This is a genomic window from Pseudomonas sp. TE3-3-F2023 (assembly GCF_036784815.1).
GTDB classification, from domain to species: Bacteria; Pseudomonadota; Gammaproteobacteria; order Pseudomonadales; family Pseudomonadaceae; genus Aquipseudomonas; species Aquipseudomonas pudica.
Map to the genome: position 1 here is coordinate 744,223 of NZ_CP145113.1, position 113,926 is coordinate 858,148.

Sequence of the window (113,926 nt, forward strand, 5' to 3'; positions counted from 1 at the left end):
CAGCGGCGGCCAGTTGGTGGCGCATTCGCCATTGCACATCGACTTGCCGCCCGCATCCTTGTCGAAGGTGTACAAGGTCATGCCGGCATGATCGACCAACATGCCGCCCTTCTCCATCGCATGGTCGGCCAAGGCCACCCCCGGGAGCGCCAGCGCAGTGAAAAGGGCCATCCAGCTCAGCGTTTGTCGTGTCATTGGATTCACCATTGTTTCGGGGGGTTTGAGTTCTGACTGCCACAACTACGGCCCTTTCAAGCCTAGTTCAGTCATGGAATGTCGCCAGAATGGCCAACACCCTGTCACACAGCTGCAATAATTCCGTTATCTAATGCGGGCCAAGACACCGTATCCAGGAGAGGTTTTGAGCATGGTTGGCAGGAACATTCTGATCGTCGACGACGAAGCACCGATTCGCGAGATGATCGCCGTTGCCCTGGAAATGGCCGGCTATGACTGCCTGGAAGCGGAAAACTCCCAACAGGCCCACGCGATCATCGTCGACCGCAAACCGGACCTGATCCTGCTCGACTGGATGCTGCCGGGCACCTCTGGCATCGAGTTGGCCCGCCGCCTCAAGCGCGACGAGTTGACCGGCGACATCCCGATCATCATGCTCACCGCCAAGGGTGAAGAGGACAACAAGATCCAAGGGCTGGAAGTGGGTGCCGACGACTACATCACCAAGCCGTTCTCGCCGCGTGAACTGGTCGCCCGCTTGAAAGCCGTTCTGCGCCGCACCGGCCCAAGCGATAGCGAGGCACCGATCGAAGTCGGCGGCCTGCTGCTCGACCCGATCAGCCACCGCGTGACCATCGACGGCAAGCCAGCCGAGATGGGCCCTACCGAGTACCGCCTGCTGCAGTTCTTCATGACCCACCAGGAGCGCGCCTACACCCGTGGCCAGCTGCTGGACCAGGTGTGGGGCGGTAACGTCTATGTCGAAGAGCGCACCGTCGACGTACACATCCGCCGCCTGCGCAAGGCGCTGGGTGAAGCCTACGAAAATCTGGTACAAACCGTCCGGGGCACCGGCTACCGCTTCTCGACCAAGAGCTGATCGAGCTGAAAAGCGCCAAGCTGCACGTCGTTGTACAAGGACCGTCAATTGAACCAGAACTGGCACGCGACCCTGATTCGCCACCTGCTGCTGCTGATAACCGTCTGCCTGATCGGCGGGCTGGTCAGCGGCTACTATGGCTGGAGCCTGGCCATCGGCCTGGCGCTCTACCTGGGCTGGACCCTCAAGCAACTGCTGCGCCTGCATGACTGGCTGCGCAACCACCAACCCGACGAAGCACCGCCCGATGGCTACGGCCTGTGGGGCGAGGTGTTCGACAGCATCTACCACCTGCAACGCCGCGACCAGCGCGTGCGCGGCCGCCTGCAGGCGGTGATCGACCGGGTGCAGGAGTCTACCGCCGCGCTGCGTGACGCGGTGATCATGCTGGACAGCGACGGCAACCTGGAATGGTGGAACCGCGCCGCCGAAACCCTCTTGGGCTTCAAGACCCCACAGGACGGCGGCCAGCAGGTGACCAACCTGGTGCGCCACCCGCGCTTCAAGGAATATTTCGAGGCAGGGAACTACCTTGAGCCGCTGGAAATCCCCTCGCCGATCAACGACCGCATGCGCGTACAGCTGCACATCACCCGCTACGGCAACAACGAGCACCTGATGCTGGTGCGCGATGTGACACGCATCCACCAGCTGGAGCAGATGCGCAAGGACTTCGTCGCCAACGTATCCCACGAGCTGCGCACACCACTGACGGTGATCACCGGGTATCTGGAAACCTTGCTGGACAACGTCGAAGACGTGAACCCGCGCTGGAGCCGAGCCCTGCAGCAGATGAGCCAGCAAGGTTCGCGCATGCAGACGCTGCTAAACGACCTGCTGCTGCTGGCCAAGCTGGAGGCCACCGACTACCCGTCGGACAACCAGCCAGTGGCGGTCGATGCCTTGCTCGCCGCGATCAAGAACGACGCCCAGGCGCTGTCCGGGCCCCGTAACCAGCGCATCACCCTGGAAGCCGCGCCCGGCGTACAGCTGAAAGGCAGCGAGTCGGAACTGCGCAGTGCTTTTTCCAACCTGGTGTTCAACGCGGTCAAGTACACCCAGGACGAAGGCAGCATCCGTATTCGCTGGTGGGCCGATGCTCAGGGCGCGCACCTGTCGGTGCAGGACTCGGGGGTGGGCATCGATGCCAAGCACCTGCCACGCCTGACCGAGCGCTTCTACCGGGTCGACTCCAGCCGTGCCTCGAATACCGGCGGCACCGGGCTGGGGCTGGCGATCGTCAAACATGTGCTTATGCGCCACCGCGGCAAGCTGGAGATCAGCAGCGTGCCGGGGCATGGCAGTACCTTTACCTGTCACTTCGCGCCGGCACAATTGGCTAACGGCAAGGCTTGAGATCGGGGCTGCTGCGCAGCCCTTCGCGGGCACGCCCGCTCCCACAAGGACCGCAATAAGTCCGCCACCCTTTGCTTTTACGGCCCCAGCCGCTACATTGGACCCCCTGTGCCAGCAAGAGCTGGCACTTTTTTTCTCTCTATCTCGAAGACGGACCCCGTAAAAACTCCATCATGGACCCTTCCCCTGGTATCAGCCTCACCTCGTTATTCGCCGATTTCGGCATGATCATCTTTGCCTTGCTTCTTGTGCTGCTCAACGGCTTCTTTGTTGCCGCCGAGTTCGCCATGGTCAAGCTGCGCGCCACCCGCGTCGAGTCCATCGCCGAGCTGCATGGCTGGCGTGGCAGCATCCTGCGCAAGGTACACAACCAGCTCGACGCCTACCTGTCGGCCTGCCAGCTGGGCATCACCCTAGCCTCGCTGGGCCTGGGCTGGGTCGGTGAACCGGCGTTCGCCCACCTGCTCGAGCCGCTGCTGGCCTACCTGGGCGTGGACACGCCCGAGCTGATCAAGGCCATCTCGTTCTTCGTCGCCTTCTTCGTCATCTCGTACCTGCATATCGTGGTCGGCGAGCTGGCGCCCAAGTCCTGGGCCATCCGCAAGCCCGAACTGCTGTCGCTGTGGACCGCCGTGCCGCTGTACCTGTTCTACTGGGTGATGTACCCGGCCATCTACCTGCTCAATGCCAGCGCCAACACCATCCTGCGCATTGCCGGCCAGGGCGAGCCCGGCCCACACCACGAGCACCACTACAGCCGTGAAGAGCTCAAGCTGATCCTGCACTCCAGCCGTGGCCAGGACCCGAGCGACCAAGGCATGCGCGTGCTGGCCTCGGCCGTGGAAATGGGCGAGTTGGAGGTTGTCGACTGGGCCAACTCGCGCGAGGACATGGTCAGCATCGATGCCCATGCGCCGTTGAAGCAGATCCTGGCCCTGGTGCGCCGTCACAAATTCAGCCGCTACCCGGTATACGACGCCGAGCGTGAGGAGTTCACCGGCCTGCTGCACATCAAGGACCTGCTGCTGGAGCTGGCCGAACTCGAGCACCTGCCCGAAACCATCGACCTCGACGACCTGGCCCGGCCACTGGAGCGCGTGTCGCGGCACATGCCGCTGGCGCAGTTGCTGGAGCAGTTCCGCAAGGGCGGTGCGCACTTCGTACTGGTGGAGGAAGCCGATGGCAAGGTGATTGGCTACCTGACCATGGAAGACGTGCTGGAAGTGCTGGTAGGCGACATCCAGGACGAACACCGCAAGACCGAGCGCGGCATCCTTGCCTACCAGCCGGGCAAGCTGCTGGTGCGCGGCGACACGCCGCTGTTCAAGGTCGAGCGCCTGCTGGGCGTCGACCTAGACCATATCGAGGCGGAAACCCTCGCCGGGCTGGTCTACGAGACCCTCAAGCGCGTGCCTGAAGAAGAGGAAGTGCTCGAGGTCGAAGGTCTGCGCATCATCATCAAGAAGATGAAAGGGCCGAAGATCGTGCTGGCCAAGGTACTCAAGCTGGATTGAGGATCCATGGGGCTGCTTTGCAGCCCCGGCAACCTCAAGGGTTACCCGCAGTGAAATCAGGCAACCCACTGATCGGTCTGTCGAACCGATAAGGTATCGACTCCAGCGCCAACCCCACGTTGCGCTGTACCACGAAATGCAGGTGCGGCCCGCTGCTGTTGCCGGTATTGCCCGACTTGGCCAGCATCTGCCCCTGCCGCACCCGTTGCCCCTCCGCCACCACCACCGAACCGCGCATCAGGTGCAGGTATACGCCCATGGTGCCGTCCGGGTGCAGGATCCTGACGAAATTGCCCGACGGGTTGGGGCCGCGCCCGCTCTGGCTGTTCTCCGTCTTCACCACCACCCCTTCCCGCGCCGCAACGATTGTGGTGCCTTCGGGCATGGCGATATCCATGGCATAACGCCCTTTGGGCCCAAAATGGCTGATCCGGCCATTGGGGCCCTGGGTCACGCGGAACGGCCCGCCGATCCAGGGGAATGCATAGCGGAAGCCTTGAGGCCGCTTGCCCGGGTCGCCCATGGCCTGCAGCAGGGTCGAGCGGTAGTTCAGCAGCATCCCGGGCCGCCCCCTGAGCACGCTTAGCATTTGCGTGGTGCGCGGCGGCAGTACCCGGCGCACGGTACGCGGGGCATTGCCACCTTGAGCGTTCACCAGGTTGTCCAGGCGCAGTTCCACCTCCACCGGCACATGCATCTGGTTGCGGGCCGAAAAGCTCACGCCGCCGTTGAAGGTTATCGCGTTCAGCAGCACCTGGCCTTCGGGCACCTCGACCATGGGCACGCGCCGCACAAAGGTTTTGGCACCGGGGCCGGGCCGATCGGAATAGGAGGTCACACGGCCGTCATCGGTGATCTCGTAGATGGTCATGCCCAGGCTCGACGCCGAGGCCATGAGCAATGCACAGAACAGCAGCAGGCGGGCGGGCATGATAGTGGCTTTTTGACAGTTATGATTTGTCGAAGCCTAGCAGGGGGTTTTGTGGCGGGTATGACAGTTGGTCGGATGGCGTCAACAGGACTGGCCCCATCGCCGGCAAGCCATCTCCCACAGGAAATGCACAAGGCCAAAGGTTGACGCTGTACCTGTGAGAGCTGGCTTGCCGACGCTGGGGCCAGTAGTCATTACTCAGGCGCCCGGGGTGAAATGCTTCTGCGCCGTCCCGCGGGCAATCAGCCGCGACAGGTAGTCGAGCTTCTGGGCATCCTGGTCGACGAACTTGAAGGTCAGTTGCAACCAGTCACTGTCGGGTTTGGGTTCCAGTGCCGCTACGGCATGCAGGTAGCCGTTCAGCCGCGCGACTTCGGCGTTCTCGCCCTGCTCCAGGTCCAGCACCGCGCCTTCCAGCACCTGGGGCAGCGCTTCGCCACGGCGCACCACCAGCAAGGCCTCTTTCAAGCTCAGCGCCTTGATCACGCACGGCTGCATGCCGCCGGCCAGCCGCAACTGGCCCTGGCCACGGCCGGTCGGCGCTGGAGCGGCGGGCCGGGGGGCACTGGCCACTGGCCTGGCGGGTGCAGGCGCCGGCGCTGGAGCCGTGACTTTCACCGCTTCAGGCTTGCCGGCTGTCAGCGCATTCAGCGAGTCATTGGCGAACGCCGAGTTGACCCGTGCCGGGCCGCTGGCCATCAGGCTGTCGAGCTTGCCGATCTTGGTCAGGGCCTTTTTCACCTTGGTCAGCAATTGCTCGTTGGTGAACGGCTTGCCGACAAAATCGGAAACGCCCGCCTGAATCGCCTGGATGACGTTTTCCTTGTCGCCTCGGCTGGTCACCATGATGAACTGCAGGCTCTTCAACTCCGGCTGCTGGCGGCACCAGGTGAGCAGCTCCAGACCGGACATTTCCGGCATTTCCCAGTCGCACAGGACCAGGTCGAACGCTTCCTTGCCCAGCATGGCCATGGCCTTGCGACCGTTGACGGCGTCGTCGATGGTCATGCCCGGGAAGGCATTGCGCAGGCATTTGCGGACCAGGTCACGGATAAACGGGGCGTCATCCACGACCAGCACATTCACTTTACTCATCGATACTCCTTCTGAATCCCGACTAGCCTACCGCCGAATAATGGCCACTTGCTACAACCTGGTCACGCCGGGACTTCTTCACATCGTTCGCGGGTGCCTGCCGGCTCCTCGACCGCAAACGAAAACGCCCGGCCAAGGCCGGGCGTCGATGCTCGGGAGCAACCTTACTTATCGTCAGGTTCGGCCGGAACATTAGCGTTTTCGCCGTCGGAAACAGCAGTGCCCTGCACTTCTGCCGTCATGCGCTTGAGGCCCATGTGACGCACGTCTGTGCCGCGCACCAGGTAGATCACCAGCTCGGAGATGTTGCGCGCATGGTCGCCGATACGCTCCAGTGAACGCAGCACCCAGATCACGCTCAGTACCCGCGAGATCGAGCGCGGGTCTTCCATCATGTAGGTCACCAGCTCACGCAGGGCGGTCTTGTATTCACGGTCGATGGTCTTGTCGTACTGGGCCACCGACAGCGCCAGGTCGGCGTCGAAGCGGGCAAAGGCGTCCAAAGCGTCGCGGACCATGTTGCGCACCTGATCGCCGATGTGACGCACCTCGACATAGCCGCGCGGCGACTCGCCTTCCTCGCACAGCTGGATGGCGCGACGGGCGATCTTGGTCGACTCGTCACCGATACGCTCCAGGTCGATCACCGACTTGGAGATGCTGATGATCAGGCGCAGGTCGGAGGCCGCCGGCTGACGGCGGGCGAGGATGCGCAGGCACTCCTCGTCGATGTTGCGCTCCATCTGGTTGATCTGCTCGTCGACTTCGCGCACTTGCTGGGCCAGGCCCGAGTCGGCTTCGATCAGCGCAGTGACTGCGTCGTTGACCTGCTTTTCGACCAGGCCGCCCATGGCCAGCAGGTGGCTACGCACCTCTTCGAGCTCGGCGTTGAACTGCTGGGAAATGTGATGCGTAAGGCTTTCTTTGTTGATCATCGTTCGCTCCGCGAAGAAGCTGCAAGCTTCAAGTAGTTCGTGTCGTGCCCTGGCTGGCCAGGCTTAGCCGTAGCGACCGGTGATGTAGTCTTCGGTCTGTTTCTTCGCCGGGTTGGTGAACAGGGTGTCGGTATCCCCGAATTCGACCAGTTTGCCCATGTACATGAATGCGGTGTAGTCCGAAACACGGGCCGCCTGCTGCATGTTGTGGGTCACGATGACGATGGTGTACTTGGATTTCAGTTCGTAGATCAGTTCCTCGACTTTCAGGGTCGAGATCGGGTCCAGTGCCGAGCACGGCTCGTCGAGCAGCAGCACTTCCGGCTCCACGGCGATGGTGCGGGCAATGACCAGACGCTGCTGCTGGCCACCGGACAGGCCCAGTGCCGAGTCGTGCAGGCGGTCCTTGACCTCGTCCCACAGGGCCGCGCCCTTCAGCGCCCACTCGACCGCTTCGTCCAGCACGCGCTTCTTGTTGATGCCTTGGATGCGCAGGCCGTATACCACGTTTTCGTAAATGGTCTTGGGGAACGGGTTGGGCTTCTGGAACACCATGCCCACACGGCGGCGCAGCTCGGCCACATCCTCGCCCTTGCGGTAGATATTGTTGCCGTACAGGTTGATGGCGCCCTCCACGCGGCAGCCGTCAACCAGGTCGTTCATGCGGTTGAAGGTGCGCAGCAGGGTCGACTTGCCGCAGCCGGACGGTCCGATGAAGGCGGTCACACGCTGCTTGGGGATGTTCATCTGCACATCGAACAGCGCTTGTTTGTCGCCGTAGAACAGGCTCAGGCCCGGCACTTCGATGGCTACGGTTTCTTCGGCCAGGCGCAGGCTCTGCTTGTCGCGGCCCAGGGCAGACATGTCGATGCCGTGGGCATGGGATTCTTGCTGCATGGTCAACTCCATACGCTAACAATTCGTTTCAAAGGGCCACCCGGCTCACGGGCGGCACGCTTGCAATCAGGATCAACTGTCGAGAGCCTTGTACTTCTCGCGCAAGTGGTTGCGGATCCACACGGCCGAGAGATTGAGGGCCGCGATCACCAGCACCAGCAGCAACGCGGTGGCGTATACCAACGGCCGCGCGGCTTCGACGTTGGGGCTCTGGAAGCCGACGTCATAGATGTGGAAGCCCAGGTGCATGATCTTCTGGTCCAGGTGCAGGTACGGGTAGTTCCCGTCCACCGGCAGCGACGGGGCCAGCTTCACCACACCTACCAGCATCAGCGGTGCCACTTCACCGGCAGCGCGGGCCACGGCGAGGATCATGCCGGTCATCATCGCCGGGCTGGCCATCGGCAGAACGATTTTCCACAGGGTTTCGGCCTTGGTCGCGCCCAGGGCCAGCGAGCCTTCGCGCACGGTACGCGGGATACGCGCCAGGCCTTCCTCGGTTGCCACGATCACCACCGGCACGGCCAGCAGCGCCAGGGTCAGCGATGCCCACAGCAGGCCAGGAGTCCCCAGGGTTGGAGCCGGCAGCGCTTCAGGGAAGAACAGGCGGTCGATCGAGCCACCCAGCACATAGACGAAGAAGCCCAGGCCGAACACGCCGTAGACGATCGCCGGTACACCGGCCAGGTTGTTCACCGCGATGCGGATCAGGCGGGTCACCGGGCCCTGTCTGGCGTATTCGCGCAGGTACACGGCAGCCAGTACACCGAACGGGGTGACGATAACAGCCATGATCAGAGTCATCATCACGGTACCGAAGATGGCCGGGAAGATACCGCCCTCGGTGTTGGCTTCACGCGGATCGTCGCTTAGGAACTCCCAGACCTTGGTGAAGTAGGTACCCAGCTTGGTGAACCCCGACATGGCGTTCGGCTGGATGGCGTGCACCACCTTGCTGAGGTTGATTTCCACTTCACGGCCGTTGCCATCGCGGGCCACCAGGCTGTCGCGGGCGAAGGCCTGGTGCAGGCCGGTCAGGCGGTCTTCAATGGCCTTGTAGCGGCTGTTCAGCTCGGCGCGTTCGGCGTCCATGTCAGCCTGAGCGGCGGCGTCCAGCTTGCCGTCCAGTTCCAGCTTGCGCGCCTGCAGGCGCAGGCGCTCGAGGCCATGGTTGATAGCACCGATGTCTTTCTTTTCGAGGCTTTGCAGCTCACTGTTGAGCTGGTTGGCACGCTTGAGGCGGGCCTGCAGTTCGGTCCAGGCGGCAGCACCTTCGGCGACCACGCGGCCTTCTTCCTTGACGCTGACGAGGTAGCCGTAGAAGTTGCCCCACTCGCGGCGCTCCAGGGCGATCAGGTCGGTCGGGTGCTTTTCGTCGACCAGCCAGTCGCCGACCACCCAGGTGAAGTCGCTGCCGTTGAGGTCGCGGTTGCCCACCTTGATCAGCTCACGGGTCATGAACTCCGGGCCTTGATCAGGCACTGGCAGGCCGGCGCCCTTCAGGCGGGCACGAGGTACTTCTTCCTTTTGCACCACTTCGCCAATGACGACGTGGTCGGCCTGGCCCGGCACCTTGTAGGTGGCCTGGACAAGATCGGCCGGCCAGAAGTGGCCCAGGCCGCGCACGGCAATTACCGCCAGCAGGCCAACGGTCATGATCACTGCCATGGCCACCGCGCCGCCGCTCATCCAGACGCCTGGGGCGCCGCTCTTGAACCAGCCTTTGAGGGAATCCTTTTTCACGGATCTCTACCTTTCTATCAAAGCGACGAGTATTTCTTGCGCAGACGCTGGCGAATCAGCTCGGCCAAGGTGTTCATGATGAAGGTGAACATCAGCAGCACCAGCGCGGCCAGGAACAGCACGCGATAGTGGCTGCCGCCGACTTCCGATTCCGGCATTTCCACGGCCACGTTGGCGGCCAGGGTGCGCATGCCCTCGAACAGGTTCAACTCCATCACCGGGGTGTTGCCGGTGGCCATAAGCACGATCATGGTCTCGCCCACCGCACGGCCCATGCCGATCATCAGCGCCGAGAAGATACCCGGGCTGGCGGTGAGGATGACCACGCGGGTCAGGGTCTGCCAGGGCGTCGCCCCCAAGGCCAGGGAACCCAAGGTAAGGCTGCGCGGTACGCTGAACACGGCGTCTTCGGCGATGGAGTAGATGTTCGGGATGACCGCGAAGCCCATGGCGATACCCACGACCAGGGCGTTGCGCTGGTCGTAGGTTATCCCCAGGTCATTGGTGATCCACAGGCGCATGTCGCCGCCGAAGAACCAGCTTTCGAGGTGCGGGCTCATGGTCAGGGCGAACCAGCCGGTGAACAGGATGACCGGGATCAGGATCGCCGCCTCCCAGCCATCCGGGATACGCAGGCGAATCGACTCGGGCAGGCGGGTCCAGGCGAAGCCGGCCAGCAGGATACCGAGCGGCATCAGCAGGAACAGGCTGAACACGCCCGGCAGGTGGCCTTCCAGGTACGGGGCGAGGAACAGACCGGCGAAGAAGCCGAGGATCACCGTCGGCATCGCTTCCATCAGTTCGATCACCGGCTTGACCTTGCGGCGCATGCCCGGGGCCATGAAATAGGCGGTGTAGATGGCCGCGGCAATCGCCAGCGGGGCCGCCAGGATCATGGCGTAGAACGCGGCCTTCAGGGTACCGAAGGTCAGCGGCGACAGGCTCAGCTTGGGCTCGAAGTCGGTGTTCGATGCGGTCGATTGCCAGACGTATTTCGGCTCGTCGTAGTTCTCGTACCACACCTTGCCCCACAGCGCGCTGAAGGAAATTTCCGGGTGCGGGTTGCGCAGGCTCAGCGGCAGCAGCTTGCCGCCTTCTTCGATGATGATTCGGTTGGCACGTGGCGACAGGGCCAGGATGCCAGGGCCTTCGGCGGCCGGTTCGACCAGCAAGGTACGGTGTGCGGTGCTGTGGAACACGCCCAGCTCGCCTGCGGCGTCGAGGGCGACGAAGCCCTTGCGGCGCTCTTCGGCGTCAATCTGCACGACCGCTGCCTTGCCCATCTGGAAGGTGCGGATCAGCTTGAAGCGCGATTCGCCATCCGGGTCACGGGCCATGAACCACTGGGCCAGGCCGCCCTTGGAATCGCCGATGATCAGCGAGATGCCGCCGACCAACTGGGCAGTGGCGGTAATTTCGGTGTCGGCGCTATCAGAAAGCTTGTAGCGGCCGTTCAGGCTCTTGTCGCGCAGGTTGAACACGTCCGCGGTGGCGCGACCGTTGATCACGTACAGCCAATGCTGACGAGGGTCGATGAAGATGTTCTTCACCGTTTCGGTCATCTGCGGAAGTTCGATGCGGTTCTGCTCGGTGGTGACCTCTTCGGTCATCATGTTTTCGGTGCGGGTCAGCTCGACCACCTGCAGATGCGCGCCGGTGGAACCGGCCATCAGCAGGGTGTCGCCATTGACGTTGACGCTGACATGTTCCAGGGCACGCCCCTGCTCGTCGAGCACGAACGGCTGCTCGCCGTACGGGTAGTCGATGCCGGGGGCGATGGTTTTCTTGTTGTCCGGGTAGGTGATCTTGTAAGTGTGGTGGAACACCAGCGCCTGGCCATTGGACAAGCCCAGCACCACCAGTGGACTGCCCGGCTGGTCGGCACTGATCGAAGTGACCTGGGTGCCTGCCGGCAGTGGCAGGTCGACACGCTTTAGCTCGTTACCAGTCTTGGTATCGAAGAACAGTGCCTGGCCCTTGTCCGAAACGCGCATGCCCACCAGGTTCTGCTCTTCAAGCGCGATCATCAGCGGCTTGCCGGCATCCTGTTGCAGCCAGGTCGGCTCCAGGGCTTTCTTGCTGGTCAGCTCGGCGCCCTGGAACAGCGGCAGCACCACATAAGCCAGATAGAAGAAGATCAGGGTGATCGCCGCCAATACGGCAAGCCCGCCCACCAGTACATACCAGCGGGTCAGGCGGTCCTTGAGCGCGCGCATGCGGCGCTTGCGTTGCAACTCCGGCGTATTGAAATCAATCCGCACGGGCTGGGAGTTTTGGGTCATGTTGGAGTTGGCCAGATCATTCATGCGCACACCCTAGCGGTCCCGTGTGACAAAAACATTACAAAGTGATGACGCACGAAAGCCCGCCGCACAGGAAACCTGGCTTCGGACTGGAAATTCGTGGAGGAGGCCGGGCATCAGCACCGGCCTCCCCTCAGTTACTTACTTTTTTGCAACGTTACCTGCGTGGGACAGACCCAGGTCAGCCAGCGTCTTGTCGACGACTTTGGCCGGCAGCGGGATGTAGCCATCCTTCACCACGACCTGCTGGCCGGCTTGCGACAGCACCAGCTTGACGAACTCGGCTTCCAGCGGGGCCAGAGGCTTGTTCGGGGCCTTGTTGACGTAAACGTACAGGAAGCGCGACAGCGGGTAGGTGCCGTTCAGGGCGTTGGCTTCGTTGTCTTCAACGAACTCGCCACCTTCCTTCTTGGCCAGGGCAACGGTCTTGACGCTGGCGGTCTTGTAACCTATGCCCGAGTAACCGATGCCGTTCAGCGAGGAGCTGATCGACTGCACGACCGAAGCCGAGCCAGGTTGTTCGTTGACGTTAGGCTTGAAGTCGCCTTTGCACAGGGCTTCTTCCTTGAAGTAGCCGTAGGTGCCGGATACCGAGTTCCGGCCGAACAACTGTACTGGCTTGTTGGCCAGGTCGCCGGTCACGCCCAGGTCACCCCAGGTCTTGACGTCGGCCTTGCCACCGCACAGGCGGGTGGAAGAGAAGATGGCGTCGACCTGGGCCATGGTCAGGCCTTTGATCGGGTTGTCTTTGTGCACGAACACAGCCAGGGCGTCTACGGCGACCGGGATGGCGGTCGGTTTGTAGCCGTACTTCTGCTCGAAGGCCTGCAGCTCGACGTCCTTCATCTTGCGGCTCATCGGGCCGAGGTTGGCGGTGCCTTCGGTCAGCGCGGGTGGCGCGGTGGAGGAGCCGGCAGCCTGGATCTGGATGTTTACGTTCGGATATTCCTTCTTGTAGGCCTCGGCCCACAGAGTCATCAGGTTGGCGAGGGTGTCCGAACCGACGCTGGAGAGGTTGCCCGAAACACCGGTGGTCTTGGTGTAGGTCGGGATCGCAGGATCGACAGCGGCTACCGCGTTGGCGGTTGCAACGCCAGCGGCGGCAAAGGTGAGGGCCGCCATCAAACGCTTCAGTTTCATGCCTTGCTCCTAGCAGGAATATTGGGGTGTTGGATGGAACGGGCCCAAGTATCTGCAGGCCGCATGAATACGATATGACTCGAATATGACAATTGGATGAAAGGCCATCATCAAAAGCAGGTCTGGCCTCTTCGCGGTTAAAGCCGCTCCAACGGGTGCGGCATTGCCTTGGAACCGATGCGATTCCTGTGTGAGCGGCTTTAGCCGCGAAGAGGCAGCAGCCTTAACGCTTGTTGGCCAGGAGGTACACGCCCACGACCAGACCAACGGCACACAACCCCGCCACATAGTAGGCAGGCGCCATTGGGCTCACTTTCAGCAGCGCAGTCACCACCATCGGCGTCAGCCCGCCGAAGATCGCGTAGGCCACGTTGTACGAGAACGACAGCCCACTGAAGCGCACCACCGCAGGGAATGCCTTGACCATCACATAAGGCACCGCACCGATGACTCCCACGCACAGGCCGGTCACCGCATACAGCGGGAACAGCAGCTCGGGTCGCGCAGGCAGGCTGTGGTAGAAGGTCCAGGAAGTCGCCAGCAGCAACAGGCTACCGATCACGAACACCCGGCCCGCGCCAAAACGATCGGCCAGGCTGCCAGCGCCGATGCAGCCGAAGCTGAGCAGCACGATGGCAAGGCTGTTGGCCTTGAGCGAGTCGGTGGGGCTGATGTGGTAGATGCTCTGCAGCAGCGCCGGGGTCATCAGGATGAGTACCACGATGGCGGCCGACAGCATCCAGGTCAGCAGCATCGACAGGATGATCGCGCCACGATGGTCACGCAGCACCGCGCGCAACGGCAGCTCTTCGGCCAGAGCCTTGCGCTGCTGCATCTCGGCGAACACCGGGGTTTCGTGCAGCCAGCGGCGCAGGTACACCGAAAACAGGCCGAACACACCGCCAAGCAGGAACGGGATACGCCACGCGTAATCAGCCACTTCCTGTGCGCTGTAGACGCTGTTGATCAGGGTCGCCACCAGCGATCCGAGCAGGATGCCCGCGGTCAGGCCTGCGGTGAGGGTGCCACAGGCATAGCCGGTGTTGCGCTCTGGCACGTGCTCGGACACGAACACCCAGGCGCCCGGTACCTCGCCACCGATGGCCGCGCCCTGGATCACGCGCATCAGCAGCAACAGGATCGGTGCCCACATGCCGATCTGTGCATAGGTGGGCAGCAGGCCCATGATCAGCGTTGGCAGGGCCATCATGAAGATGCTCAGGGTGAACATCTTCTTGCGCCCGAGCAGGTCACCGAAGTGGGCCATGATGATGCCGCCCAGCGGCCGCGCCAGGTAGCCGGCGGCAAAAATGCCGAAGGTTTGCATCAGGCGCAGCCATTCGGGCATGTCGGCGGGGAAGAACAGCTTGCCGACCACCGTGGCGAAGAACACGAAGATGATGAAGTCGTAGAACTCCAGCGCGCCGCCCAGGGCGGACAGTGAAAGGGTCTTGTAGTCACTGCGGGTCAGCGGCCGCGAGGGCTGCTCGATACTGCTCGGCACGGAAGTCATCGCTGATTGTTCTCTTTGTAGGCATTCAGGCCGCTTGGCACGCGGCTTCTGGATTGGGAGACAGGCGAAGATAGCAAATTGCTGAGCTGCGCCGGAAGCGATACAAAATCCCTACACATATTCATGAATGCGCGGTCGTCGCTGGCCGTTATGCTCTATATACTGGCAGTTCGTAGGAAATGGTTGCTGCTAGCGTGGGATGTTGTGCGAAAACGCCGGTCATTATGTCAGGCGGTTTCGCAGAGTTTCCCTACGGCCGCTCAGTGAAACGAAATCGGCGTAGTATGTTTCAAGCTGAATCGTTTACCCGGCCTTTGCGCCACATCAACGAAAGCGTCACGGGTCAGAGGCCCCATCGCATGATTGAGCTCGAACAAGAAGATCCTATCCCGCAAGGTGACCTTGCCTTGCAGATCACCGCATTGCCGCGCGAGACCAACGGTTTTGGCGACATCTTCGGCGGCTGGCTGGTCGCCCAGATGGACCTGGCCGGTACCGCCATGGCCAGCCGTGTCGCCGGCGGCCGCGTGGCCACCGTAGCCATCGACCGCATGGCCTTTCTGGTCCCGGTCGCCGTCGGGGCGCAGCTGTCGTTCTATACCCAGACCCTGGAAATCGGCCGCAGCTCGATTCAGATGATGGTCGAAGTGTGGAGCGACGACCCGCTGTCCAGCGAATGGCGCAAGGTCACCGAAGCAGTCTTCGTCTTCGTCGCCATCGACGGCAGTGGCCGCACCCGCTCCGTACCTCGTCGCTGAGCCAAGCCGGCGGTAAACTCATTGCATGTGCCCGGGTCCAAGGCCCACTGGCAATCAATGAGATGAATGCAATGGCTACCTTCCAGGTCGTAACCGAGCAACATGGCGAACTCAACTGCTGGCGTATCAGCAGCGACCGAGCCGAACTACTGATCGCCCAGCAGGGCGCGCAGATCCTCAGCTACCAGCGCGTTGGCCAGCCACCGCTGCTGTGGCTGAGCGACCAGGCCATCTTCCGTCAGGGCAAGTCGGTACGCGCCGGTGTGCCGGTGTGCTGGCCGTGGTTCGGCAACCTGCAGCGCAACCCACAGGCCGTGCAGGCCATGTACCATGGCGAACAGCCACCCGCCCACGGCCTGGCGCGCGCGCGCGACTGGCAATTGCTGGGTATCGAGGAAGCGGGCGAAGGCCTGCGCATCGACTTCGAACTGCCGGAAGCGCAGGGTGACCTGCCTGGCTGGCCTCATGACGTCGAGCTGAAGCTGGTAGTGAAGCTGGGCGAGGACCTCCAGCTGAACCTGACCAGCCGCAACATGGGCAATACCCCCGTCACCATCAGCCAGGCTCTGCACAGTTACTTCGCGGTCAGTGATGTGCGCCAGGCGCGGGTCGAAGGGGTGGAGGGGCTGAGCTATATCGAGACCCTGGCTGACTGGGAGCAGCGCCAGCAGCAGGGGCCGCTGGCGTTTGCCGGGGAGACTGACCGGATCTACCTGGCGACCCCGCAAACCCTTAGCATCGTCGACCCGCATTGGGAGCGGCGCATTACCTTGACCAGCAGCGGGTCGCGCTCGGCAGTGATCTGGAACCCATGGACTGAACGGGCCCGGGAACTGCCGGACATGGCCGACGATGGGTGGCAGCGGATGCTGTGCATCGAGACGGCAAATGTGTGGGATGACCTGGTGGAATTGAAACCTGGGGGCAGCAGCTCGCTGGGGGTCAGGATTGGCTGTGAAATGATCTGAGTTTTGCAGGGCCTGTTCAGGCCCCTTCGCGGGTAAACCCGCTCCCACAGGGCCTCCACAACCTTGAATATTGTGGAGACCCTGTGGGAGCGGGTTTACCCGCGAAGGGGCCGGTGCAGGCAATCAGAGGTCTGCATCCTCCACCACCCTCACCTTACCGGCATCCAGCGCATAGGCCGCATCGGCCAGGTCATTGCTGACCTTTTCCACCTTCAGCTTGCCGCTGACCCACAGTGGTGTGTAGATATCATCGATCTTCAGACCTTTCGGGTAGCGCACCAGCACCAGCTGGTTCGGTGGTGGTGGCGGCACATGAATGCACGCGCCCGGGTACGGAACCAGGAAGAACAACGTGCTGTTACCCTTGGCATCGCTCTCCAGAGGCACCGGGTAGCCGCCCAGGCGAATATCCTTGCCATTCATGGCCGCCACGGTCTTGGTCGAGTACATCACCGCCGGCAGACCCTTGCTCTGCTTCAGGCCGCCCTTGTCGGTAAAGGTGCCCATGGCTTCCGGCGAGTTGTGGTCGATATCAGGCATTTGCTCGAGCGCCTGCTGGTCCGACTTGGGCATCAGCTCCAGCCAGTCGGTTTCAGGCAGTTCGGCATGGGCAAGGGCGCTGGCCAACAACAGTGGGGCGAGGAAAAAGGCACGCATGAAAATGCTCGGCAACTCGAATGAATTGCCGTGCATTCTAACCAGTATTCAGCGTTTCTTGATGAATCCGTAGATCACCAGCAGGATCACCGCGCCGATCAGCGCGCCAAGGAAACCGGCAGCCTGCCCGGCCTGGTAGATACCCAGCGCCTGACCGCCATAGGTGGCCAGCAGCGAGCCGGCAATCCCCAGCAAGATGGTCATTATCCAGCCCATGCTGTCGTCGCCCGGCTTGATGAAGCGGGCCAGCAGGCCGACGATAAGGCCGATGAAGATGGTTCCGATGATACCCATGGCAATCCCTCTGCAGTGAAGATGGAACAAGCCAAAGCCTAGACAGCGCTTTGGCTCGTTGTCATTTCAGAGGGCAAGCCGCTGGTAGAAGTTCGATCAGTTGCCGATCAGGGCTTCTACTTCGGCAATCTTGCGCTCGAGGGTGGCCATGTCGTGGCAGCGCAGGGTGGCGTGGCCAACCTTGCGCCCGACCTTGAAGGCCTTGCCGTAGTGGTGCAGGTGGCAGTCACCGATGGCAACCACCTTGTCCACCGCCGGCACTTCACCGATGAAGTTGAGCATCGCGCTCTCGCCGACCTTGGCAGTCGAGCCCAGCGGCAGGCCGGCGACGGCACGCAGGTGGTTCTCGAACTGGCTGCACTCGGCGCCTTCGATGGTCCAGTGCCCGGAGTTGTGCACGCGCGGGGCGATCTCGTTGGCCTTCAGGCCGCCGTCGACTTCGAAGAACTCGAAGGCCATCACACCCACATAGTCCAGTTGCTTGAGCACACGGCCCACGTAGTCTTCGGCCAGGGCCTGCAGCGGGTGCGCCTGGCTGGCGACCGACAGGCGCAGGATGCCGCTTTCGTGGGTGTTGTGCACCAGCGGGTAGAAGCGAGTTTCGCCATCACGGGCACGCACGGCCACCAGCGACACTTCGCCGGTGAACGGCACGAAGCCTTCCAGCAGGCAAGGTACGCTGCCCAGCTCGGCAAAGGTACCGACCACGTCCTCAGGTGTACGCAGCACCTTCTGACCCTTGCCGTCGTAACCCAGGGTGCGGGTTTTCAGCACAGCCGGCAGGCCGATACTGGCCACCGCGGCATCCAGGTCAGCCTGCGAGAGGATGTCGGCAAAAGCAGGGGTAGGAATACCCAGGTCGCGGAACATGCTCTTCTCGAACAGGCGGTCACGGGCGATGCGCAGCGCTTCGGCGCTGGGGTACACCGGCACGAACTGCGAGAGGAAGGCCACGGTCTCGGCCGGGACGCTTTCGAACTCGAAGGTGACCAGGTCGACTTCGTCAGCCAGTTGGCGCAGGTGATCCTGGTCGCCGTAGTCAGCACGCAGGTGCTCGCCCAGCGGCGCGGCGCAGGCGTCCGGCGCCGGGTCGAGGAAGGCGAAGTCCATGCCCAGCGGGGTTCCCGCCAGGGCCAGCATGCGGCCCAGCTGGCCGCCACCGATTACACCGATCTTCATGGGTTGAGCCTCAAGCCTGGCGCGGGTCTGGGTTGTCCAGCACGGTGTCGGTCTGCTCCGTGCGGAACTGCTTGAGCGCCGCGTGGTACTGCGGGTACTTGGCGCCGAGAATGCTGGCCGACAGCAGCGCGGCGTTGACCGCACCGGCACGACCGATGGCCAGGGTGGCAACCGGCACGCCGGCCGGCATCTGCACGATCGACAGCAGCGAATCGACACCCGACAGCATCGACGATTGCACGGGCACGCCCAGCACCGGCAGGTGAGTCTTGGCGGCGCACATGCCTGGCAGGTGGGCTGCGCCACCGGCACCGGCGATGATCACCTCGATGCCACGGCCCTCAGCCTCCTCGGCATACTGGAACAGCAGATCCGGCGTACGGTGGGCGGAAACCACCTTCACCTCGTAGGGAATGCCGAGTTTTTCCAGCATATCGGCGGTGTGGCTAAGGGTGGACCAATCGGACTTGGAGCCCATGATCACGCCAACCAGTGCACTCATCGTCGAGCCTCTTCGCTTGTGCGCCCTTGGGCGCGTCAAAAAACAACAAGCCACGCGGGACGACCGGCGTGGCTTGTTTGCTGATCAGGACCGGACGCATCCGGTCGAAAGGCTGCGCAGTATACCGTAAGGTGGTGCGTTTAAGGCACCCCGGCGACCAACTGTCGCCCCTTATTTTTCGGGGCTTTGACTGACTTTTGGGTCAACCATCGCCGCCCCCTCGAGCTTGCGCCACAACAGCCTTACATTGGCCTTGCGCACCAGAGCGCAGCGGTACAGGCGGATTTCCAGTGGCACGTGCCACTGGCTGCCGCCGCAGATCGCCAGCTCGCCCCGTTCCAGTTCGCCACGCATCGACAGGCGCGGCACCCAAGCGATGCCCATGCCCTCCAGCGCCATGCTCTTCAGACTGTCGGCCATGGCGGTTTCATAGACGGTGGTATAGCGCAGGTTGCGCTGACGCAGCAGCAAATTGACCGAGCGACCGAGGAATGCACCTGCGGTATAGGCCAGCAGCGGCACGCTGCCCTCGCCTTCCAGGTCGAACAACGGCTTGCCGTCAGCATCCACGGCGCATACCGGCAACATCTCAGTGGTGCCCATGTGCAACGACGGAAAGATTTCGGCATCCATCTGCAGAGCGGCATCCGGGTCATAGAAGGCCAGCATCAGGTCGCATCCACCTTCGCGTAATGCATGCACGGCATCTCCGACGTTGGTCGCAACCAGGCGGGTGGCGATGTTCAACCCGTCGTTGCGCAACTGGGCCACCCAACGCGGGAAAAAGCCCGATGCCAGGGAATGTGCCGCAGCCACTTGCACCACTTCACCCTGCCCGCCTTCCAGATGATGCAAGTGGCGGAGAATTTCGCTCAACTGGTCGACAACAGTGCGTGCCGTGACGAGAAACAGCTGGCCGGCCTCTGTCAGCTCTATAGGCGTGCGGGAACGATTCACCAATTGCAGGCCCAAGGCTGCTTCCAGGCTGCGAATGCGCCGGCTGAAGGCCGGTTGGGTGACGAAACGCCGCTCTGCCGCCTGGGAAAAACTGCGGGTGGCAGCCAGCGCGCTGAAGTCTTCCAGCCATTTGCTTTCAAGGTTCACGAAGCACATCTCCTGGCGTGCACCAAAATGGAACACGCTCGAATGTCAATTGGCGTCACATGAAACACTATGCCGTTTGTGCATAGGTTAGCGTGCAACAGCATTGGCCGCAAAATCACCTTCAGGCCTAGGATTGGCGCCATTCCGGCATGTGCCGGGTCAAAATCGAGATGATATACATCATGTCCTCCGCTGCATCGTTCCGCGTCGAAAAAGATTTGTTGGGTACCCTTGAAGTTCCTGCAGATGCCTACTACGGCATCCAGACCCTGCGCGCTGCCAACAACTTCCACCTCTCCGGTGTTCCGCTGTCGCACTACCCGAAGCTGGTCGTGGCCCTGGCCATGGTCAAGCAGGCTGCCGCCGACGCCAACCGTGAGCTGGGTCACCTGAGCGATGCCAAGCACGCTGCCATCACCGCAGCCTGCGCCCGCCTGATCAAAGGCGATTACCACGACCAGTTCGTGGTGGACATGATCCAGGGCGGTGCTGGTACTTCTACCAACATGAACGCCAACGAAGTCATCGCCAACGTCGCGCTGGAGGCCATGGGCCACCAGAAGGGTGAGTACCAGTACCTGCACCCTAACAACGATGTGAACATGGCGCAGTCGACCAACGACGCCTACCCGACGGCCATCCGTCTGGGCCTGCTGCTGGGCCATGACGCCCTGCTGGCCAGCCTCGACAGCCTGATCCAGGCCTTTGCTGCCAAGGGTAAAGAGTTCGACCACGTACTGAAGATGGGCCGTACCCAGCTGCAGGACGCCGTACCGATGACCCTGGGCCAGGAATTCCGCGCCTTCGCCACCACCATGACCGAAGACCTGCAGCGCCTGCGCTCGCTGGCTCCGGAACTGCTGACCGAAATCAACCTGGGTGGTACCGCCATCGGCACCGGCATCAACGCCGACCCTGGCTACCAGGCCCTGGCCGTGCAGCGTCTGGCTGCCATCAGCGGCCAGCCGCTGGTACCGGCTGCCGACCTGATCGAAGCCACCTCTGACATGGGCGCCTTCGTGCTGTTCTCCGGCATGCTCAAGCGTACCGCCGTCAAGCTGTCGAAGATCTGCAACGACCTGCGCCTGCTGTCCAGCGGCCCGCGCACCGGCATCAACGAGATCAACCTGCCAGCGCGTCAGCCGGGCAGCTCGATCATGCCAGGCAAGGTCAACCCGGTTATCCCGGAAGCCGTCAACCAGGTGGCCTTCGCCATCATGGGCAACGACCTGGCCCTGACCGTCGCCGCCGAAGGTGGCCAGCTGCAGTTGAACGTTATGGAGCCGCTGATCGCCTACAAGATCTTCGACTCGATCCGCCTGCTGCAACGCGCCATGGACATGCTGCGCGAGCACTGCATCGTCGGCATCACCGCCAACGAACAGCGCTGCCGTGAACTGGTCGAGCACTCGATCGGCCTGGTCACCGCCCTGAACCCGTACATCGGCTACGAAAACGCCACCCGTATCGCCCGCGTTGCCCTGGAAACCGGCCGCGGCGTACTGGAACTGGTGCGCGAAGAGAAGCTGCTGGACGACGCGATGCTCGACGACATCCTGCGTCCGGAAAACATGATCGCTCCACGTCTGGTTCCGCTGAAGGCGTAACCAGGCCGCTGTAAACAGTCTCACCAGGTCGAGGGACTAGACACCTCTCAACCTTTCCAAGGCCCGAGCCTATGCTTCGGGCCTTTTTTTTGCCTGAAGGATTTGGGGCTGCTTTGCAGCCCATCGCGACGCAAGGCCGCTCCTACAGGGACCGCAGCTTGCCTGGAACCCCGTACTCCGGCACACAACTTGCTCCATAATATGTCCCAGCCCAACGGGATTACCCAGCATGCTGCACAGCCACCTGACCACCCTCAACGCGGTTTCGCTGATCCTCAACGTCTTCCAGGCAGATGGTTGCGAGGCATCGGCGCTGCTGGCCGGCAGCGGCATCGGCCCGGCAGACCTGGGCCATGCCGACGCGCGCATCACCACCCAGCAGGAACTGCAGGTGTGCGCCAACGCCGTTGCCCGACGCGAGGATATCGGCCTGGAACTGGGCCGGCGCATGCATGTGTCGTGCTACGGCATGCTCGGTTACGCCCTGCTCTCCAGTGCCACTTTGGGTGACGCCTTGCGCCTGGCACTGCAGTATCCGGCACTGCTGGGAACAGTCTTCAAGCTGCGTTTGCTCGACGACGGCCAGCGCGTCTGGTTCAGCGCCAGCGACTACCACGACAGCCCGATGCTGACCGCCTTCAACGCCGAGTTCTGCCTGGTGTCACTGAAGGTGATCTGCGACGACCTGCTTGGCCGCCCGCTGCCCCTGCTGGCAGCCCGTTTCGAACACCCACGGCCCGGCTACCATGCACTCTATGCCGGGGCATTCCAGTGCCCGGTCGGTTTCGACGACGAGGACAATGCCTTTGCCTTCGAACGGCGCTGGCTGGACACGCCACTGCCGCTGGCAGACCCGATTACCCACAAGGCCATGAGCGAACGCTGCCGGCGCCTGAACCTGGAGTTCACTGGCCGCCAGGCTTGGCTGGGAAGGATTCGCCAACTGCTGGCCCAGCAACTGGATGCAGCGCCCGGGCTGGAAGGGCTGGCGCGGCAGATGAACTGCTCATCGCGCACTCTGCGCCGGCATTTGCAGGCGCTGGGCAGCAGTTATCAACAGCTGCTGGATGAACTGAGGTTCGAGCGGGCCAAGCAGTTGCTGGCTGATGAGCAAATGCCGATCTATCGGATTGCCGAGTGCCTGGGGTTCAGCGAGACCGCCAGTTTTCGGCATGCCTTCCAGCGTTGGAGCGGTGTAGCGCCCAGCCATTTTCGCGGTTGACCTGTACCGGCCCTTCGGGTGAACCCGCGAAGGGGCCAGTACAGGCCACCAACAAATTCAGCCAATGAGCTTGGCCACATCGATCCCCTTTTGGCCACTTGCGTCGTTCTCCCCCACTGGCCCGCCCATGAAAATGGGCCCACGCCAGTACCCACCGGAGAACAACAAATGCTGACGATCTATTCCGATGACCACCGCCTGCACCACGGCCGCTGCGAGCTGATCGACGGCAAGCTGATGCCCTGTTTCGAAATGCCGTCACGCGCCGACCATGTGCTCGACCAGGTAAAGAAGCGCAACCTTGGCGACATCCAGCGCCCCAGCGACTTCGGCCGCGCACCGTTGCTGCGCATCCACAGCGCCGGCTACCTGGATTTCTTCGAAGGCGCCTGGGCGCGCTGGGCCGCACTGGGCCAGGAAGGCGACCTGCTGCCGTTCACCTGGCCCGCACGCACCCTGCGCCAGGTAAAACCCACCGGCCTGCATGGTGAGCTGGGCTACTACAGCTTCGATGCCGGCGCACCGATCACCGCCGGCACCTGGCAGGCCGCCTACAGCGCTGCCCAGGTCGCCCTGACCGCCCAGGCGGCGATCCAGCAAGGCGCACATTCCGCCTTCGCCCTGTGTCGCCCGCCAGGGCACCATGCCGCCGGCGAAGTCATGGGTGGCTATTGCTACCTGAACAACGCCGCTATCGCCGCCCAGGCCTTCCTCGACCAGGGCCGGCGCAAGGTCGCCATCCTCGACGTCGACTACCACCACGGCAATGGCACCCAGGACATCTTCTACAACCGCAACGATGTGTTCTTCGCCTCGATCCATGGCGACCCGCGCGATGAGTTCCCGTTTTTCCTCGGCCATGCCGATGAAACCGGCGAGGGTGCCGGTGAAGGCTGCAACATCAACTACCCACTGCCGGCCGGGAGCGACTGGGCCGCCTGGAGCGCTGCCCTGGAGGACGCCTGCCAGCGCATCGCTGCCTATGACGCCGATGTGCTGGTGATCTCGCTGGGCGTGGATACTTTCAAGGACGACCCGATCTCGCAATTCAAGCTGGATAGCCCGGACTACCTGGAAATGGGCAAGCGCATCGCCCAGCTCGGCAAGCCGACCCTGTTCGTGATGGAAGGCGGCTACGCTGTGGAAGAAATCGGTATCAACGCGGTCAATGTGCTGGAAGGCTTTCAGCACGCCCAGCCAGGAGCCCGGTAATGGTCCGACTCAAGCGTCTGCTCGCCCCGTTCATCGCCGCTACCCTGTTCTCCTGTGCCCTGCACGCCCAGGCCGAACAGCGCACCCTGCGGGTGTACAACTGGTTCGACTACATCACGCCGCAAACCCTCACCGAGTTCCAGAAAGAAAGCGGTGTGAAGCTGGTCTACGACATCTTCGACACCAACGAGGCGCTGGAAGCCAAGCTGCTGACCGGCAACTCCGGGTATGACGTGGTAGTGCCGTCCAACGTGTTCCTCGCCAAGCAGATCGAAGCGGGAGTGTTTCAGCCGCTGGACCGCAGCAAGCTGCCGAACTGGCAGCACCTGGACCCGGCACTGATGAAGCTGATCGAGGCCAACGACCCCGGCAACAAATTTGCCGTGCCCTACATGTACGGCACCGTGCTGATCGGCTTCAACCCGGCCAAGGTCAAGGCTGCGCTCGGCGACAACGCGCCGGTGGACAGCTGGGACCTGATCTTCAAGGAAGAGAACATCGCCAAGCTCAAGCAGTGCGGCGTGGCCCTGCTCGACTCACCGTCGGAGATCATGCCGCTGGCGTTGCAGTACCTGGGCTTGCCACCGAACAGCGACAACCCGGCCGATTACAAGAAAGCCGAAGCGCTGATGTTGAAGATTCGCCCGCACATCACCTACTTCCATTCCTCGAAATACATGGCCGACATCGCAAACGGCGATATCTGCGTGGCAGTGGGCTACAGCGGCAGCTTCTCGCAGGCCGCCAACCGCGCCGTCGAAGCGAAGAATGGCGTGGTGGTGGACATGCGCCTACCCAAGGAAGGTGCACCGATCTGGTTCGACATGCTGGCGATTCCGAAGAACGCGGCCAACCCGGAAGATGCCCACGCGTTCATCAACTACCTGCTGCGGCCCGAGGTTATTGCGCCGATCAGTGACTTTGTCGGGTACCCGAACCCGAACAAGGATGCGACCGACAAGGTGAGCCCGGCGATTCGCAACAACCCCAACCTGTATCCGACGGCGGAGGCGATGGCCAAGCTGTATACCCTCAAGCCCCTGGCGCGGGATGCCGAGCGGGCTCGGACCAGGGCTTGGACGCGGATCAAGTCCGGTACCTGATTTAGAGCCGGGGACTGCTTTGCAGCCCAATCGCCGGCAAGCCAGCTCCCACAGGAGCTCCACTGTTTCGAAGCAGATGCAGTACCTGTGGGAGCTGGCTGCTTGCCGGCGACCGGGGCGCACAGGGGCCCTATTCACTTCCTCCAGGCCTTGCGCAAGCGCATCAAAGCCTCGGCAATCTCCCCCTCCGGCACCGCAGCAAACCCCAGCACCAGCCCCGCGCGCTTATCCACAGGCTGCTCGCTGTCCACCAGCCAGAAATTGCTCAGCGGCGTCACCTCCACCCCCACCACTTCAGCCTTGGCCACCAGCTCCTGCTCCCGCGCAAAGTTATCCACATCGACCTTCACATGCAGCCCGGCTGCCACCTCCGGCATGCCGCCCAAACCCGGAATATCCACAGGCCAGCCAGCCTTCAGCACATTGCGCCGGCTCAACGCCGCCTTGCGCATGCGCCGGATATGCCGCTGAAAGTGCCCCCTGGCCATGAACTCGGCCATCACGCACTGGCTGCTGACCTCCGAATGCCGCACCGCCAGCGCCCTGGCCTGGCTGAACGCCTGTGCCAGTTGCGGCGGCAATACCAGGTAGCCCAGGCGCAACGCCGGAAAGGCGATCTTGCCGAAGGTTCCGACGTACAGCACCCGTCCGTGCCGATCGAGCGCCGCAAGCGGGGCCAAGGGCGCACCGCTGTAACGGTACTCGCCGTCGTAGTCGTCTTCGATGATCCAGCCATCGCTGCGCTCGGCCCAGGCCAGTAGCTCCAGGCGGCGCGCCAGGCTCATGGTCACCCCGGTCGGGTACTGGTGAGCTGGCGTGACATAGGCCAGCCGGCAATCCATCAGTTGCCCGAGCCGGTGACAGTCCATGCCATCCTCGTCCACCGGCACGCCACACAACCTGCCACCGGCCAGCGCAAAGGCATGCCCGGCTGCGCGGTAACCCGGGTTTTCCACAGCCACACCGTCGCCGGGCTGCAACAACAACTGTGCACAAAGGCTGATGGCCTGCTGCGCACCACTGGTGACCACAATTTGTTCAGCCGTACAACTCAGCCCACGGGAGCGACGCAGGTAGGCCGCGATCAGTTCGCGCAACAGCGGCTCGCCTGCCGGGTCACCATAACCCAATTGCGCCGGAGCCGGGTTGCGCCAGAAACCCGCCTGCAGCTTGGCCCAGACGTCGAACGGGAACAGATCGAACGCCGGAATACCGACACGAAAAGCACGCGGGGCACCGCTTCTCGGGGGCTGCAGATGGTTACTTTTCAGGCGCTCCAAAGGCTCGCTGGAACAGCGCTTGCTGGATAAATCCTCAGTATTTTCTGAGGAAAATGTGGATAAGTCTGTTGATAACCACCGGGATAACCCTGTGGATACTTGTGTGGATAGTTTTGCAGTGGAGAGTTTCGGTAACTGGCTGACATAGGTGCCGTCGCCTACCCGGCTTTCGATGTAGCCCTCGGCATATAGCTGGTCATAAGCCCGCACCACGCTGTTGCGTGACAGCGCCAGCATGGCGGCCAAGTCACGAGTGGCCGGTAGCCGCGTGCCACTGCTCAGGCGCCCGTCCAGCACCCGCGCACGTAGCGCCTGGTATAGCTGCTGGCTGAGCCCGCGACGGCGATCGAGGGCGATCCCGGCAGGGTCGAAAGGCAATACTAGGGGGCGCTCGCTCACGGTATTGGACCTATAAAAACAGCTGTTAATGGCTCTTACTATGAACCAATAGCCTGCCTAGGATGGAGCCATATCACAAGGAAACCGAGCATGTACAACAGCAAACCCCATCAGGAACACGACCTCGGGCGCCTGCACCAGCACATGCTCGACACCCGCCTGGCCATCCTGGTCAGCCAGGGCGAACAAGGCCTGCTGGCCACGCACCTGCCAGTGCTGGTCGATATCGCCGAAGGCAAATTCGGCACCGTCTATGCCCACCTCGCGCGGGCCAACCCCCAGTGGCACGACCTGAAGCAAGGTGGCGAAGCCCTGCTGGTGTTCCCCGGTGCTGATGCCTATGTCAGCCCCGGTTACTACCCGAGCAAGGCCGACAACCCCAAGGTGGTGCCAACCTGGAACTACCTGGCCGTGCACGCCTATGGTCCGGCCGAAGTGATCCACGACGCCGAACCATTGCTGGCCATTGTCAGCCGCCTGACCGAGCGCCACGAGCAAGGCCGCGGCGAACCGTGGAACGTCACCGATGCCCCGCGTGACTACCTCGATGGCATGCTTCGAGCCATCGTCGGCATCCGCTTGCCCATCGCCCGCCTGCAAGGCGCGCGCAAGCTCAGCCAGAACCGCTCCGAGCAAGACATTTCCGGCGTGCGCGAAGGCCTGAGCGCCAGCCCCGATTACCTGGATAACCAACTCGCGGCGCACATGCGCCAACTCTGAAGGAATAGCCCATGTCCAGCGTTACCCTGCGCCCTGTCACCACCCAAGACCATGCTGCCTGGCAGGCCCTGTGGCAGGCCTACTTGCACTTCTATGAGTCCGAATTGACCGAGGAGGTCAGCCTCAGCACATGGCAACGCCTGCTCGACCCGAACGAACCGACCCATTCGGCCTTGGCCTGGGTCGATGGCAAGGCAGTGGGCATGGTCAACTTCATCTACCATCGTACCAACTGGAGTATCGGCAACGCCTGTTACCTGCAGGACCTGTACGTAGACAGCATGCAACGTGGCCTGGGTATCGGCCGCCAGCTAATCGAGCATGTCTACGCTGCAGCCAAGGCCGAAAACTGCAGCAAGGTGCACTGGCTGACCCACGAGACCAACGCCACCGCCATCAGCCTGTACCAACAGGTTGCCGAGCGCTCGGGCTTCATCCAATTCCGCAAAGAGTTCTGAACCGAACATGACCGACGCATTGAACTGGAAACCCGCCGCAGCCCCCCAGGCCGAGCCCATCGACGGCCGCTTCATCCGCCTGGAAAAGCTCGACCCGACGCGCCATGGCGAAGACCTCTGGGAGGTGCTGCAAGGCCCGGCGGCCGACCCGGTGCTGTGGGACTACCTCCCTTATGGCCCATTCACCGAACGTGCCGCCTTCGACCGTTGGCTGGAAGGTAACGCCGCTGGCCGCGACCCGCTGTTCTACACCGTCATCGACCGCCCCAGCGGCCAGGCCCAAGGCATCCTGAGCCTGATGTCGATCGTGCCCGACCACGGCCGCATCGAAATCGGGCACGTCGCCTTCGGCGCCGCCATGCAGCGTACGCCCAAGGGCACCGAGGCGGTGTACCTGCTGGGCAAGCTGGGCTTCGAGCTGGGCAACCGCCGGCTGGAGTGGAAGTGCAACAACGCCAACGCACGCTCCAAGCGTGCGGCGGAGCGGTTTGGCTTTGTCCATGAAGGAGTGTTCCGCAAGCACCTGGTGGTGAAGGACCACAATCGAGATACGGCGTGGTATTCGATTACCGATGAGGAGTGGCCGGCGCTGGCGACCGCGTTCGAGCGCTGGTTGAGTGAAGAGAACCAGCGGCCGCAAGGCCAGGTGCGGACACTTGAGGACTGCCGTAGGGGGTGAACGGCATAACCGATCACGGGCCGGCAGGCCCGCGATCGGTGCAAGCCGGTTATCTGATCGGGCTCGCACGCCTGACGACGCCCATCTGCAAACCGAACGGTTTGAATACCGCGTTCAACGATTTGAGCGTGGGGTTACCGTCCCCCTGCTCGATCTGAATGAGCGTTCGCACGGAAATCTTGCACATCAGCGCAAACTGGGTCTGCTGCATCTTTGCAACTTCTACGCGCAGGCGGCGAACGGCAGCACCCAGCTCGATTGTGCCGTCGGCAATACCTTCGCGCACGCCATCGATCATCAGACCTCGGGCATCGATGGAAACCGTCATGCCAACCCCCACTCCGCCATTCGGCGCTCAAGCTTGCCCAGCGCAATCGCCGGGTGATTCATCACTACCTCCGGGAGCCCAAGCCCGGACAAGATATCAGGCAATGCCAATAGGTGCCGGGCCTCCTGACGCAGACGCTGGTAAGCCTCATCCGGATCGATGAATTCGGCCAGCGCAACACAGGCTTCCTGCCAGTCGATTTCGCCTGCTCTTTCGATCAAAGCGGGCCACTTCGTCGTTCTGGTTACTCCTTCCTGATCCATCACCATCGGTGCCAAATCGTAAATGGGTGCAAGACGCACCGTGTCGCGGGTACGAATGATCGCTGTATTACGTCCATGGTTATCGGCGTTACCCAGGATCTTGTTGATCAGGTCGCGCCGCAGGTAATCCGCGATCAGATCAGGCACCTCTTTACTCTGCCCGGCCATCTTCCACAAGCCAACGAGCGTCTCGATCACCTCCAAATGCCCCATCCGGCTACCGGGTTCGGTTACACCACACAAGGAATACATCGATTCCACGGCAAACCGCTGTACTCCCTGATCGGTAACCTGACGGTCGAAGCGTTCCATCCACAGGCTGGGCTTGGCTCCCTCTTCCAGCGCCATGTGTTCACTGGCCACCGTCTCGATGCCAAGCTGCTTCAACGCCCTGTAATAGAGGTACTCGGCCCGCAGGATCTCCTGATCATCGGCCAAGGCCTGGTGCCTGGCGAACTTGATGAACCAATGGCGACAGGCCCTCTCATCCGCAAGCACCGCGTCCGGGTATAGGTGGCCGTTTTTATCTTCGGTCATCAGCAGCTTTGGCGCCTCTCCACCGGCGCCTGTCGCGCCACCTATGGCCGCGCCCTGCTCGTAGGCGTACTCCAGAAAACGTTGATCGCGAACGATGACGTCCTGGCGGGTAAAACCGATGGGGTCCGCAAGGTCCAGTAACTCAGCCGACTCCCTGATACGCATATTGCCAATCGGAGCTGGGGTGGAACGCCCTAGCAGAAACAAGTCTTCCCCCATGCCTGCCGGTTTTTCACGACCGATATGCCTCAGCAGAAAACGCTTCGCAGCCCCTGCAGGCGCGATGTCATAAAGGAATGCAGGAGCATGCGGTAGACGATGAGAGCCAAAGTCCACCGGGAGCTTGGCACTGGCCGCCTGGCTGAACAGGCTGTCGTACGCATGCAGATTGGTCTTGACGTAGTTGGATGTGTATCCGAACTCGCAAGGGCTGGAGAGGCTTCTTTCCGGTTCCGCGAAGGCGATGGCAATAGCATCATGCCATTTACCTTGGTCATGTAATTGGAGCGTGAGTCGGTACATTGGCCACCTGCAATTTACTGCATATTTTCGATCAGTCTCAGCCGTCAGCCTGCAGTATAGTGCAGATGTTTTTCTGAACCACACCCAATTTATGCATTTTAGTGCAGATTATGAAGGCTTTGGCGCCAGTCATCTGCACTAAACTGCATATCCTTCCATAAAAAAGGGGAGCATCCGCTCCCCCGAGGTAAACCGCCAGTAGATGAGGGCTTATCTCAGCCCTCGATCTCGATCAGGATCTCGCCCGGTGTCACGCGGTCGCCCTTGGCCACGTGGATGGCCACGATCTTGCCAGCGATACCCGCCTGCACTTCGGTCTCCATCTTCATCGCTTCGGTGATCAGCACAGCCTGCCCGGTCTTGACCATGTCGCCTTCCTTGACCAGCACATCGACGATGTTGCCCGGCATGGTGGTGCTGACGTGGCCCGGGGCACTGGCCTGCTTGCGCTTGCTGCTGCCGCCACCGACGAATTCGTTGAGCGGCTCGAACACCACTTCTTCCGGCATGCCGTCGATCGACAGGTAGAAGTGGCGCTTGCCTTCGGCCTTCACGCCCACACCGGTGATGTCGACGCGGTAGGTTTCGCCGTGCACGTCGATGACAAACTCGGTCGGTACTCCTTCACCGCTGTTGGACGCTACTGCGCCCGCTTCAGGAATTGGCAGCAGGATTTCAGGGGTCAGAGTGCCGGCTTCGCGCTCTTCGAGGAACTTGCGACCAATGTCCGGGAACATGGCGAAGGTCAGCACGTCTTCTTCGCAACGGGCCAAGGCGCCGATATCGGCACGGAGCTTGGCCATTTCCGGCTTCAGCAGATCGGCCGGGCGTACGTCGATCACTTCTTCGCTGCCGATCGCCTGGCGGCGCAGCTGCTCGTTGACCACACCCGGGGCCTTGCCGTAACCGCCTTGCAGGTACAGCTTCACCTCGTTGGTGATGGTCTTGTAGCGCTCGCCGGCCAGCACATTGAAGAACGCCTGGGTGCCGACGATCTGCGAGGTCGGGGTCACCAGCGGCGGGAAGCCGAGGTCTTCACGCACGCGCGGGATCTCTGCCAGCACCTCGTTCATGCGGTTTAGGGCGCCCTGCTCCTTGAGCTGGTTGGCCAGGTTGGAAATCATGCCGCCCGGTACCTGGTTGACCTGTACGCGGGTGTCCACAGCGGTGAACTCGCTTTCGAACTGGTGGTACTTCTTGCGCACGGCATAGAAGTACAGGCCGATTTCCTGCAGCAGCTCCAGGTCGAGGCCGGTGTCGAATTCGCTGCCCTTGAGCGCGGCAACCATCGACTCAGTACCCGGGTGGCTGGTGCCCCAGGCGAAGCTGGAGATGGCGGTGTCGATGTGATCGGCGCCGTTCTCCACAGCCTTGAGCTGACACATGGCGGCCAGGCCGGCAGTGTCATGGGAGTGGATGAACACCGGCAGCGACTGCTCTGCCTTCAGTGCCTTGACCAGTTCGCCGGTGGCGAACGGGGTCAGCAGGCCGGCCATGTCCTTGATCGCGACCGAGTCGCAACCCATGGCTTCCATCTGTTTGGCCTGGTTCACGAAAGCTTCGATGGTGTGTACGGGGCTGGTGGTGTAGGCGATGGTGCCCTGGGCGTGCTTGCCGGCAGCCTTGACCGCTTCAATGGCAACGCGCAGGTTACGTACGTCGTTCATGGCATCGAAGATGCGGAACACGTCGATACCGTTGACCGCTGCCTTGGCGACGAACGCCTTTACCACGTCGTCGCTGTAGTGGCGGTAGCCCAGCAGGTTCTGGCCGCGCAGCAGCATTTGCAGGCGGGTGTTGGGCAGCGCCGCGCGCAGCTTGCGCAGGCGCTCCCACGGGTCTTCCTTGAGGAAGCGCACGCAGGCGTCGAAGGTGGCGCCACCCCAGACTTCCAGCGACCAGTAGCCGACCTTGTCGAGCTTGTCGCAGATCGGCAGCATGTCTTCGGTACGCATGCGGGTGGCCAACAGGGACTGGTGGGCGTCGCGCAGGATCGTGTCGGTTACGTGAATTTTCTTGGACATTATGGGGTTCCTCACAGGCCTGCGTGGGCGGCGATGGCGGCAGCGATGGCCAGGGCCAGCTCTTCGGGTTTGCGCTTGATCGAGTAGTTGGTCAGTTCAGGGTGGCTTTCGACGAAGCTGGTGTTGAACTGGCCGCTACGGAATTCCGGATTGCGCAGGATTTCCTGGTAGTACGCGGCGGTGGTCTTCACCCCTTGCACGCGCATGTCGTCCAGGGCCCGCAGGCCGCGGTCCATGGCTTCTTCCCAGGTCAACGCCCACACCACCAGTTTCAGGCACATGGAGTCGTAGAACGGCGGAATGGTGTAGCCGGTGTAGATCGCCGTGTCGGTACGCACGCCCGGGCCGCCGGGGGCGTAGTAACGGGTGATCTTGCCGAAGCTGGGCAGGAAGTTGTTCTTCGGGTCTTCGGCGTTGATGCGGAACTGCAACGCGTAACCGCGGTGCTGGATGTCTTCCTGCTTGACCGAGAGCGGCAGGCCCGAGGCAATGCGGATCTGCTCACGGACGATGTCGATACCGGTGATTTCCTCGGTGATGGTGTGCTCCACCTGCACTCGGGTGTTCATTTCCATGAAGTACACCTCGCCATCGGCGAGCAGGAACTCCACGGTACCGGCGTTCTCGTAGTTGACCGCCTTGGCCGCACGCACCGCCAGGTCGCCGATGTAGGCGCGCTGCTCGGGGGTGAGCTGGGGGCTCGGGGCAATTTCGATGAGTTTCTGGTTGCGGCGCTGGATCGAGCAGTCGCGCTCGAACAGGTGCACGACGTTGCCAAAGCTGTCACCGAGGATCTGCGCCTCGATGTGCTTGGGGTTGACGATGCACTTTTCCAGGAACACTTCCGCGGAACCAAAGGCCTTGGTAGCCTCGGAGATGACGCGGGGGAAGTTCTGTTCCAGTTCTTCACGGCTGTTGCAACGGCGAATACCACGGCCGCCACCACCAGAGGTGGCCTTGAGCATGACCGGGTAACCGATGCGGTCACCTTCGCTCAGGGCTTCGTGAATATCGGCAACGTTGCCTTCGGTACCCGGAGTTACCGGTACACCGGCGGCGATCATGGTGCGACGCGCTTCGGTCTTGTCGCCCATGCGGCGAATGACCTCGGCGGCCGGGCCGATGAACTTGATACCGCGCTCGGCGCAGATCTCTGCCAGTTCAGCGTTTTCCGACAGGAAGCCATAGCCCGGGTGCAGGGCATCACAGCCGGTTTCCACAGCCAGGTTCACCAGCTTGCGCGGGTTCAGGTAACCGGCCAGCGGCTCGGCACCAATGCTGTGGGCTTCGTCGGCGCGCTTGACGTGCAAGGCGTGACGGTCGGCATCGGAATAGATCGCGACAGAGCGAATGCCCATTTCGGCGCAGGCACGGACAATCCGAACTGCGATTTCACCCCGGTTGGCGATCAGGATTTTTTTTATCACTGGAGTCTTCCCAAAGCCGTAGGAACAGTCGAGCCGGTTCTACCGGTCGGCGCGTGACCAGACGTTGCTGGCCAGTCGCACATTCACCCTAGCGCTGTAGGTTGATAAACAAAAATCAATATTTGTTAGGGGCTGTATTAGCAAAAGCTTATAGTGCGGTAACAAGGTGTTGCCAAAGGGCGGACAAAAATGCGTAAGTCCTTGATGCGTATGACTTTGCGTCAATTACAGATCTTCAACGAGGTGTGCGATTTGCGTTCGTACAGCCGTGCGGCGGAAGAGATGGCGCTGACGCAACCCGCCGTAAGTCTACAGATCCGCCAGCTCGAAGAGCTGATCGGCCAGCCGCTGTTCGAGTACGTGGGCAAAAAACTCTACCTGACTGAAGCTGCCGAGGCCCTGCAACGCGCCAGCCGCGATATCTTCGGGCGCCTGGAGAGCCTGGACATGCAGTTGTCGGACATGCAGGGCTCATTGCAGGGGCAGTTGAAACTGGCTATCGAATCCAGTGCCAAGTACTTCGTGCCACACCTGTTCGCGGCCTTCAAGCAGCGTCACCCGGAGGTCAACCTGACCCTGACGGTGGTCAATCGCGCCCAGGCCATCCGCCGCCTTTCGGACAACCGCGATGATCTGATCATCATGTCCATGGTGCCGCAGGACATGGGCCTGGAGTTTCTGCCATTCCTCAACAACCCGATCGTCGCGGTGGCGCCGCCCGAGCACCCGTTGTGCAAGCTGGAACAACTGCGCCTGCAGGACCTGGAGCCTCATACCCTGCTGGTCCGCGAACAGGGTTCGGGCACGCGCAAGGCTTGCGAGGAATACTTCAAGGACAAGCGCGTGCATTTCACCCAGACCTTGGAGGTGGCTTCGGCCGACGCCCAGCGCGAGTGCGTGATTGCCGGCCTTGGCATTGCCATGCTTACCCGCCATGCGGTCAACCTGGAGCTGGCCACCGGGGTGCTGAGGGAGCTGCCTGTGGAGGAACTACCGCTGTACCGCAGCTGGTGCGTGGTGCAGTCCAAGGCCAAACGGCAGTCGCCGGTGGCCTTGGCCTTCCTGGCGTTCATCCGTAGCGAACGTGCGCTGATCAGCGCACTGGTTGAGCGTTTTTCGGGGAAGCTGCTGCCGACGCCTGCCAGACCGTGAGCTCTCGCAGCTCGGGGTAGTCCACGAGTTCGCGAAGCAGTTGACGTTGGTCGCAATAGCTCTCGATCGCGCGGCGGTATTCCATGCGGCGCTGATCCTTTTCCTGCTGCTTGCGAGCCTTGGCGCTGGGTTGGTACGTACCGTCGAAGTCACGAGCCATTGCCTGTCTCCCTGATAGGATGCGGGGAGTTTCAGACTGGCCTTGATGGTTTACGGTTTGGCTGTGGAATGGTGACAAAACCGTGAATTTTTACTGCCTGTGCTGGCCCATTCGCGGGCTCGCCCGCTCCCACAGGTACTGTGCACCTGTTGAAATTGGCGCAATCCCTGTGGGAGCGGGCAAGCCCGCGAAGAGGCCAGTGCAGGAAGAATTCAGTCGTCGGTAGCCTTGATCGACTTGGGCGACAAGCGCAGGCTGCGCAAGCTGCGCTTCACGCTCTTCAGGTGGTTGACCAGGCTCGGCCCGCGCGCCATGGCCACGCCCATGGCCAGCACGTCGATCACCACCAGGTGGGCAATACGCGAAGTCAGCGGGGTGTAGATTTCGGTGTCTTCATGCACGTCGATCGCCAGGTTGACCGTCGACAGCTCCGCCAGCGGGGTCTGGCTGGGGCACAGGGTAATCAGGTTGGCGCCGCTCTCACGGACCAGGTTGGCAGTGATCAGCAGGTCCTTGGAACGGCCCGACTGGGAAATGCATACCGCCACATCACCCGGCTTCAGGGTCACCGCCGACATCGCCTGCATGTGCGGGTCGGAATAGGCTGCCGCGCTGAGCAGCAGCCGGAAGAACTTGTGCTGGGCATCGGCCGCTACCGCACCGGAGGCGCCAAAGCCATAGAACTCCACGCGCTGCGCCTGGGCCATGGCGGTCACTGCCTGCTGCAGCGCCTGCGGGTCCAGGTGCTCGCGCACTTCCATAAGGGTGTGCAGCGTGGTGTCGAAGATCTTCAGGCTGTAGTCGGCGACCGAGTCGTCTTCATGGATAGCGAACTGGCCGAAACTGGCTCCCGCAGCCAGGCTTTGCGCCAGCTTCAGCTTCAGGTCCTGGAAGCCCGAGCAACCGATCGCGCGGCAGAAACGCACGATGGTCGGTTCGCTGATACCCACGCTGTGCGCCAGGTCGGCCATGGAGCTGTGCATGACGGCAGCCGGGTCGAGCAGCACGTGGTCGGCTACTTTAAGTTCCGATTTGCGCAGCAGGTGGCGCGATTGGGCGATATGTTGCAACAGATTCACAGGCTGGACTCGGTTATGATCGGCTGGCCGGGTTGTAGCTTTCTTGTAGTTATACTACATGGACGCCAACCCGCCCAGTTAAACGAACGTGGAGAGTGGTGGTTTGACTATTCCTTGCGACATTCTGGTCTTCGGCGGCACCGGCGATCTGGCCCTGCACAAATTGCTTCCGGCGCTCTACCACCTGTTTCGCGAGGCCCGTTTGAACAACGCCGTGCGGATCATCGCGCTGGCACGACGCAACCTGCCACGTAACGATTATCTCAAGCTTGCCGAGCGCCATTGCCGGGCACAGATTGCCCGCAACGACTTCGACGAAGAGGTCTGGCAGCGGTTTTCAGCACGAGTCGACTATTTCGCCATGGATGCTTCGCAAAGCGCCGATTTCGGCCGCCTGGCGCGCTACCTGGGCGAGCCCGGCGGCTTGACGCGCATCTTCTACCTGGCCACCGCTCCCAACCTGTTCGTGCCTATTGCCAAGCACCTGCATAACGCCGGCCTGGCCGACGCCGAAGCGCGCATCGTGCTGGAAAAGCCGATCGGCCACTCGCTGGAATCGGCTACCGCCATCAACGAAGCGATTGGCGCAGTGCTGGAGGAAAACCAGGTATTTCGCATCGACCACTACCTGGGCAAGGAAACCGTGCAGAACCTCATGGCCCTGCGTTTTGCCAACGCCCTGCTGGAGCCGGTGTGGCGCAACAACCAGGTCGACCACGTGCAGATCAGCGTATGCGAGACCTTGGGGGTAGAGAACCGCGGCGCCTACTACGACCGCGCCGGGGCGACCCGCGACATGCTGCAGAACCACTTGCTACAGCTGCTATGCCTGGTGGCCATGGAGCCCCCCGCGCAGTTTGAAGCCGAAGCGGTGCGTGACGAGAAGGTGAAGATTCTGCGGGCCCTCAAGCCCATCACTGGCCAGGATGTGCAGGACAAGACCGTACGCGGCCAGTATGGCGCCGGGCGCATCGGCGGCCAGGAAGTGCCGGCCTATTATTTCGAAAAGGACGTCGACAACGACAGTGACACCGAGACCTTCATCGCCATCGAGGCGCACATCGACAATTGGCGCTGGGCGGGCGTGCCCTTCTACCTGCGTACGGGCAAGCGCATGGCACGGCGCTCATCGCAGATCGTCATCCAGTTCAGGCCGGTGCCCCACGAGCTGTTCAACGGTGGCCAGGTCAACCAGCTGCTGATCCAGTTGCAACCGGACGAACGCATCAGCCTGCGCATGATGACCAAGAGCCCGGGCAAGGGCATGCGCCTGGAACCTGTGGACCTGGATCTGAACCTGGCCCAGGTGTTCAGCCAGACCCGCCGCTGGGACGCCTACGAGCGCCTGCTGCTGGATGTACTGGAGGGCGACTCGACGCTGTTCATGCGCCGCGATGAAGTGGAAGCGGCCTGGGCCTGGATCGACCCGATCATCAAGGGCTGTGAAGAGCACTTCCAGGCACCGCGCCCGTACCCGGCAGGCAGTAACGGGCCGGAGCAAGCCAACAGCCTGCTGGCCAGGCACGGCAGGCACTGGCATAGCTGAAGCACTGCCCTGCTCCCGTGTCAGGCGAAAGGGCAGAAAGTAGCCCCAGCGCGCTGGCGCTACTTTCAACCCTAGACAGGAGCAGACAATGGCTACTATCACCAACCTCGTTGCAATCAACGACATCGCCCACGGCAAGCAGGTTTTCAGGGTTCATGGCACGGTTACGGTCGCCTCCCCGGCCATCGAACCGGTACTGGTCGAGCCCAAGGTGCGCCACAGGGGTGGCTGGGAAGTGCTGGAGCTTCAACTGCTGGATAGCGGCGCAATCACACCGCAGGTGCTGACGGAAAAAACCGTGGTCTTCGAACGTGCAGGCGGCACTGGCTGGAAAACCGTGGAGATAATCCATGCCGACAGTTCGCAGCGCTGCGAAATTCGCACCATCGAGGCGATTGACTGAGCCGCTGCCGGCCAGGTCGCCCGAGCGGTGGCCTGGCACCTGCCATCAGCTCGATGAACGGGCATGCGGCAGGTGAATATTTATACAGTGGAGGTTTGCCCCATTTCCTGCCGCGCCCTAGAATGGCCCGATGCGCACAGACGACCTCTCCCTCCTGCTGAATTCCCTCAACGATGCCCAACGCCAGGCCGTAGCGGCCACGCTCGGGCGTCAACTGGTGCTTGCTGGCGCCGGTTCCGGTAAAACCCGCGTGCTGGTGCACCGCATTGCCTGGTTGATCCAGGTGGAGCAGGCATCGCCGCACTCGATCCTGTCGGTGACCTTCACCAACAAGGCTGCGGCAGAAATGCGCCAGCGGATCGAGCAACTGCTGGGCATCAACCCGGCAGGCATGTGGGTCGGCACCTTCCACGGCCTGGCCCATCGCCTGCTGCGGGCCCACTGGCAGGAAGCACGGCTGGTGCAGAACTTCCAGATCCTCGACAGCGACGACCAGCAGCGCCTGATCAAACGGGTGATGCGCGAGCTGGGCCTGGACGAGCAGAAATGGCCGGCACGCCAGGCCCAGTGGTTCATCAACGGGCAGAAGGACGAAGGCCTGCGCCCACAGCATATCCAGGCCGGGGGCGACCTGTTCCTGTCGACCATGCGCGACGTCTATACCGCCTACGAGCAAGCCTGCGAGCGCGCCGGGGTCATCGACTTCTCCGAGCTGCTGCTGCGCGGCCTGGACCTGTGGCGCGACCATCCGGGCCTGCTGGAGCACTACCAACGGCGCTTCCGCCACGTGCTGGTGGACGAGTTCCAGGATACCAACGCCGTGCAGTACGCCTGGCTGCGCCTGCTGGCGCGCGGCGGTGACAGCCTGATGGCGGTGGGCGATGACGACCAGTCGATCTACGGCTGGCGCGGTGCCAAGATCGAGAACATTCACCAGTACACTGCCGACTTCCCCGACGCCGAAATGATCCGCCTGGAGCAGAACTACCGCTCCACCGGCGGCATCCTCAAGGCTGCAAATGCGCTGATCGCCAATAACAGCGGGCGCCTGGGCAAAGAGCTGTGGACCGACATGGGTGAAGGCGAACCGCTGACCCTGTATGCGGCCTACAACGAGCATGACGAAGCGCGCTACGTGGTAGAAACCATCGAGAGCCTGGTCAAGCAGGGCAATGCACGCAACGAGATCGCCATTCTGTACCGTTCCAACGCCCAGTCACGGGTGCTGGAAGAAGCACTGCTGCGCGAACGCATCCCCTACCGCATCTACGGTGGCCAGCGCTTCTTCGAGCGCGCGGAAATCAAGAACGCCATGGCTTACCTGCGGCTGATCGAAGGCCGTGGCAACGATGCCGCCCTGGAGCGGGTAATCAATGTGCCGCCACGTGGCATTGGCGAAAAAACCGTCGAAGCCATCCGCGAGCACGCCCGCCACAGCCAGCTGTCGATGTGGGAGGCCATGTGCCAGCTGCTCGCCGCCAAAGCCCTGAAAGGCCGCGCCGCCAGTGCCCTGGGTGCGTTCATCGAGCTGATCGAGGGGTTGGCTGCCAAGGTCGTGGACATGCCACTGCATACCATGACCCAGACCACCATCGAGCAGTCCGGGCTGATCATCTATCACCAGGAAGAAAAAGGTGAGAAGGGCCAGGCACGGGTAGAAAACCTTGAGGAACTGGTCAGCGCAGCGCGCAACTTCGAGTCCACCGACGAAGACGCCGACCTCTCGCCACTCTCGGCATTCCTCGGCCACGCCTCGCTCGAGGCAGGCGATGCCCAAGCCGACGAGCATGAAGACAGCGTCCAACTGATGACCTTGCACAGCGCCAAGGGCCTGGAGTTCCCGTATGTGTTCCTGGTGGGCATGGAAGAAGGCCTGTTCCCGCACAAGATGAGCCTGGAAGAGCCTGGCCGCCTGGAAGAGGAACGCCGCCTGGCTTATGTGGGCATCACCCGCGCCATGCGCCAGCTGGTCATGACCTATGCCGAAACGCGTCGCCTGTATGGCAGCGAAACCTACAACAAGGTTTCACGTTTCGTACGCGAAATTCCGGCGGGCCTGGTTCAGGAAGTGCGCCTGTCCAACAGTGTCAGCCGCCCGTTCGGCGGTGCAAAGACCGCCACGAACAGCAACCTGTTCGCAAATGCCAGCATTCCGCAGACCGCCTTTACCCTGGGCCAGCGTGTGCAGCATGCGGTGTTTGGCGAGGGTGTGATCCTGAACTTCGAAGGCTCCGGCGCCCAGGCGCGGGTGCAAGTGAATTTTGCCGAAGGCAGCAAGTGGCTGATGCTGGGGTATGCCAAGCTCGAGGCTATCTAAAAGCCTGCGCAGGTCCTTGTAGGAGCGGCCTTGTGTCGCGATAGGGCCGCAAAGCGGCCCCACCATAGTGGCATTGACGCTGATATCTTGGGGCTGCTTCGCAGCCCTTTCGCGACACAAGGCCGCTCCTACAGGTCCGTCAAAAGCATGTTGTAACACTCAGGCAAAAGCTAGAAACATTATGTCGCTGGTCATGTGCCCGGGAACCTGTGCACCATGACGCGCGTGCAATCCACAACAGGGGATATCCCACTTATGCAACGTTTTCTTAGCATCGCTCTGGCGCTCTGCGTCGGCCTGACGCTGAGCCTGGACGCCAACGCCAAGCGTTTTGGCGGCGGCAAGAGCTCGGGCTCCGCGCCTATTCACCAGACCCGCCAGGCCACGCCAACCACGCCTGCCGCCGCGCCGACCGCACCTGGCCGTGCCGCTCCGGCCGCCAGCGGTGCTTCGCGCTGGTTGGGCCCTCTGGCCGGCCTCGCCGCAGGCGGCCTGCTGGCTTCCATGTTCATGGGCGACGGTTTCGAAGGTTTCCAGATCATGGACTTCCTGATCGTGGCGCTCATCGCCTTCCTGGTGTTCCGCTTCATCGCAGCGCGCCGTCGCCAGCAGCAGCCACAAATGGCCATGCCGGGCCATGCGCCGATGCAGCGTGAAGCTCACGCACAGCCTGCCCAGCCATCGATCTTCGGTGGTTCGGCTGCACCTGCTGCCGCAGCCGCACCGGTGATCAATGCCCCGGCCTGGTTCAACGAGCAGAACTTCCTGGCTGCTGCCCGTAACCACTTCCAGGCGCTGCAGCAGCACTGGGACGCTAACGAGATGGACAAGATCGCCGAGTTCGTCACCCCTCAGATGCTCGAGTTCCTCAAGCGCGAGCGCGCTGAACTGGGTGATGGCTTCCAGTCCACCTATATCGACAACCTCGAGGTGCAGCTGGACGGTGTCGACGACCGTGCCGACCGTACTGACGCCACCCTGACCTTCCGTGGCGTGTCGAAGAACTCGCGCTTCGACCAGGGCGAAGTGTTCAGCGAAAGCTGGCACATGGTCCGCGCCCAGGGCGAAAACCAGCCTTGGCTGGTGGCCGGTATCCGTCAAAACGGCTAACCGCTGCGTGCTGCACAAAAAACCCCGGGCCTGCCCCGGGGTTTTTGCTTTTGCCAGAGTGGCCTACTAGGGTATAACGCGCAGCGTTGTCATCTAGGTCAGAGGAAGTGAACCGTGGAAGAAGTGATCGAGCAACTCCGTGAAGCCAATGAGCCAGTGCCGGTGCCCCTTGAGCTTCCCGATGAGGACCAGCTGGTCGAGATCGAAGAAGAGCTGTTCATCAACATTCCGTTCGTGTTCAAAGAGTTCCTGCTGACCGTCAGTGACGTGGTGTATGGCTCACTGGAGCCGGTGACCGTTACCGACCCACAGTCGCATACCTACCTGCCAGAAGTCGCCGCCAACGCCTGGGATGCCGGCGTACCACGTGACCTGATTCCACTATGCCAGGACGGCGACAACTACTACTGCGTCGAAGAGGATGGCACCGTGGTGCTGTGGGATGCCGAAGAGCAAATCGTCGGTGAAGACAGCTGGGAATCGGTGTGGCACTGGGCGCGGGATGTCTGGTTGGAGAGCTGATTTCGATCTCTGATCTGGTGCTGCTTGTGCCGGCCTCTTCGCGGGTTTACCTGCGTAGAGGCCGGCACAGAAATGGGAATTTATGGCCTAATGCCACTGGTATAGTTAAGATCGCCAGGCTTTCTGCGCATGACGACATCGCTACCGCTCCATCCCCTCGGACGACGGTGAAATCTTGCGCAGGGAGCATTGCCCCTTCAGTGCGTATTCTCGCGGCTGTTCTCCAGCGTCTCCAGCAAGGCAATCTGCATGCGCGTATGCACGCGGATAAACCAGCGCCACAGCAAGGCCACCACCACCGCAGCCACCACGGCAATCACCAACAGCAGCTCGCTGGTCGGCAGAATGCTCGCCGACAGCGCCGACAGCAGCAGGAAAATTACCAGCAGCGACAAAAGCGGGATTACCTCGGCAATCACACGGCGCACCCGCTGGGTATGCCGCCCGGCCGTTTCCGGCTTGACGCCCATCTCTGCCAGTAGCATCGACAGCGCCTTGAGCTTGCGATAGGCAGCAATCAGGAATGGCAACGACAGCAATAACGCTGCGCCCCAGATCAGTGCTTTCTGTCGGCTGACATCGCTGACCCACTCGCTGAGCCAGTTACCGATACGCCCGGCGAAATAGCCACCACTGAAGAAGATGGCGATCACCAGCGCCAGGTTCACCCCAACCTGCAACAGGATGCGCCGGATCATCGCCGCGAGCATGGCGCCCTCGCCCTGCGGCTGGATGCTGCGCAACCATTCGCCATACAACGACAGCACCCGCGCCAGACGGCTGGGCACTACCTTGCCCAGCTTGAGCGACAGCGGGTCGGCGGCACGGATCAGGTAGGGTGTCAGCAGCGTGGTGATTGCGGATACAGCCACCGCCACCGGGTAGAGGAAGTCGCTGGTCACCTGCAGGGTCATGCCCAGCGCGGCGATGATGAAGGAAAACTCGCCAATCTGCGAAAGCCCCATGCCCACTCGCAGCGATGTACGCCCGTCATTGCCGGCAATGAACGCGCCCATACCGCACGAGAGCATCTTGCCCATCACCACCGCCAGGGTAATGACCACGATCGGCCAGGCATAGTCGATCAGCACCTGGGGGTCGATCATCAGGCCGATGGCGACGAAGAAGATGGCGCTGAACAGGTCGCGTACCGGTTCGATCAGGCTCTCGATCTTCAGCAACTGGCGCGACTCGGCCATGATCGCGCCAATCAGGAAGGCGCCAAGCACCATGCTGTACTCGAGCTTCACCACCAGCAGGCAGAAGCCGAAGCACAGGCCCAATACGGTTATCAGCAGCATCTCGTTGCTTTCGAACTTGGCCACGTAGGCCAGCAGCCGCGGCACCAACAGGATGCCGACGACCAGCGCGACGATCATGAACAGCGACAGCTTGCCGACAGTGGAGAACACCTCGCCCGAGCTGACCGTACCGCTGACGGCGATGCCCGACAGCAGGGCAATGATGCCGATACCGAGGATGTCCTCGACGATCAGCACGCCGAATATCAGCTGGGCGAAACGCTCGTTCTTCATTTTAAGGTCATTGAGCGCCTTGACGATGATGGTGGTCGAGGAAATCGCCAGGATGGCGCCGAGGAACAGCGAATCCATGGTGTTCCAGCCGAACCAGCGGCCAATCTCGAAGCCGATCCAGATCATCAGCACGATTTCCAGAAACGCCGCGATGAACGCCGTGGCGCCTACCTTGAACAGCTTGCGCAGGCTGAATTCGAGCCCCAGGCAGAACATCAGGAAAATCACCCCCAGCTCGGCGAGGGTCTTGATGGTGTCTTCGTCGTGGATCAGGCCGAACGGTGGAGTGTGCGGGCCGATGATGAAGCCGGCGACGATGTAGCCCAGCACCACAGGCTGCTTGAGGCGGTGAAAGAGAATGGTGACCACGCCAGCAACCAGCATGATGACTGCCAGGTCCTGGATAAAGCTGATGGCATGCATGGCGTGATACTCCTTTTCTCGTCCGTTGCCGGGTGCCTGGGCAGACCGCTCCTCCGCCAAGGCAACCCTGAGCGAGCAGCAAGTACATACTGTTTTAATGCAGGAAAAGCCCATGTTGCATGGGTGTAGTCAGGTTAACATCGCACCCCGCCGCAAAAAGGCGGTGCAATATGCAGAAACAGATCGGCTGGAAAAGCGCCGGTGATGGCATGATCGGCGTGACGATGGAGCGTCAGCCAACGTCCCGTACCAGGAAGGCAAATTCAAAAGAGGGGAACAGAAGTGTCTGCAGATAATGCCCCCCATTCGCCCGATTCAGCGCAACCTCACCGTGAGCACACTATGGAACCTGGAAACGCCCAGCTGAGCATGACCGTCCTGATGACCCCGGACATGGCCAACTTTTCTGGCAACGTACATGGCGGCACACTGCTCAAGTACCTCGACGAAGTGGCCTATGCGTGCGCCAGCCGCTATGCCGGCAGCTATGTAGTCACCCTGTCGGTCGACCAGGTGATCTTCCGCGAGCCCGTGCACGTGGGTGAACTTGTGACCTTCCTGGCATCAGTAAACTACACCGGCAACACCTCGATGGAGGTGGGCATCAAGGTGGTGACCGAGAACATCCGCGAGCGCTCGGTGCGCCATTCCAACAGTTGCTTCTTCACCATGGTCGCGGTCGACGACAACCGTCGCCCGGTGCAGGTGCCGCCGCGCCAGCCGCAAAGCAGTGAAGAAAAGCGCCGCTTCCTGCAGGGCCAGCAGCGCCGACAGATCCGCCAGGAGCTGGAAAAACGCTACCAGGATCTGAAAACCGACGCGATTTAAAGCGCCAGCAGCTGTGCCTCGAAGCGCACCCTTGGGTGCGCGATGCGGTCCTGGGCCCGCACCAGCTGCAGTTCATAGCTGGCACAGGCCTGGGTTTCCAGCAGCACTTCGTGTACCGCCGCAGCGGTGAATTCGAACGCCTGCACCCAGCTGTCGCCAAGCAGGGCTCGGGCCAGGAACAGGCCTGAAGTCAGGTCCCCCACCCCTACCGGCTGCCGCGGGAACGCCAGCAGCGGGCGGCGCAGGTGCCAGCTTTGCTCGGCGGTCACCAGCAGCATCTCAAACTGATCTTCGGCGCGTCCGGGGTAGGCCAGGTGCTTGACCAGCACCACCTGCGGCCCGCGCTGCAGCAGGCTGCGCGCCATGTTCACGCAGTCCTCCAGCGACTGCGCTCGGCGGCCACAGAAGCTGTCCAGCTCCAGCTGGTTGGGGCACAGGATGTCAGCCCTGGCGGCCGCCTCGTCGAGCAGGAACTCGCTGACTTCTGCTGGCACGATGCAGCCCTTCTCCGGGTGCCCCATGACCGGGTCACACAGGTACAAAGCCTTTGGGTTCACCGCCTTGATCCGCTCGACGCCGGCCAGAATCGACCGACCTTGTTCGGCACTGCCCAGGTAACCGGACAACACCGCGTCGCAATGTCCCAGCTCGCCGATGTTGGAAATGCCTTCCACCAACGCAGGAATTTGCGCAGGGGCAAGCACTTCACCTGCCCACTGGCCATACTGTGTGTGATTGGAGAACTGCACGGTATTGAGCGGCCACACGTTGACCCCGATGCGCTGCATGGGAAACACCGCGGCGCTGTTGCCGGCGTGGCCGAACACCACGTGGGACTGAATGGCGAGCAAGTGCGGGGTACGTTTCATGCGGGAGGTTTCCAAAGCTGTTTCAGGGATTGTGCGCAACGCAGTATGAACTTGATTGCCACCTGTACGACAGGCCAGGGACGCAGTTAAGCTGGATCGACCTGTTTGGAGCATATGCAAATGTTGACCCTGGAAAACCTCTTCGTCCTGATGCTGGTCGCCACTGCAGGCGCCTGGTTGTGGCACAACCATGGGTTGCGCGAGAAAGCCCTCGAACGGGTCAAACAGCATTGCGCCAAGCTAGACCTCGAACTACTCGACGACGCGGTCGCGCTCAAGCGAATCGCCTTTGTCCGTGACGCCAACGGCCGCAAGCGCCTGGCGCGCGTCTACGCCTTCGAGTTCACCGTCACGGGCGAACAGCGCCACCCCGGTACCGTGACCCAGTTCGGCGCCCACAGCGTGCAGATAGAACTGGCGCCCTACCCGTTCGAGATCAAGACCCCACCGCGCACCGACAATGTCATCGAGATGCAGCAGTGGCGCCAGGAGCACAACCGCTGGCGCAATTGATCAGCTGACACGACATTCGCTCAACCCGGCCTGCAGCACTGATTGCGATTGCGGCTGGTCGAAAATCAGCTCGATACGCGTATCCCTGCGCCAGTCGCTGGGCTGCCAGGCGGGCATGTCCCCATTCAGGCCATTGAACGACTGCCAGCCCTCCACGCTGTGGATAACCCCCTTGGCGCGCCGCCATGGCCAAGTGCGCAAGAATGCCTGCAGCCGTTGTGGATAAAACTGCTGGCCAGGGTGCCATCGCCAGCCAATGCTCCAACCCCCCTCTCCCTGCTGGGCAAGACAGATAGGCTGGCCGGGATCAGCCCATAGCGCCGGTGGACTTAGAAGATTGTCGGTAATCCTGTTATCCACAACCAAGCTGTCGACCATGCCATGGGTTACATCGGGAAGGTCCGACAAGGGCAGCTTCCCTTGTACGGTCCAGAATATTTTCTTCCCGGATAATTTATTATTTATCAATGACTTATATTTTTCATCCACAACCTCGGATTTGTTCAAGACAATCCAATCAGCAGCATCGAACGCCTGCCGTTGAGCCTCCGGAAGCTGCTCGTTCCGGACCATGGACTGTGCGTCCACGACCATCAGTAATGGCTGTATTTTCAGCACGCCAGCCCAAGGAGGTTGTTGCAACTGAGCAAGCAACTGCAAAGGATGACCCAGCCCGGACGGCTCGATGAACAGCCGGTCAGGGCGGGACTTGCGCAGCAGTCGACCCAGGCCCACCTGGAACGGCATGCCATTGACGCAGCACAGGCAGCCACCTGCGACCTCACCGATGGCGATGCCGTCCTCGTCACGGCTTAGCAAGGCCGCATCCAGGCCTACCAGGCCGAATTCGTTGATCAATACAGCCCAGCGCTCATTGGCCGGGCGCTGGGCCAGCAGATGGCGGATCAGGGTGGTTTTGCCGGCCCCCAGCGGGCCGGCAATCACGTGAGTTGGAATGTTCTGCAACATGGGGCAGCTTCGGGCGATGTTGATGCCTCACTATGCGCCGTCAGGCCAGCCAGTCAAGGCTGAGCAGCAGGCGCCCCAGCTGCCCCGAGGGCGAACGATGCACCAGGCCCGCACCTTCGTTGCCCTGCCACTTTTCACCTTTGAGCACCGCCACCTCGCCAGCTTGCAAGTGCTGTACGTTATCCACAGGCGGCACTGCTGTGTGTAAGTCACCCCGAGGGCTCGCGTCCTCTTTCAACCACTCGCTACCTGGGCCAGCGTAGGTGGTGAGCAGGCGCAGCGGAACGTTATCCACATGGAAGCGCGGGCACATGGGACCTGTCAGTACCCGCAGGCGCAGACCGACCCGCTGCGCACCCACCAGGCAGGTATAGGCCGCCACCAGCCAGGCAACATCCGACACGAATGCCTCATAGCCGTGCAAGTCGGCCGCTTCGCGCAAGAGTTCGGTGAATACCGGCATGCGCTGCTCGTCCACATCGATGATGCGGTGGTCAGCCAAGGGCTGGCCAAGGCTGACCACCAGCGCGGCAAAGTCCTCCAGTTGTGGCGGCAGACGTCGTCGCCATACCGCCAGGTTCACGCCATCCTGCAGCACATCGGTCAGTACCTGCGGTGTCTCGCCAAATACCTGGAAAATATCCACAGGCTTGCGTGCAGGGTTCATGCTGCGGCCTCCTCATGCCATGGACCAAACGGATCGGGCAGGCGCAACCAGCCCATGTGCCCCAGCTCCATTTCCTGATCGGTCAAAAGGCATGCATCGAGTTCTGTGGATAATTTTTCGAAGTCGATATTCTGTCCGATGAACACCAGTTCCTGCCGGCAATCACCGCTCTCGGCAACCCAGTTCTTCAAGATCGCGGCGGTGTTATCCACGTCCTGTGGCCACTGCTCGCGCGGCACGAAACGCCACCAGCGGCCCGCCAGGCCATGGCGCATCATGCCGCCTGCCTGCGACCAGCTTCCGGCTTCCTGGTATTTGCTGGCCAGCCAGAAAAAACCTTTCGAACGCAACAGTCGGCCATTGCTCCAGGGCGTGTGGATAAAGTCGAAAAAGCGCTGTGGATGAAGGGGCCGCCGGGCCTGCCAGGTGGTGGCGGCAATGCCGTACTCTTCGGTTTCCGGCACATGCTCGCCACGCAACTCCTGCAGCCAGCCCGGTGCCTGAGCAGCCTGGTCGAAGTCGAACAGGCCGGTATCGAGGATGCGCTCCAGCGGTACCCGGCCCATGACCATGGGCACGATCTGCGCCCGGGCATTGAGGCTGCGCAGAATGGCCATGAGTTCTTCGCGCTCGTGCTGGCTGATCAGATCGATCTTGCTCAGCAACAGTACATCGGCGAACTCGACCTGTTCGATCAGCAAGTCACTGATCGAGCGCTCGTCCTCCTCACCCAGGGTTTCGCCGCGGCTGGCCAAGCTGTCTGCTGCCTGGTAATCACGTAGGAAGTTCAGCCCATCGACCACGGTGACCATGGTGTCCAGGCGCGCCATGTCGGACAAGCTGCGGCCCTGTTCGTCCCGGAAGGTGAAGGTCTCGGCCACCGGCAGTGGTTCCGAGATCCCCGTGGACTCGATAAGCAGATAATCGAAGCGCCCTTCTTCGGCCAGCCTCGCGACTTCCTCAAGCAGGTCTTCACGCAGCGTGCAGCAGATGCAGCCATTGCTCATCTCCACCAACTTCTCCTCGGCACGGTTGAGGCTCACGTTGCGCTGCACCTCGCTGGCATCGATGTTGATTTCGCTCATGTCATTGACGATGACCGCAACCCGCAGGTTGTCGCGGTTACGCAGTACATGGTTGAGCAAGGTGCTCTTGCCGGCGCCAAGGAAGCCGGACAGCACGGTGACAGGGAGACGGTTGGACATGGCGAAACCTCTTCAGGCGAGCGCATTCGAAACGATGCATTGCACAATGTTATAAAGTAACAATACAATTTCGCCAAGCCGTTCTCGATGGACGCGTGCTCCTCCTCTGTTTGGAATGCCAAATGACCCAGCTCAAGCTCCCCGACATTGCCGCACAAACCCAGAAATACGCCTTGCCTTTGAACTGGGTGGGCATGTGCGGGATCGCCCAACCTGTGCAATTCGAAGGGCGCACAGCAGCTGCTACTGTCGACGCAGGCGTTAGCCTGGTAGACGGAAGCTCACGCGGTATCCATATGTCACGGCTTTATCTCGCCCTGGAGTCTTTGGAGCACCAACCCCTGTCGCCGCTCACAATACGCAAACTGCTGGCTGACTTCCTGAGCAGCCACGAAGGCCTTTCTTCCGCAGCCTATTTGCGTCTGCGCTTCGAGCATCTGCTGAAAAGACCTGCTTTGATCAGCCCATTGGAAGGTTGGAAAAGCTATGCCGTCGCGGTCGACGCAAAAATCGAAAATGAAATGTTCCACGTGGAACTATCCGTTTCCATCCCTTACTCCTCGACCTGCCCGTGCTCGGCCGCACTTGCACGTCAGCTGATTCAGCAGCAGTTCCAAGCGCATTTCAGCGCCGAGCTGGTCGATAAATCAGCGGTACTACAATGGCTTGGCAGCGCCGAAGGCATCGTAGCGACGCCCCATAGCCAACGTAGTTACGCGCAAATTCAGGTAAGGCTGCGCAGCAATCAGCAGGTTCTGCCAATCACCGAGCTGATCGACCGCATAGAAGCAAGCCTTGGGACAGCGGTGCAGACCGCAGTCAAGCGCGCAGACGAACAAGCCTTTGCCTTGGCCAACGGCCAGAACCTGATGTTCTGCGAAGACGCCGCGCGTCGCCTGTACAAGGCGCTACGGCAAATAGAATGGAGCACGGCTTTCAAGCTGCGCGTGGAACATGCAGAAAGCCTGCATGCCCACGACGCTGTCGCGGCAAGCCAGTGGCAATGGGACGTCAGCTGCGCGGCTTGACCGAGCCGCAGTCATTGCCCAACCACACGGCACGGGTGTTCATGCTGCCTTGCTGCTGTACACCCGACGCGTTGAACGTACCGTTGACCTGGGTAGTGAATTCCCGGTCACTGAGGAAAGTCGCCTGACCGCTGCCCTGCGCTTTGGGGCAGCTGAATTGAAACTTCCACACATTGCCGGTGCGATCGGTGATCTTCTGGGTACAGCCTGACTTCGGATCCTGCAGCGGGATATCGTTGGTTGCCACCTGTTCTGGCGTGAGGCACGAGCGCACCCCCTTACCCCCAACAGTCACCCCCTGTTTGGCCAGCACCCCTTCCATCATCGCGCGCTGCTCCGGCGGCAGGTTCTTCAACTGGCCGAGCATGAACTCCATGTCAGGTAACGGCTTGCCATCGACCTGCATGTTGCTGGTGGTCAGCTCCCACAAGCCAGGCTGCAACATCTGAGCATGCACCAGCGGGCTGCTCACACCTAGGGCCAACGCCAACAGTGGCAGACGAATCTTCATGGACGAACGCTCCTGAAAAAAAGCCGGCCAAGCGGGCCGGACTGAGCCTTAGACGCCAAATCAACCTGCAGGTTGCAAGGCGGACCGGGAACGTGTTCTGTTACTCAAGTGTACTCGGCAAGCAGGATGCATATGGACTACCACAGCCCCTACTTCTTCGGTTATCTACTCGGCCTGGTTCACCTGCTGGGTATTGTCGCCGCACTGCACGCATTGTTCACCGTGCGCACAGCCCAAGGCGCCATCGCCTGGGCAATGCCGTTGTTTTTCATCCCCTACCTAACCCTGATCCCTTACCTGATCTTCGGTGCGCGCTCGTTCTATGCCTACATCAAGGCCCGGCGCCAAGCTAACCAGGAAATGCATGTAGCCATGGCCAACCTCAACTGGCGGCCTTGGGTAGAAGAAGCACTTACCGCCCGTGAGTCGGAGAGCTATGCGGCGTTGCGTGCCATGCCCAAGCTCGGGCGCATGCCCTGTCTTGCCAATAACGAGGTGAAGCTGCTGATCGATGGCAGGGCCACATTCGACGCAATATTCGCAGCCATCGAAAAAGCCCGCGAAGTGGTGCTGGTACAGTTCTTCATCATCCATGACGACAGCGTAGGCAAAGCGCTGCAACAACTGCTGCTGCGCAAGGCCGCCGAGGGGGTGCAGGTGTTCGTGCTGTATGATCGCGTCGGCAGCCATGCCTTGCCGGCAAGCTACAGCCAACTGCTGCGCGACGGCGGTGTACAGATTCATGCCTTCGCAACCCGTCGTGGCTGGTTCAACCGCTTCCAGGTGAACTTCCGTAACCACCGCAAGATCGTGGTGGTGGATGGCCTGCTCGGTTTCATCGGCGGGCACAACGTGGGCGATGAGTACCTCGGTGGCCACCCGCAGCTCTCACCCTGGCGCGACACCCATGTGCAGATCAGCGGGCCGGTGCTGGCCTGCCTGCAGGAGTCGTTTGCCGAGGACTGGTACTGGGCCACACGCCAGCTACCGCCCCTGATTCTGCCGGACGCCTACCCGGACAACGGCGTGCTGTGCCAAGCCTTGGCCAGCGGCCCGGCCGACCCACAGGAAACCTGCTCGCTTTTCTTCCTTGAGGCGATCCATTCAGCCACCCGCCGCGTGTGGATCACCAGCCCGTACTTCATCCCCGACGAGGCAGTGTTCGCCGCGTTGCGTTTGGCGGTACTGCGTGGGGTCGATGTGCGAGTGCTGATTCCGTCACGCCCAGACCATCGCATCGTCTATGCCGCGTCCAGCCTTTTCGCCTTCGAAGCGGTACGTGCAGGTGTACGCATGTTCCGCTACCAACCGGGCTTCCTGCATCAGAAAGTGGTTCTGGTGGATGACGATGTCAGCGCGATCGGCAGTGCCAACCTGGACAACCGCTCTTTCCGCCTCAACTTCGAAATTACCCTGCTGACGGTTGACCGCGGCTTTGCAGACCAGGTCGAAAACATGCTGAACAATGACTTTGAACAGGCACGGGAAATTACCGCGGAGGACAGCCGTGATACTCATCGGCTGCAGCAACTGGGGATGCGGATTGCTCGGCTGATTTCGCCGATTCTGTGAAGCGTACGCGACCTCGCAAGATATCGCCGCCCTTGTGAGAGCGGGTTTACCCGCGAAGACGTCAGTAGCTGTACCGACGCATTCGCGGGTAAACCTGCTCCCATAGGGTATGGTGCCGCGCTTGCGCGCTCTTGAGCACTTCAGCGATACAAGTCTTCACGCGTCCAGGGCAGATCATGGTGGCCATCGGCGTAAGGCTTCACGGCCAGGATCTGATGCAGGTTGATCCAGCCCTTCTGGAAGGCATAGGCACACCCGGCCAGATACAAGCGCCAGATGCGCAAGGTCTTCTCGGGCACCAGCGCCGCCGCCTTGTGCAACTGGTTCTCCAGGTTCTCGCTCCAGTGGTGCAAGGTCTTGGCGTAGTGCAAACGCAGGCTTTCCACGTCTACCACCTCCAGCCCCGCCTCACAGATGCTGGCACTGATCATCGACAGGTGCGGCAGCTCGCCATGGGGAAACACGTAGCGATCGATGAACTCACCAGCGCCACGCCCGACCGGGCGGCCATCGACGTGCTTGGCGGTGATACCGTGATTCATCACCAGGCCGCCTTCCCTCACGGCACCGAACAGCTTCTGGCTATACAGCGCCAGGTTGGCATGCCCGACATGCTCGAACATGCCGACGCTGACAACCTTGTCGAAGCGGCCATCCTGAGGCAGGTCGCGGTAGTCGAGAATCTGCAGGTCGACCTTCTCAGCCAGCCCCTCGGCCTTCACCCGCTCACGGCCGAGCTTGAGCTGCTCCTTGCTCAAGGTGATACCAAACACCTTGGCGCCATACTCACGAGCAGCGAAACGCGCCAGCCCGCCCCAGCCGCAGCCTACGTCGAGCAGGTATTCACCCGCTTCCAGGCGCAGCTTGCGACACAAATGATCGAATTTGTCCTGCTGTGCCTGATCCAGCGTGTTGTCCGGCTCGCGGAAGTAGGCGCAAGAGTAGGCCATGTCCTGATCCAGCCATAGCTGGTAGAACGCATTGGAAACATCGTAATGGTAGGAAATGGCTTCGGCGTCGGTGCTCTTGTCATGGGCCAGGCGCTGCGGTGGGGTTTCGTCCTCTTCGGTCAGCAACGCTTCGCTGAGCTCATCGCATACGCGGATGGCTTCACCAATATCGCCCTCCAGCTCCAGCTTGCCCTCGACGAATGCCGTGCCCAGCTGGTCCATGCTCGGGTGGCTCAACTGGCTGATCAGCTGTGGCTCCTTGACCAGGATAGTGACCTGCGGGCTAGGCCCCAGATCGAACTGGTTACCGTCCCACAGTTTCAGCCGCAGCGGCAGATGCAGGCTCTGCAGTGCCGGTGGAAGTTGCGCAAGCATGAACGACCCTCCTGTCCGTATTTGGCCACGACGCCTGATATTTCGAACGTCGCCGGATCAGAGTAGTTCATTCGTGGGATGTTTCCTCTAAACGAGACCATGGTCTAGAGCCGACTGATCTTATCCCCACATCAGATTGTATACAATTTTTGCATCTCAGCTTAACCTTGTGCCCTCTCTTGTGCTTCTTCATCCTGGAGTTGAACCCATGAAATCCTATGACGTGGTGATCATCGGCGGTGGCCCTGGCGGTTATAACGCAGCCATCCGTGCCGGCCAGCTGGGCCTGAGCGTAGCCTGCGTGGAGGGCCGCTCCACCTTGGGCGGCACCTGCCTTAACGTGGGTTGTATGCCCTCCAAGGCGTTGTTGCATGCTTCCGAGCTGTACGAAGCCGCCATTGGTGACGAGTTCGCCCACCTCGGTATCGAAGTCAAACCTACCCTCAACCTCGCCCAGATGATGAAACAGAAGGACGAGAGCGTGACCGGCCTGACCAAGGGCATCGAGTACCTGTTCCGCAAGAACAAGGTCGACTGGGTCAAGGGCTGGGGTCGCCTGGACGGCGTCGGCAAGGTGGTGGTGAAGGCTGAGGACGGTAGCGAAACCACACTACAAGCCAAGGATGTGGTCATTGCCACCGGCTCCGAACCTACGCCCCTGCCGGGCGTGATCATCGACAACCAGCGCATCATCGACTCGACTGGCGCGTTATCGTTGCCACAGGTGCCCAAGCATCTGGTCGTCATCGGCGCCGGCGTGATCGGCCTCGAGCTGGGTTCGGTATGGCGCCGCCTGGGCAGCCAGGTCACGGTCATCGAATACCTCGACCGCATCTGCCCGGGCACTGACGAAGAAACCGCCAAGACCCTGCAGAAGGCCTTGGCCAAGCAAGGCATGGTGTTCAAGCTGGGCAGCAAGGTGACACAGGCCAGCGCCGGCGCCGATGGCGTTAGCCTGACCCTGGAGCCGGCCGCCGGCGGCACCGCAGAAACGCTGCAGGCTGACTATGTACTGGTCGCCATCGGCCGCCGCCCCTATACCAAAGGGCTGAACCTGGAAAGCGTGGGCCTGGAGACCGACAAGCGCGGCATGCTCGGCAACAATCACCACCGCACTTCCGTGCCGGGTATCTGGGTGATTGGCGACGTCACCTCCGGCCCGATGCTGGCGCACAAAGCCGAAGACGAAGCGGTTGCCTGCATCGAACGCATCGCCGGCAAGCCTCACGAGGTCAACTACAACCTTATCCCTGGTGTGATCTACACCCGCCCGGAGCTGGCTACCGTGGGCAAGACCGAAGAGCAGCTCAAGGCCGAAGGGCGTGCCTATAAAGTCGGCAAGTTCCCGTTCACGGCCAACAGCCGCGCCAAGATAAACCATGAGACCGAAGGCTTCGCCAAGGTCATCGCCGATGCCGAGACCGATGAAGTGCTGGGTGTGCACCTGGTAGGCCCAAGTGTCAGCGAGATGATCGGCGAGTTCTGCGTAGCCATGGAGTTCTCGGCCTCGGCGGAAGACATCGCCCTTACTTGCCACCCCCACCCGACCCGCTCCGAGGCCTTGCGCCAGGCAGCGATGAATGTGGACGGGATGGCGATGCAGATCTGATGCGAGATAGCCGGGGGCTTCCTTACTGCCCATCGCGACAAGGCCGCTACAGGAAAACGAGATTCCGTAGCGGCCTTTCGCGATGGGGCGCGGAAAGCGCCCCTGGCTTCTGGCTTACTCGACCGTAACCGACTTGGCCAGGTTACGCGGCTGGTCCACGTCGGTCCCCTTGAGCACCGCCACGTAGTAAGACAGCAACTGCAGCGGGATGGTGTACAGGATCGGCGCCAGGGCGTCGGCGATGTGCGGCACCTTGATCACGTGGGTACCTTCGCCATTGGTCATGCCGGCCTGCTCATCGGCAAACACTACCAGCTCGCCACCACGGGCGCGTACTTCCTGCAGGTTGGATTTCAGCTTCTCCAACAGTTCGTTGTTCGGCGCAACGGTTACCACTGGCATGTCGCTGTCCACCAGCGCCAGCGGGCCGTGCTTCAGCTCGCCTGCCGGATAGGCTTCGGCGTGGATGTAGGAGATTTCCTTGAGCTTGAGTGCACCTTCCATCGCCACCGGGTACTGCGCACCACGGCCGAGGAACAGGGTGTGGTGCTTGTCGGCGAACAGTTCGGCGATCTTTTCGACGGTGGCGTCCATGGCCAGGGCTTCGCCCAGGCGGGCCGGCAGACGGCGCAGTTCTTCGACCAGTTCGGCCTCTACACCGGCTTCCAGGGTACCGCGCACTTGGCCCAGAGCCAGGGTCAGCAGCATCAGCGAAACCAGCTGGGTGGTGAAAGCCTTGGTCGAGGCCACGCCGATTTCCGGGCCGGCCAGGGTCAGCAGGGTCAGGTCCGACTCACGCACCAGCGAGCTGATACCGACGTTGCAGATCGCCAGGCTGCCGAGGAAGCCCAGCTCCTTGGCGTTGCGCAGCGCGGCCAGGGTGTCGGCGGTTTCGCCAGACTGCGAGATGGAGACGAACAGGGTGTCCGGCTGCACTACCACCTTGCGGTAACGGAACTCGCTGGCCACCTCGACCTGGCACGGGATGCCAGCCAGGCTTTCCAGCCAGTAACGGGCGACCATGCCGGCGTGGTAGCTGGTACCGCAGGCAACGATCTGCACGTTGCGCACCTTTGCGAACAGTTCGGCAGCCTGCGGGCCGAAGGCCTGGACCATCACGTTGTCCTTGCCCAGGCGGCCTTCCAGGGTGCGCTGCACCACGCTTGGCTGCTCGTGGATTTCCTTGAGCATGAAGTGGCGGTAGGCACCCTTGTCGGCAGCTTCGGCACCTTCGTGGTACTGCACGGTTTCGCGCTGGACCTTATGGCCATCCTGGTCCCAGATGGAGACCTGGTCACGGCGAATTTCAGCGATGTCGCCTTCTTCCAGGTACATGAAGCGGTCAGTGACCTGGCGCAGGGCCAGTTGGTCGGACGCCAGGAAGTTCTCGCCCAGGCCCAGGCCGATGACCAGCGGGCTACCACTGCGTGCGGCTACCAGGCGGTCAGGCTGCTTGGCACTGATCAGAGCCAGGCCGTAAGCACCATGCAGGCGCTTTACCGCGGCCTTCAGGGCATCAGTCAAGTCCGGAATGCTTTTCAGGGTGTGGTGGATCAGGTGGACGATGACTTCGGTATCGGTCTGTGAAGTGAAGACATAGCCAAGGCCCTTCAGCTCTTCGCGCAGTTCTTCGTGGTTCTCGATGATGCCATTGTGCACCACGGCCACTTCATTGCCCGAAAAGTGCGGGTGGGCGTTGCCCTCGGTCGGCGCACCGTGGGTGGCCCAGCGGGTGTGGGCAATGCCCAGCTGGCCGGCCAGTGGCTCGGCGGCAACAGCGGCCTCCAGTTCACTGACCTTGCCGATACGACGACGGCGCTGCAGTTCACCGTTCTGGGTGAGGACAGCCAGGCCGGCGCTGTCGTAGCCGCGGTACTCAAGGCGCTTGAGACCTTCGATCAGGATGGCTGTGATGTTGCGCTCGGCGACGGCACCAACGATTCCACACATGGTTTATTGCTCCTGGCTGATCGCGGCGCAGATCAGGTTGATGCCGCGGGCTTGAATTTGTTCGCGTGCCGCTGCGGGCAGGCGTTCGTCAGTAATGAGAGTGTGTACGCTGCCCCAGGGCAGCTCGAGGTTGGGGATTTTGCGCCCTACCTTGTCCGATTCGACCATCACGATCACTTCACGAGCGACTTCGGCCATGACCCGGCTCAACCCAAGGAGTTCGTTGAAGGTGGTGGTACCGCGGCCGAGGTCGATGCCGTCGGCACCGATGAACAGTTGGTCGAAATCGTAGGAGCGCAACACCTGCTCGGCCACCTGGCCCTGGAACGACTCGGAATGCGGGTCCCAGGTGCCACCGGTCATCAGCAGCACCGGCTCGTGTTCGAGGTCGCAGATGGCGCGGGCCACGTTCATCGAATTGGTCATCACCACCAGACCAGGGTGGCGCCCCAGTTCGGGGATCATGGCTGCCGTGGTGCTGCCACTGTCGATGATGATGCGCGCATGTTCGCGGATACGTGCCACCGCAGCGCGGGCGATAGCCTTTTTATAGGAAGACACCGGTTGGGCAGGTTCACCGAGCAGCTCTTGTGGCACCGGGACCGCGCCACCGTAGCGCCGTAGCAACAGGCCGTTGGTTTCGAGGGCAGCAAGGTCCTTGCGGATGGTGACTTCCGAGGTAGCGAAACGCTTGGCCAACGCGTCCACACTGACCTCGCCCTGCTCGCTGAGCAAAGCCAGGATGTTGTGCCGCCGCTGTGGGGTGTTTCGTTTCGACATGAGCGCTTAAGTTTCGATTCGAAAGATAATGATGGCAATCAAAACCTAAGATGAGCGATTCGTCAAGTTGTGGATAAACCCCAACGGAAAATGGGCACCCTGTGGGAGCGGGTTCACCCGCGAAGAAACCAACGCAATGATATGACACCGGCTTCGCCGGTGTTCGCGGCTGAAGCCGCTCCCACAGAGATCGTGCCAGCCCTTAGAGACGATTCGCCAAAAAAAAGCCGACTTATTCACATAAGTCGGCTTTCGATCGAAACAGCTGTGTATAACTCAGCTCTTCTTTATCTTTTCCGGCCGCTTCCAGCCCGAGATGTTGCGCTGGCGCGCACGAGCCACCGCGAGGTCGCTTGCTTCCACGGTCTGGGTAATGGTCGAACCGGCAGCAGTGGTAGCACCAGCCTTGATTTCCACAGGCGCTACCAATGAGTTGTTCGAGCCGATGAAGACGTCCTCGCCCATCACTGTCTTGAACTTGTTGGCGCCATCGTAGTTGCAGGTGATGGTGCCGGCGCCGATGTTGGTCCGTGCACCGATTTCGGCATCGCCCAGGTAGGTCAGGTGACCGGCCTTGGCGCCTTCCCCGAGGTGGGCGTTTTTCAGTTCGACGAAATTACCCACATGGGCCTTGGCGTCCAGCACACTGCCCGGGCGCAGGCGGGCGAACGGGCCGGCATCGCTGCCCTCGCCCATCACGGCGCCTTCGAGGTGGCTGTTGGCCTTGACCACTGCGCCTTTGCGCAGGGTGGTGTTCTTGATCACGCAGTTAGGGCCGATCTGCACATCGTCCTCGATGACCACCTTGCCTTCGAGAATCACGTTGATGTCGATCAGCACGTCGCGGCCAACGCTCACTTCACCGCGGACATCGAAGCGCGCCGGGTCGCGCAGGGTCACACCCAGGGCCATCAGGCGACGGCCTTCGCGCATCTGGTAGTGGCGCTCCAGTTCGGACAGCTGGCGACGGTCGTTGGCGCCTTGCACTTCCATCGGGTCGTGCGGCTGTTCGGTAGCCACCACCAGGCCATCGGCCACAGCCATGGCGATGACGTCGGTCAGGTAATACTCGCCCTGGGCGTTGTTGTTCGACAGGCGGCCCATCCAGTCGGCCAGGCGCGCGGCTGGCAGTGCCAGGATACCGGTGTTGCCTTCCTTGATCGCTCTCTGCGCATCGTCGGCGTCCTTGTGCTCAACGATGGCCGTCACCTTGCCCTGCTCGTCACGCACGATGCGGCCATAGCCGGTCGGATCGTCGAGGGTCACCGTGAGCAGGCCCAGCTGCTGCTCGTTGGCCTTGGCCAGCAGACGCTGCAGGGTTTCCACTTCGATCAACGGAACATCACCGTACAGCACCAGTACGGTTTCGGCGGTCAAGGCCGGTAGTGCCTGGGCAACAGCATGGCCGGTACCCAGCTGCTTGTCCTGCATGACAAAGTTCAGGTCGTCGGCGGCCAGGCGCTCGCGAACCAGCTCGGCACCATGGCCAATGACCACATGAATACCTTGCGGCTGCAGCTGGCGCGCGCTGTGGATAACATGGCCGAGCATGGAGTTGCCGGCCACCGGGTGCAGCACCTTGGGCAGCGCCGAGCGCATTCGGGTGCCTTGGCCGGCGGCGAGAATAACGATATCGAGTGACATTACTGGCTACCAATCCTGGGTGGTCAGTGAAATGACCGGGAGGGAGAAATCAGAAAAAGAAAAAGGGTAGCCGAGGCTACCCTTTTACTCAATCGCAACAGAAGTTATCAGCCGAGGGCCGATTACTTGCCTCTGCGCATTTGCTGGACGGTACGCAGCTGAGCTGCGGCTTCGGCCAGACGTGCGGCGGCGGCGCCGTAGTCGAAGTCCGCGCCTTTCAGATTCAGGGCGTTCTCGGCAGCCTTGAGGGCTTCCTGAGCCTGAGCTTCATCCAGGTCTGCAGCACGTTGCACGGTATCGGCAAGCACCTTGACCATGTTCGGCTGAACCTCGAGGAAACCACCAGAGATGTAGAACACCTCTTGGGCGCCACCCTGCTTGGTCAGCGTGATCGGACCAGGCTTGAGATTGGTGATCAGCGGCGCGTGGCCCGGAGCGATACCAAGATCACCCAGGTTACCGTGCGCAACTACCATCTCTACCAGGCCGGAGAAGATCTCTCCTTCCGCGCTGACGATATCGCAATGGACTGTCATAGCCATCTGCTTGCCTCAACCTGATAGCGCCCCTCGCGGGGCGCAGGAATTACAGTTTCTTGGCTTTCTCGATCGCTTCGTCGATGCTGCCGACCATGTAGAACGCTTGTTCTGGCAGGTGGTCGTAGTCACCTTTGAGGATGCCGCTGAAGCCAGCGATGGTGTCTTTCAGGGAAACGTACTTGCCTGGCGAACCGGTGAAGACTTCGGCCACGAAGAACGGCTGCGACAGGAAGCGCTGGATCTTACGAGCACGGGCTACCAGTTGCTTGTCGGCTTCGGACAGTTCGTCCATACCCAGGATCGCGATGATGTCCTTCAGCTCTTTGTAGCGCTGCAGAACATACTGAACCTGACGGGCAGTTTCGTAGTGTTCGTTGCCGATCACGTTCGGGTCCAGCTGGCGCGAAGTCGAGTCCAGTGGATCGACCGCTGGGTAGATACCCAGGGAGGCGATGTCACGGGACAGAACGACGGTGGCGTCCAAGTGGGCGAAGGTAGTGGCTGGCGACGGGTCGGTCAGGTCGTCCGCAGGTACGTATACGGCCTGGATCGAGGTGATCGAACCTTCTTTGGTCGAAGTAATACGCTCTTGCAGAACGCCCATCTCTTCGGCCAGGGTTGGCTGGTAGCCTACTGCGGAAGGCATACGGCCCAGCAGTGCGGATACTTCGGTACCGGCCAGGGTGTAACGATAGATGTTGTCGACGAACAGCAGAACGTCGTTACCTTCGTCACGGAACTTCTCAGCCATGGTCAGGCCGGTCAGCGCTACGCGCAGACGGTTTCCTGGTGGCTCGTTCATCTGACCGTAGACCAGCGCTACCTTGTCGAGAACGTTGGAGTCCTTCATCTCGTGGTAGAAGTCGTTACCCTCACGAGTACGCTCACCCACACCGGCGAACACGGAGTAACCGCTGTGCTCGATGGCGATGTTACGGATCAGTTCCATCATGTTAACGGTCTTGCCGACGCCGGCACCACCGAACAGACCAACCTTACCACCCTTGGCGAACGGGCAAACCAGGTCGATAACCTTGATGCCGGTTTCCAGCAGGTCGTTGCCGCCTGCCTGGTCAGCGAAGGAAGGAGCCTTCTGGTGGATACCACGACGCTCTTCTTCACCGATCGGGCCAGCTTCGTCGATCGGGTTGCCCAGAACGTCCATGATACGGCCCAGAGTGGCCTTACCAACAGGAACGGAAATGGCAGCGCCGGTGTCGACGACATCCAGACCGCGCTTCAGGCCTTCGGTAGAGCCCATCGCAATGGTACGAACCACGCCGTCGCCCAGCTGCTGCTGAACTTCCAGGGTGGTTTCCGCGCCTTGTACTTTCAGCGCGTTGTAAACACTCGGCACGACGTCGCGTGGGAATTCCACGTCGATGACGGCGCCGATGATTTGAACGATACGTCCGCTACTCATAGCTGGATCCTCTGAATTTTTGAACCGTTAAACCGCGGCAGCGCCGCCGACGATTTCCGAGATCTCCTGGGTGATCGCAGCCTGACGCGCCTTGTTGTAGATCAGCTGGAGTTCGCTGATCAAATCACCGGCGTTGTCTGTGGCGTTCTTCATGGCGATCATCCGGGCCGCTTGTTCAGCAGCGTTGTTCTCGACCACCGCCTGGTACACCTGCGACTCCACGTAACGCACCATCAAGCCGTCCAGCAGCTCTTTTGCGTCGGGTTCGTACAGGTAGTCCCAGTGATGCTTGAGATCCTGATCCGGGGTTGCCACCAACGGTACCAATTGCTCGACCGTCGGTTTTTGGGTCATGGTGTTGATGAACTTGTTCGAAACCACCGAGAGGCGATCGATGCGGCCGTCCAGGTAGGCGTCCAGCATCACTTTGACGGAGCCGATCAGATCGTTGATCGATGGCTCTTCGCCCAGGTGGCTGATCGCGGCTACGACGTTGCCGCCAAAGATGCGGAAGAAAGTCGCACCCTTGCTGCCGATCACGCACAGGTCGATTTCCACGCCCTGTTCGCGGTTTTCGTTCATGTCCTTGACCAGGGCCTTGAACAGGTTGGTGTTCAAGCCACCGCACAGACCACGGTCACTGCTCACCACGATATAACCGGCGCGCTTTACAGGGCGCTCGATCATGAACGGGTGGCGGTATTCCGGGTTGGCGTTGGCCAGATGACCGATCACCTGGCGGATACGCTCCGCGTAAGGGCGGCTAGCAGCCATGCGCAGTTGTGCCTTGCGCATCTTGCTGACCGCCACTTTCTCCATGGCGCTGGTAATTTTTTGCGTGCTTTTGATGCTCGCAATCTTACTGCGAATCTCTTTTGCGCCTGCCATGTATCACCTATCAGGTTAGCAAGCGGGGGCCGTAGCCCCCGCTGCGGCTTACCAGGTCTGGGTGGCCTTGAACTTCTCGATACCGGCTTTCATGCCAGCGTCGATTTCGTCGTTGAAGTCACCCTTCACGTTGATCTTCGCCATCAGTTCGGCGTGATCACGGTTGAAGTAGGCGATCAGAGCTTGCTCGAAGCTACCGACCTTGTTGACTTCTACGTCGGTCAGGAAACCACGCTCAGCGGCGTACAGCGACAGAGCCATGTCCGCGATGGACATTGGCGCGTACTGCTTCTGCTTCATCAGCTCGGTAACGCGCTGACCATGCTCCAACTGCTTGCGGGTCGCTTCGTCCAGATCGGAAGCGAACTGGGCGAATGCAGCCAGTTCACGGTACTGAGCCAGAGCGGTACGGATACCACCGGACAGCTTCTTGATGATCTTGGTCTGAGCGGCACCACCTACGCGGGATACCGAAACACCGGCGTTCACTGCAGGGCGGATGCCCGAGTTGAACATGGCCGATTCCAGGAAGATCTGACCGTCGGTGATGGAAATCACGTTGGTCGGAACGAACGCGGAAACGTCGCCAGCCTGGGTTTCGATGATCGGCAGGGCGGTCAGGGAACCGGTCTTGCCAGTGACTGCGCCGTTGGTGAACTTCTCGACGTACTCTTCCGAAACGCGCGATGCACGCTCCAGCAGACGGGAGTGGAGATAGAACACGTCACCTGGGTACGCTTCGCGTCCTGGTGGACGACGCAGCAGCAGGGAGATCTGACGGTAGGCAACGGCCTGCTTGGACAGGTCATCGTAAACGATCAGGGCGTCTTCGCCGCGGTCACGGAAGTACTCGCCCATGGTGCAGCCGGCATAAGGAGCCAGGAACTGCAGCGCGGCCGATTCCGAGGCGCTGGCAGCAACAACGATGGTGTTGGCCAGGGCGCCGGCTTCTTCCAGCTTGCGCACAACGTTGGCGATGGTCGACTGCTTCTGGCCTACGGCCACGTATACGCAGAAGATACCGCTGTTTTTCTGGTTGATGATCGCGTCGACCGCCATGGCGGTCTTACCGATCTGACGGTCACCGATGATCAGCTCGCGCTGGCCACGGCCAACCGGGATCATGGCGTCAACCGACTTGTAGCCAGTCTGTACAGGCTGGTCTACCGATTTACGCCAGATAACACCCGGAGCGACCTTTTCGACCGCGTCGGTTTCGGTGGTGGCCAGAGGACCTTTGCCATCGATCGGGTTACCCAGAGCGTCAACGACGCGGCCCAGCAGGCCTTTGCCGACCGGAACTTCCAGGATGCGACCGGTGCACTTGGCGCTCATGCCCTCGGCGAGGGAGGTGTACGCACCCAGTACCACCGCACCTACGGAGTCTTGCTCCAGGTTCAGTGCCATACCGTATACGCCGCCCGGGAACTCGATCATTTCGCCGTACATAGCGTCGGCCAGACCGTGGATCCGTACGATACCGTCGGAAACGCTTACGACGGTACCTTCGTTACGGGCTTGGGAGCCGACATCGAGCTTCTCGATGCGACCCTTGATGATTTCACTAATTTCGGAAGGATTGAGTTGCTGCATTGCTCTGCTGCCCCTTCAAACTCAAGATTTCAATGCTTCGGCCAGTTTCGCGATCTTGCCGCGAACCGAGCCATCGATTACCAGGTCGCCGGCGCGGATGACGACGCCGCCGATCAGGCTGGCATCCTCCGACGCGTGCAGGCGCACTTCCCGGCTGAGCCGTGCACTGAGAACCTTGGCGAGTTTGTCTTGCTGTTCTTGGTTCAACGCAAAAGCACTGGTGACTTCCACGTCCACGGATTTCTCTTGCTCGGCCTTGTACAGGTCGAACAGGGCGGCAATCTCCGGCAGAAGCAGGAGACGGTCGTTTTCCGCGGCAACATGAATGAAATTCTGTGCCTGTGCATCGAACTTGTCACCGCACACTTCAATGAATGCGGCGGCCTTTTCTGCGCTTGTCAGTCGCGGGGCCTTGAGCAGGCGCTGCATGGTGTCGTCTTCCGACACCGCAGCAGCCAGGCCGAGCATGGCTGACCAATTGGCCAGTTGCTGATGGGCCTGGGCATGCTCAAAGGCAGCCTTAGCGTAAGGTCGGGCCAACGTGGTCAGTTCTGCCATGATCGCCCTCGCTTAAATTTCAGCGGCCAGTTTGTTAACCAGCTCCGCATGCGCGTTTTGATCGATTGTGGCGCCAAGGATCTTTTCAGCACCGCCAACAGCCAGGGCACCCACTTGGGCACGCAGGGCGTCTTTGACGCTGTTCAGTTCCTGTTCGATCTCGGCTTGAGCCTGAGCCTTCACACGGTCAGCTTCGACGCGAGCCTGTTCACGGGCTTCCTCGACAAGCTGAGCAGCGCGTTTCTTGCTTTGCTCAATGATTTCGGCTGCCTGTGCCTTCGCTTCACGCAGTTGCTGACCCGCTTTCTCTTGGGCCAGCTCCAGGTCGCGAGCTGCGCGGTTGGCAGCGTCCAAGCCGTCGGCAATCTTCTTTTGGCGCTCTTGCAGGGCAGTGATGACCGGAGGCCATACATACTTCATGCAGAAGAGTACAAAAATCAGAAAAGCAACGGATTGGCCAATCAGGGTTGCATTAATGTTCACGCCAACACCTCGCTCGGTCTTTGTCCATCACACCAATCAACTCGTAGAAACGAGTGATTAGCCGGCGATCTGACCAACGAAGGGGTTCGCGAAGGTGAAGAACAGAGCGATACCAACACCGATCATGGTTACGGCGTCGAGCAGACCGGCAACGATGAACATTTTGACCTGCAGCATCGGAACCATCTCAGGCTGACGAGCAGCGCCTTCCAGGAACTTGCCGCCCAGCAGGCCGAAACCAATGGCGGTACCCAGAGCACCCAGGCCGATCAGCAGAGCAACAGCGATAGCGGTCAGACCAACTACAGTTTCCATCTTTCCTCCCGACTTTTACGTCGTATTGGTTAGGTTTTTAGTTTGAAGCGGTAAAACAAATCGTTTGGTACAGCATGCCCTTGCGGACTTTTTAAGCCCTCCCCCCAAACGAGCGGGGAAGGCTATCAGACACGCCAGGCGGTCTTAATGGTTATCTTCGTGAGCCATCGACAGGTAGACGATGGTAAGCATCATGAAGATGAAGGCTTGCAGGGTGATAATCAGGATGTGGAACACAGCCCACGCCCACTGCAGCACCACACCCAGGCCGCTGAGCCAGAGGATACCGGCGCCGAACATCACGGCGATCAGGATGAACACCAGCTCGCCGGCGTACATGTTGCCGAACAGACGCAGTGCCAGCGAGATCGGCTTGGCGATCAGGGTGACGAATTCCAGCAGGAAGTTGACCGGGATCAGCAGGATCTGAACGAAGATGTTCTTGCTGCCGAACGGGTGCAGGGTCAGCTCGCCGATGAAGCCGCCCAGGCCCTTGACCTTGATGCTGTAGAAGATGATCAGGGCGAACACACAGAAGGCCATGGCCAGGGTCGCGTTCGGGTCGGTGGTAGACACGGCGCGGAACGGAATGTGCGGATCACCGGAGATCAGGATGGCCAGCTGAGGAATCCAGTCGACCGGTACCAGGTCGATGGCGTTCATCAGGAACACCCAGACGAAAATGGTCAGCGCCAGCGGAGCGATTACCGGGCTACGGCCGTGGAAGGAGTCCTTCACGCTGCCGTTGACGAAGTCTACCAGCACTTCAACGAAGTTCTGCAGGCCGCCAGGTTGGCCCGAAGTCGCCTTCTTGGCCGCCATGCGGAAGATGAACAGGAAGATCAGACCCAGCGCGACGGACCAACCCAGGGTGTCCAGGTGGAACGCCCAGAAGCCCATTGCCTTGGCTTCTGCAGCCGAATGGGCGAAGCCCCAGCTGCCGTCTGGTAGTTGACCGTAGGTCAGGTTCTGCAAGTGGTGCTGGATATAGCCCGAAGCGGTTTCTGCTGCCATGGTTGCCTCAAACGCCCTAAGGTCTCGAAAGTCTTTTATTCATCAGCAGGGGCGCGAACCAGCTGACCAAAAGGGTCAACACGAAGACGCCGAATACTGCTAACGGCGCCAGTGGCTTCACTCCTGCGAAGGTCAGTGCAAAAAGCACTGCCGTCAAAATCATCTTGCCTGCCTCGCCAGCGTAGAACGACTTGACGATGGCTTGTGCCGCCCGGGCCCCGCTGAAGCGAAAAGCCTTCCAGGCGAAATACACATTGGGTAGCCAGGCAATCAAACCTCCGCAAAGGCCTGAATATCCACTGACCGCCCCTTTCCACTGCCACAACACCAACGTTGCCAGCAGCAGTACGACGAATTGAGCCAGCAGTACCGGGAAAACCGCCCAGCGATGGAAAGGCAGGCGGTTTGGCGTGCGGATTTCCATCACAACTGCTCCTCGGAAGTCGACCAGCAAGTCAGTTATGACTTGGCATAATTTGTGCCGACAAAATGCGCGCAGAGTATAGGGGTGGATTAACCCCTATTCAACTATTCGGTAGTGATTTCCGACTGCGCGCTACAACGGGAATTGTTTCAGCGGATGTGAGCAAGCACGCCTTGCAACTCGTCAAGCGAGTTGTAGCGAATAACCAATTGGCCTTTGCCCTTGTTGCCATGGCGGATCTGCACGGCCGAGCCCAGGCGCTCTGCGAGCCGCTGTTCAAGGCGTGCGATATCCGGATCAGGTTTGCTCGGTTCGACCGGATCAGGTTTGTCGCTGAGCCATTGACGAACCAGTGCCTCGGTTTGGCGCACGGTGAGGCCACGTGCGACAACATGACGCGCCCCCTCTTCCTGACGGTGTTCTTCCAGCCCGAGCAGTGCACGGGCATGGCCCATCTCCAGGTCACCATGGGCGAGCATGGTCTTGATCGCATCGGGCAGGGTGATCAGGCGCAGCAGGTTCGCCACGGTCACCCGCGACTTGCCGACGGCATCGGCCACCTGTTGCTGGGTGAGCTCGAACTCTTGCTGCAGGCGCTGCAAGGCCAGCGCCTCTTCCAGCGGGTTGAGGTCTTCGCGCTGGATGTTCTCGATCAGCGCCATGGCTATGGCGGCTTCGTCGGGCACTTCGCGGACCATCGCCGGGATCTTGTCCAGGCCAGCCTGCTGGGTGGCGCGCCAGCGGCGCTCACCGGCGATGATCTCGTAGCGGTTGCCGTCGATCGGGCGCACCACGATCGGCTGCATCACGCCATGGTTGCGAATCGAGTGCGCGAGCTCTTCCAGCGCCTCCGGGTCCATGTCCCGGCGCGGCTGGTACTTGCCACGCTGGATCACCTCGACCGGCAGGTGTTGCAGTTCTTTCTGGTCGATCTTCACAGCCTGCTCTTCGAGCGCGCTGACGGAAGGACCACTGAGCAGTGCATCCAACCCACGTCCGAGACCCCGTTTCTTGACGGCCATACGGATTCCTTAAGTTGTTTGTGCAGTGCGGGATTGACGGCGTTGACGGCGTACCAGTTCCCCGGCCAGGGCCAGATAAGCCAGCGCGCCTCGCGATTGCTTGTCGTAGGCCAGGGCCGGCATGCCGAAGCTCGGGGCCTCGGCCAGGCGAATGTTGCGCGGAATGACCGTGTCGTACAGCTGCGGACCAAAGTGCTCCTTCAACTGCGCCGATACGTCGTTGTTCAGGCTCAGGCGCGGATCGTACATGGTCCGCAGCAGGCCCTCGATCTTCAGCTCCGGGTTAAGCCGGGCGGCGATGCGTTTGATGTTATCCACAAGGTCGCTGAGACCTTCCAGTGCGTAGTACTCACACTGCATCGGGATGATCACCCCATCGGAGGCGACCAGGGCATTGAGCGTGAGCATCGACAAAGACGGAGGGCAGTCGATGAGGATGTAGTCGTAGTTCTCGCGGATCGGCGCCAGGGCGTTGCGCAGGCGGCTCTCCTTGACCTGCATTTCCAGCAGCACCACTTCGGCGGCGGTCAGGTCACGGTTGGCTGGCAGCAACTGGAACCCCCCGTGCTCGGAGTAATGCATGGCCTGAGCCAGGTCGCATTCCCCGATCAACAGGTCGTAGACCGAGTGCTCGAGCTCGTGCTTGTCCACACCGCTGCCCATGGTGGCGTTGCCCTGCGGATCGAGGTCGATCAGCAGCACACGACGCTTGGTCGCGGCCAGCGAAGCAGCGAGATTGATACAGGTGGTTGTCTTGCCCACACCACCTTTCTGGTTCGCGATTGCGAATACCTTAGCCATTGTTGCGTGTGTTCCCAGTCATGCCTTGCGGCGCAGTATCAGCAGATGGCGCTGGCCCTGGCAACCTGGAACGGTCAGGGCCTGCTCGCTTTCCACTGTGAAGTCTGCGGGCAATGCTACCAGTTCATCGGCAGGATGCAGCCCCTTCATTGCAAGCCATTGCGTCCCGGTGTCGCCAAGGTGGCGGGTCCAGTTGGTGAAGTTCTCCATGCTGCTGAAGGCGCGGGAGATGATTCCGCTGAACGGTTGTGTAGGCTGGAAGGCTTCGACCCGGCTGTGGATAACCGTGAGGTTGTCCAGCTTGAGTTCCATTTTCACCTGGGTCAGGAAACGGGTCTTCTTGCCATTGGCGTCCAGCACCGTCACGCGCTTGTGAGGATGCAGGATAGCCAACGGGATACCGGGCATGCCACCGCCACTTCCGACATCCAGCCAGTTGTCACGCTCGCTGTGGATAAACGGCATGACACTGAGGCTGTCGAGCAGGTGACGCGACACCATCTCGTCGGGGTCGCGCACGGCGGTGAGGTTGTAGGCTTTGTTCCATTTGATCAACAGGGCCAGGTAGCCGAGCAGCTTTTCATGATGCTCGGCGTTCAGCTCGACACCGAGCTGGCGCGCACCTGTGGACAACTCTTCAGCGTGTTGCGGGGTGACCAGGGAACTCAAGCGCTTTGCTCCAATTCGCGGCCAGCGCCGCGTTTTTTCAAGTGAATCAGCAACAAGGAAATCGCTGCCGGGGTCACGCCCGGGATGCGCGAAGCCTGGCCCAGGGTTTCCGGACGGGTCTGGCCTAGCTTGCCCTGGATTTCCTTGGACAGGCCGGAAATCGTCGAGTAATCGATATCCACAGGCAGGCGAGTGTCTTCACTGGCGCGCAGACGTGCGATTTCATCCTGCTGGCGGTCGATGTAACCGGCGTACTTGGTGCGGATCTCGACCTGCTCGGCGACCTGTGGATCGATCGCTTCGCCACCGGTTGCCTCGATCAGCCCGGCGTAGTCGATTTCCGGGCGGGCAAGCAGGTTCAGCAGGCTGTACTCGTGGCTGAGCGGGGTACCGAACTTATCCACAATGGCCTGACCTTGCTCGGTGTTCGGGCGTACCCAGGTCGACTTCAGGCGCTGCTCCTCGCGTTCGATGCCGTCGCGCTTGGCGCAAAAGGCAGACCAACGCTGGTCGTCGATCAGGCCGAGCTCGCGGCCCTTTTCGGTCAGGCGCAGGTCGGCGTTGTCTTCGCGCAGGATCAGGCGGTATTCGGCACGCGAAGTGAACATGCGGTACGGCTCCTGGGTACCCAGGGTAATCAGGTCGTCGACCAGTACGCCGATGTACGCCTCGTCGCGGCGCGGGCACCAGCTGTCTCGGCCCAGCGCCCGCAGGGCTGCGTTGGTCCCGGCCAGCAAACCCTGAGCGCCGGCTTCTTCGTAACCGGTGGTGCCGTTGATCTGGCCGGCGAAGAACAGGCCGCCGATGACTTTGGTCTCGAGGCTGTACTTGAGGTCACGCGGGTCGAAGTAGTCGTATTCGATGGCATAGCCCGGGCGAACGATGTGGGCGTTCTCCATGCCGCGGATCGACCGTACCAACTCCAGCTGCACATCGAACGGTAGCGAAGTGGAAATACCGTTGGGGTACAGCTCATGGGTGGTCAGGCCTTCCGGCTCGATGAAAACCTGGTGGCTTTCCTTGTCGGCGAAGCGGTGGATCTTGTCCTCGATCGACGGGCAGTAGCGCGGGCCGACACCTTCGATCACACCCGAGTACATCGGCGAACGGTCGAGGTTCGAGGCGATGATCTCGTGGGTGCGCGCATTTGTGTGGGTAATCCAGCAGCTCACCTGGCGCGGGTGCATCTGGGCATTGCCCATGAAGGACATCACAGGAATCGGCGTATCGCCTGGCTGCTCGGTCATCACCGAGAAGTCCACCGAACGGCCGTCGATACGCGGCGGAGTACCGGTTTTCAGGCGGCCGACGCGCAACGGCAATTCACGCATGCGGTGGGCCAGGGCGATCGAAGGTGGATCGCCGGCGCGACCGCCGGAATGGTTTTGCAGACCAATGTGGATAAGGCCACCGAGGAAGGTACCGGTGGTCAGTACCACCGATTCGGCGAAGAAACGCAGGCCCATCTGGGTCACCACGCCTTTGACCTGGTCCTGCTCGACGATCAGGTCGTCGCAGGACTGCTGGAATATCCACAGGTTCGGCTGGTTTTCCAGGATTTCACGCACCACTGCCTTGTAGATAGCGCGGTCGGCCTGTGCACGGGTGGCGCGTACGGCCGGGCCCTTGCGGTTGTTCAAAACGCGGAACTGGATGCCGCTCTTGTCGGTGGCCAGCGCCATGGCGCCGCCGAGGGCATCGATCTCTTTGACCAGATGGCTTTTGCCAATACCGCCAATGGCGGGGTTGCAGCTCATGTGACCGAGGGTTTCCACGTTATGGGTCAGCAGCAGGGTTTTCACACCCATGCGTGCAGACGCAAGCGCAGCCTCGGTACCGGCATGGCCGCCGCCGATGACGATCACTTCAAAACGGGAAGGGAAATCCACCACGCACCTCGTGCCTGTTTTTGCGAATAGAGAAGGTAAGCGGACAAGTATAGGGACTTCACACCCTTTAAAGAAACCGTCTGAGCAAATTTTGACCAGTCTGTGGATGAGTGGCAGCCAACAGAAATCAAAAAGGAGAAATTTAAAAAAGCTTTGTTTTTATGTTTATTCTTATGCACAAGCTTTTCTGTGGATAAGCTCATGCAGGCCTTTACCCATGCTGTGTAGAGCAAAATTAAACCCTGTGGCTGGAGTACCATGAGGGCTCTGGATAAGACGATTTAGCCTGTGGATTAAATGGCTTGTTACCCACAGGCGGGTTTGTCCTCAGAAAAAAATCCTGCTTATCAACGGAGCTGAAGGCGAGTTTTCCACAGGGCTCCTGAGAGAAGATTGGGGTAGGTGAATGAAAAAAATGTGAACCTGCACCGGCCTCTTCGCGGGTGAACCCGCTCCCACAGGGTTCTGCACAGCCTTCAGGTGCGGCGCGATTTCCGTAGAAGCTGCGAAATTTGAGGTAAAAAAAAGCCGCTCACGAAGGAGCGGCTCTTGGTTTTGCCTGGCTGTGAATTACTTACCGATGCAGAAGCTGGAGAAAATCCGCCCCAGCAGGTCGTCAGAGCTGAATGCCCCGGTAATCTCCCCCAGGGCCTGCTGCGCCTGGCGCAGGTCTTCCGCCAACAGCTCACCCGCGCCAGCCAAGGTCAGTTGTGCACGGCCATGTTCCAGGTGCTCACTGGCCTGGCGCAGGGCATCCAGATGGCGCCGGCGAGCGCTGAAACCACTCTCGGCCGTCTGTTCATAACCCATGCAGGCTTTCAGGTGGTTACGCAACAACTGCAGCCCTGCAGCGTCCCCTTTGGCACTGAGGGTGATCGTTACATGGCCGTCATCGCACTGTTCCAGCGCTACCTGCTCACCACTAAGATCGGCCTTGTTCCGAATCAGCGTCACCTTGGCCGGGTCTGGCCGCTGGTCGAGAAATTCTGGCCACAGGGCGAACGGGTCGCTGGCCTCGGGCGCGGTGGAATCCACCACCAACAACACCCGGTCTGCCTCGCCAATGGCCTTCAGCGCACGTTCCACGCCAATCTTTTCCACATGGTCATCGGTGTCGCGCAAACCGGCAGTATCGACCACGTGCAGCGGCATGCCGTCGATGTGGATATGTTCGCGCAGGATGTCCCGCGTGGTGCCGGCAATATCGGTGACGATGGCCGCTTCCCGCCCAGCCAGCTGGTTCAGCAGGCTCGACTTGCCAGCATTCGGCCGACCGGCGATGACCACGGTCATGCCGTCACGCAGCAAAGCGCCCTGCCCGGCTTCCCGCTGCACTGTGGACAACTCGCCGCGAACGTTATCGAGCATCGAAAGTACATGGCCATCAGCGAGGAAGTCGATTTCTTCCTCGGGGAAGTCGATCGCCGCCTCGACGTAGATGCGCAGGGCTATCAGTGCTTCGGTCAGGCTGTGCACACGCTTGGAGAACTCGCCCTGCAGCGAACGCAGTGCGTTGCGCGCAGCCTGGCTGGAACTGGCTTCGATCAGGTCGGCAATGGCTTCGGCCTGGGCCAGGTCGAGCTTGTCATTGAGGAATGCACGTTCGCTGAACTCACCCGGGCGAGCCAGCCGGCAACCAACCTGTACACAGCGCTGCAGCAGCATATCCAGCACCACCGGGCCACCGTGGCCCTGCAGTTCCAGCACGTCCTCGCCGGTGAACGAATTCGGCCCGGGGAAGAACAGCGCGATCCCTTCGTCCAGCACCAGGCCTTCCTCGTCGCGGAACGGGCCGTAATGGGCGTGGCGCGGGGTAAGCGTACGGCCGGTGATCAACTGGCCGGCCTTGGCAGCCAGAGGGCCGGACAACCTGACAATACCCACACCGCCGCGGCCTTGGGCGGTGGCGATGGCGGCGATGGTTTCACGCACAGTGTTCATGCTCGAAAGCCTCTACGACAAAAACGACAGATAGCAAAAACGCCCCACTAGGGGGCGTTTTTTATTCACAGGCTAGCGCAGTAGCCTGTCAAGCAGCAGCTTTTTTGCTGGCTGCTTCGATGCTGCGGGTGATGTACCACTGCTGTGCGATCGACAGGCAGTTGTTCACAACCCAGTACAGCACCAGACCAGCCGGGAACCACAGGAAGAAGAAGGTGAAGATGATCGGCATCATTTTCATCACCTTGGCCTGCATTGGATCCGGCGGCGTCGGGTTCAGGCGCTGCTGGATGAACATGGTGGCGCCCATGATGATCGGCAGGATGAAGAACGGATCCTTGATCGACAGGTCGGTAATCCACAGCATCCATGGAGCCTGGCGCATTTCCACGCTTTCCAGCAGTACCCAGTACAGGGCCAGGAACACTGGCATCTGCACCAGGATCGGCAGGCAGCCGCCCAGCGGGTTGATCTTCTCCTTCTTGTACAGCTCCATCATCGCCTGGGACATCTTCTGGCGATCGTCACCGAAGCGTTCCTTCAGTGCAGCGAGCTTCGGCGCAACGGCACGCATGCGCGCCATCGAACGGTAGCTGGCAGCCGACAGCGGGAAGAACAGGCCTTTGATCAGCATGGTCAGCACGATGATCGACCAGCCCCAGTTACCCAGCAGGCTGTGGATATGTTGCAGCAGCCAGAAGATCGGCTGGGCGATGAACCACAGGAAGCCATAGTCGACGGTCAGTTCCAGGCCTGGGGACAACTCTTTCAGCTTGGACTGGATTTTCGGGCCGGCGTACAGCATGGCGCTGGTTTCGACCTTGCCGCCAGCAGGCACGCTGATGGCCGGGCCGGTGTAGCCGATGATGTAGTTGCCCTGGCTGTCCTTGCGGGTCTGGACAACGTTGTTGTCCGACTTGGCCGGAATCCAGGCGGTCACGAAGTAGTGCTGCAGCCAGGCAACCCAGCCGCCGGACACATTTTCTTTCAAACTACCTTTGTCGATGTCCTTCATCGAGACCTTTTTGTAAGGCTCGGAAGCAGTCCACAGGGCAGCGCCCAGGTAGGTGGCGGTACCGGTGGCGGTGCTCGAAGACGGATCGGAGCTGGCGTCACGCTTGAGCTGGGCAAACATGTTGCCGCTCCAAGCCTGGCCGCTCTGGTTGTCGATCAAGTAGCTGACGGTCAGGTCATATTCGCCGCGCTTAAAGGTGAAGCGCTTGATGTAGTTGACGCCGTTGTCGCTGAACTTCAGGTCGACCACCAGTTGTTCCTGGCCATCGGCCAGCTGGTAACCCTTCTTGTCGGTAGCGTATAGAGGGCGACCGGCAGGACGGGCATCCGGACCGTTTACGCCGGTCAGGCCGCTTTGTGCCAGGTAGACACGCTCGCCACCGTTGTCGAACAGCTGGAACGGAATGTCCGGGTGATCCTGGCGACGTGGGTATTGCGGCAGGTTCAGCTGGACGATGTCACCGCCAACCGGATCGATAGCCAGCTCCAGGACATCGGTCTTGACCCGGATCAGGTCCTTGCTGACCGCAACCGGTGCCAGTTCGGCTGCGCTGGTTTCGGCGTTGGCGCTTGGCACATCGGCGCTGGCGCCGGCATTACCGGCCGGTACGCCATCCGGCAAACCCGGGGCAACGGTGCTGGCAGCAGTATTCTGAGTCGGCAGGGCAGCCTGGCCGTAGTCCTGGTTCCACTTGAGGACCATGACGTAGGACACGATTGCCAGGGCGACGATCAGGATCGTGCGTTTAATATCCATGATTACTCGGCTATCGAAGAAGTTCGGGAGGAAGGAGCGGGAGGAACGGGATCGAAACCGCCGTCGTTCCACGGATGACAACGCCCCAGGCGACGAACGGCTAGCCACCCACCACGCCAGAGGCCGTGGTTTTCGATGGCTTCATAGGCATAACAGGAGCAACTGGGGAAGAAACGACAGTGGTTGGCCATCAGAGGACTAATGGCGTAACGGTAAAACTGGATCGGAACGAGCGCCAGTTTACGCATCTTGGCTGTCTACCCCTGCGGAATTGGCGGTCACTGCTGGAGTGGGCCGGCTGCGCGCCAGGCGTTTCCAGAGTTTGCCAAAGTGTTGGTGCAATTCCGGGTTTTCTATCTCACCCAATCCCTTGCGCGCGACGATCACAATGTCCAAACCGGCAAGCAAATGCTGGTTCAGGCGAAAGGAATCGCGCATCAAGCGCTTGAGGCGGTTGCGTTGAACGGCGAGCTTGACGCTCTTCTTGCCAATCACCAGGCCGAGGCGTGGGTGATCGAGGCCGTTCTCGCGAGCAAGGATCAGCAGGTTTTTCCCTGGAACCTTGCCGGTTGGGGAGTCGAAGACCGCTTTGAAATGTCGGGGTGTAAGCAGTCGCTTTTCCCGACTGAAGTCCTGACTCACCACCTGTGCCGAAAAATCAAATGGCCAGACGCTTACGGCCTTTGGCACGACGACGCGACAGAACAGCGCGGCCGTTCTTGGTAGCCATACGGGCACGGAAGCCGTGGGTGCGCGCGCGCTTGATGGTGCTTGGTTGGAAAGTACGTTTCATGGCGTGTTACCTGGTTTGTCGACGACGGGCCGGGATGGCCCCCTTTTTAAGAGACCGGCGATTCTAGAGAAAGCAAGCCCGTAGGTCAATTTCCAACCAGTCTTTCCATATAGAGCACGTGATGGACGGTGCGTGCCTGCCCAACCCCAGGGGGTGCTTGATCGGACGCACGAATTGGGGACAACATGAAAAAAAAGAAGAGACATATAAAAAGCTTTTCTGAAGAATCTATAAATCTTAAGTGGATAACCTTCTGTGGATAACCTGATTTAGGCCAGAAAATACGGGCTGTACAGAGTTTTACAACTGTGTTCTCAACCGGTGCTGCGCTTGTTTTCTTCGTGGGCAGAAGCTGTGGATTAAAAGGCTACTTACCCACAGGTGAGTTATCAACAGGCCTGACCTCAGGGTTGTGCATAGCGCTCATGACTACTTATCCACAGAGCTTATTCACAGTGCGATGAAGCTGTTTTGGTCGATAAATGGCTGTTTTGTCATGGTTCCTAACGTGTCCACATGTGGATAACTGAACGCTCGACCGGTACAATGGCGGTTTGTTTTTGCCTCATCCGGCTTTCAAACTCAGGGGATATCCGTGTCAGTGGAACTTTGGCAGCAGTGCGTGGAGCTTCTGCGCGATGAACTGCCTGCCCAGCAATTCAACACCTGGATCCGTCCGCTACAGGTCGAAGCCGAAGGCGACGAGTTGCGCGTCTATGCGCCTAACCGTTTCGTTCTCGATTGGGTCAATGAAAAGTACCTTGGTCGTTTGCTCGAGCTGTTGGGCGAAAACGGCAGCGGCATTGCGCCTGCCCTTTCCTTGTTGATCGGCAGCCGTCGCAGCTCTGCGCCACGTGCCGCACCCAACGCGCCAGTAAGTGCTGCGGTGGCCGCCTCGCTGGCCCAGAGCCAGACACCGAAGGCAGTGCCGGCAGCGGTCGAACCCGTCGCCGTCGCGGCGGCCGAGCCTGTGCTTGTCGATGAACTGGCCGAGCCATCCTCGCGTGATAGCTTCGATGCCATGGCCGAACCGGCTTCTGCGTCGGCTGGCAGTGCACGGACCGAACAGCGCACCGTGCAGGTTGAAGGTGCGCTCAAGCACACCAGTTACCTGAACCGCACCTTCACGTTCGATACCTTCGTCGAAGGTAAGTCGAACCAGCTGGCGCGCGCGGCTGCCTGGCAGGTGGCAGACAACCCCAAGCATGGCTATAACCCGCTCTTCCTTTATGGTGGTGTGGGCCTGGGTAAAACCCACCTCATGCATGCTGTGGGTAACCACCTGCTGAAGAAGAACCCGAATGCCAAGGTCGTGTACCTGCATTCGGAGCGCTTCGTCGCGGACATGGTCAAGGCGCTGCAACTCAATGCCATCAACGAATTCAAGCGTTTCTACCGCTCGGTGGATGCGCTGCTGATCGACGACATCCAGTTCTTTGCCCGTAAAGAGCGCTCGCAGGAAGAGTTTTTCCACACCTTCAACGCCCTGCTCGAGGGTGGCCAGCAGGTGATCCTTACCTCTGATCGCTACCCAAAGGAAATCGAAGGTCTGGAAGAGCGCTTGAAGTCGCGCTTTGGTTGGGGTCTGACGGTGGCCGTCGAGCCGCCAGAGCTGGAAACCCGCGTGGCGATCCTCATGAAGAAGGCCGACCAAGCCAAGGTCGAACTACCGCATGACGCGGCCTTCTTCATTGCCCAGCGTATCCGCTCCAACGTCCGTGAACTGGAAGGTGCATTGAAGCGGGTGATCGCCCACTCGCACTTCATGGGCCGCGACATCACTATCGAACTGATTCGTGAGTCGCTCAAGGATCTGCTGGCGCTGCAGGACAAGCTGGTTAGTGTGGATAACATTCAGCGTACCGTCGCCGAGTACTACAAGATCAAGATCTCCGATCTGTTGTCCAAGCGTCGTTCGCGTTCCGTGGCGCGTCCACGACAGGTGGCCATGGCCCTGTCCAAGGAACTGACCAACCACAGTCTGCCGGAAATCGGCGACATGTTCGGTGGTCGGGACCATACGACCGTGCTACACGCCTGCCGCAAGATCAACGAACTGAAGGAATCCGACGCGGACATCCGCGAGGACTACAAGAACCTGCTGCGGACGCTGACGACCTGATGGCCGTCTGCGCAGCTAATTGAAGGCAAGGGACTAGACCATGCATTTCACCATTCAACGCGAAGCCCTGTTGAAACCCCTGCAACTGGTCGCCGGTGTCGTCGAGCGCCGCCAGACCTTGCCGGTCCTGTCCAACGTATTGCTGGTCGTGCAAGGCCAGCAACTGTCGTTGACTGGTACCGACCTGGAAGTCGAACTGGTAGGCCGCGTGCAACTGGAAGAGCCGGCCGAGCCTGGCGAAATCACTGTTCCGGCACGCAAGCTGATGGACATTTGCAAAAGCCTGCCGAACGACGCCCTGATCGATATCAAGGTCGACGAGCAGAAACTGTTGGTCAAGGCCGGCCGCAGCCGTTTTACCCTGTCGACCCTGCCAGCCAATGACTTCCCGACAGTGGAAGAAGGCCCGGGCTCGCTGACCTGTAACCTGGAACAAAGCAAGCTGCGCCGCCTGATCGAGCGGACCAGTTTCGCCATGGCCCAGCAGGATGTGCGCTATTACCTCAACGGCATGCTGCTGGAGGTTTCCCGCAACACCCTGCGAGCTGTGTCCACTGACGGTCACCGTCTGGCGCTGTGCTCCATGAGCGCACCGATCGAGCAGGATGATCGCCACCAGGTCATCGTGCCACGCAAAGGTATCCTTGAACTGGCACGCCTGCTGACCGACCCGGAAGGCATGGTCAGCATCGTTCTGGGCCAGCACCACATTCGCGCCACCACCGGTGAATTCACCTTCACTTCCAAGCTGGTCGACGGTAAGTTCCCGGACTACGAGCGCGTACTGCCCAAGGGCGGTGACAAGCTGGTGGTCGGCGACCGTCAGGCGCTGCGTGAAGCTTTTAGCCGTACTGCGATTCTTTCCAACGAAAAGTACCGCGGTATCCGCCTGCAACTGGCTGCTGGCCAACTGAAGATCCAGGCCAACAACCCTGAACAGGAAGAAGCTGAAGAAGAAATCAGCGTGGACTACGAAGGTAGCTCACTGGAAATCGGCTTCAACGTCAGCTACCTGCTGGACGTCCTGGGCGTAATGACTACCGAGCAAGTTCGTCTGATCCTGTCCGACTCCAACAGCAGTGCCCTGCTGCAGGAAGCTGGCAATGACGATTCTTCCTACGTTGTCATGCCGATGCGTCTGTAACCCGTAGCAGGCGAAATGTCTCTTCGACGTATCATGGTCACCGCGGTGCGCAATTTGCACCCGGTGACACTCTCACCGTCCCCCCGCATCAACATCCTTTACGGCGCCAACGGCAGCGGCAAAACCAGCGTGCTTGAGGCCGTGCACCTGCTCGGGCTGGCGCGCTCGTTCCGCAGCACCCGCCTGAACCCGGTTATCCAGTATGAACAACCGGCCTGTACCGTGTTCGGTGAAGTGCAATTGGCCGAGGGTGGCAGCAGTAACCTGGGGGTATCCCGGGAGCGGCAGGGAGAATTCACTATTCGCATCGATGGGCAGAATGCGCGGAGTGCGGCACAACTGGCTGAGTTGCTACCGCTTCAGCTCATCAATCCGGACAGTTTCCGCTTGTTGGAAGGCGCTCCGAAAATACGCCGCCAGTTTCTGGATTGGGGAGTGTTCCACGTGGAACCTCGTTTTCTGCCAGCCTGGCAACGGCTACAGAAGGCACTGCGGCAGCGGAACTCATGGTTGCGGCATGGTACACTTGACCCAGCTTCGCAAGCCGCCTGGGACCGGGAATTGTGCCTGGCCAGTGCGGAAATAGATGAATACCGTCGCAACTACATCAAGGCCTTGAAGCCCGTCTTCGAGCGAACCCTGAGCGAACTGGTCGAGCTGGACGGGTTGACCCTTAGCTACTACCGAGGCTGGGACAAGGACCGGGAACTGCAAGAAGTACTTGGTTCCTCTCTCCTTCGCGATCAGCAGATGGGCCACACCCAGGCCGGTCCGCAGCGTGCTGATCTGCGTCTTCGTCTGGCTGCCAACAACGCAGCCGACATCCTGTCGCGTGGTCAGCAAAAGCTGGTGGTGTGCGCATTGCGCATTGCCCAAGGCCATCTCGTTAGTCAGGCTCGCCGCGGTCACTGTATTTATCTCGTGGATGACTTGCCGTCCGAACTGGACGACCAGCATCGCCGCGCGCTGTGTCGCTTGCTTGAAGAATTACGCTGCCAGGTGTTCATCACCTGTGTAGATCACGAATTACTGAGGGAAGGCTGGCAGACGGAAACGCCAGTTGCTTTGTTCCACGTGGAACAAGGCCGTATCACCCAGACCCACGACCATCGGGAGTGAATGCATGAGCGAAAATCAAACGTACGACTCCTCCAGCATCAAAGTGCTGAAAGGTTTGGATGCCGTGCGCAAGCGCCCCGGCATGTACATTGGCGACACCGATGATGGTAGCGGCCTGCACCACATGGTCTTCGAGGTGGTCGACAACTCGATCGACGAAGCCCTCGCCGGTCACTGCGATGACATCACCGTCATCATCCACCCGGACGAGTCCATCAGTGTGCGCGACAACGGTCGCGGCATTCCGGTCGACGTGCATAAAGAAGAAGGCGTTTCCGCAGCAGAGGTCATCATGACTGTGCTGCACGCTGGCGGTAAGTTCGACGACAACTCCTACAAGGTATCCGGCGGGCTGCACGGCGTAGGTGTCTCTGTTGTAAACGCCCTGTCAGAAAAACTGGTACTGACCGTTCGCCGTAGCGGCAAAATCTGGGAACAGACCTACGTTCACGGTGTTCCACAGGCGCCGATGGCGGTTGTCGGTGACAGCGAAACCACCGGTACCCACATCCACTTCAAGCCTTCGGCTGAAACCTTCAAGAACATTCACTTCAGCTGGGACATCCTGGCCAAGCGTATCCGAGAGCTGTCGTTCCTCAACTCCGGCGTTGGCATTCTGCTGAAGGATGAACGTAGTGGTAAGGAAGAGTTCTTCAAGTACGAAGGCGGCCTGCGCGCGTTCGTCGAATACCTGAACACCAACAAGACCCCGGTCAACTCCCAGGTATTCCACTTCAACGTCCAGCGTGACGATGGCGTGGGTGTTGAAGTCGCCCTGCAGTGGAACGACAGCTTCAACGAAAACCTGTTGTGTTTCACCAACAACATTCCGCAGCGTGATGGCGGTACTCACTTGGTGGGCTTCCGTTCCTCGTTGACCCGTAGCCTGAACAGCTACATCGAACAGGAAGGCCTGGCCAAGAAGAACAAAGTGGCGACCACTGGCGACGACGCCCGCGAAGGCCTGACCGCGATTATCTCGGTGAAAGTACCGGACCCTAAGTTCAGCTCGCAGACCAAGGACAAGCTGGTCTCCTCGGAGGTGAAAACCGCCGTGGAGCAGGAGATGAACAAGTACTTCGCCGACTTCCTGCTGGAGAACCCGAACGAGGCCAAGGCCGTCGTTGGCAAGATGATCGACGCTGCCCGAGCCCGTGAAGCGGCACGTAAAGCTCGTGAAATGACTCGCCGTAAAGGCGCGCTGGATATTGCCGGCCTGCCAGGAAAACTGGCCGACTGCCAGGAAAAGGACCCTGCCCTTTCCGAACTGTACCTGGTGGAGGGCGACTCCGCGGGTGGCTCGGCGAAGCAAGGCCGCAACCGTCGTACCCAGGCAATCCTGCCGTTGAAGGGTAAAATCCTCAACGTCGAGAAAGCGCGCTTCGACAAGATGATCTCTTCCCAGGAAGTGGGCACGCTGATCACTGCACTGGGCTGCGGTATCGGCCGTGAAGAGTACAACATCGACAAGCTGCGTTATCACAACATCATCATCATGACCGATGCTGACGTTGACGGTTCGCACATCCGTACCCTGCTGCTGACCTTCTTCTTCCGGCAGCTGCCGGAGCTGGTCGAGCGCGGCTACATCTACATTGCCCAGCCACCGCTGTACAAGGTGAAGAAAGGCAAGCAGGAGCAGTACATCAAGGACGACGAGGCCATGGAAGAGTACATGACCCAGTCGGCCCTGGAAGATGCCAGCCTGCACCTGGACGAATCGGCACCAGCGGTTTCCGGCGTGCAGCTGGAAGCATTGGTGAATGAATTCCGTAGTGTCATGAAGACCCTCAAGCGTCTGTCGCGCTTGTATCCAGAAGAGCTGACCGAGCATTTCATCTACCTGCCGGAGGTGAGCCTGGAACAGCTGGGTGACCACGCTGTGATGCAAGCCTGGCTGGCCCAGTTCCAGGAACGTCTGAACAACAGCCAGAAGTCCGGCCTGGTTTATAAAGCCAGCCTGCGCGAAGACAAAGAACGCAACGTATGGTTGCCAGAAGTGGAGATCACTTCCCATGGCCTGGCCAGCTACGTCACCTTCAACCGGGACTTCTTCGGCAGCAATGACTACCGTACCGTAGTCAACATTGGTGCCAAGCTGTCCAGCTTGTTGGGCGAAGGTGCTTACGTACAGCGCGGTGAGCGCCGCAAGGCAATCGTCGAGTTCAAGGAAGGCCTGGATTGGTTGATGAACGAGACCACCAAGCGGCACACCATCCAGCGATACAAAGGGTTGGGTGAGATGAACCCGGACCAGCTGTGGGAAACCACCATGGACCCGACCGTCCGCCGTATGCTCAAGGTCACTATTGAGGATGCGATCGCTGCCGACCAGATCTTCAACACCCTGATGGGTGATGCGGTCGAGCCGCGTCGTGACTTCATCGAAAGCAACGCGCTGTCGGTATCGAACCTAGACTTCTGATTCGCCTAGATCTATAGGCACTAAAAAGCCCGCGAAAGCGGGCTTTTTAGTGCCTATAGAAATCAGTAACCGCTGAGGACGTTGACGATCACACCACTGGCAATAGCAACCAGCACATAGTCTCCATTCACATACAACCAGCGGTGATCACGGGGTGGCGCATACAGGTGGCGTGCTTTCCAGTCGGTCACCCAGTAACGGTCGCCACGGTAATGCGGGTCAACCACATGACCGCGATGCCACTGTTGATGCGGAACAGGCATGTCCGGTTGGGGGCGGAAGTTCGGATCGCGGTAGGCGGGACCGTGGTCATTGTCATGGCGGCCTTGGTGCTGCGGCTGCCCATGCGGTGGGTTGCCCTGGTGCGATGGACCGCCATCATGCCGGTCAGGTGGTCCTGGCTGCGCGAAACTGGCCAAAGGGGCGCTGAGCATGAGCGCGGCGCAGATCACGGTCAGGGTTTTCTTCATTTTGCGGTCCTCTGGATGTTGATGCCTGGCGAGAGCTGACGGGCTGCCAGGTTCGGTTAACTAATCAGACCACAATCATTCCCGCTTAATGTCAGGACAGAGGTAAAGGTCCGGTAAAGGTCTGAGGAGGCGCGGTGCATGGCACCGGCTTTGCCGGTGTTCGCGGGTGAACCCGCTCCCACAGGATGTGTGTTGCCGTCGGGTATACGCGGGCCCTTCTAGACCGCGTTAACCGAACGCCTCAATTCAGGCCAAGCTCCTTCAACCGGCGATATAGGGTTCGCTCGCTCAGGCCAAGGTGACGGGCCAGTTCACTGCGCGAGCCCTTGAACTGTTCCAGTGCCTGCGCCAGCTCACCCAGGTGATTGCGCCGGCCACCAGTCTTGATCGCCCCCGCTGGTCCAATATCCTCCGGCAAATGCTCGGGCCGGATCAGCCCGTCATCGGCAAACAAGCGCGCCCTTTCCAGAATGTTGCGCAGTTCGCGAATGTTGCCCGGGAATGGATGCAACCCAAGCTGCTGCAAGGCATCGTCGCTCAGCCTGGGTGTCGGCTTGCCTGCCATGCGTTGCAGCAGGCTCTGGGCGAGCAAGGGAAGGTCTTCTACCCGCTCGCGCAATGCCGGCAGACGGATCGGGAAGCCGCTGATGCGGTAGTACAGGTCTTCGCGGAAGGTACCGTCCGCGACCATTTGCCTGAGGGGTTTATGGGTTGCCGACACCAGGCGAAAATCCGAATGCACCGTGCGCAGGCTACCCACCGGGCGGAAGCTGCCGGACTCGATCAGGCGCAGCAGCTTCACCTGCATCGCCAGCGGTACCTCCCCAATTTCATCGAGGAACAGGGTGCCGCCATGCGCCGCTTCAGCCAGGCCGATCTTGCGCTGGTTGGCGCCAGTGAACGCACCCTTCTCGTAGCCGAACAACTCGCTCTCGAACAGCGACTCGGTCAGGCCGGTACAGTCGACCACCACCAACGGGCCGTTAGCCCTCGGGCTTCCCATATGCAGCGCACGGGCGAACAGTTCCTTGCCAGTACCTGACTCACCCTGTAGCAACACCGGGATCTGCGCCGGTGCCGCACGTTGCAGGCTGGCCAGGGCCGCCTTGAACGCTGGCGCCCGGCCGACCAGCCCCTGTTCCTGAGGCTGCGCCGAAGCGAGGGTAATGCTGGTCAGGCGCTCGACAAAGGCCACCACCCTGCCCTGTTCATCCAGGATCGGCCGCAGCTCGACATCCACATGCTCGGGGCCGCGTGGCGTGTGATGAATGTGCAACACCCGCTCCGGAACCTTGCTTTGCCACGCTTTGCGCATCGGGCAATGCTCGCCGGCCTGGTCGCAAGGCACGGCGTAGTGGTGCGAGACCTTGTGGCATTTCTCACCGAGCGGCGCTTGCTCATGGCGACCAAACTGGCGGCGATAGGCAGCGTTTGCCGCCAGGATGTTGTAGTCGGTATCCAGCACGATGGTTGGCAGGGCATCGTGCTCAAGATAGGAAACCAAAGCTAGGATGAGGGGATGGGCTTCAGGCATGACGGCACCGATTGGATGACCGGCGCAGGGTAACAAGGACTGCCAAACACTGCCATTGGCTGACAGTCGACTGCCATCTGCGCTGTCACTGTCGTCGGCAACTGAGAGCAACGGGCCGGTTTCATTGGCCCAGGCGCAGGAAAATGCCTGGCATGCATCTTGATAAACCTCCTGGCACTGCCTACGCGCGTACAAGGCTGGGCGGATAAATTGGAGAACGCGATGATCATCGGCAACAACCTGCACGTGGACGCCTTTTACGACAAGGCGACCTCGACCATCAGCTACCTGGTCATGGACTGCGAAACCCGCAAATGCGCATTGATCGACAGTGTGCTGGATTACGACCCCAAGTCCGGGTGCACTTGCACGGCATCGGCGGACCGCCTGGTCCAGCGCGTGACCGAGCTTGAAGCCAGCGTGCAGTGGGTGCTGGAAACCCATGTGCATGCAGACCATCTTTCGGCAGCGGCCTATTTGAAGGAAAAGCTCGGCGGCCATACCGCCATCGGCGCGCACATCACCCAGGTACAGAAAGTGTTTGGTGCCTTGTTCAACGCCGAACCTGGCTTCGCCCGCGATGGCAGCCAGTTCGATGTGCTGTTCGAGGACGAGGAAGGTTTCCGCATTGGCAATCTGCATGCCCGCGCGTTGCACACCCCGGGGCACACGCCTGCGTGCATGAGCTTCATGATCGAGGACGCCGGCGAGACAGCGGTGTTCGTCGGCGACACCCTGTTCATGCCCGACTACGGTACCGCCCGTTGCGACTTCCCAGGGGCCGATGCCCGCACCTTGTACCGCTCGATCCGTCGCCTGTTGGCCTTCCCCGACCAGACCCGGCTCTTCATGTGCCACGACTACCTGCCGGGTGGCCGTGACATGCAGTACGTCACCACCGTGGCCGAGCAGCGCGCCAACAATATTCATATCCACCAGGGCATCGATGAGGACAGCTTCGTCGCCATGCGTGAAGCTCGCGACAAGACCCTCGAGATGCCCGTGCTGATCCTGCCTTCGGTGCAGGTAAACATGCGCAGCGGCCAGTTCCCCGCGCCGGAAGATAACGGTGTGAGCTACCTGAAGATTCCGCTGAACAAGCTGTGACCGCCCTGCCCCATAACCAGATTTACAGGATTTACCGCCATGCCTGCCTTGTTGTCCCCCGCCAATACCGACCACCACAAAGTGGTCATCGTCGGTGCTGGCGCCGCCGGAATCGCCACCGCTTCCAGCCTGATCAGCCGTGACCCGTCGCTGGACGTTACCTTGATCGACCCCGCCGACGTGCATTACTACCAGCCCGGCTGGACCATGGTCGGTGCGGGTGTGTTCAAGGCGCCAAGCACTGCTCGCACCATGGCCTCGACCATTCCGCGCGGCGTGCGCTGGATAAAGGCACGGGTGCAGAGGTTCGACCCGCTGGGCCAACTGGTCCTGCTCGAGGGCGGCCGCGCCATCAGTTATGAACAGCTGGTGGTCTGCCCGGGCCTCAAGCTGGATTGGGCAGCCATAGATGGCCTCAGCGAGACCTTGGGCCGCAACGGCGTCACCTCCAACTACCGCTACGATCTGGCACCCTACACCTGGGATCTGGTGCAGCAGCTCAAGCAAGGCCGAGCCCTGTTTTGCCAGCCGCCCATGCCGATCAAGTGCGCAGGCGCGCCGCAGAAGGCGTTGTACCTGTCTTGCGACCACTGGCTGCGGCACGGTCATCTGGGGGCTGTGAAAGCCAGCTTCTTCAATGCTGGCGCAGTGTTGTTCGGAGTGGCGGACTACGTGCCTGCACTGATGAAGTACATCGACAAGTACGCCGTGGACCTCAATTTTTCCCACCGCCTGGTCGCCGTGGACGGCCCGAACAAGCGCGCCACCTTCGTGCGCACCTTGGCCGATGGCAGCAGCGAAAGCCGTATCGAGGCCTTCGACATGCTGCACGTGGTACCGCCGCAGGTGGCACCGGACTTCATTCGTGAAAGTCCGCTGGCCGATTGCGCCGGCTGGGTCGATGTCGACCCGCACACCCTGCGCCATCGCCACTTCACCAATGTCCATGCCCTTGGGGACGTGATCAACACCAGCAATGCCAAGACCGCCGCCGCTGCACGCAAGCAGGCTCCGGTCGTGGCCAACAACGTGCTGGTGGCCCTGGGAAGGTTGCCTACCCTCGCACAGTACGATGGTTATGGCTCGTGCCCGCTCACCGTCGAGCGCGGCAAGATCGTCCTGGCTGAATTCACCTATGGCGGCAAGCTGGCTCCAAGTTTCCCCAACTGGTTGCTGGATGGTCGCAAGCCGACACGTCTGGCCTGGTTGCTCAAGGCGCAGGTGCTGCCACCCCTGTACTGGAAAGGCATGCTCAAGGGCCGCGAGTGGCTGGCACGGCCACAGCCATTGGAAGCCGAGGGTCGGCAGTGATCGAACATCAATTACTGGGAGCGGGTCTGGGCGCGCTCATCGGTGCCGTGCTGGCGTTGACCGGTGCCGGCGGTGGCATTCTCGCAGTGCCTTTGCTGGTGTTCGGCCTGGGGTTGTCGATGGTCGAGGCAGCACCGGTCGGCCTGCTGGCAGTAGGCATGGCGGCGGCGGTGGGAGCAATGCTGGGCTTGCGGCAGGGCCTGGTGCGCTACCGGGCAGCGCTGTTCATCGCATTGATCGGTGTGGCAGCGGCGCCATTCGGGCTGATGCTGGCGCACCGCTTGCCGAACACGCCACTGCAGTTGGTGTTCGCTGTGGTGTTGGTGTATGCCTGCCTGCGTATCTGGCGCAAAGCGGCCAAGGAACTGCGCGGCGAAGCCAATGATGCCCATCGCTACATCGAACCCTGCGTGCTCAACCCGCTGCAGGGCCGTTTGCGCTGGACCCTGCCGTGTGCGCGCGCCCTGGCCTTCACGGGCGCATTGTCCGGGCTGCTGTCCGGCCTGCTCGGCGTGGGCGGTGGCTTTGTCATCATTCCGGCCCTTAACCGCTACACCAACCTGCGGATGGCCAGCATCGTCTCCACCTCGCTGGCGGTGATCGCGCTGGTGTCCACAGGCAGCGTGGTCAGCGCCAGCCTGGCAGGGGTCATGCACTGGCAGGTTGGCGCCCCGTTCGCTGTCGGCGCAGTGCTTGGTCTGCTGCTGGCGCGGCCGTTGGCGAACAGGCTGGCCGGGCCGCGCTTGCAGCAGATGTTTGCCGTGGCCGGTTGGGCCGCGGCTCTGCTGCTGGCCGGCAAGGCGCTATTGGGCTAGCAGCTCGCTCTGTTCCGCCGCGCACAGCGCCAGCAGGTAGTCCCACACCACCCGCAGTCGCACCGACTTGTGCAGTTCGCGGCGGGTGCAGATCCAGTAGCTGCGCTGGATGGTTTCGCCAGGTAGCACGCGCACTAGCGTCGGGTCGTGGCGGGCCATGTAGTTGGGTAGCACGGCGATGCCCAGCCCGGCGCGGGCGGCGGTTTGCTGGGCGATCACGCTGGTGCTGCGAAACACTACGCTGGGGGCCCGGCAGAAACTGTTGAGAAACAGCAGCTCCTGGCTGAACAGCAAGTCGTCGACATAACCAATCCAGCTGTGCCGGGCCAGGTCCTCGCGGTTGCGCAGCGGGGGCGCACGGTCCAGGTAGTCCTGGCTGGCATACAGGGCCAGGCGGTAGTCGGTGAGCTTGCGGGTGATCAGCAGGTCGGCGCTGGGCCGTTCCAGGTGGATGCTGATCTCTGCCTCTCGGTTGAGGATGCTGACGAAGCGCGGTACCGCCACCAGTTCCACTTCCAGGCCGGGGTAACGCTCGAACAGCGCATTCATGCGCGGGGTGAAGAACATGATGCCGATGCCTTCGGTCACCCCCAGGCGAATCTTGCCGAGCGGCGTGATGGCTTGGGTGATTTCTTCCTGTGCCAGCAGGGCGACGTTTTCCATGGCTTCTGCGTGCTTGAGAAGAGCTTGGCCCGAGGGCGTCAGTTCATAGCCCTGGGCATGCTGCACGAACAGTGCGGTACCCAGGCTTTGCTCGATGCTCTCGATGTGCCGGGCAACGGTGCTGTGAGTGGTGTTGAGGCGCTTGGCGGCGGTAAGCAGGCGCCCGCTGCGCTGCAACTCGAGGAAAAAACGCAGATCGTTCCAGTCGAACATGCTGATCCTTTTTGGCAGTTCGTTCCGGCCTCTTCGCGGACACGCCCGCGAAGAGGCCGTTACAGACTTGCCACTGTGCTAAAACGCACAGCGGCTGCGCGAAATCTCGTGTTTCCTCCACGAAATTACTCACTAAGATGGATCGGGACAAGAATAATAATCAGGCCCGAGGTTGCACATGCCATCAGCCGATTCTGTCTTCGACTACGTGGTCGTGGGGGCCGGGCCCGCCGGTTGCCTGCTGGCCAATCGTTTGTCCGCCGACCCTTCCTGCCGCGTGCTGCTGCTGGAGGCGGGTGGCCGCGACAACTATCCCTGGATCCATATCCCCGTCGGTTACCTCTATTGCATCGGCAACCCACGCACCGATTGGTGCTTCAAGACCGAGGCGCAGCCCGGCCTGGGCGGTCGCGCGCTGGGCTATCCACGCGGCAAGGTTTTGGGTGGCTGCTCCTCGATCAACGGCATGATCTACATGCGCGGCCAGGCCGCCGACTACGACCTTTGGGCCGAGCAAGGCAACGACGGCTGGGCCTGGAAGGACGTGCTGCCGCTGTTCAAGGCCAGCGAAAGCCACTTTGCCGGCGCCAGCGAGCACCACGGTGGTGATGGCGAATGGCGGGTCGAGCGACAGCGCTACAGCTGGCCGATCCTCGATGCCTTCCGTGATGCCGCCGAGCAGAGCGGCATCGGCAAGGTCGATGACTTCAATACCGGCGACAACCAGGGGTGTGGATATTTCCAGGTCAACCAGCGCAGCGGTGTGCGCTGGAACGCTTCCAAGGCTTTCCTGCGGCCGATCAAGGACCGCCCAAACCTCACCGTGCTGACTGGCGTTCAGGTTGACCAGGTGCTGCTCAACAACACCCGTGCGCGGGCGGTAAAGGCATTCTGGCAGGGTGCCTGGCACGAGTTTGCGGCACGTCGCGAGATCATCCTCTGCGCGGGCGCTGTGGGCTCTCCCGGTATCCTGCAACGCTCCGGCATCGGTCCACGGCAGCTACTGGAAAGTCTGGGTATTGGCGTGCGTCATGACATGCCAGGCGTTGGCGGCAACCTGCAGGATCACCTGCAGCTGCGCCTGATCTACCAGATCCGCAATACCCGTACCCTGAACCAGATGGCCAACAGCCTGTGGGGCAAGATGGGCATGGGCTTGCGCTACCTCTATGATCGCAGTGGCCCGCTGGCCATGGCGCCGAGTCAGTTGGGCGCATTCGTGCGTTCAAGCTCGGAGCAGGCCACCGCCAACCTGCAGTACCACGTGCAGCCGCTGTCACTTGAGCGCTTCGGCGAGCCGCTGCACAGGTTCCCGGCCTTTACCGCCTCGGTATGCAACCTGCGCCCGGCCAGCCGCGGGCGTATCGATATCCGCAGCAGCGACATGAACAGCACTCCGCTGATCGACCCCAACTATCTCAGCGACCCCCAGGACCTACGCATCGCCGCCGACTCCATTCGCCTTACCCGACGTATCGTCCAGGCCCCTGCCCTCGCTGCGTTCGACCCGAAGGAATACCTGCCGGGCCCAGCCCTGCAAACCGAAGAAGAGCTGTTCGAAGCCGCCGGCAAGATCGGCACCACCATCTTCCACCCGGTAGGCACCTGCCGCATGGGCAATGGCGAACTGGACGTTGTGGATAACCAGTTGCGCGTACACGGCATCCCTGGCCTGCGCGTGGCGGACGCATCGATCATGCCGCAGATCACCTCTGGCAATACCTGTTCACCCACCCTGATGATCGCCGAGAAGGCGGCGCAACTGATCCTCAAAGGAGCTGCGACCCAGACCTATCTGAACGAAGACGCGATACCGACGCCCTGAACGAGGGTGCGTGCAGTACCGGCAGCTGGCGGTTAGAAGCTGCCGACAGTGGAACAACAAGAATAATCACTGTGGCCTGCGGGCCGAGGACAGCAACGATGTCGGATTACATCCAAGAGCAGGGTGCGGCGGCCAGCAGCTCCAACCGTCGTGAAGAACGCAAGATCATTTTCGCGTCATCCCTCGGGACAGTTTTCGAGTGGTATGACTTTTTTCTCTATGGGGCGCTGGCAGCGGTCATCAGCAAGCAGTTCTTCGCTGGCGTGAACGACACCACTGCCTTCATCTTTGCCCTCATGGCCTTTGCCGCTGGCTTCCTGGTGCGGCCGTTTGGTGCGCTGGTGTTCGGCCGCCTGGGCGACATGATCGGGCGCAAGTACACTTTTCTGGTCACTATCGTGCTGATGGGCCTATCCACCTTTGCGGTGGGGCTGTTGCCCACCTATGCCAGCATTGGCATCGCGGCACCGATCATCCTGGTGGTCCTGCGCATGCTGCAAGGGCTGGCGCTGGGCGGTGAATACGGCGGTGCGGCCACCTATGTTGCCGAGCATGCGCCACCCGGCAAACGCGGCTTCCACACTGGTTTCATCCAGTCCACCGCTACCCTCGGTCTGTTGTTGTCGCTGGTGGTGGTGCTGGGCAGCCGTTATATAAGCGGCGACCAATTCGAAACCTGGGGCTGGCGCCTGCCGTTCCTGCTGTCGATCGTGCTGCTGGCGATTTCTACCTGGATCCGCATGAGCATGCATGAGTCGCCGGCGTTCGTGAAAATGAAGGCCCAAGGCAAGGTCAGCAAGTCGCCGATCCGGGAGTCGTTCACTTCCTGGCCGAACCTGAAAGTGGTGCTCACCGCGCTGTTCAGCATCAACGCCGGGCAGGCCGTGACCTTTTACACGGCGCAATTCTATGTGCTGTTCTTCATGACCCAGATGCTGAAGATGGACCCGGCGCAGGCCAACACCCTGCTGATCATCAGCGTGGTGATTGGTGCGCCGTTCTTCGTGTTCTTTGGCTGGTTGTCCGACCGTATTGGTCGCAAGCCGATCCTGATGCTCGGCCTGCTGCTGGCCACGGTGCTTTATTTCCCGATGTTCAAAGCGCTGAGCCACTACGCCAACCCACAGATCGACGCGGCCAGCCGCCAGGCGCCGATCGTGGTCACTGCCGACCCGCAAGGCTGCACCTTCCAGTTCGACCCGGTGGGCAAGGCGCGTTTCGACAGCCCGTGCGACAGGGTCAAGACCTTCCTGGTCAAGCAGGGCCTGCCTTACAGCTCGGTCGATGTGGCCGGCAGCGATGTAGTGGTGAACATCGGCGACAAGACCATCAACGGCTTCGACGAAGCGGCCATGCGTGCGGCGGTGGAACAGGCTGGCTACCCGGCCAAGGCCGACCCTGGGCAGGTCAATCAAGTGATGGTGGTGGTGTTGATCGTGGCGATGATACTGATCGCGACCATGACCTATGGCCCGCTGGCGGCGGTGATGGTCGAGCTGTTCCCGACTCGTATCCGCTACACCTCGATGTCACTGCCCTATCACATTGGCAACGGCTGGTTCGGTGGCTTTCTGCCAACGGTGTCGTTCGCACTGGTGGTGTATACCGGGGATATCTTCTACGGGCTGTGGTACCCGGTGCTGGTGACCGGGGTCAGCCTGGTGGTGGGGATCTTCTGCCTGAAAGAAACCAAGGATGTGGATATCGACAAGATCTGACGGTTGGCACGGGCTTCTTGTAGGAGCGGCCTTGTGTCGCGAAAGGGCCGCAAAGCGGCCCGGGGGCATCAGCAGTGATGCACAAATTGCTGGGGCTGCCTTGCAGCCCTTTCGCGACACAAGGCCGCTCCTACACCGATCACCAACACCCGCATGAGCCCATAAAAAAACCGGCTGTAAAAGCCGGTTTTCTTATGCCCAGAAAAAACTTATGCACGATTTTCAGAAAAATGTCATACGCAGAAATAAACAGCTAATTCAAAGAGTTAGCGATCACTTCAGGGTTTAATCCAAAAACAGTTCACAAGTTATCCACAGATGATCAAGCCATCTGCTCCTGGGGCTTTTCCTCTGCCGGCGGCAGCGAACCCATGGCCCGCTGGGTCGCTTCGTTCCACGCCGCGGCGCGGTCGTTGAGCTCGGCGATGGCCCGTGGTCCGGTGCCGTTGGCGTACATCGGTTCGCCAATCACCACCTCGATCGTGCCAGCGCGCTTGCCCCAGCCGGTCTTCGGCCAGAACTTGCCGGCATTATGGGCAATCGGCAGCACCGGCAGCCCGGCATTCACTGCTAGCGCGGTACCGCCACGCGAGAACTTGCCCATGGTGCCGAATGGCACGCGGGTGCCTTCCGGGAAGATCAGCACCCAGGTCTTCTGCTTGAGCAGCTCGTCACCCTTGCTGGCTACCTGGCGCAGGGCTTCCTTGGGGTTATCGCGGTTGATTGCGATAGGCCGCAGCATGGCCATGGCCCAACCGAAGAACGGCACGTACAGCAACTCGCGCTTGAGCACCTGGCTCAGCGGCGAGAAATACTGGGAAATGAAGAACGTCTCCCAGGTGCTCTGGTGGTTGGACAGAATCACGCAAGGTTCAGCAGGCACGTTCTCGGCGCCAGTGATCCTGTAGTCGATACCCAGGATGGTGCGCACCAGGAACAACGCGCAACGGCACCAGTACACGTTGATGAACTTGTAGCGCTTGGGGAATGACAGGAAAGGCGCGACGAAGAAGCTCAGCGAGCACCACAGCAGCGAACTGGTGCCCAGTAGCAGGTAAAAAAGAAAGATTCTGATCGCCTGCAGGATCGACATAGTGGCTTGTACCATTGCGGGGCATGCCCGCCTGAGAAAAACGCGCCCGAAGGCGCACTGTTTAAATTAGTTCTCTGGCGATAGCTGCCAGATCGTCGAAAATCAGTGTAGTTTCCGGGACGCCTTTTTCCAGGGTCCGCTCGCCCTTGCCGGTTTTCACCAGCACGGGTTGTGCACCGACGGCCAGGGCGGCCTCCAGGTCACCTTTGCTGTCACCAACGAACCAGACGCCTTCCAGGTCGACCTGGTAATGCTCGGCAATCGCTCGCAGCATGCCAGGCTTGGGCTTGCGGCAATCGCAGCCTTCGTCCGGCCCGTGCGGGCAATACACGATGTGGCCCACCTCGCCACCCTGCTCGGCCACCAGCGCGCGCAGGCGCGCGTGCATGGCCTCGAGGGTGGCCAGCGCATAGTAGCCACGGGCAATGCCGGACTGGTTGGTGGCTACGGCCACCGTCCAGCCCGCCTTGCTCAACTGCGCGATCGCTTCGACCGAGCCAGGGATCGGCACCCACTCGTCCAGCGTCTTGATGTAGGCGTCGGAGTCATGGTTGATTACTCCGTCACGGTCGAGAATCAGCAGTTTCAAGGCTTACCCCAGCAGCGAAATATCGGCCACGCCTAGGAACAGGCCGCGCAGGCGGCTGAGCAGGGCATAACGGTTGGCGCGTACCTTGGCATCCTCCGCGTTGACCATCACCGCCTCGAAGAAGGCGTCGACCGGGTCACGCAGGGCCGCCAGGCGGGCCAGCGACTCGCTGTACTGGCGTGCAGCAGCCATGGGTTGCACGGCCTGGTCGGCCTGCTGGATGGCCGAATACAGGGAGAACTCGTTGGCGTTGTCGAAGTACTTCGGCTCGACATGATCGGCGATGGCGCCTTCGGCCTTGCTCAGCAGGTTCGACACGCGCTTGTTCACTGCGGCCAGAGCCTCGGCTTCCGGCAGCTTGCGGAAGGCTTGTACAGCCTGCACGCGCTGGTCGAAGTCCAGGGCAGAACCTGGCTGCAGGGCACGTACCGACAGGTAGGTGGCCACATCGATGCCTTCGTCTTCGTAACGCGCACGCAGGCGGTCGAAGATGAACTCCAGCACCTGTTCGGCCAGGCCGGCGGCCTTGACCTTGGCGCCGAACTGCTTGACCGCGAACTCGACCGCACCGGTCAGGTCCAGGTCCAGCTGCTTCTCGATCAAGATACGCAGCACGCCCAGTGCGGCACGGCGCAGGGCGTACGGGTCTTTGCTGCCGGTAGGCAGCATGCCGATGCCGAAGATGCCGACCAAGGTGTCGAGCTTGTCGGCGATGGCCACGGCAGCACCGGTGAGGGTCTGCGGCAGCTCGGCGCCAGCACCGCGCGGCATGTACTGCTCGTTCAGGGCAAGGGCAACGTCTTCCGGCTCACCGTCGTTGAGCGCGTAGTAGTAACCGGCAACACCCTGCATTTCAGGGAATTCGCCGACCATCTCGGTGGCCAGGTCGCACTTCGACAGCAGGCCCGCACGGCCTGCGCGCTGGGCGTCGCCGCCGATCAGCGGGGCGATGAAGGCGGCCAGCCTGGAAACGCGCTCGGCCTTGTCGTACACGGTACCCAGTTGAGCCTGGAACACCACGTTCTTCAGGCGCTCGTTGAAGGTTTCCAGCGGCTGCTTCTTGTCCTGCTTGAAGAAGAACTCGGCATCGGTCAGGCGTGGGCGCACGACCTTCTCGTTGCCTTGCACGATCTGCTTCGGGTCGCGGCTCTCGACGTTGGCCACGGTGATGAAGCGCGGCAGCAGTTTGCCTTCGCTGTCCAGCAGGCAGAAGTACTTCTGGTTGTCCTGCATGGTGGTGATCAGGGCTTCCTGTGGCACTTCGAGGAAACGCTCCTCGAACGAGCACACCAGCGGCACCGGCCATTCGACCAGGGCGGTCACTTCGTCCAGCAGCGCCGGCGGCACGATGGCGCTGCCTTCCTGCTGCATGGCCAGTTCGGCGGTACGCTTGCTGATCAGCTCGCGGCGCTCTGCGAAGTCGGCCAGCACGTAGGCTTTGCGCAGGTCTTCGACGTAGTTGGCCGGGGTGGTGATGACCACGTTTTCCGGGTGGTGGAAGCGGTGGCCACGGGATTCACGGCCGGCCTTCTGCGACAGGATGGTGCAGTCGACCACCTGATCGCCCAGCAGCATCACCAGCCATTGGGTCGGGCGCACGAACTCTTCACGGCTGGCCGCCCAGCGCATGCGCTTGGGGATCGGCAGGTCGTTGAGCGAATCTTCGACGATGGTCGGCAGCAGGCCAGCGGTGGCCTTGCCCGGGATGTGCTGGGAGAAGCGCAGCTTGGGGCCGCTCTGGTCGATTTCCGACAGCTCCACACCGCATTTCTTGGCAAAGCCCAAGGCAGCCTGGGTCGGCTCGCCGTCTTTGAAAGCAGCCTGCAGGGGCGGGCCGTCGATGTTGATGCTGCGATCAGGCTGCTGCACGTCCAGCTGGCGAATCAGCACGGCCAGGCGACGCGGCGCGGCGTAAACTTGCTTGCCGGTGTAGTTCAGGCCAGCGGCCTGCAGGCCTTTCTCGATACCAGCCAGGAAGGCTTCGCCGAGGCTGGCGAGGGCCTTCGGTGGCAGCTCTTCGGTGCCCAGTTCTACCAGGAAATCTTGAGCACTCATTGTGCAGCCTCCAGCTTAGCCAACACTTCGTCACGCAGTTCAGGGGTGGCCATCGGGAAGCCCAGGCGTGCGCGGGCTTGCAGATAGCTTTGCGCCACGTCCCGGGCCAGGGTACGTACACGCAGGATGTAGCGCTGACGCTCGGTTACCGAGATGGCACGGCGGGCGTCCAGCAGGTTGAAGGTGTGCGAGGCCTTCAGCACCATTTCATAGGTCGGCAGCGGCAGCTCAAGCTTGATCAGGCGGTTGGCTTCGCTTTCGTAGAAGTCGAACAGCTCGAACAGCTTCTCGACGTTGGCGTGCTCGAAGTTGTAGGTCGACTGCTCTACCTCGTTCTGGTGGAACACGTCGCCATAGGTGACCTTGCCGAACGGGCCGTCGGCCCACACCAGGTCGTACACCGAGTCAACACCCTGGATGTACATGGCCAGGCGCTCCAGGCCGTAGGTGATTTCACCGGTGACCGGGTAGCACTCGATGCCGCCTACCTGCTGGAAGTAGGTGAACTGAGTGACTTCCATGCCGTTGAGCCAGATTTCCCAGCCCAGGCCCCAGGCGCCGAGGGTCGGCGATTCCCAGTTGTCTTCGACGAAGCGAATGTCGTGGACCAGCGGGTCCAGGCCGATGGCTTTCAGCGAGCCGAGGTACAGCTCCTGGAAGTTGGCCGGGTTGGGCTTCAGTACCACCTGGAACTGGTAGTAGTGCTGCAGGCGGTTGGGGTTTTCGCCATACCGCCCGTCGGCAGGGCGACGGCTAGGCTGCACATAGGCGGCGTTCCAGGTTTCTGGACCCACGGCGCGCAGGAATGTAGCGGTGTGGAAAGTGCCGGCGCCTACTTCCATATCGTAGGGCTGAAGCACCACACAACCTTGCTCGGCCCAGTAGTTCTGCAGGGCGAGGATCAGGTCTTGGAAGGTACGCACGGCTGGCGTAGGCTGGCTCACGAAATTCACCTGTATCTGGGGATGCGGATGTAAAGAGCGGGAGTATAACCTGATTCGCCTCGCCCTCTACTCATTGGAGCCTTATGCCACGCTGCTTTTGGTGTACCGACGATCCGTTGTACCAGGCCTACCATGACCAGGAATGGGGAACGCCCCAGCGTGACCCGGCGTTGCTGTTCGAGATGCTTTTGCTCGAAGGGTTCCAGGCAGGGCTGTCGTGGATCACCGTATTGCGTAAACGCGAGCGTTATCGCGAGGTGATGCACGGCTTCGATCCGGTGAAACTCGCCGTCATGAGCGACGAACGCATCGAGGAGCTGATGCAGGATGCCGGCATCATCCGCAACCGCCTCAAGCTCAAGGCTGCCAGGCGCAATGCTCAGGCGTGGCTGGCTTTGGACAACCCGGCCGACTGGCTCTGGTCATTCGTCGGTGGTGCGCCGAAGATCAACCACTTCAGGGGCCGCAGCGAGGTGCCAGCGGTTACCGATGAAGCCAAGGCGATGAGCAAAGCCCTGCAGAAAGCCGGCTTCACGTTCGTTGGCCCGACCATCTGCTATGCCTTCATGCAGGCGACCGGCATGGTCATGGACCACACCACCGATTGCGATCGCTACGCCGCCTTGTTGCGCTGAGGGGTTACAATGCGCGCCTTGCTGAAATAAGGAATTCGCCTGTGGAAAAGTTCAAGGGCGCCCTGATGGTCGGGGTGCTGCGTCTGTTTGCCAAGCTGCCCTGGGGCGCTGTGCAGCGCGTTGGCGCCGGTATCGGCTGGCTGATGTGGAAGATCCCCAACGGCTCGCGCAATGTCGTGCGCATCAACCTGGCCAAGTGCTTCCCGGAGATGAACCCTGCTGAGCGCGAGCAGCTGGTTGGCCGCGCGTTGAAGGATATCGGTAAATCCTTCGTCGAAAGTGCCTGTGCCTGGATCTGGCCGCCGCAGCGCTCGCTGGAGCTGGTCAAGGAAGTGCACGGCCTGGAAGTGCTGGAGCAGGCCTTGGCCTCGGGCAAGGGCGTGGTCGGCATCACCAGCCACCTGGGCAACTGGGAAGTGCTGAACCACTTCTACTGCAACCAGTGCAAACCGATCATCTTCTACCGCCCGCCGAAGCTGAAGGCGGTGGATGACCTGCTGCGCGAGCAGCGGGTGCAGATGGGCAACCGCGTGGCGCCTTCGACCAAGGAAGGCATCCTCAGTGTGATCAAGGAAGTGCGCCGTGGTGGCCAGGTGGGTATTCCAGCCGACCCGGAGCCGGCGGAGTCGGCGGGGGTATTCGTGCCGTTCCTGGGAACCCAGGCGCTGACCAGCAAGTTCGTGCCGAACATGCTGGCAGGGGGCAAAGCGGTGGGGGTGTTCCTGCATGCCCTGCGGCTGCCGGATGGCTCGGGGTTCAAGGTGTTTCTGGAGGCGGCGCCGGAAGAGATGTACAGCACCGACGTGACCGTGTCGGCAGCGGCGATGAGCAAAGTGGTCGAGCGCTATGTGCGCGAGTACCCGAGCCAGTACATGTGGAGCATGAAGCGCTTCAAGAAGCGCCCGGCTGGCGAGGCGCGCTGGTACTGAGTTATCCATTGCTCTTCCAGTAGGCTGAATGCACTTCTGCCTGTGGTAGCAGGGACCTTGTGGGAGCGCGTTACCCGCGAATGCAATGTTGGCTTCACCGACGCATTCGCGGGTGAACCCGCTCCCACAGAGACCGCGTCAGCTTGAGATTTTGTCGAGCTTCTTCAGAAACACGGTCATCTCTTTTTCGGCCTGCTTGTCCCCATGGGCTTGCGCCGCCACGATCCCCTCCTCCCAGGCCTTGCGCGCCGCCGCCAGGTCCCCCTGCAACTGATGCGCCTTGCCCAGCAGCTTCCACGCTGCCGAGTACTTCGGGTCCTGTTCCACGCAGCGTGCCAGATGCACCGCCGCTTCAGCGCCATTGCCTTCGTCCAGCCAGGCCTTGCCCAGCCCGAACCTCAGCAGCGGGTTATCCACACCCTTGGCCAGCATCTTCTCCAGCGATTCGCGCATGCCTCGTGCTCCTAGAAGAAACTCAAGCCAACGTGGAACAGCTTCTCCACATCCCGAATATGCTTTTTATCCACAACGAACAGGATCACATGGTCGCCCGATTCGATCATGGTGTCGTCGTGGGCAATCATCACCTCTTCGTCACGAATGATCGCACCGATGGTAGTACCCGGCGGCAAGGCGATGTCTTCGATCGCCTTGCCGACCACCTTGCTCGACTTCGAATCCCCGTGCGCCACTGCTTCGATAGCTTCGGCAGCGCCACGGCGCAGCGAGTGCACGCTGACGATATCGCCTCGGCGCACGTGCGCCAGCAGGGTACCGATGGTGGCCAGCTGCGGGCTGATGGCGATGTCGATATCGCCACCCTGCACCAGGTCGACATAGGCTGGGTTGTTGATGATGGTCATCACCTTGCGCGCTCCCAGGCGCTTGGCCAGCAGCGACGACATGATGTTGGCCTCGTCGTCGTTGGTCAGGGCCAGGAAGATATCGGCGTCGGCGATGTTCTCCTCCAGCATCAGGTCCTTGTCCGAGGCGCTGCCCTGCAGCACCACGGTGCTTTCCAGGGTGTCGGAGAGATGCCGGCAACGGGCCGGGCTCATCTCGATGATCTTCACCTGGTAGCGGCTTTCGATGGCCTCGGCCAGGCGTTCACCGATCTGCCCGCCACCGGCGATGACCACACGCTTGTTGGTTTCGTCGATACGGCGCAGCTCACCCATAACCGCGCGGATGTCCTTCTTCGCGGCGATGAAGAACACTTCGTCGTCTGCTTCGATAACCGTGTCGCCCCGCGGGGTGATCGGGCGGTCGCGGCGGAAGATGGCCGCAACACGGGTGTCGACGTTGGGCATATGCGCGCGGATCTGGCGCAGTTGCTGGCCTACCAGCGGGCCGCCGTAGTACGCCTTCACTGCCACCAGCTGGGCCTTGCCTTCAGCGAAGTCGATCACCTGCAGGGAGCCTGGGTGCTCGATCAGGCGCTTGATGTAGTTGGTCACCACCTGCTCGGGGCTGATCAGCACATCGACCGGGATATGGTCGTTATCAAACAGCTCTTCGCGGGTCAGGTAGGCCGACTCGCGCACCCGGGCGATCTTGGTCGGGGTGTGGAACAGCGAATATGCCACCTGGCAGGCGACCATGTTGGTTTCGTCACTGTTGGTTACCGCCACCAGCATGTCGGCGTCGTCGGCACCGGCCTGGCGCAGCACCGTAGGCAGCGAGCCGCGGCCTTGCACGGTGCGGATGTCCAGGCGGTCGCCCAGGTCGCGCAGGCGGTCGCCGTCAGTGTCGACCACGGTGATGTCGTTGGCTTCGCTGGCCAGATGCTCCGCCAGCGTACCGCCTACCTGGCCTGCGCCGAGGATGATGATCTTCATCCGCTACTCCCTACCCTTTGTTCTTATCCGCGCGAGGCGGCGATCTTGATCAGCTTGGCATAGTAGAAACCGTCGTGGCCGCCCTCCTGGGCCAGCAACTGGCGGCCGTGGGGTTGGCGCAGGCCGGCTTCGGTGGCCAGATCCAGCTCACGGGCACCTGGGGTGCGGGCGAGGAAGGCATCGATCACTTCGGTGTTCTCGGTCGGCAGGCTGGAGCAGGTGGCGTACAGCAGCATGCCGCCCACTTCCAGGGTCGGCCACAGGGCATCGAGCAGCTCGCCTTGCAGCGTGGCCAGGGCCGGGATGTCGTCGGCCTGACGGGTCAGCTTGATGTCCGGGTGACGGCGGATCACGCCGGTGGCCGAGCACGGTGCGTCGAGCAGGATGCGCTGGAACGGCTTGCCGTCCCACCAGCTGGCGGTGTCGCGGGCATCGCAGGCGATCAGCTCGGCGTCCAGTTGCAGGCGGTCGAGGTTCTCGCGCACGCGGGTCAGGCGCTTGGCTTCGAGGTCGATGGCCACAACGTGAGCCAGGCCGGCTTCGGCTTCCAGCAGGTGGCAGGTCTTGCCGCCTGGTGCGCAGCAGGCGTCGAGCACGCGCTGGCCGGGGGCCAGCTCCAGCAGGTCGGCGGACAGCTGCGCGGCTTCGTCCTGCACGCTCACCCAGCCTTCGGCAAAGCCTGGCAGGCCGCGCACATCGCAGGCTTCGGCCAACACGATACCGTCACGGCTGTACTGGCAGGCGCTGGCGCCAATGCCCGCCTCGGCCAGCAGCGCCAGGTAGGCATCGCGGCTGTGGTGGCGTCGGTTGACCCGCAGGATCATCGGCGGGTGGGCATTGTTGGCGGCACAGATGGCTTCCCACTGCTCCGGCCAGAAGGCCTTCAGCGACTTCTGCAGCCAGCGCGGGTGGGCGGTGCGTACCACTGGGTCGCGCTCCATGCCGGCCAGCAGTTCCTCGCCTTCGCGTTGAGCGCGGCGCAACACGGCATTGAGCAGGCCCTTGGCCCACGGCTTCTTCAGCTTGTCGGCACAGCCGACAGTCTCACCGATGGCTGCGTGGGCCGGGATTCGGCTGTAGAACAGCTGGTACAGGCCGACCAGTAGCAGCGCCTGCACATCGGCATCGGCGGCCTTGAACGGCTTCTGCAGCAGCTGCGCGGCCAGCAGGTCGAGGCGTGGCTGCCAGCGCGCGGTGCCGAACGCCAGGTCCTGGGTCAGGCCGCGGTCGCGTTCATCGACCTTGTCCAGTTGCGCCGGCAGCGAGCTGTTCAGCGAGGCCTTGCCACTGAGCACAGCGGCAAGGGCGCGAGCGGCGGCGAGGCGTGGATTCATTGGCCCAGCACCTTGCCGCTGGCGAATTTCTCGCGACGGCTGTTGAACAGGTCGCTGAAGTTCAGCGGCTTGCCGCCGGGCAGTTGCAGGCGGGTCAGGCTCAGCGCCTGGTCACCGCAGGCGACCACCAGGCCGTCCTTGCTGGCGGAGAGGATCTCGCCGGGGGTACCTGTCGCATTGGACAAGTTGGCGGCCAGCACTTTAACGCTTTCGCCATCGAGGGTGCTGTGGCAAACCGGCCACGGGTTGAAGGCACGGATCAGGCGCTCCAACTCGACGGCCGGGCGGCTCCAGTCGATACGCGCTTCGTCCTTGTTCAGCTTGTGCGCGTAGGTGGCCAGGGCATCGTCCTGAACTTCACCTTGCAGCGAACCGTCGGCCAGGCCGGCGATGGCCTGGACGACTGCGGGCGGGCCCATCTCGGCCAAGCGGTCGTGCAGGCTGCCGCCGGTGTCTTCGGCGCTGATCGGGGTGACCACCTTGAGCAGCATCGGGCCGGTGTCCAGGCCTGCTTCCATACGCATCACAGTCACACCGCTCTCGGCGTCGCCGGCTTCCACGGCGCGCTGGATCGGTGCGGCACCGCGCCAGCGTGGCAGCAGGGAGGCATGGCTATTGATGCAGCCCAGGCGCGGGATATCCAGCACCACCTGCGGCAGGATCAGGCCATAGGCGACCACCACCATCAGGTCCGGCTTCAGCGCGGCCAGTTCGGCCTGGGCTTCGGCGTTGCGCAGCGTCGGCGGCTGAAACACTGGGATGTCATGGGCCACAGCCAATTGCTTGACCGCGCTCGGCATCAGTTTCTGGCCGCGCCCGGCCGGGCGGTCGGGCTGGGTGTAGACGGCCACGATCTCGTAGGGGCTGTCGAGCAAGGCCTTGAGGTGTTCGGCGGCAAACTCTGGAGTGCCTGCAAAGACGATGCGCATGGAGTTCTCGCTTCAAAAAAGAAAAAGGCTTGCCGGAGCAAGCCTTCTGGAAGGTGGGGATCAGGCTTGCTGGCGGTGCTGCTTTTCCAGCTTTTTCTTGATCCGGTCGCGCTTGAGCTGCGACAGGTAGTCGACGAACAGCTTGCCGTTGAGGTGATCGAATTCGTGCTGCACGCATACCGCCAGCAGGCCTTCGCACTCCAGCTCGTAAGGCTTGCCGTCACGGTCCTGGGCCTTGACCCGCACACGCAGCGGGCGGTCGACGTTCTCGTAGAAGCCAGGTACCGACAGGCAGCCTTCCTGGTACTGGCCCATGTCATGGGTCAGCTCTTCGACCGTGGGGTTGATGAAGACGCGCGGCTCGCTGCGGTCTTCACTGAGGTCCATGACCACGACTTGCTGGTGCACGTTGACCTGGGTGGCGGCCAGGCCAATGCCAGGGGCTTCGTACATGGTTTCAAACATGTCGTCGATCAGCTGACGCAGGGCGTCGTCGAACACCGTCACCGGCTTGGCGATGGTGCGCAGGCGCGGGTCCGGGAATTCGAGAATGTTCAAGATGGCCATAAGGTCAGGCAGTCACTGTGCGTTCGGTTGAAAACTGAGCACACATAATAAAGGGAAACGTGGATTTCAGCACCTGGCAAAGCTCGGCTAGGGTTTTCAAAAGCCGCTTATAGCCCATTCGATGGACAGGTTGTCAAAGCGTTATCAACAAAGTTATCCACAGTTTGTGCCACGTCGATGGCCCCGATTAGATCAAGGATGATCCTCATGCATACCTACCATTCGTCGCCTCTTCCGCCTGCCGAGCTGGAGGCGAGATTACGCCTTCACCGGCTGCCGGAGACGGGATTGCGTCGCTTTAACACCTTGCTGGAGGCCTTTGGCAGTGCTTCATCGGCACTGTGCGCACCGGCCGGCGCGTGGCGCGCATTGGGCATACCACAGGCCACCATCGATGCACGGCGCAGTGCCGAAGTACGGGAAAGTGCACTGGCCGCAATGGCCTGGTTAGAGCGCCCGGGCCAGCATTTACTGATGTGGGACGGCCCTGGCTACCCGCCACTATTGGCGGAAATCGACGATGCCCCTCCACTGCTCTTCGTCGCTGGCAACCCGGCCTTGCTCGAGCGCCCACAGCTGGCAATTGTGGGCAGCAGGCGTGCTTCACCCCCGGCGCTCGACACCGCTGCGGCATTTTCCCGCTACTTGGCGCAGGCCGGTTTTACCATTACCAGCGGCTTGGCTGTGGGCATCGACGGTGCCGCTCATCGGGCCGCATTACAGGCCGATGGGGGCACGATTGGCGTGCTCGGTACAGGGTTGCAAAAACTTTATCCACAGCGCCACAAGTCGCTTGCGCAAGCGATGATAGACAACGGTAGCGCGCTGGTTTCCGAGTACCCGCTGGATGCCGGGCCGCTGCCCGGCAACTTCCCGCGGCGCAATCGCATCATCAGTGGCCTGTCGCTGGGCGTGCTGGTGGTCGAGGCCAGCCTGGCCAGTGGTTCTCTGATTACCGCACGCCTGGCTGCCGAGCAAGGCCGCGAGGTGTATGCCATACCGGGCTCCATTCACCACCCCGGGGCCAAGGGCTGCCACCAGTTGATCCGTGACGGCGCGCTGCTGGTGGAGAGCGTGGAGCAAATATTGGAAAGCCTGCAGGGCTGGCAGAACCTGCCACCTGCGGTTGTGGATAAATTCGACCATCCCCTGCTCGCCCTGCTGCATGCTGCGCCACAAACCAGCGAAAGCCTGGCCCACTGCAGCGAGCTGCCGCTGGCCGACGTGCTGGCGCAGCTGACCGAACTGGAGCTGGAAGGCCGGGTCAGCAATGAAGCCGGGCGTTGGTTTGCCCGCGCGGGCTAAGTACACTGCTCACAAGCAAGGTATATAGGCGGAGTAACAGAAATGGTGAGCAGTTTTCGTGTGCAACAAGCCGCACGTGAGATCCGGGCGGGCGCAGTGATCGCCTATCCGACGGAAGCGGTCTGGGGCCTGGGCTGTGACCCGTGGAATGAGGACGCGGTGTATCGCCTGCTGGCGCTGAAGTCGCGGCCTGTGGATAAAGGCCTGATCCTGGTTGCCGACAATATCCGCCAGTTCGACTTCTTGTTCGAGGATTTCCCCGAAGACTGGATCGACCGCATGGGCAGCACCTGGCCGGGGCCAAATACCTGGCTGGTACCGCATCAGGACCTGTTGCCCGAGTGGGTGACCGGGAAGCATGACACCGTGGCGCTGCGGGTCAGCGACCACCCAGTTGTCCGCGAGCTGTGCGCGCTGGTGGGGCCGTTGATTTCCACTTCGTGCAACCCGGGTGGGCGTCCGGCGGCGAAGACTCGGTTGCGGGTGGAGCAGTACTTCCATGGGCAGCTGGATCTGGTACTGGGCGGGGCATTGGGTGGAAGGAAGAACCCGAGTGTGATTCGTGACCTGGTGACTGGCGAAGTCGTTCGCCCGGGCTGATACCGCTGGCGAGGGCTTCGCCCTCGATCGCCGGCAAGCCAGCTCCCACAGGTACTGCACATGACTTGAAATCGGCGTGGTCGGTGTGGGAGCTGGCTTGCCGGCGATTGGGCCGCAAAGCGGCCCCAGAACCCCGCAGATTTTTCTGATTTTGTCTCGAATGGCTGTCCAGCCATGCACCGCGGTGTCTTCTGCGCGGGCAAACCCGCTCCCAAAGGGATAGCGCTGTAGTCAACGGCGATGCAGTACCTGAGGGAGTGAACTCAAGGAAGCAAAATTGTGGAACCCACAGTCCGCCGAGCCGACAGCTCCGCCTGTGCCTTGGCCGCCTCGCTGAGCGGATACCGCTGTTGGATATCCACTACCAGCTTGCCTCTGCCGATCATCCCGAACAGGTCATCGGCCATGGCCTGGGTATTCTCGGCATTGTTGGCATAGGTCGCCAACGTGGGCCGGGTGACATACAGCGAGCCCTTCTGCGCCAGGATACCCAGATTCACTCCGCTCACTGCCCCCGAGGCATTGCCAAAGCTCACCATCAACCCGCGCGCCTGCAGGCAGTCCAGCGAGGTCAGCCAGGTATCGGCACCCACACCGTCATACACCACCGGGCATTTCTTGCCGTCGGTCAGCTCCAGCACCCGCTTGGCCACGTCTTCACGGCTGTAGTCGATGGTCGCCCACGCCCCCAGCGCCTTGGCCCGCTCGGCCTTCTCGGCAGAGCTCACGGTCCCGATCAGCTTGGCGCCCAAGGCCTTGGCCCACTGGCACGCCAACGAACCCACGCCGCCAGCTGCTGCGTGGAACAGGATCACGTCACCCGCCTTCACCTCATAGGTCTGCTTCAGCAGGTACTGCACGGTCAAACCCTTGAGCATTACCGCCGCCGCCTGTTCGAAGCTGATGTCGTCGGGCAGCTTCACCAGATTTGCTTCCGGCAGCGTATGCACCTCGCTATACGCGCCCAGCGGGCCGCCGGCATGGGCAACGCGGTCACCCACTTTCAGCCGGGTCACGCCCTCGCCCACGGCCTCGACCACGCCAGCCGCTTCAGTGCCCAGCCCCGAAGGCAGGGATGGCGGTGCATACAGCCCGCTGCGGAAGTAGGTATCGATGAAGTTCAGGCCGATCGCATGGTTACGCACACGTACCTGCTGTGGTCCTGGCGGGGCAGGTTCGAACTCTACAAACTGCAGCACTTCCGGGCCACCATGCTGGCTGAACTGGATACGCTTGGCCATCTCGCACTCCTGTCGTATGGGTCGGGAAAGGCCTTCTATCGGACGCCTTTGCTTGATCGCCGTCAACTGCGGCGCGCGGGCTGGGGGTGGTATGCTACGCGGCGAATTCTTCCCTGCCCGTTCCTGGTGACCCGATGACTAGCCGCACCGAGGCCGTGAAAGCCTACCTGCTCGACCTGCAAGACCGCATCTGCTCTGCCCTCGAAGCTGAAGACGGCGGCGCCCGCTTCGTCGAGGACGCCTGGGTGCGCGAAGCCGGTGGTGGGGGCCGCACGCGGGTGATCGGCGATGGCAAAGTGATCGAGAAAGGCGGGGTCAACTTCTCCCACGTGTTCGGCGCCGGTCTGCCGCCGTCGGCCAGTGCCCACCGCCCCGAGCTGGCGGGCCGTGGCTTCGAGGCCCTGGGCGTGTCGCTGGTGATCCACCCGCACAACCCGCATGTGCCCACTTCCCATGCCAATGTGCGTTTCTTCATCGCCGAAAAAGAAGGTGAAGAGGCTGTATGGTGGTTCGGCGGCGGATTTGACCTGACCCCGTACTACGGCAATGAAGAAGACTGCATCCATTGGCACCGTGTGGCCGAGCAGGCCTGCGCTCCGTTCGGCGCCGACGTGTACCCGCGCTACAAGGCCTGGTGCGACCGCTACTTCCACCTAAAGCACCGTGGCGAGCCACGCGGCATTGGTGGCCTGTTCTTCGATGACCTGAACGAGTGGGACTTCGACACCTGCTTCGCCTTCATCCGCGCCATCGGCGATGCCTACATCAACGCCTACCTGCCAATTGTCCAGCGCCGCAAGGACACCCCTTACACCCCGCAGCAGCGCGAGTTCCAGGAATACCGCCGTGGCCGCTACGTGGAATTCAACCTGGTCTACGACCGTGGCACCCTGTTCGGCTTGCAATCCGGTGGTCGCACCGAGTCCATCCTCATGTCGCTGCCGCCGCAGGTGCGCTGGGGCTACGACTGGAAGGCCGCGCCTGGCAGTGAAGAAGCGCGCTTGACCGAGTATTTCCTGCAGGATCGCGACTGGCTCGGCCAGTGAGCCTGTGGATAACCAAGGAGCCGTCATGGACCAGTACGTCGTTTTTGGTAACCCCATCGGCCACAGCAAGTCGCCGCTGATCCATCGCCTGTTCGCCGAACAGACTGGGCAGGATCTGGAATACGCCACCCTGCTGGCGCCGCTGGACGAGTTCAGCGATTGTGCACGCGGTTTCTTCAAGCAAGGCTGCGGCGGCAATGTCACCGTGCCGTTCAAGGAGGAGGCCTATCGTCTGTGCGACAGCCTGACCCCGCGTGCCCGGCGCGCCGGCGCAGTGAACACTCTGAGCAAGCTGGCCGATGGCAGCTTGCAGGGCGACAACACCGATGGCGCTGGCCTGGTGCGAGACCTGACGGTGAATGCCGGGGTCGAGCTGGCGGGCAAACGCATTCTGATCCTGGGTGCTGGTGGCGCGGTGCGTGGCGTGCTGGAGCCTATCCTGGCGCACAAGCCACAGTCGCTGGTGATTGCCAACCGGACTGTGGAGAAGGCCGAGCAGCTGGCGCGTGAGTTCGATGAACTGGGGCCGGTGGTGGCCAGTGGGTTTGCCTGGTTGCAGGAGCCGGTGGATGTGATCATCAATGCCACTTCGGCGAGCCTGGCCGGTGAGTTGCCGCCGATTGCCGACAGCCTGGTCGAGGCGGGGCGCACGGTTTGCTACGACATGATGTATGGCAAGGAGCCTACGCCGTTTTGCCAGTGGGCCGAGAAGCTGGGGGCGGCCAAGGTGCTGGATGGGCTGGGGATGCTGGCTGAGCAGGCGGCTGAGGCGTTCTTTATCTGGCGTGGGGTGCGGCCGGATACGGCGCCAGTGTTGGCTGAGTTGCGCCGGCAGCTGACTCGGGGCTGAGATTGCCGGGGACCGCTTTGCGGTCCATCGCCGGCAAGCCAGCTCCCACAGGGATATCACAAGGCCTGAGGCCGGCGCTGTCCCTGTGGGAGCTGGCTTGCCGGCGATGGGCTGCAAAGCAGCCCCAATATCTCAGTCTCACTCCTCAAACCGGATCGGGCACAACTCCACCCCATCCAGCTTCTGCAATTCCTCGATCACCTGCGGCCTGGCCCGGTGCAGGGTCAGGCTCCCCCCCGCCCGCCGCAACCGCCGCGCCTCGCGGTGCAACATATCCACACCCGAGTAATCGATGAAGTTCACCTGCCGCGCATCGATCACCACATGCGGCCCCTGGCAGCGCTGCAAGCGCACCTGCAGGTAGTGCGCCGCACCAAAGAAGATCGATCCACCCACCCGTAGCACATCCGCCTCCCCTTCACGGCTCTGCTGCACCCGTGGCCGTGAGGTGCGCTTCAGATAGAAGAACAGCGACGCCAGCACTCCGGCATAGATCGCCGTCTGCAATTCCAGCAACAAGGTCGCCGCCGCCGTCAGTGCCATTACCAGAAACTCCGAGCGGCTCACCCGGAACAGCGCGCGAATCCCCCGGTGGTCCACCAATCCCCAGCAGATCAACAGGATGCTGCCGGCCATGGCCGGAATCGGCAGGTGCGCGATCAGCCCGGCTCCGGCAACGGCGAACACCGCCACCCACAGCGCCGAGAATACCCCGGCCATGGGCGAGCGTGCGCCGGCGTCGTAGCTCAGCCCGGAGCGGGTGAAGGAGCCGGAAGACAGGTAACCGGAGAAGAACGCACCGACGATGTTCGACAGGCCCTGTGCGCGTATTTCCTGGTCTGCGTCGATCAACTGCTCCGAACGTGCTGACAACGAGCGGGCGATCGACAGGCTGGTGACCAGCCCGAGCATGCCCACTGCCACGGCGCTGGGCAGCAGGCGCAGGATCAGTTCCACATCCAGCAAGGGCAGCGGGCTGAAGGGAGGCAGCTGGCCGGTGAATGCGGGCACACGCGGCACATGGCTAAAGAACCCAGGCAGCAGCCAGGCCAGCAGGCTCGCCAAAATCAGGCTTATCAACAGGCTGGGCCAGCGTGGGCGCCAGAGCTTGAAGCTTACGCCGATCACCACTGTGGCCAGGCCCAGAATCAAGGAAGGCAGGTCGACCTCGCCAGCATGGCTGGCCAGGTCCTGCACGGTCTTCAACGCCGTGGCTTGGCTTGGCAGGTCCATGCCCAGCAGGTTGGGCAACTGGCCCAGGGCAATGACGACAGCGGCGCCCAGGGTGAAGCCGAGCACCACGGAATGGGAGACGAAATTGACCAGTGCGCCGAAGCGCAAAAGCCCCAGCAGCAACTGGAAGATGCCGCCGAGGAAGGTCAGCAGCAGCACCAAGGTGACATAGTCGGCGCTGCCGGCCACGGCCAGCGGGCTGATGCTGGCGTAGAGCACGATGGAGATGGCAGCGGTCGGGCCGCAAATCAGGTGCCAGGACGAGCCCCACAGGCAGGCGATCAGTACTGGAACGATGGCGGCGTACAGGCCGTATTCGGCAGGCAGGCCGGCGATCAGGGCGTAGGCGATGGATTGCGGCAGAGCGAGGATTGCACCGCTCAGGCCTACCAGCAGGTCCTGGCGCAGGCTGCGGCCCGATTGGCGGGGGAGCCATGAGAGGAAGGGCAGCAGGTGAGTGAGGCGATGCATGGGTTATCCACATTCCTTACTGTTTCACCAATCCCTGTGGGAGCGGGCGCGCCCGCGAAGAAGCCGCCGCGGTGGATGGCACCGGCTTCGCCGGTGTTCGCGGGCATGCCCGCTCCCACAGGGATAGAGGTTTGCTTGTGAGGTTACAGTTTGGCTTTGACGGCCTCCAGCGCATTGCCATCAGCCTTGGTCGTCACCCCGGCCAACCACCCTTGCAGCAACTCGGGGTGCGCCTTAAGCCAAGCCTTGGCCGCATCATCGAAGCTGATCTTCTTGTCCACAACTTCGGCCATGATGGTGTTTTCCATGTCCAGCGTGAACTTCAGGTTACCCAGCAGCTTGGCCGCATTCGGGCAGGCTTGTGGATAACCCTTGCGGGTCAGGGTATACACCTCGCCCTTGCTGCCAAACCACTTCTCCCCACCGCTCAGGTAATGCATCTTCAGCTTCACGTTCATCGGGTGCGGGGTCCAGCCGAGGAAGGTGATGAACTGTTGTTTCTTCACCGCTCGGTCGACCTGCGCCAGCATCGCCTGCTCGCTGGACTCCACCAGCTTCCACTGGCCGAGGTTGAATTCATTCTTGTCGATGATTTCCTTCAACGACAGGTTGGCCGGTGCCCCGGAACCGATCCCGTACAGCTTCTTGTCGAACTGGTCGGCGTGTTTCTGCAAGTCGGCGAAATCCTTCACCCCGGCATTCCACACATAGTCGGGCACCGCCAGGGTGAACTCGGTTCCTTCCAGGTTGCGTGAAAGCTGCTGCACATCGCCATTTTCGATGAATTTGTCATGAAAGCCCTGCTGCGCTGGCATCCAGTTGCCGAGGAAGGCATCGACGCGGCCATCCTTGAGGCCACCGTAGATGATTGGCACGGCCAGGCTGTCGATTTTCACCCGGTAGCCCAAGCTTTCCAGAAGCAGGCGGGCCAAGGCGTTGGTCGTGGCGATGTCGCTCCAGCCGGGGTCGGCCATCTTCACGGTGGTGCATTGCGCGTCGCTGTCGGCGGCGTAGGCTGTGGCGGTACCCAGGCTCAGGGCCAGGGCGAACACGGCTGCAGAGAACTTGTGCATGGCGGCCTCTCTTCTCAATCCAGGGGGGCGGGCTGTGGATAACGTGCCTTGCGCTCGAGGTCGTCGAGATCGATGTGGTTGCGCATGTACTGTTGACTGGCATCCACCAGCGGTTGGTGGTCCCAGCTTTTCAGCTTGCCGATGGCCAGCGCCTCGGCCACCAGGCGGCGCCGCCGCTGGCTGGCAAGAACCTGCTGGCGCAGGCTGGGGATATCCCAACGTTGCTGTGCTTCATCGACAAATGCCTGCAGCAGCGCCTGGTGTTCCGGGCTGCCGGTGAGATTCTCCCGCTCGTGCGGGTCGCGGCTCAGGTCATAGAGTAGGCATGGGTCGTCTTCGCTGTACACGAACTTGTACGGGCCCCGGCGGATCATCATCAGAGGGCCGACGGTGCCTTCGGCCATGTATTCGCCAATCACTTCGTCATGGCCGCCCTGCCCTTGCAGGTGGCCGACCAGTGAGCGGCCATCCAGGTGCAGGTGGTTATCCACAGCCCCGCCAGCCAGCTCTACCAGGGTTGGCAGCAGGTCGCAGGTAGATACCGAGGCGCTGACCCGGGCTGGCGCGAAGCGCATTGGCGCGTGTACCAGCAACGGCACCCGTGCCGACATCTCGAACCAGTGCATCTTGTACCAGAGGCCACGCTCGCCAAGCATGTCGCCGTGGTCGCCGGAGAAGACGATCAGGGTGTCGTCGGCCAGGTTGCATTCTTCCAGGGTCTGCAGCAGCAGGCCGATGTTGTCGTCGATGTAGCTGCAGGCGCCAAAGTAGGCACGGCGGGCGTCACGAATTTTGTCCACAGGCAGCGGTTTGTTCCACAGGTCGTAGACCTTCAGCAGGCGTTGCGAGTGCGGGTCGAGTTCTGCCTGGCCGAAATCGTTGCGGGGCATGGGGATATCCATACCCTCGTAGCGGTCCCAGTAGCGCCTGGGGATGGTGTACGGGTCGTGCGGGTGGGTCATCGACACGGTCAGGCAGAAGGGTCGGCCATCGTTTTCACGCACATGGTCGTACAGGTACTGGCGCGCCTTGAACACCACTTCCTCGTCGAAATCCAGCTGGTTGGTGCGCACGCATGGGCCGGCCTGCAGCACCGAGGACATGTTGTGATACCAGCTCGGGCGCACGTCCGGTTCATCCCAGTTCACCGCCCAGCCGTAATCGGCCGGGTAGATATCGCTGGTAAGGCGTTCTTCGTAGCCATGCAACTGGTCCGGGCCGCAGAAGTGCATCTTGCCCGACAGCGCTGTGCGGTAACCCAGGCGGCGCAGGTAATGGGCGTAGGTCGGCACGTCGGCGGGGAAGTCGGCGGCGTTGTCGTAGGCGCCGATGCGACTGGGCAACTGGCCGCTGACCAGAGTGAAGCGCGACGGCGCGCACAACGGGCTGTTGCAGTAGGCCGAGTCGAACACCACCGCCTGTTCGGCAAGGCAGCTAAGGTGCGGCATCTGGATCGGCGAAGAGGCGTAGATCGGCAGCAAGGGCGCGGCCATCTGGTCGGCCATGATGAACAGGATATTCGGGCGCGTCATGGTGGCTTCCATCGTTGAGGGTTATGCGAACCGCTTGCCTATCAAGATGCGACTGTGGATAACATGGGTAAAGCCCATGGCGGGCAATGACTGGGATTAGCCACGCTAATGTTTGATCACCTTGCCGAGCTGTCGCTGGATACCTTGCGCGTGTTCGAGGCCGCCGCACGCTTGCGCGGCTTTACCGCCGCGGCGCTGGAGCTGGGCACCACGCAGCCGGCGGTGAGTCAGCAAGTCAAACGGCTGGAGGCACAGTTGGGTACGCGCCTGTTCGACCGCATTTATCGGGGTATCGAGCTGACCGAGGCTGGCCAGGTGCTGTTCGAACAAGTGCATCAGGGCCTGCAGGCCATGGAGGACGGCATTGCCCAGGCCAGTGGGCGCGGCCAGCGCGAAGTGCTGCAGGTGGCTACCGACTTCGCCTTTGCAGCGTTCTGGCTGATGCCACGGCTGCAGCGTTTTCACGAGGCTTATCCACAGGTGGATGTGAGCCTGGTGACCGGTGAGCGCAGCCAGGGCATGTTGCGACCGGACATCGATGTGGCGGTGCTGTTTGGCGACGGGCGTTTTCACCAGGGCGAGAGCCGCTGGCTGTTCGATGAGGAGGTTTTTCCTGTGTGCAGCCCTCGGCTGATTCATGGCAAACCCTTGTCAGCCGTGGCTTTGCAACGATTGCCCTTGCTGCATTTGAAGGGCGAGCAGGCTAGCCGTTGGTTTGACTGGGCGGGCGTGTTTCGCGGGTTTGGTGTGGCCAGCCCGCCGCCGGCCGGGCAGTTGCGGTTTGATAACTATACGTTGCTGATCCAGGCGGCGATCGCCGGGCAAGGGGTGGCGATTGGCTGGGGGCACCTGGTGGATGGGCTGGTGGAGCAAGGATTGCTATGCCGGCCGTTGGAAGGCAGTTTGCGCTCGGCGCGCGGGTATTACGCGGTGCTGCCACCACGCAAGCGGCGTGGGGCGTTGATCGAGCGATTCGTGGATTGGCTGGAGCAAGAGCGTAGCCTTTGAGATTTTGGGGCCGCTATGCGGCCCATCGCGACACAAGGCCGCTCCTACAAAGGCCGGCCCGTGTAGGAGCGGCCTTGTGTCGCGATGGGCTGCACAGCAGCCCCGGCAATCTAGACCACGAAGTTCAGATGCTCGCCCCGGTGCAAATCCAGCTCCAGCATATCCACCATCCCTGCCGCGACCCTGGCCAGGTGCCGCAACGGCTCGGCCAACCCCGGCTCCAGCGTACCTTCAGTGCTGCGAAAATGCTCCATCCCCAACCCGGCCAGTTCCTGTGGGGCATTGATCAGCGTCCAGTGCAACGCACTGCGCTGTAACCCGTCCACCACCTGGTCCACACACTCCCGCTCTGTCTCGCTGTACTTGCCCGGCTCATCCAGCACATCGAAATCGCCCACCAGCAACAGCCGGCGTATAGTCGTACGCTTCAGCCCCGCCACCAGCGCCTCGCTCATGCGGGCTTGCCCGGGCAAATCGCCCGGTGCCAGTGTCGACAACAAGGCAATTACTGCTGACCCGCCTGCCGCGCCCTGCTCCGCCTGGTCGGCATCGCCCAGCCCGCCTATCTTGAAATGCAGGCCGGGGCGCGGCGCGTGGCGGTTGAGGTCGTCGACCACGGCG

At 61.5% G+C, this 113,926-nt stretch carries 105 protein-coding genes (2 of these 105 running past the window's edge); 39 read left to right on the forward strand and 66 right to left on the reverse strand.

What is annotated here, in order from left to right:
* Positions 1–195, reverse strand: the 5' portion of a protein-coding gene (locus V3314_RS03345) for a hypothetical protein (protein ID WP_046613708.1). The gene continues 177 nt to the left of window position 1, outside the view; 195 of the gene's 372 nt are visible here — the first part of the coding sequence; the start codon lies at positions 193–195; its stop codon lies off the left edge, out of view.
* Positions 196–367: 172 nt separating this feature from the next.
* Between V3314_RS03345 and phoB the strand changes: the two genes are divergently transcribed.
* From phoB to V3314_RS03360, 3 genes are all read left to right on the forward strand, one after another.
* Positions 368–1,057, forward strand: a complete 690-nt coding sequence (phoB, locus tag V3314_RS03350) for a phosphate regulon transcriptional regulator PhoB (RefSeq protein WP_003253341.1) — start codon at positions 368–370, stop codon at positions 1,055–1,057.
* A gap of 48 nt (positions 1,058–1,105) precedes the next feature.
* Positions 1,106–2,413 (forward strand): phosphate regulon sensor histidine kinase PhoR, encoded by a 1,308-nt coding sequence (gene phoR, locus V3314_RS03355; RefSeq protein WP_046613709.1) that lies wholly within the window; start codon positions 1,106–1,108, stop codon positions 2,411–2,413.
* Between the two features lie 173 nt (positions 2,414–2,586).
* Positions 2,587–3,927, forward strand: coding sequence for a hemolysin family protein (locus tag V3314_RS03360; RefSeq protein WP_013974815.1), 1,341 nt, complete (start codon positions 2,587–2,589; stop codon positions 3,925–3,927).
* Between the two features lie 34 nt (positions 3,928–3,961).
* On the opposite strand, the gene V3314_RS03365 is transcribed toward V3314_RS03360, so the two are convergent.
* From V3314_RS03365 to V3314_RS03400, 8 genes are all read right to left on the reverse strand, one after another.
* Positions 3,962–4,858 (reverse strand): M23 family metallopeptidase, encoded by an 897-nt coding sequence (locus V3314_RS03365; RefSeq protein WP_338459923.1) that lies wholly within the window; start codon positions 4,856–4,858, stop codon positions 3,962–3,964.
* A gap of 198 nt (positions 4,859–5,056) precedes the next feature.
* Entirely contained in the window at positions 5,057–5,953 is an 897-nt protein-coding gene (locus V3314_RS03370; RefSeq protein ID WP_085601095.1) for a response regulator, read from the reverse strand.
* Between the two features lie 164 nt (positions 5,954–6,117).
* Positions 6,118–6,888 (reverse strand): phosphate signaling complex protein PhoU, encoded by a 771-nt coding sequence (gene phoU / locus V3314_RS03375; protein ID WP_013974818.1) that lies wholly within the window; start codon positions 6,886–6,888, stop codon positions 6,118–6,120.
* 63 nt (positions 6,889–6,951) lie between these two features.
* Entirely contained in the window at positions 6,952–7,785 is an 834-nt protein-coding gene (gene pstB, locus V3314_RS03380; RefSeq protein WP_046613712.1) for a phosphate ABC transporter ATP-binding protein PstB, read from the reverse strand.
* 72 nt (positions 7,786–7,857) lie between these two features.
* Positions 7,858–9,474 carry a phosphate ABC transporter permease PstA gene (gene pstA / locus V3314_RS03385; protein ID WP_153670637.1) on the reverse strand — a complete coding sequence of 539 codons (1,617 nt, stop codon included), beginning with the start codon at positions 9,472–9,474 and terminating at the stop codon, positions 7,858–7,860.
* Positions 9,475–9,545: 71 nt separating this feature from the next.
* Positions 9,546–11,834, reverse strand: a complete 2,289-nt coding sequence (locus V3314_RS03390; RefSeq protein ID WP_085601092.1) for an ABC transporter permease subunit — start codon at positions 11,832–11,834, stop codon at positions 9,546–9,548.
* A 138-nt stretch (positions 11,835–11,972) separates the two neighbouring features.
* Positions 11,973–12,971, reverse strand: a complete 999-nt coding sequence (locus V3314_RS03395) for a phosphate ABC transporter substrate-binding protein PstS (RefSeq protein ID WP_013974822.1) — start codon at positions 12,969–12,971, stop codon at positions 11,973–11,975.
* A 223-nt stretch (positions 12,972–13,194) separates the two neighbouring features.
* Positions 13,195–14,484: an MFS transporter gene (locus tag V3314_RS03400; RefSeq protein WP_046613715.1), complete on the reverse strand. Its 1,290-nt coding sequence runs from the start codon at positions 14,482–14,484 to the stop codon at positions 13,195–13,197.
* 359 nt (positions 14,485–14,843) lie between these two features.
* Here V3314_RS03400 and V3314_RS03405 point away from each other — a divergent pair, with 359 nt between their 5' ends.
* Positions 14,844–15,242: an acyl-CoA thioesterase gene (locus V3314_RS03405; RefSeq protein ID WP_003253317.1), complete on the forward strand. Its 399-nt coding sequence runs from the start codon at positions 14,844–14,846 to the stop codon at positions 15,240–15,242.
* 71 nt (positions 15,243–15,313) lie between these two features.
* Positions 15,314–16,210: a D-hexose-6-phosphate mutarotase gene (locus tag V3314_RS03410; RefSeq protein WP_338459924.1), complete on the forward strand. Its 897-nt coding sequence runs from the start codon at positions 15,314–15,316 to the stop codon at positions 16,208–16,210.
* Positions 16,211–16,333: 123 nt separating this feature from the next.
* Here V3314_RS03410 and V3314_RS03415 read toward each other — a convergent pair whose 3' ends face one another.
* From V3314_RS03415 to V3314_RS03435, 5 genes are all read right to left on the reverse strand, one after another.
* The gene (locus V3314_RS03415) at positions 16,334–16,867 is read right to left on the reverse strand and encodes a DUF3299 domain-containing protein (RefSeq protein ID WP_161797630.1); all 534 of its coding nucleotides are present in this window, start codon (positions 16,865–16,867) and stop codon (positions 16,334–16,336) included.
* A gap of 48 nt (positions 16,868–16,915) precedes the next feature.
* Positions 16,916–17,161 (reverse strand): GlsB/YeaQ/YmgE family stress response membrane protein, encoded by a 246-nt coding sequence (locus V3314_RS03420; protein WP_012274863.1) that lies wholly within the window; start codon positions 17,159–17,161, stop codon positions 16,916–16,918.
* A 96-nt stretch (positions 17,162–17,257) separates the two neighbouring features.
* Entirely contained in the window at positions 17,258–18,340 is a 1,083-nt protein-coding gene (locus tag V3314_RS03425; protein ID WP_046615358.1) for a 5-(carboxyamino)imidazole ribonucleotide synthase, read from the reverse strand.
* 10 nt (positions 18,341–18,350) lie between these two features.
* Entirely contained in the window at positions 18,351–18,842 is a 492-nt protein-coding gene (purE, locus tag V3314_RS03430; protein WP_003253304.1) for a 5-(carboxyamino)imidazole ribonucleotide mutase, read from the reverse strand.
* Between the two features lie 171 nt (positions 18,843–19,013).
* Complete coding sequence (locus V3314_RS03435) at positions 19,014–19,946, reverse strand: LysR substrate-binding domain-containing protein (RefSeq protein WP_161797629.1); 933 nt, start codon at positions 19,944–19,946, stop codon at positions 19,014–19,016.
* A gap of 182 nt (positions 19,947–20,128) precedes the next feature.
* Between V3314_RS03435 and aspA the strand changes: the two genes are divergently transcribed.
* From aspA to V3314_RS03455, 4 genes are all read left to right on the forward strand, one after another.
* Positions 20,129–21,553, forward strand: a complete 1,425-nt coding sequence (aspA, locus tag V3314_RS03440; protein ID WP_003260072.1) for an aspartate ammonia-lyase — start codon at positions 20,129–20,131, stop codon at positions 21,551–21,553.
* Between the two features lie 229 nt (positions 21,554–21,782).
* Positions 21,783–22,775 carry an AraC family transcriptional regulator gene (locus V3314_RS03445; RefSeq protein WP_046615357.1) on the forward strand — a complete coding sequence of 331 codons (993 nt, stop codon included), beginning with the start codon at positions 21,783–21,785 and terminating at the stop codon, positions 22,773–22,775.
* Positions 22,776–22,943: 168 nt separating this feature from the next.
* Positions 22,944–23,987, forward strand: coding sequence for a histone deacetylase family protein (locus V3314_RS03450; protein WP_046615356.1), 1,044 nt, complete (start codon positions 22,944–22,946; stop codon positions 23,985–23,987).
* Positions 23,987–25,090, forward strand: a complete 1,104-nt coding sequence (locus V3314_RS03455; protein WP_046615355.1) for a polyamine ABC transporter substrate-binding protein — start codon at positions 23,987–23,989, stop codon at positions 25,088–25,090. The genes V3314_RS03450 and V3314_RS03455 overlap by 1 nt, the downstream gene beginning before the upstream one ends.
* 134 nt (positions 25,091–25,224) lie before the next feature.
* On the opposite strand, the gene V3314_RS03460 is transcribed toward V3314_RS03455, so the two are convergent.
* Positions 25,225–26,769, reverse strand: coding sequence for a PLP-dependent aminotransferase family protein (locus V3314_RS03460; protein ID WP_338459925.1), 1,545 nt, complete (start codon positions 26,767–26,769; stop codon positions 25,225–25,227).
* A 90-nt stretch (positions 26,770–26,859) separates the two neighbouring features.
* Between V3314_RS03460 and V3314_RS03465 the strand changes: the two genes are divergently transcribed.
* From V3314_RS03465 to V3314_RS03475, 3 genes are read left to right on the forward strand one after another with little or no spacing between them, the layout of a single operon-like run.
* Complete coding sequence (locus tag V3314_RS03465) at positions 26,860–27,489, forward strand: FMN-binding negative transcriptional regulator (protein WP_046615353.1); 630 nt, start codon at positions 26,860–26,862, stop codon at positions 27,487–27,489.
* A gap of 11 nt (positions 27,490–27,500) precedes the next feature.
* The gene (locus V3314_RS03470; RefSeq protein ID WP_046615352.1) at positions 27,501–27,947 is read left to right on the forward strand and encodes a GNAT family N-acetyltransferase; all 447 of its coding nucleotides are present in this window, start codon (positions 27,501–27,503) and stop codon (positions 27,945–27,947) included.
* 7 nt (positions 27,948–27,954) lie between these two features.
* Entirely contained in the window at positions 27,955–28,626 is a 672-nt protein-coding gene (locus tag V3314_RS03475) for a GNAT family protein (RefSeq protein ID WP_046615351.1), read from the forward strand.
* A 49-nt stretch (positions 28,627–28,675) separates the two neighbouring features.
* Here V3314_RS03475 and V3314_RS03480 read toward each other — a convergent pair whose 3' ends face one another.
* The 4 genes from V3314_RS03480 to V3314_RS03495 all read right to left on the reverse strand — a co-directional run bounded on the left by V3314_RS03480 (position 28,676) and on the right by V3314_RS03495 (position 33,727).
* Entirely contained in the window at positions 28,676–28,954 is a 279-nt protein-coding gene (locus V3314_RS03480) for a helix-turn-helix transcriptional regulator (protein WP_046615350.1), read from the reverse strand.
* Complete coding sequence (locus V3314_RS03485) at positions 28,951–30,276, reverse strand: HipA domain-containing protein (RefSeq protein WP_046615349.1); 1,326 nt, start codon at positions 30,274–30,276, stop codon at positions 28,951–28,953. Before V3314_RS03485 ends, V3314_RS03480 begins: the two co-directional genes overlap by 4 nt.
* Positions 30,277–30,491: 215 nt before the next feature.
* Positions 30,492–32,300 (reverse strand): sodium-extruding oxaloacetate decarboxylase subunit alpha, encoded by a 1,809-nt coding sequence (oadA, locus tag V3314_RS03490; protein WP_046615348.1) that lies wholly within the window; start codon positions 32,298–32,300, stop codon positions 30,492–30,494.
* A gap of 11 nt (positions 32,301–32,311) precedes the next feature.
* Positions 32,312–33,727 carry an acetyl-CoA carboxylase biotin carboxylase subunit gene (locus tag V3314_RS03495; RefSeq protein WP_013974837.1) on the reverse strand — a complete coding sequence of 472 codons (1,416 nt, stop codon included), beginning with the start codon at positions 33,725–33,727 and terminating at the stop codon, positions 32,312–32,314.
* 189 nt (positions 33,728–33,916) lie between these two features.
* Between V3314_RS03495 and V3314_RS03500 the strand changes: the two genes are divergently transcribed.
* Positions 33,917–34,879, forward strand: a complete 963-nt coding sequence (locus V3314_RS03500; RefSeq protein ID WP_046615347.1) for a LysR family transcriptional regulator — start codon at positions 33,917–33,919, stop codon at positions 34,877–34,879.
* Here V3314_RS03500 and V3314_RS03505 read toward each other — a convergent pair.
* Positions 34,821–35,039: a hypothetical protein gene (locus V3314_RS03505; RefSeq protein ID WP_080958475.1), complete on the reverse strand. Its 219-nt coding sequence runs from the start codon at positions 35,037–35,039 to the stop codon at positions 34,821–34,823. The genes V3314_RS03500 and V3314_RS03505 overlap by 59 nt on opposite strands.
* Positions 35,040–35,251: 212 nt before the next feature.
* Positions 35,252–36,118 carry a transcriptional regulator HexR gene (gene hexR / locus V3314_RS03510; protein WP_011536461.1) on the reverse strand — a complete coding sequence of 289 codons (867 nt, stop codon included), beginning with the start codon at positions 36,116–36,118 and terminating at the stop codon, positions 35,252–35,254.
* Positions 36,119–36,221: 103 nt separating this feature from the next.
* Between hexR and zwf the strand changes: the two genes are divergently transcribed.
* From zwf to V3314_RS03535, 5 genes are all read left to right on the forward strand, one after another.
* The gene (zwf, locus tag V3314_RS03515) at positions 36,222–37,664 is read left to right on the forward strand and encodes a glucose-6-phosphate dehydrogenase (protein ID WP_085601080.1); all 1,443 of its coding nucleotides are present in this window, start codon (positions 36,222–36,224) and stop codon (positions 37,662–37,664) included.
* Between the two features lie 88 nt (positions 37,665–37,752).
* Entirely contained in the window at positions 37,753–38,067 is a 315-nt protein-coding gene (locus V3314_RS03520) for a hypothetical protein (RefSeq protein ID WP_046615345.1), read from the forward strand.
* Between the two features lie 130 nt (positions 38,068–38,197).
* Positions 38,198–40,384, forward strand: coding sequence for a DNA helicase II (gene uvrD, locus V3314_RS03525; RefSeq protein WP_085601079.1), 2,187 nt, complete (start codon positions 38,198–38,200; stop codon positions 40,382–40,384).
* A 255-nt stretch (positions 40,385–40,639) separates the two neighbouring features.
* Positions 40,640–41,494, forward strand: coding sequence for a TIM44-like domain-containing protein (locus V3314_RS03530; protein WP_013974842.1), 855 nt, complete (start codon positions 40,640–40,642; stop codon positions 41,492–41,494).
* 114 nt (positions 41,495–41,608) lie between these two features.
* Complete coding sequence (locus tag V3314_RS03535) at positions 41,609–42,016, forward strand: SMI1/KNR4 family protein (protein WP_085601078.1); 408 nt, start codon at positions 41,609–41,611, stop codon at positions 42,014–42,016.
* 197 nt (positions 42,017–42,213) lie between these two features.
* Here the strand turns inward: V3314_RS03535 and V3314_RS03540 are convergent, their stop codons facing one another.
* Positions 42,214–43,974, reverse strand: a complete 1,761-nt coding sequence (locus V3314_RS03540; protein WP_338459926.1) for a cation:proton antiporter — start codon at positions 43,972–43,974, stop codon at positions 42,214–42,216.
* Positions 43,975–44,316: 342 nt separating this feature from the next.
* Between V3314_RS03540 and V3314_RS03545 the strand changes: the two genes are divergently transcribed.
* Positions 44,317–44,802, forward strand: coding sequence for an acyl-CoA thioesterase (locus tag V3314_RS03545; RefSeq protein WP_003260046.1), 486 nt, complete (start codon positions 44,317–44,319; stop codon positions 44,800–44,802).
* Here V3314_RS03545 and pdxY read toward each other — a convergent pair.
* Positions 44,799–45,671 (reverse strand): pyridoxal kinase PdxY, encoded by an 873-nt coding sequence (gene pdxY / locus V3314_RS03550; protein ID WP_135001761.1) that lies wholly within the window; start codon positions 45,669–45,671, stop codon positions 44,799–44,801. The genes V3314_RS03545 and pdxY overlap by 4 nt on opposite strands.
* A gap of 120 nt (positions 45,672–45,791) precedes the next feature.
* Between pdxY and V3314_RS03555 the strand changes: the two genes are divergently transcribed.
* The gene (locus tag V3314_RS03555) at positions 45,792–46,184 is read left to right on the forward strand and encodes a DUF3301 domain-containing protein (RefSeq protein WP_015272369.1); all 393 of its coding nucleotides are present in this window, start codon (positions 45,792–45,794) and stop codon (positions 46,182–46,184) included.
* On the opposite strand, the gene V3314_RS03560 is transcribed toward V3314_RS03555, so the two are convergent.
* From V3314_RS03560 to zigA, 3 genes are read right to left on the reverse strand one after another with little or no spacing between them, the layout of a single operon-like run.
* Entirely contained in the window at positions 46,185–47,153 is a 969-nt protein-coding gene (locus V3314_RS03560; RefSeq protein WP_046615341.1) for a CobW family GTP-binding protein, read from the reverse strand. It abuts the gene before it with no gap.
* 40 nt (positions 47,154–47,193) lie between these two features.
* The gene (locus V3314_RS03565) at positions 47,194–47,820 is read right to left on the reverse strand and encodes a DUF1826 domain-containing protein (protein ID WP_196187863.1); all 627 of its coding nucleotides are present in this window, start codon (positions 47,818–47,820) and stop codon (positions 47,194–47,196) included.
* Positions 47,817–49,025: a zinc metallochaperone GTPase ZigA gene (zigA, locus tag V3314_RS03570; RefSeq protein ID WP_085601073.1), complete on the reverse strand. Its 1,209-nt coding sequence runs from the start codon at positions 49,023–49,025 to the stop codon at positions 47,817–47,819. Before zigA ends, V3314_RS03565 begins: the two co-directional genes overlap by 4 nt.
* A gap of 122 nt (positions 49,026–49,147) precedes the next feature.
* Here zigA and folE2 point away from each other — a divergent pair, with 122 nt between their 5' ends.
* Positions 49,148–50,053, forward strand: a complete 906-nt coding sequence (gene folE2, locus V3314_RS03575; protein ID WP_338459927.1) for a GTP cyclohydrolase FolE2 — start codon at positions 49,148–49,150, stop codon at positions 50,051–50,053.
* Here the strand turns inward: folE2 and V3314_RS03580 are convergent.
* Positions 50,037–50,564: a DUF3617 domain-containing protein gene (locus V3314_RS03580; RefSeq protein WP_015272374.1), complete on the reverse strand. Its 528-nt coding sequence runs from the start codon at positions 50,562–50,564 to the stop codon at positions 50,037–50,039. The two genes, folE2 and V3314_RS03580, sit on opposite strands and share 17 nt — an antisense overlap.
* A gap of 132 nt (positions 50,565–50,696) precedes the next feature.
* On the opposite strand from V3314_RS03580, the gene cls reads away from it, so the two are divergent.
* A complete protein-coding gene (gene cls, locus V3314_RS03585) occupies positions 50,697–52,136 on the forward strand; it encodes a cardiolipin synthase (RefSeq protein ID WP_046615337.1) in 1,440 nt (479 codons plus the stop codon).
* A gap of 140 nt (positions 52,137–52,276) precedes the next feature.
* Here the strand turns inward: cls and cfaB are convergent, their stop codons facing one another.
* The gene (gene cfaB / locus V3314_RS03590) at positions 52,277–53,461 is read right to left on the reverse strand and encodes a C17 cyclopropane fatty acid synthase CfaB (protein WP_338459928.1); all 1,185 of its coding nucleotides are present in this window, start codon (positions 53,459–53,461) and stop codon (positions 52,277–52,279) included.
* 208 nt (positions 53,462–53,669) lie between these two features.
* Between cfaB and lpdA the strand changes: the two genes are divergently transcribed.
* On the forward strand, positions 53,670–55,070 hold the full coding sequence (lpdA, locus tag V3314_RS03595) for a dihydrolipoyl dehydrogenase (protein WP_085601070.1): 1,401 nt from the start codon (positions 53,670–53,672) through the stop codon (positions 55,068–55,070).
* A gap of 114 nt (positions 55,071–55,184) precedes the next feature.
* Here lpdA and glmS read toward each other — a convergent pair whose 3' ends face one another.
* From glmS to rpmH, 21 genes are all read right to left on the reverse strand, one after another.
* Positions 55,185–57,020, reverse strand: coding sequence for a glutamine--fructose-6-phosphate transaminase (isomerizing) (gene glmS / locus V3314_RS03600; protein WP_196183005.1), 1,836 nt, complete (start codon positions 57,018–57,020; stop codon positions 55,185–55,187).
* A 3-nt stretch (positions 57,021–57,023) separates the two neighbouring features.
* Positions 57,024–57,800, reverse strand: a complete 777-nt coding sequence (locus V3314_RS03605) for a DeoR family transcriptional regulator (RefSeq protein ID WP_015268400.1) — start codon at positions 57,798–57,800, stop codon at positions 57,024–57,026.
* Between the two features lie 276 nt (positions 57,801–58,076).
* The gene (gene glmU, locus V3314_RS03610) at positions 58,077–59,444 is read right to left on the reverse strand and encodes a bifunctional UDP-N-acetylglucosamine diphosphorylase/glucosamine-1-phosphate N-acetyltransferase GlmU (RefSeq protein WP_338459929.1); all 1,368 of its coding nucleotides are present in this window, start codon (positions 59,442–59,444) and stop codon (positions 58,077–58,079) included.
* A gap of 122 nt (positions 59,445–59,566) precedes the next feature.
* Complete coding sequence (locus V3314_RS03615) at positions 59,567–59,986, reverse strand: F0F1 ATP synthase subunit epsilon (protein WP_003260039.1); 420 nt, start codon at positions 59,984–59,986, stop codon at positions 59,567–59,569.
* 43 nt (positions 59,987–60,029) lie between these two features.
* The gene (gene atpD, locus V3314_RS03620; RefSeq protein ID WP_023383132.1) at positions 60,030–61,406 is read right to left on the reverse strand and encodes a F0F1 ATP synthase subunit beta; all 1,377 of its coding nucleotides are present in this window, start codon (positions 61,404–61,406) and stop codon (positions 60,030–60,032) included.
* A gap of 27 nt (positions 61,407–61,433) precedes the next feature.
* The gene (atpG, locus tag V3314_RS03625) at positions 61,434–62,294 is read right to left on the reverse strand and encodes a F0F1 ATP synthase subunit gamma (RefSeq protein ID WP_023383133.1); all 861 of its coding nucleotides are present in this window, start codon (positions 62,292–62,294) and stop codon (positions 61,434–61,436) included.
* Between the two features lie 48 nt (positions 62,295–62,342).
* Positions 62,343–63,887, reverse strand: a complete 1,545-nt coding sequence (atpA, locus tag V3314_RS03630; RefSeq protein ID WP_046615332.1) for a F0F1 ATP synthase subunit alpha — start codon at positions 63,885–63,887, stop codon at positions 62,343–62,345.
* A 21-nt stretch (positions 63,888–63,908) separates the two neighbouring features.
* A complete protein-coding gene (locus tag V3314_RS03635; RefSeq protein ID WP_043214190.1) occupies positions 63,909–64,445 on the reverse strand; it encodes a F0F1 ATP synthase subunit delta in 537 nt (178 codons plus the stop codon).
* A 12-nt stretch (positions 64,446–64,457) separates the two neighbouring features.
* Positions 64,458–64,928, reverse strand: a complete 471-nt coding sequence (locus V3314_RS03640) for a F0F1 ATP synthase subunit B (RefSeq protein ID WP_023383136.1) — start codon at positions 64,926–64,928, stop codon at positions 64,458–64,460.
* Between the two features lie 57 nt (positions 64,929–64,985).
* Positions 64,986–65,243 carry a F0F1 ATP synthase subunit C gene (atpE, locus tag V3314_RS03645; RefSeq protein ID WP_003097235.1) on the reverse strand — a complete coding sequence of 86 codons (258 nt, stop codon included), beginning with the start codon at positions 65,241–65,243 and terminating at the stop codon, positions 64,986–64,988.
* Positions 65,244–65,387: 144 nt separating this feature from the next.
* Complete coding sequence (gene atpB / locus V3314_RS03650) at positions 65,388–66,257, reverse strand: F0F1 ATP synthase subunit A (RefSeq protein ID WP_023383137.1); 870 nt, start codon at positions 66,255–66,257, stop codon at positions 65,388–65,390.
* A 16-nt stretch (positions 66,258–66,273) separates the two neighbouring features.
* Positions 66,274–66,681, reverse strand: coding sequence for a F0F1 ATP synthase subunit I (locus tag V3314_RS03655; RefSeq protein ID WP_008092225.1), 408 nt, complete (start codon positions 66,679–66,681; stop codon positions 66,274–66,276).
* Between the two features lie 149 nt (positions 66,682–66,830).
* Positions 66,831–67,703: a ParB/RepB/Spo0J family partition protein gene (locus tag V3314_RS03660; protein WP_046615331.1), complete on the reverse strand. Its 873-nt coding sequence runs from the start codon at positions 67,701–67,703 to the stop codon at positions 66,831–66,833.
* Between the two features lie 9 nt (positions 67,704–67,712).
* Positions 67,713–68,504 carry a ParA family protein gene (locus V3314_RS03665; RefSeq protein ID WP_012274913.1) on the reverse strand — a complete coding sequence of 264 codons (792 nt, stop codon included), beginning with the start codon at positions 68,502–68,504 and terminating at the stop codon, positions 67,713–67,715.
* An 18-nt stretch (positions 68,505–68,522) separates the two neighbouring features.
* A complete protein-coding gene (rsmG, locus tag V3314_RS03670) occupies positions 68,523–69,173 on the reverse strand; it encodes a 16S rRNA (guanine(527)-N(7))-methyltransferase RsmG (RefSeq protein WP_046615330.1) in 651 nt (216 codons plus the stop codon).
* On the reverse strand, positions 69,170–71,062 hold the full coding sequence (gene mnmG, locus V3314_RS03675) for a tRNA uridine-5-carboxymethylaminomethyl(34) synthesis enzyme MnmG (protein ID WP_108480426.1): 1,893 nt from the start codon (positions 71,060–71,062) through the stop codon (positions 69,170–69,172). Before mnmG ends, rsmG begins: the two co-directional genes overlap by 4 nt.
* Before the next feature lie 570 nt (positions 71,063–71,632).
* Positions 71,633–73,003 carry a tRNA uridine-5-carboxymethylaminomethyl(34) synthesis GTPase MnmE gene (mnmE, locus tag V3314_RS03680; RefSeq protein WP_338459930.1) on the reverse strand — a complete coding sequence of 457 codons (1,371 nt, stop codon included), beginning with the start codon at positions 73,001–73,003 and terminating at the stop codon, positions 71,633–71,635.
* Between the two features lie 88 nt (positions 73,004–73,091).
* Positions 73,092–74,774 (reverse strand): membrane protein insertase YidC, encoded by a 1,683-nt coding sequence (gene yidC / locus V3314_RS03685; RefSeq protein WP_046615326.1) that lies wholly within the window; start codon positions 74,772–74,774, stop codon positions 73,092–73,094.
* 2 nt (positions 74,775–74,776) lie between these two features.
* Positions 74,777–75,022, reverse strand: a complete 246-nt coding sequence (yidD, locus tag V3314_RS03690) for a membrane protein insertion efficiency factor YidD (protein WP_015268406.1) — start codon at positions 75,020–75,022, stop codon at positions 74,777–74,779.
* Positions 75,015–75,419, reverse strand: a complete 405-nt coding sequence (gene rnpA, locus V3314_RS03695; protein WP_085601064.1) for a ribonuclease P protein component — start codon at positions 75,417–75,419, stop codon at positions 75,015–75,017. Before rnpA ends, yidD begins: the two co-directional genes overlap by 8 nt.
* 13 nt (positions 75,420–75,432) lie before the next feature.
* Positions 75,433–75,567, reverse strand: coding sequence for a 50S ribosomal protein L34 (gene rpmH / locus V3314_RS03700; RefSeq protein WP_003253163.1), 135 nt, complete (start codon positions 75,565–75,567; stop codon positions 75,433–75,435).
* 595 nt (positions 75,568–76,162) lie between these two features.
* On the opposite strand from rpmH, the gene dnaA reads away from it, so the two are divergent.
* From dnaA to gyrB, 4 genes are read left to right on the forward strand one after another with little or no spacing between them, the layout of a single operon-like run.
* Positions 76,163–77,689 (forward strand): chromosomal replication initiator protein DnaA, encoded by a 1,527-nt coding sequence (dnaA, locus tag V3314_RS03705; RefSeq protein ID WP_046615324.1) that lies wholly within the window; start codon positions 76,163–76,165, stop codon positions 77,687–77,689.
* Between the two features lie 40 nt (positions 77,690–77,729).
* Positions 77,730–78,833 (forward strand): DNA polymerase III subunit beta, encoded by a 1,104-nt coding sequence (gene dnaN / locus V3314_RS03710; RefSeq protein WP_003260019.1) that lies wholly within the window; start codon positions 77,730–77,732, stop codon positions 78,831–78,833.
* A gap of 15 nt (positions 78,834–78,848) precedes the next feature.
* Complete coding sequence (gene recF, locus V3314_RS03715) at positions 78,849–79,952, forward strand: DNA replication/repair protein RecF (RefSeq protein ID WP_046615323.1); 1,104 nt, start codon at positions 78,849–78,851, stop codon at positions 79,950–79,952.
* Between the two features lie 4 nt (positions 79,953–79,956).
* On the forward strand, positions 79,957–82,377 hold the full coding sequence (gene gyrB / locus V3314_RS03720) for a DNA topoisomerase (ATP-hydrolyzing) subunit B (RefSeq protein WP_046615322.1): 2,421 nt from the start codon (positions 79,957–79,959) through the stop codon (positions 82,375–82,377).
* A gap of 62 nt (positions 82,378–82,439) precedes the next feature.
* Here gyrB and V3314_RS03725 read toward each other — a convergent pair whose 3' ends face one another.
* Both V3314_RS03725 and V3314_RS03730 read right to left on the reverse strand, forming a co-directional pair.
* Positions 82,440–82,847 (reverse strand): RcnB family protein, encoded by a 408-nt coding sequence (locus V3314_RS03725; protein WP_046615321.1) that lies wholly within the window; start codon positions 82,845–82,847, stop codon positions 82,440–82,442.
* Positions 82,848–83,088: 241 nt separating this feature from the next.
* Positions 83,089–84,381 (reverse strand): sigma-54-dependent Fis family transcriptional regulator, encoded by a 1,293-nt coding sequence (locus V3314_RS03730; protein WP_046615320.1) that lies wholly within the window; start codon positions 84,379–84,381, stop codon positions 83,089–83,091.
* Between the two features lie 222 nt (positions 84,382–84,603).
* Between V3314_RS03730 and V3314_RS03735 the strand changes: the two genes are divergently transcribed.
* The 3 genes from V3314_RS03735 to V3314_RS03745 are packed head-to-tail and all read left to right on the forward strand — an operon-like array spanning position 84,604 to position 87,614.
* Positions 84,604–85,488 carry an MBL fold metallo-hydrolase gene (locus tag V3314_RS03735; RefSeq protein ID WP_085601061.1) on the forward strand — a complete coding sequence of 295 codons (885 nt, stop codon included), beginning with the start codon at positions 84,604–84,606 and terminating at the stop codon, positions 85,486–85,488.
* Positions 85,489–85,527: 39 nt separating this feature from the next.
* Entirely contained in the window at positions 85,528–86,799 is a 1,272-nt protein-coding gene (locus V3314_RS03740) for an FAD/NAD(P)-binding oxidoreductase (RefSeq protein WP_338459931.1), read from the forward strand.
* Entirely contained in the window at positions 86,796–87,614 is an 819-nt protein-coding gene (locus tag V3314_RS03745; protein WP_085601060.1) for a sulfite exporter TauE/SafE family protein, read from the forward strand. The genes V3314_RS03740 and V3314_RS03745 overlap by 4 nt, the downstream gene beginning before the upstream one ends.
* Here V3314_RS03745 and V3314_RS03750 read toward each other — a convergent pair.
* A complete protein-coding gene (locus tag V3314_RS03750) occupies positions 87,603–88,490 on the reverse strand; it encodes a LysR family transcriptional regulator (protein WP_046615316.1) in 888 nt (295 codons plus the stop codon). The genes V3314_RS03745 and V3314_RS03750 overlap by 12 nt on opposite strands.
* Before the next feature lie 178 nt (positions 88,491–88,668).
* Between V3314_RS03750 and V3314_RS03755 the strand changes: the two genes are divergently transcribed.
* A complete protein-coding gene (locus V3314_RS03755) occupies positions 88,669–90,315 on the forward strand; it encodes a GMC family oxidoreductase N-terminal domain-containing protein (protein ID WP_338459932.1) in 1,647 nt (548 codons plus the stop codon).
* Positions 90,316–90,413: 98 nt separating this feature from the next.
* Complete coding sequence (locus V3314_RS03760) at positions 90,414–92,033, forward strand: MFS transporter (protein ID WP_108480419.1); 1,620 nt, start codon at positions 90,414–90,416, stop codon at positions 92,031–92,033.
* A 322-nt stretch (positions 92,034–92,355) separates the two neighbouring features.
* Here V3314_RS03760 and V3314_RS03765 read toward each other — a convergent pair whose 3' ends face one another.
* From V3314_RS03765 to glyQ, 4 genes are read right to left on the reverse strand one after another with little or no spacing between them, the layout of a single operon-like run.
* On the reverse strand, positions 92,356–93,141 hold the full coding sequence (locus V3314_RS03765) for a lysophospholipid acyltransferase family protein (RefSeq protein ID WP_046615313.1): 786 nt from the start codon (positions 93,139–93,141) through the stop codon (positions 92,356–92,358).
* Between the two features lie 46 nt (positions 93,142–93,187).
* Positions 93,188–93,715 carry a D-glycero-beta-D-manno-heptose 1,7-bisphosphate 7-phosphatase gene (gene gmhB / locus V3314_RS03770; protein ID WP_046615312.1) on the reverse strand — a complete coding sequence of 176 codons (528 nt, stop codon included), beginning with the start codon at positions 93,713–93,715 and terminating at the stop codon, positions 93,188–93,190.
* Between the two features lie 3 nt (positions 93,716–93,718).
* Positions 93,719–95,770 carry a glycine--tRNA ligase subunit beta gene (gene glyS / locus V3314_RS03775; RefSeq protein ID WP_085601055.1) on the reverse strand — a complete coding sequence of 684 codons (2,052 nt, stop codon included), beginning with the start codon at positions 95,768–95,770 and terminating at the stop codon, positions 93,719–93,721.
* A complete protein-coding gene (gene glyQ, locus V3314_RS03780; protein WP_023377955.1) occupies positions 95,767–96,714 on the reverse strand; it encodes a glycine--tRNA ligase subunit alpha in 948 nt (315 codons plus the stop codon). Before glyQ ends, glyS begins: the two co-directional genes overlap by 4 nt.
* An 83-nt stretch (positions 96,715–96,797) precedes the next feature.
* Between glyQ and V3314_RS03785 the strand changes: the two genes are divergently transcribed.
* Positions 96,798–97,349, forward strand: coding sequence for a DNA-3-methyladenine glycosylase I (locus V3314_RS03785; protein WP_135002151.1), 552 nt, complete (start codon positions 96,798–96,800; stop codon positions 97,347–97,349).
* A 41-nt stretch (positions 97,350–97,390) separates the two neighbouring features.
* A complete protein-coding gene (locus V3314_RS03790) occupies positions 97,391–98,278 on the forward strand; it encodes a lysophospholipid acyltransferase (protein WP_046615309.1) in 888 nt (295 codons plus the stop codon).
* A gap of 138 nt (positions 98,279–98,416) precedes the next feature.
* Here the strand turns inward: V3314_RS03790 and V3314_RS03795 are convergent, their stop codons facing one another.
* From V3314_RS03795 to def, 5 genes are read right to left on the reverse strand one after another with little or no spacing between them, the layout of a single operon-like run.
* Positions 98,417–98,731 carry a tetratricopeptide repeat protein gene (locus V3314_RS03795; protein ID WP_046615308.1) on the reverse strand — a complete coding sequence of 105 codons (315 nt, stop codon included), beginning with the start codon at positions 98,729–98,731 and terminating at the stop codon, positions 98,417–98,419.
* 11 nt (positions 98,732–98,742) lie between these two features.
* On the reverse strand, positions 98,743–100,116 hold the full coding sequence (gene trkA / locus V3314_RS03800; RefSeq protein ID WP_013970264.1) for a Trk system potassium transporter TrkA: 1,374 nt from the start codon (positions 100,114–100,116) through the stop codon (positions 98,743–98,745).
* Between the two features lie 23 nt (positions 100,117–100,139).
* A complete protein-coding gene (rsmB, locus tag V3314_RS03805; protein ID WP_025337185.1) occupies positions 100,140–101,450 on the reverse strand; it encodes a 16S rRNA (cytosine(967)-C(5))-methyltransferase RsmB in 1,311 nt (436 codons plus the stop codon).
* Positions 101,447–102,379 (reverse strand): methionyl-tRNA formyltransferase, encoded by a 933-nt coding sequence (gene fmt / locus V3314_RS03810; protein ID WP_338459933.1) that lies wholly within the window; start codon positions 102,377–102,379, stop codon positions 101,447–101,449. The genes rsmB and fmt overlap by 4 nt, the downstream gene beginning before the upstream one ends.
* A 60-nt stretch (positions 102,380–102,439) precedes the next feature.
* Entirely contained in the window at positions 102,440–102,946 is a 507-nt protein-coding gene (def, locus tag V3314_RS03815; protein ID WP_003260000.1) for a peptide deformylase, read from the reverse strand.
* Positions 102,947–103,153: 207 nt separating this feature from the next.
* Here def and dprA point away from each other — a divergent pair, with 207 nt between their 5' ends.
* Together dprA and V3314_RS03825 are read left to right on the forward strand one after the other, a co-directional pair.
* Positions 103,154–104,251, forward strand: a complete 1,098-nt coding sequence (dprA, locus tag V3314_RS03820; protein WP_196187881.1) for a DNA-processing protein DprA — start codon at positions 103,154–103,156, stop codon at positions 104,249–104,251.
* Between the two features lie 42 nt (positions 104,252–104,293).
* Positions 104,294–104,851: an L-threonylcarbamoyladenylate synthase gene (locus V3314_RS03825; protein WP_196187882.1), complete on the forward strand. Its 558-nt coding sequence runs from the start codon at positions 104,294–104,296 to the stop codon at positions 104,849–104,851.
* Positions 104,852–105,114: 263 nt separating this feature from the next.
* Here the strand turns inward: V3314_RS03825 and V3314_RS03830 are convergent, their stop codons facing one another.
* Entirely contained in the window at positions 105,115–106,092 is a 978-nt protein-coding gene (locus V3314_RS03830; protein ID WP_046615303.1) for an NADPH:quinone reductase, read from the reverse strand.
* Positions 106,093–106,226: 134 nt separating this feature from the next.
* Between V3314_RS03830 and hemF the strand changes: the two genes are divergently transcribed.
* The gene (gene hemF / locus V3314_RS03835; protein ID WP_046615302.1) at positions 106,227–107,138 is read left to right on the forward strand and encodes an oxygen-dependent coproporphyrinogen oxidase; all 912 of its coding nucleotides are present in this window, start codon (positions 106,227–106,229) and stop codon (positions 107,136–107,138) included.
* A gap of 25 nt (positions 107,139–107,163) precedes the next feature.
* Complete coding sequence (aroE, locus tag V3314_RS03840) at positions 107,164–107,988, forward strand: shikimate dehydrogenase (protein WP_046615301.1); 825 nt, start codon at positions 107,164–107,166, stop codon at positions 107,986–107,988.
* Positions 107,989–108,126: 138 nt separating this feature from the next.
* Here the strand turns inward: aroE and V3314_RS03845 are convergent, their stop codons facing one another.
* The 3 genes from V3314_RS03845 to betC form a co-directional block, all read right to left on the reverse strand.
* A complete protein-coding gene (locus V3314_RS03845; protein ID WP_338459934.1) occupies positions 108,127–109,692 on the reverse strand; it encodes a SulP family inorganic anion transporter in 1,566 nt (521 codons plus the stop codon).
* A 143-nt stretch (positions 109,693–109,835) separates the two neighbouring features.
* The gene (gene choX / locus V3314_RS03850; protein WP_196187883.1) at positions 109,836–110,765 is read right to left on the reverse strand and encodes a choline ABC transporter substrate-binding protein; all 930 of its coding nucleotides are present in this window, start codon (positions 110,763–110,765) and stop codon (positions 109,836–109,838) included.
* 14 nt (positions 110,766–110,779) lie between these two features.
* The gene (gene betC / locus V3314_RS03855; RefSeq protein WP_196187884.1) at positions 110,780–112,297 is read right to left on the reverse strand and encodes a choline-sulfatase; all 1,518 of its coding nucleotides are present in this window, start codon (positions 112,295–112,297) and stop codon (positions 110,780–110,782) included.
* 108 nt (positions 112,298–112,405) lie between these two features.
* Between betC and V3314_RS03860 the strand changes: the two genes are divergently transcribed.
* Entirely contained in the window at positions 112,406–113,305 is a 900-nt protein-coding gene (locus tag V3314_RS03860) for a LysR family transcriptional regulator (protein ID WP_025337194.1), read from the forward strand.
* 110 nt (positions 113,306–113,415) lie between these two features.
* Here the strand turns inward: V3314_RS03860 and V3314_RS03865 are convergent, their stop codons facing one another.
* A protein-coding gene (locus V3314_RS03865) for an NAD(P)H-binding protein (RefSeq protein ID WP_046615298.1) crosses the window boundary here: on the reverse strand, positions 113,416–113,926 show its 3' portion. 107 nt of this gene lie beyond the right edge of the window; only the last 511 of its 618 coding nucleotides appear in the window; its start codon lies beyond the right edge, outside the window; its stop codon occupies positions 113,416–113,418.

What these genes read in the sequence shown, in the direction of transcription:
- V3314_RS03415 (WP_161797630.1), bottom strand. Translation starts at nt 16,867, where the DNA reads ATGCGTGCCTTTTTCCTCGCCCCACTGTTGTTGGCCAGCGCCCTTGCC.
- atpA (WP_046615332.1), bottom strand. Translation starts at nt 63,887, where the DNA reads ATGCAGCAACTCAATCCTTCCGAAATTAGTGAAATCATCAAGGGTCGC.
- yidC (WP_046615326.1), bottom strand. Translation starts at nt 74,774, where the DNA reads ATGGATATTAAACGCACGATCCTGATCGTCGCCCTGGCAATCGTGTCC.
- V3314_RS03420 (WP_012274863.1), bottom strand. Translation starts at nt 17,161, where the DNA reads ATGGGTATCATCGGAACCATCTTCATCGGCCTTATCGTCGGCCTGCTG.
- pstB (WP_046613712.1), bottom strand. Translation starts at nt 7,785, where the DNA reads ATGCAGCAAGAATCCCATGCCCACGGCATCGACATGTCTGCCCTGGGC.
- aroE (WP_046615301.1), top strand. Translation starts at nt 107,164, where the DNA reads ATGGACCAGTACGTCGTTTTTGGTAACCCCATCGGCCACAGCAAGTCG.
- V3314_RS03725 (WP_046615321.1), bottom strand. Translation starts at nt 82,847, where the DNA reads ATGAAGAAAACCCTGACCGTGATCTGCGCCGCGCTCATGCTCAGCGCC.
- betC (WP_196187884.1), bottom strand. Translation starts at nt 112,297, where the DNA reads ATGACGCGCCCGAATATCCTGTTCATCATGGCCGACCAGATGGCCGCG.
- zigA (WP_085601073.1), bottom strand. Translation starts at nt 49,025, where the DNA reads ATGTCCAACCGTCTCCCTGTCACCGTGCTGTCCGGCTTCCTTGGCGCC.
- V3314_RS03365 (WP_338459923.1), bottom strand. Translation starts at nt 4,858, where the DNA reads ATGCCCGCCCGCCTGCTGCTGTTCTGTGCATTGCTCATGGCCTCGGCG.
- cfaB (WP_338459928.1), bottom strand. Translation starts at nt 53,461, where the DNA reads ATGCTTGCGCAACTTCCACCGGCACTGCAGAGCCTGCATCTGCCGCTG.
- pdxY (WP_135001761.1), bottom strand. Translation starts at nt 45,671, where the DNA reads ATGAAACGTACCCCGCACTTGCTCGCCATTCAGTCCCACGTGGTGTTC.
- V3314_RS03545 (WP_003260046.1), top strand. Translation starts at nt 44,317, where the DNA reads ATGGAACCTGGAAACGCCCAGCTGAGCATGACCGTCCTGATGACCCCG.
- V3314_RS03755 (WP_338459932.1), top strand. Translation starts at nt 88,669, where the DNA reads ATGCCATCAGCCGATTCTGTCTTCGACTACGTGGTCGTGGGGGCCGGG.
- V3314_RS03455 (WP_046615355.1), top strand. Translation starts at nt 23,987, where the DNA reads ATGGTCCGACTCAAGCGTCTGCTCGCCCCGTTCATCGCCGCTACCCTG.
- V3314_RS03580 (WP_015272374.1), bottom strand. Translation starts at nt 50,564, where the DNA reads ATGAAGATTCGTCTGCCACTGTTGGCGTTGGCCCTAGGTGTGAGCAGC.
- V3314_RS03360 (WP_013974815.1), top strand. Translation starts at nt 2,587, where the DNA reads ATGGACCCTTCCCCTGGTATCAGCCTCACCTCGTTATTCGCCGATTTC.
- V3314_RS03505 (WP_080958475.1), bottom strand. Translation starts at nt 35,039, where the DNA reads ATGGCTCGTGACTTCGACGGTACGTACCAACCCAGCGCCAAGGCTCGC.
- V3314_RS03785 (WP_135002151.1), top strand. Translation starts at nt 96,798, where the DNA reads ATGCCACGCTGCTTTTGGTGTACCGACGATCCGTTGTACCAGGCCTAC.
- V3314_RS03765 (WP_046615313.1), bottom strand. Translation starts at nt 93,141, where the DNA reads ATGGTACAAGCCACTATGTCGATCCTGCAGGCGATCAGAATCTTTCTT.
- phoB (WP_003253341.1), top strand. Translation starts at nt 368, where the DNA reads ATGGTTGGCAGGAACATTCTGATCGTCGACGACGAAGCACCGATTCGC.
- recF (WP_046615323.1), top strand. Translation starts at nt 78,849, where the DNA reads ATGTCTCTTCGACGTATCATGGTCACCGCGGTGCGCAATTTGCACCCG.
- pstA (WP_153670637.1), bottom strand. Translation starts at nt 9,474, where the DNA reads ATGAGCGGCGGCGCGGTGGCCATGGCAGTGATCATGACCGTTGGCCTG.
- V3314_RS03730 (WP_046615320.1), bottom strand. Translation starts at nt 84,381, where the DNA reads ATGCCTGAAGCCCATCCCCTCATCCTAGCTTTGGTTTCCTATCTTGAG.
- V3314_RS03760 (WP_108480419.1), top strand. Translation starts at nt 90,414, where the DNA reads ATGTCGGATTACATCCAAGAGCAGGGTGCGGCGGCCAGCAGCTCCAAC.
- V3314_RS03615 (WP_003260039.1), bottom strand. Translation starts at nt 59,986, where the DNA reads ATGGCTATGACAGTCCATTGCGATATCGTCAGCGCGGAAGGAGAGATC.
- V3314_RS03540 (WP_338459926.1), bottom strand. Translation starts at nt 43,974, where the DNA reads ATGCATGCCATCAGCTTTATCCAGGACCTGGCAGTCATCATGCTGGTT.
- V3314_RS03400 (WP_046613715.1), bottom strand. Translation starts at nt 14,484, where the DNA reads ATGACTTCCGTGCCGAGCAGTATCGAGCAGCCCTCGCGGCCGCTGACC.
- V3314_RS03405 (WP_003253317.1), top strand. Translation starts at nt 14,844, where the DNA reads ATGATTGAGCTCGAACAAGAAGATCCTATCCCGCAAGGTGACCTTGCC.
- V3314_RS03475 (WP_046615351.1), top strand. Translation starts at nt 27,955, where the DNA reads ATGACCGACGCATTGAACTGGAAACCCGCCGCAGCCCCCCAGGCCGAG.
- V3314_RS03560 (WP_046615341.1), bottom strand. Translation starts at nt 47,153, where the DNA reads ATGTTGCAGAACATTCCAACTCACGTGATTGCCGGCCCGCTGGGGGCC.
- V3314_RS03480 (WP_046615350.1), bottom strand. Translation starts at nt 28,954, where the DNA reads ATGACGGTTTCCATCGATGCCCGAGGTCTGATGATCGATGGCGTGCGC.
- V3314_RS03520 (WP_046615345.1), top strand. Translation starts at nt 37,753, where the DNA reads ATGGCTACTATCACCAACCTCGTTGCAATCAACGACATCGCCCACGGC.
- mnmE (WP_338459930.1), bottom strand. Translation starts at nt 73,003, where the DNA reads ATGAACACTGTGCGTGAAACCATCGCCGCCATCGCCACCGCCCAAGGC.
- lpdA (WP_085601070.1), top strand. Translation starts at nt 53,670, where the DNA reads ATGAAATCCTATGACGTGGTGATCATCGGCGGTGGCCCTGGCGGTTAT.
- gyrB (WP_046615322.1), top strand. Translation starts at nt 79,957, where the DNA reads ATGAGCGAAAATCAAACGTACGACTCCTCCAGCATCAAAGTGCTGAAA.
- V3314_RS03665 (WP_012274913.1), bottom strand. Translation starts at nt 68,504, where the DNA reads ATGGCTAAGGTATTCGCAATCGCGAACCAGAAAGGTGGTGTGGGCAAG.
- V3314_RS03825 (WP_196187882.1), top strand. Translation starts at nt 104,294, where the DNA reads ATGGTGAGCAGTTTTCGTGTGCAACAAGCCGCACGTGAGATCCGGGCG.
- V3314_RS03635 (WP_043214190.1), bottom strand. Translation starts at nt 64,445, where the DNA reads ATGGCAGAACTGACCACGTTGGCCCGACCTTACGCTAAGGCTGCCTTT.
- aspA (WP_003260072.1), top strand. Translation starts at nt 20,129, where the DNA reads ATGTCCTCCGCTGCATCGTTCCGCGTCGAAAAAGATTTGTTGGGTACC.
- V3314_RS03555 (WP_015272369.1), top strand. Translation starts at nt 45,792, where the DNA reads ATGTTGACCCTGGAAAACCTCTTCGTCCTGATGCTGGTCGCCACTGCA.
- V3314_RS03470 (WP_046615352.1), top strand. Translation starts at nt 27,501, where the DNA reads ATGTCCAGCGTTACCCTGCGCCCTGTCACCACCCAAGACCATGCTGCC.
- V3314_RS03830 (WP_046615303.1), bottom strand. Translation starts at nt 106,092, where the DNA reads ATGGCCAAGCGTATCCAGTTCAGCCAGCATGGTGGCCCGGAAGTGCTG.
- glyS (WP_085601055.1), bottom strand. Translation starts at nt 95,770, where the DNA reads ATGAGTGCTCAAGATTTCCTGGTAGAACTGGGCACCGAAGAGCTGCCA.
- rsmB (WP_025337185.1), bottom strand. Translation starts at nt 101,450, where the DNA reads ATGAATCCACGCCTCGCCGCCGCTCGCGCCCTTGCCGCTGTGCTCAGT.
- cls (WP_046615337.1), top strand. Translation starts at nt 50,697, where the DNA reads ATGGACTACCACAGCCCCTACTTCTTCGGTTATCTACTCGGCCTGGTT.
- atpB (WP_023383137.1), bottom strand. Translation starts at nt 66,257, where the DNA reads ATGGCAGCAGAAACCGCTTCGGGCTATATCCAGCACCACTTGCAGAAC.
- V3314_RS03735 (WP_085601061.1), top strand. Translation starts at nt 84,604, where the DNA reads ATGATCATCGGCAACAACCTGCACGTGGACGCCTTTTACGACAAGGCG.
- V3314_RS03485 (WP_046615349.1), bottom strand. Translation starts at nt 30,276, where the DNA reads ATGTACCGACTCACGCTCCAATTACATGACCAAGGTAAATGGCATGAT.
- atpD (WP_023383132.1), bottom strand. Translation starts at nt 61,406, where the DNA reads ATGAGTAGCGGACGTATCGTTCAAATCATCGGCGCCGTCATCGACGTG.
- V3314_RS03410 (WP_338459924.1), top strand. Translation starts at nt 15,314, where the DNA reads ATGGCTACCTTCCAGGTCGTAACCGAGCAACATGGCGAACTCAACTGC.
- atpE (WP_003097235.1), bottom strand. Translation starts at nt 65,243, where the DNA reads ATGGAAACTGTAGTTGGTCTGACCGCTATCGCTGTTGCTCTGCTGATC.
- oadA (WP_046615348.1), bottom strand. Translation starts at nt 32,300, where the DNA reads ATGTCCAAGAAAATTCACGTAACCGACACGATCCTGCGCGACGCCCAC.
- choX (WP_196187883.1), bottom strand. Translation starts at nt 110,765, where the DNA reads ATGCACAAGTTCTCTGCAGCCGTGTTCGCCCTGGCCCTGAGCCTGGGT.
- yidD (WP_015268406.1), bottom strand. Translation starts at nt 75,022, where the DNA reads ATGCGTAAACTGGCGCTCGTTCCGATCCAGTTTTACCGTTACGCCATT.
- glmS (WP_196183005.1), bottom strand. Translation starts at nt 57,020, where the DNA reads ATGTGTGGAATCGTTGGTGCCGTCGCCGAGCGCAACATCACAGCCATC.
- V3314_RS03565 (WP_196187863.1), bottom strand. Translation starts at nt 47,820, where the DNA reads ATGAACCCTGCACGCAAGCCTGTGGATATTTTCCAGGTATTTGGCGAG.
- V3314_RS03845 (WP_338459934.1), bottom strand. Translation starts at nt 109,692, where the DNA reads ATGCATCGCCTCACTCACCTGCTGCCCTTCCTCTCATGGCTCCCCCGC.
- V3314_RS03795 (WP_046615308.1), bottom strand. Translation starts at nt 98,731, where the DNA reads ATGCGCGAATCGCTGGAGAAGATGCTGGCCAAGGGTGTGGATAACCCG.
- V3314_RS03425 (WP_046615358.1), bottom strand. Translation starts at nt 18,340, where the DNA reads ATGAAGATCGGTGTAATCGGTGGCGGCCAGCTGGGCCGCATGCTGGCC.
- V3314_RS03390 (WP_085601092.1), bottom strand. Translation starts at nt 11,834, where the DNA reads ATGAATGATCTGGCCAACTCCAACATGACCCAAAACTCCCAGCCCGTG.
- fmt (WP_338459933.1), bottom strand. Translation starts at nt 102,379, where the DNA reads ATGCGCATCGTCTTTGCAGGCACTCCAGAGTTTGCCGCCGAACACCTC.
- def (WP_003260000.1), bottom strand. Translation starts at nt 102,946, where the DNA reads ATGGCCATCTTGAACATTCTCGAATTCCCGGACCCGCGCCTGCGCACC.
- V3314_RS03465 (WP_046615353.1), top strand. Translation starts at nt 26,860, where the DNA reads ATGTACAACAGCAAACCCCATCAGGAACACGACCTCGGGCGCCTGCAC.
- phoU (WP_013974818.1), bottom strand. Translation starts at nt 6,888, where the DNA reads ATGATCAACAAAGAAAGCCTTACGCATCACATTTCCCAGCAGTTCAAC.
- V3314_RS03750 (WP_046615316.1), bottom strand. Translation starts at nt 88,490, where the DNA reads ATGTTCGACTGGAACGATCTGCGTTTTTTCCTCGAGTTGCAGCGCAGC.
- atpG (WP_023383133.1), bottom strand. Translation starts at nt 62,294, where the DNA reads ATGGCAGGCGCAAAAGAGATTCGCAGTAAGATTGCGAGCATCAAAAGC.
- V3314_RS03740 (WP_338459931.1), top strand. Translation starts at nt 85,528, where the DNA reads ATGCCTGCCTTGTTGTCCCCCGCCAATACCGACCACCACAAAGTGGTC.
- V3314_RS03500 (WP_046615347.1), top strand. Translation starts at nt 33,917, where the DNA reads ATGCGTAAGTCCTTGATGCGTATGACTTTGCGTCAATTACAGATCTTC.
- hemF (WP_046615302.1), top strand. Translation starts at nt 106,227, where the DNA reads ATGACTAGCCGCACCGAGGCCGTGAAAGCCTACCTGCTCGACCTGCAA.
- dnaN (WP_003260019.1), top strand. Translation starts at nt 77,730, where the DNA reads ATGCATTTCACCATTCAACGCGAAGCCCTGTTGAAACCCCTGCAACTG.
- trkA (WP_013970264.1), bottom strand. Translation starts at nt 100,116, where the DNA reads ATGAAGATCATCATCCTCGGCGCAGGCCAGGTAGGCGGTACGCTGGCG.
- V3314_RS03530 (WP_013974842.1), top strand. Translation starts at nt 40,640, where the DNA reads ATGCAACGTTTTCTTAGCATCGCTCTGGCGCTCTGCGTCGGCCTGACG.
- uvrD (WP_085601079.1), top strand. Translation starts at nt 38,198, where the DNA reads ATGCGCACAGACGACCTCTCCCTCCTGCTGAATTCCCTCAACGATGCC.
- V3314_RS03450 (WP_046615356.1), top strand. Translation starts at nt 22,944, where the DNA reads ATGCTGACGATCTATTCCGATGACCACCGCCTGCACCACGGCCGCTGC.
- V3314_RS03605 (WP_015268400.1), bottom strand. Translation starts at nt 57,800, where the DNA reads ATGTCGAAACGAAACACCCCACAGCGGCGGCACAACATCCTGGCTTTG.
- glmU (WP_338459929.1), bottom strand. Translation starts at nt 59,444, where the DNA reads ATGTCACTCGATATCGTTATTCTCGCCGCCGGCCAAGGCACCCGAATG.
- V3314_RS03370 (WP_085601095.1), bottom strand. Translation starts at nt 5,953, where the DNA reads ATGAGTAAAGTGAATGTGCTGGTCGTGGATGACGCCCCGTTTATCCGT.
- dprA (WP_196187881.1), top strand. Translation starts at nt 103,154, where the DNA reads ATGCATACCTACCATTCGTCGCCTCTTCCGCCTGCCGAGCTGGAGGCG.
- folE2 (WP_338459927.1), top strand. Translation starts at nt 49,148, where the DNA reads ATGACCCAGCTCAAGCTCCCCGACATTGCCGCACAAACCCAGAAATAC.
- V3314_RS03395 (WP_013974822.1), bottom strand. Translation starts at nt 12,971, where the DNA reads ATGAAACTGAAGCGTTTGATGGCGGCCCTCACCTTTGCCGCCGCTGGC.
- V3314_RS03445 (WP_046615357.1), top strand. Translation starts at nt 21,783, where the DNA reads ATGCTGCACAGCCACCTGACCACCCTCAACGCGGTTTCGCTGATCCTC.
- rpmH (WP_003253163.1), bottom strand. Translation starts at nt 75,567, where the DNA reads ATGAAACGTACTTTCCAACCAAGCACCATCAAGCGCGCGCGCACCCAC.
- V3314_RS03860 (WP_025337194.1), top strand. Translation starts at nt 112,406, where the DNA reads ATGTTTGATCACCTTGCCGAGCTGTCGCTGGATACCTTGCGCGTGTTC.
- purE (WP_003253304.1), bottom strand. Translation starts at nt 18,842, where the DNA reads ATGAGTGCACTGGTTGGCGTGATCATGGGCTCCAAGTCCGATTGGTCC.
- V3314_RS03655 (WP_008092225.1), bottom strand. Translation starts at nt 66,681, where the DNA reads ATGGAAATCCGCACGCCAAACCGCCTGCCTTTCCATCGCTGGGCGGTT.
- V3314_RS03660 (WP_046615331.1), bottom strand. Translation starts at nt 67,703, where the DNA reads ATGGCCGTCAAGAAACGGGGTCTCGGACGTGGGTTGGATGCACTGCTC.